We start from the raw sequence: 115,343 nt of genomic DNA on the forward strand, positions 1-115,343 counted from the left end.
AATACGTGAAGTTCCGTGAAATTCCAACCTTGAAAGACGATGAGTATGTCGATCTGGCTGGTGCGATCAAAGATTTGAAGGATGTTTTGCCCGAAGACACGATCATTACTAATGATGCGGGGAACTTTTTCGGGTGGCTTGCAAAATACTATTCTTTCATTCACGAAGGGACATATGTTGGACCAACTTCCGGAGCCATGGGTTATGGAATGCCAGCAGCAATCGGCGCAAAACTGGCCCGACCGGATAAGCAAGTGGTCTGTCTATCTGGGGATGGCGGCTTCATGATGACGATGCAGGAGTTGGAAACGGCCATACGCTACAACATACCGGTCATTGCGGTTGTGGCAAATAATAATATGTATGGCACCATCAGGATGCATCAAGAAATACAGTTTCCCAACCGAGTGATCGGCACGGATCTGACCAATCCCGATTTTGCTGAAATGGCTAAAGTGATGGGGTGTCATGGTGAACGGGTAGAGTCTAATGATGATTTCACTGCCGCACTAAAGCGAGCATTGAAATCAGGGAAACCGAGTGTAATAGAGGTTCGGACAGATCCGCAACAAATTTCAGTACGCAGGACGATCGATGAATTAAGAGGAGTTGTAAAGAGTGGCTGATGTTCTATTTGGTCTCAGCCCTATAGATTTTTTATTGGAACGCGATATGATAGGAAAAGGAGGTGGTAGACGATGCAGCCAATCGTCATCGTGCATAACAAAATTCCCGAAGACATTTTAGAACAGATAAAAGAAACGTGCCAGGTACACTATTTTCCGGAAGGTTTGAACAGATCGAATCTTCCTGAGGTCTTGAATGAGGCAGAAGGTGTGCTTGGTTCTGGAGTGAGAGTCGACAAAGAATTTCTGGACAAAGCACCGAACTTAAAAATTGTCAGTAATATTTCAGTCGGCTTCAACAACCTTGATATAGAAGAATTGACAAAGCGAAAGATCATGGCGACCAATACCCCGGATGTACTGACAGATACAACGGCAGATACGATATTTGGCCTTCTGCTCGCAACCGCAAGGAGAATGGCTGAACTTGATCGTTATGTGAAAGAAGGAAGATGGAATCAATCTGTCGATGAAGCGTTATTTGGCGTTGATGTACACCATAAGACGCTTGGAATCATCGGCATGGGTAGAATAGGAGCTGCTATCGCCAAAAGAGGACGTCGAGGATTTGATATGGATATCCTTTACCATAACCGGTCACGGAATGAACAAGCAGAAAAAGAATACGGCGCTGTTTATTGTTCGCTGGATGATTTGTTGAAAAAATCGGATTTCGTTTGCTTGATGACCCCATTGACATCTGAAACGAAAAGATTGATCGGATTGGACCAATTCAAACTTATGAAAGAAACGGCGATCTTCATCAACGGTTCGCGAGGACTAACGGTTAATGAAGATGATTTGGTATATGCCCTTAAAAATAAACTGATCTATGCTGCCGGATTGGATGTGTTCGAAAAGGAACCTATCTCAAAAGATCATCCATTTCTGGAGATGCCGAATGTGATGACTTTGCCTCATATAGGTTCGGCTACACATGAAACTAGATATGAAATGGAAAAGATTGCCACTAAAAATTTCTTGGAAGGTCTCCAAGGTAAGCGGCCGCCATCATTGCTCAATCCTGGTGCATTGTCAAAAAAAGAGGAAGTCAATGGTTGAATAGATAGAGGAAAATTTAACGATCGGGTGGTGGAATTATGGAAGAGAGAAAGGATTCGTTATTAACACTGAATTTGAATCAGATTAAATCATTGCGCGATATCGTAATTGAATCTTTAAGGGAAGCGATCATAGCTGGCGAATTAAAGCCAGGTGAGCGTTTGAAGGAACGGGAGCTTGCGGAGAAGATGGGGATCAGTACCACACCGGTAAAAGAGGCACTGAGAATATTAACCCATGAAGGATTGGTGATCACCCTTCCCAGAAAAGGTACCATCGTCTCTGAATTAGTGGATACCTCTATTGAAGAAGTCTTGATGTTGAAAGCCTCCTTGGAAGGTTTGGCTGCCAACCTTGCAGCGAAGAAAATTTCTGAAAAGGATTTGGACAGGTTAAGAAAACAAATCAAAGTGATGGAACAACTTGCAAAACAAAAGGACAGGGAAGAATTGAAAAAAGAAAATACCGTATTTCATACGATGATCCGTGATGCAGCTCAAAACCCGGTCATACAAAATACCCTTAAGACGGTTATTTCATTCGATAAAGCTTTTCGCGCCAGAGCATTGAAATTGAATATCGAAATCAGAGAAGGCTTTGCAGAACACAAACAGATTTTTGAAGCGATCGAGGCAAGAGACTCTGAATTGGCTGAAAAGCGGATGAAGGACCATATTAATCGGACAAGGGAGAATGTGATGAGCCATTTGAATAAGTGATTTCATCGATTCTTGGTTTCATCGAGCCACACTTTAGTTTATCTCAATGTCGGTGTGGCAGCGTATAAATATTCAGAAGATTCTTTAAAATGGCCGCGGTTTGTGATGGATTTGAGAATGATCGAAGACCGTTTCTTGTCATTTCAATCGAACTAGCCTAAAGGAGGATCTAATTTGGAACCAAAGTATGAACATATTCCAGTTGAACAAGAGGTTGAAAAGAAAGAAAATAAGTTTTTACAAACAGTACGTCAATTTGGACCAGGAATTGTAGCCGTATTAGCGATGATGGGGGCAGGAGATCTTGTCAGTTCATCGGTTTCAGGCGCGAACTATGGATATGATCTTATGTGGATCCTTGCCGGGTCTTTGATCATTCGTTTTGTCGTTGTCAATGCAATGGCGCGCTATGAACTATGTAACATTGAACAGAACTCCATACTTGAGGGATATCAAAGCCTAGGTCGATTTTTCCCGTGGTTTTTCATGATCTCCACCTTGATCATCGGGCATCTGATCAATTCCTACATGATAAGTGGAGCAGGACAAGCTCTTTCCTGGATTTTTAATTTCGGATCTCCATTCCTATGGTCATGCGGTGTTGTCTTGATAAGTCTCTTTGTCATCGGTCGAAATGTCTATAAGTCTATCGAAAATTTGATGAAATTGTTACTCGGTGTCATGACGATCTCATTCCTTGGAATCGCCATATATGCAGTTCCGAATTTCGGAGGGATTTTGAGAGGGACGATCGGTTTTGGGGTTCCAGAAAATCAAGGTGTCTTCAGCGTGTTTTTGATAGCGCTTTCATTGATAGGTGCAGTTGGTGGATCCCTTACAAACTTTCTATATCCGTATTATGCAAAAGAGAAAGGGTGGAACAGTCCCGCATATCTGAAGATACAACGGTATGATCTGCTGTTTGGCATTTCCGCTGCGATCATCATCAACCTGGCACTGTGGGTAGTAGGTGCGGAGGTATTAAGACCGAACGGGATCCAGGTAAGTGGATTAGATGACATCTCGAAAGCGTTATCTACACACATGGGTTATTTCGGTGCCCTTGTATTCTATTTAGGCGTTTTCGGTATCCTCTACAGCAGTGTAGTTGGATTCGCCAATGGATATCCTAAATTGGTCATTGATTGTCTGCACATGATAAAAAAGGAACGTCGTCAAAAATATGGTCGTAAATTCGAAGACGACCCGATGTTCAAATGGGTCAGTCTCTTCATTCTCATTTCGCCTATCATCTGGTCTATACCTGGTATGCCGGGCTTTGTGGCCATGGTGGTATTCGTCAACGCGTTACAAGGAGTCATCGTTCCGATCATCGCTTTCGGACTCCTGATGTTGACGAATAAAACCTCGCATTTGGGTAAATACAAAAACAACTGGTTAGAGAATGTCGTCTTATCACTGACGACTGCCTTGACTATCTGGGTCACGTTTGAATGGTTCATAGGATTATTCTAAGCCGTTTTAATAGAAATTCCGTTTAAAATAAGGTAATTTATGATATATCAAACATCATTAAAAAAGTAACCTTTAACGCTAATACACAGTACTGGGGTTGCTTTTTTACCTCTTTTCTTATTCCCTTGTAATAGAGGGGATATTTTTATTCCACCTATATTTTGGCGAGTTTAAATTAAGAGTTGCTGGGAGTTATCAATTATGAAGAGGGTAATCCTGTTTACATACGCAATGGTCATCAATTTATATATTGTCATATTTTATCTGGATCGTATATTTCCCCATGATTATTTACAGATGGCCCTTTCATTACTGGGTGTATTATCGTTGATGCTTTCATTGATCCATCTGTCTGCCCAAAAAAGACTCCTGCCGCTATTCCTGTTGGCCTTCTCTTTTTTCATCTTGATTGCATCCCACACCTCGATCGTTGACGGGGTACTACAAGGGTTCAGGCAGATGACGAGTCTGATCGCCTTGTTATTGATTGTTCCGATTATAAGTTGGATCTTGGATGAAGAGCCATATATCGTTAAAATCATGTCTTTTGCGGGCGATTTTTTAAATACCAGCAGAAGGTTTTATTTTGGTCTGATGATCATCACACAAGTCTTATCCTTCTTCCTGCTTTTTGGATCGATCCAGACAGTCTATCAATTCATACAAGGATTTTTAGGCAACAAGGAAGGGGAAGCATGGGAAAACTTCAAAGGTACCGCTATATTGAGAGCTTTCTCATTATGTACCCTTTGGGTCATCAGTATCCCTAGTTTTGCTTTCATCGTCAACTTTTTGAATGCCTCTTTATGGATTTCCATGGTCCAAGGGGCATTTATATCATTTTGCGCCATCCTTCTTGCAGTACTGTTTTCATATTTTGAAGAGAAACATTACAAAATTGATATCACTTCAGGGATTCAAGAGGAAATCCATAAAGTGATAAAGTCCAAAAGTAAAGGAAAGTTGAGTCGTGAAGTGATCGAATTCATTGGTTTATTCATCTTCATCTTCGGGACCATTTTTTGCTTTCATTCTGTTTTTCGGCTGGAGATACTCGTTCTCATTCCACCGGTGATCCTAATTTATACCCTCCTGTATTTCCTCTTTAAAAGGAGATACATAAGTTTGAAAAAGAATATCAGATTCTATTTCAACGAGTATCTCCAGGCAAAATCGCAACAGTTCAGTATCCTGTTATCTGTGGGATTTGTGATTGTTGCACTGAATCTGTCTGGATGGGGAAAGAAGTTGATCGACGGCATTCTGTTCATTGAACAAAGTATTCCCTATATGAATCTTTTAAGTATACTGCCTTTCGTTCCGATGATTCTAAGTTTTTGTGGGATCGGTCCTTTACCAGTGCTGGTGCTTGTCGGTGGTGTCCTGCAAAATATATCCCTGCCTTATCCGCCAGAGTTGTTAGTGTTATCGATCACTTCAGGAAGTGTCATTTCGGCATTATTATCTCCATTGATACTGCCGACGATTGTTTTGAGCAGTGAAAATGGACTCAGTATCTTCAAGAACGGTTTCCAATTCAATATTGCGTATGCAGCCGTTTTTTATCTCTTTGTCCAAGCGTACTTGCACCCGAGTTCGACAGTAAATAGGCACATTTTCAGAAATCTATGATAGACGTTCTTTATCTATCAAGGATTCCGGGGAATTGTGCTTTTTTTTCGATTTCTTCATAGGCACACGTTTACTGATATTTACCTTTACATATAGGTGATAATAGTTTATTGTATAGGTATGTACATAAGACGCGTAACCCGTAAAAATAAAAATGGAACTACAACCGCGTACCTTCAACTCGCTCATAATGAATGGGATCCGAAAGCCAAATATGCGAAAGCAAAGGTGATTTATTCCTTCGGTCGGGAAGAACAAGTCGATTCCGCCGTCCTGGAACGTCTGGCACAGAGTATTTCGAGATTCCTTTCTCCTGAAGCTGCGTTGAAGTCGAAAGAAAAGATTAGTGATGTCGCAGAATTTCTCTTCCAGTCGTCGAAAAGTATCGGTGGCATCTGGCTATTTGATCAGTTGTGGAAGAAAATCGGCATGGACAGTATCCTCGAGGAAGTGTTCTCTTCGAGACAACACACTGTCGATCTCGAACGGCTGATCTTTACAATGGTAGCGAACCGTGGTCTTTCTCCTTCGAGTAAACTGGCGATGGAAGAATGGGTATCTGAAGATGTGTATATCCCTGGGGTGAAAGAAGTGCACAGCCACCAGCTTTATCGTGCGATGGATGAACTTCTAGCCGTTCAGTCTGAGTTGGAAGAACGTGTCTTCCATTCGGTCTCGGACCTATTGAACTTGGAGGTCGATCTTCTTTATTTTGACACCACATCCAGCTACTTCGAAGTAGCACCGGATGAGGTGCCGGAAGATGAAACATTCCGCAAACAAGGATTCTCAAAAGATAAACGTTCAGACCTTGTGCAGACCGTAATCGGGCTTGCGGTCACCCGAGAAGGCATTCCGATTCGTGTTTGGTCATGGCCTGGCAATACGATGGATATGACCGTAATTGAAGAAGTGAAAAAAGATTTGATAGGCTGGAAACTTGGACGAGTCATACAAGTCGCTGATCGCGGATTTTCCTCAGAAGAAAACCTCCGGATCCTCCAGCGAACAGGCGGTCATTACATCATTGGTGAACGCATGCGTTCAGGGAAGAAAGACGTTGAAGAAGCCCTTAGTAAACGCGGACGATTTCAAAAGATCCGACAGAACCTTCAGGTTAAAGAAGCTATTATTGGGAACGGGGAGGCACGTAAACGGTATGTCATTGCGTACAATCCGATAGAAGCGAAACGAGATCAAGCTCAACGGGAAAAGATTGTAGAGACGATTGAAATGAAGCTATCGGATCTCAAGCAACTTCCGAATGAGGCCCACCGAAAAGAAGCTTGCCGCCTTCATGCCCATGGCACATACGGGAAGTACATTCGCCAATTGAAAGATGGTACCTTGAAGTTGAACAAACAAGCTGTTCGAGATGCGGCGAAATACGATGGGAAGTATTTGATTCGTACATCGGATGACACGCTTTCCTTAGAAGATATCGCACTGGGCTACAAGCAACTCTTAGACGTAGAAGATGCGTTTCGAACTTTGAAATCAACCCTTCGGCTTCGACCGATGTATCACCGTCTAGAGGATCGAATTCGATCTCATGTACTAATCAGTTGGTTGGCACTCTTACTCGTTCGGATTATCGAAGTTGAAACCGATGAAACCTGGGAACAACTACGGAAAGAAATGAATCGATTACATTTAGGACATTTTTCTACAAAAGATGGAGACCTATATCAGCGCACAACGTTAACATCAAAACAACGTCAAACCTTTGCGGCACTTGGGTTGGAGACACCTCCAAAGGTCGTTGATATCCAGCCGAAATCCTAGTTACACACGTTTTTGAATAAAAAATGGGCATAACCCCTTATTTGGCATGGGTTTGTGCCCATTTCGTTTACCTAGGGACTGTCGAACTCGGGTTGCAAATCGCAGCCATATATTTATTATAGATCCACCAAAACAACCTCCGAGCAGTTTCGGAGGTTGTTTATTTTGGCAAATATTCAAAAGTGTTCGTTTACTTCCCATGACTCGACGATTTGGTGTGCCATCCTTGGATGGAAGCCCCTTCCGATCAAATAACTGATTGCTGCCACTTCCGTCATCGCATGTCTATACGAGGTATGTTTAGCTTCCTCCAGGCCGTATCCAACGAATGGCCGGACCGTCATCAATGTTTGGTTCTTCAGTTGAGGATATAGTGGACCGTGAGCTTGCTGGTGATAATATTCTTCTTGTTGTCCCCAATGAGGCTGCTGGCCTTCGTGGTATGGATTCCCGTTCATATAAGCACTCCTTAAAATTGATCGAACTTTATTGTCATTCTATGTTGGTGAAACATGTCCATTGAGCCTATTTCTTTCTATTTGTTCATTTCTATGTAATTTTTAAAAATATATGTATAATTTTCCATTGAACCTTTCAAACTAAGGTGGAAATTGGAAATCACACTTAAGGAGGAATTCAGATGTTCTTGAAAACAAAATTTTTGCTGGTAGCATGTCTTTTCGCTACTGCACTTGTTGCTTGTAACATGGGGAACAATGGGGATGACATGAATGAAAACGGAGCTGAAACTGAGAATATCGGCGATCGTGATAATGGGGTCATTGATGATAATGACAATGGTGCCGGTGTCATGAACAATCAACGTGTCAAAGTAGCTGAAAAAGCCGCAGACAAGATCACGAATCTGCCTGAAGTCCAAGATGCGAATGTGTTCGTCACAAATGAGAATGCTTATGTGGCAGCACAGCTTACGACTGGGACACAAGCTGAAGGTGAAGTGACAAGAGAACTTGAGAAAAAGATTGCCGACCAAGTAAAGGCGACTGACCAGGATATTAATAACGTTTTCGTTTCAACGAATCCGGAATTCTTTGACCGCTCTGCAAATTACGCAGAAAAGTTCGGTCGCGGAGAACCGGTACAAGGTCTGTTTGAAGAATTCAACGAAACAATCCGCCGTGTATTCCCTAACGCCCGCTAAATCAATTTTAAGCTATTCAAAAAGACTGATTCGGATCAAGAAATTGGTTCCGAGTCGGTTTTTTTGTTTTTAAAAAGATCAATAAGCGTGTAGGCCATGCCCGCGAGGAAACAGAATCTCCATTATCTTTTAAAAATGAAGGTATATCGTTAAAAATCCTAAATTATCTTTAAATTTCTGGAATTATCTTTAAAATCCCTAAATTATCTTTAAATCCTTAATTCTGAAACTCGTTCCAAAAAATGTATTATTATTTAAATAATTGTATGCGGATATAAAATGTAAGCGCTTTATTAAAGAATTTTTATAAATACTGTTGAATAAAAATACTTATGTATGTATAATAATCCGAAATAGCAAGCAGAACAGCAGATAGGAGATGGAGTCATTTGAAAGCAGCAATTATCGGAGGAACCGGTTATGGGGCAGTCGAGCTGGTCAGGTTGCTAAACAACCATCCTCAAGTTGAAATTTCCACTATTGTTTCCCACTCGAACAGCGGCAATGAGCTTCAATCAATCTACCCGCATCTATCCGACATCATCAAAACTTCCTTTGCTGAAATGGATGTAGAGAAAGTCAGTGAAGAGGTAGATCTCGTTTTCTTCGGGACGCCATCAGGAGTCAGTACCAAACTTGTCCCGCAATTCATGGAACAAGACGTAAAATGCATCGATCTCGCGGGTGACTTCAGGCTGGATTCCCCAGAAATTTATGAAAAGTGGTATAAAAAATCTGCACCACCGCAGCAATACACAGAAAAGGCGGCCTACGGGCTAAGCGAGATTTATACAGAAGAAGTGAAGAACGCAACGCTGATTGCAAATCCAGGTTGTTATCCGACAGCCACGTTGTTAGCACTCATACCAGTTTTAAAAGAACAGTTGATCGAACCACAATCCATCATCATAGATGCAAAGTCTGGTCTTTCCGGGGCAGGGAGAAGCGTCTCCTTGAAAGCTCATTTTTCAGAAACGAATGAGAACTTCAGAGCTTACAAGCTGGCAGAGCATCAGCACATACCAGAAATCGAACAAATCCTTGCTAAAGAGAGCGGGGTGGATTTGCAGGTATCGTTCACGCCTCACCTCGTGCCGATGACTAGAGGCATCATGTGCACGATCTATTCGAATATGACGCTCGGGAAAACGACTGAGGAAATCATCGAGTTATACCAAACCTTTTATAAGGACCATCCTTTCGTACGTGTCAGGCCTGAAGGAATCATCCCTGCAACGAAAGAGGTGTACGGAAGCAATTATTGCGACATCGGTTTCAAGGTCGATGATAGGACCGGAAGGCTGATGATCGTTTCTGTAATCGATAATCTTGTCAAAGGTGCAGCAGGGCAAGCGATCCAGAACATGAATCTGATGCAAGGCTGGGACGAACAGACAGGGCTTACGAATGTCCCTATCTATCCATAATCGGGAGGAGGAATGATGATGCAAGCAATGAAAACGAATGAAATCATCGGTGTTAAAGATGGAGGTGTCACAACCCCGCAGGGATTCACGGCTGGAGGCCTCCATTGTGGACTCCGGAAAACGCGTCTTGATCTCGGTTATGTTTTATCAGAAGTTCCAGCCGTAACAGCCGGTGTGTATACGACCAACCTTTTTCAAGCGGCACCCCTTCTAGTCACGCAGGAAAGCATCGCGGTCGAGAACAAGATCCAGGCAGTACTCGTAAACTCGGCTAATGCGAATGCTTGTACAGGTGATCAGGGACTGAAGGACGCTTATGAGATGCAACAATTGTTTGCGGAAGAGCTCGGTGTTGAGAACCATCAGGTTGCTGTCACTTCGACGGGTGTCATCGGTGTCCAATTGCCGATGGATAAGATCAAGTCCGGTGTTAAAAATATCCTTGCGAAAAATCACGAGGGCGTAGCAAATTTTGAGGAAGCGATCCTTACGACAGATACGACGGTTAAACATCATGCTGTTCAATTTGAGATTGATGGTAAGCCGGTAAGTATCGGAGGTGCCGCGAAAGGATCCGGGATGATCCACCCGAACATGGCTACGATGCTCGGTTTCATCACGACGGATGCGTATATCGGACATGAGAGCTTGCAAACCGCATTGCGTCAGGTGACGGATGAGACGTTCAACATGATTACGGTTGATGGTGATACGAGTACGAATGACATGGTGCTTACGATGGCGAACGGAAAAGCAGGGAACAATCTGCTTGATGAAAACCATCCGGATTGGGCTGTTTTTTTACAAGGCTTGAAATCGGTCTGTGCGTCGCTTGCGAAAAAAATAGCCCGAGACGGTGAAGGGGCGACAAAACTGATCGAGGTCCATGTGAAAGGGGCTAGAAATGGTGTTGCCGCCCGTGCTGTCGGGAAGGCGATCATCTCTTCCAACCTTGTAAAAACCGCGATTTATGGGACGGATCCGAACTGGGGAAGGATCGTATGTGCAATCGGTTATAGCGGGGAGAAAGTTGATCCGGATAAGGTAAGCGTCTCCCTCGGCGATATCCAAGTGGTCGGGAACGGGCTGCCATCACCATTCAGTGAAGAAGAAGCAACAGACTATCTGAAGCAGGAACATGTGCATATCTACGTGGATTTGAATCAAGGTGGATATGAAGCGACGGCATGGGGCTGTGATCTGTCTTATGATTATGTGAAAATCAACGCGTCTTATCGAACTTAAGGAGGAAGCTGATGAACTATCTTGTCATTAAATGTGGCGGAAGTGTTTTGGAAGCGTTACCTGAATCGTTTTATGAAAATATTGTCCTAATGCAGAAAGAGCTAGGAGTGCAGCCGGTCATCGTCCATGGCGGAGGACCGCTCATTTCATCCCTTTTGAAAAAGATGGGCACGGAAACGACCTTTGTCAACGGACTACGTGTAACGACGGATGAGGTGCTTGATGTCGTCGAAATGGTACTGAGTGGATCAGTCAATAAACAGATTGTCAGGCATCTGGTGGAAGCAGGCGGGAATGCATACGGTTTGAGCGGTGTCGACGGTGGGTTGTTAAAAGCGAGGAAGTTGAAGAGCCCTGTTGATCTCGGTTTTGTCGGAGAGATCTTCCATGTCGAGACGAAGCTGATTTCCCAGCTTGGAGATCATGGGTATATCCCGGTCATTTCACCGCTGGGAATCGATGAACGCGGTCAACGGTACAACATCAACGGGGATATCGCCGCTGCAGAAGTGGCGAAAGCGCTCGGTGCAAAGCTTTGTTTGATCAGTGATATTCCAGGGCTTTATGTAGAAGAAGGTGAAGAAAAGAAGGTATTCCATAAGGTGACGAAGGATGCCATCTTAGAACTGATGGAGAACGATGTGATAACTGGAGGGATGATCCCGAAAGTGAAATCGGCGATCGATGCACTTGAGCATGGTGTTCCTGAAGTATCGATCATCAACGGGATGACTGCTGATGCGTTGATCGATTTTTGTACAGGAAAAGAAATTGGAACTAAAATCATATTGGCTGAGGAGGTGGCAAATGTCCACTGAACTACTCACAGAACATTCTCCCCTAATGAAAACATACAACCGGTTTCCGATCACGCTTGAAAAAGGGAAAGGAAGCTATGTTTGGGATCAGGAAGGGAACAAGTATCTCGATTTCACATCGGGGATTGCGACGTGCAATTTAGGACACCTCCCGGATGTGGTGAAAAAACAGGTAGATGCCCAGTTGGAAAAGCTATGGCACTGCTCGAATCTTTATCACATCCCTGAGCAGGAGGCGTTGGCCGAGCTGTTGGTAAAGCATAGCTGCGGCGATCAGGTTTTCTTCTGTAATAGTGGTGCAGAGGCTAATGAGGCAGCGATCAAACTGGCAAGACGTTACGCGCGCGAAGTAAAGGGTAAAGAGGAAGCATTCGAAATCGTAACCTTCAATCAATCATTCCATGGGCGTACGATGGCGACGTTGTCTGCGACAGGCCAGCCGAAGCTCCAAGACGGTTTTGCACCAATGCTTCAGGGGTTCCGCCATCTTCCTTTCAATGATGTCCAAGCGTTGAACCAGCTTCCTTCCGATAAAACGTGTGCTGTTTTAGTCGAACTCGTCCAAGGTGAAGGTGGAGTAAACCCGGCTGACGTGGAGTGGATGCAGCAGCTTGAGGATATATGCAATGCGAACGACATCCTGTTGATGGTTGATGAGATCCAGACGGGAATGGGCCGGACAGGAACGTTATTTGCCTATGAACAGTACGGAATCGATCCGGATGTGATTTCAGTTGCAAAAGGCCTCGGCTCCGGTTTTCCGATCGGTGCGATTATTTCAAAAGCAAAAGTAGCTGAAGCTTTCGGGCCAGGAACCCACGGCAGTACATTCGGCGGGAATCCGCTGGCGTCATCGGCCGGATTTGCGACAGTGAACCACCTTGTTTCAAGCGATGTCATTAATGAAGCGTTCATTCTCGGACATTATCTTAAGGATCAATTAGAACAGCTGAAGGCAGAGTTTAATGAAGTAAAAGAAGTACGTGGAAAAGGGTTTCTTTTAGGAATGGAAATCAGTGGTCAGGCGATCTCGATTCTTGAAAAAGCGCGTGAGAAAAACGTACTGATATTAGTAGCGGGTCCGAATGTGGTTCGGATCCTTCCGCCATTAACGACTACAAAAGAAGAAATCGATTATTTTGTAGGTGTATTAAAGGAGATTTTTGAGGGAGCTTGATGTTCCTCAATTCGAACACATATGAAACGCGAGTGATTTTGCAAATAAATCACTTGCGTTTTTTAGTTGATGAGAAGTTTAATGGAATGGTCAATGGGAACCTAATTTTATAGCGTTATAATAATTTCTCGATTAAGGAGAGAATAAAAAGAAAACGCGGGAGTAAAGAAAAGGGGAGGATTCATATTAATAAGAAATTGATTGAGTACAGGATATTCGTTCCCTCGATATTGATTATTATTGGAATCGGGGTACCCTTTAATCCGAGGTTACAATAGAAGATCTGAATATTGTAAAAAAACATACGGGACTGGCGTATCCTCTAATTGTCGACGGAAAAGTGCACAAGGATGTCCTTGCTGAATTGAACCTTACCGATGATTGGTTGAAGATGCAATTAAGGGGTTTAGGCGTGTTGAATTCTGATGAAGTTTTCTTTGCTTCAATCGATAGCAAAACAAACCTACATGTTTCTCTGAAAAAAGAAAATTCCGCAAGCCTCCCGCCGATCCATCATTAGAATGATCCAGGAAGTTAAGGTGTCCATTGATGAAAAGGAGAGGAAGTCTTTTTTCATTTGGTGGGGATTATTGGAACTTATTTTATCTATACATATATTCTAAATTAAAACTTCACACTATAAGAGAAAAATACAATATGGTGGGGTATAGAATGAAAATTGAAACGAAAATCTTTTCAATCATGGCCTTGGGTATATCGCTGTTCACTTTCTATCGTTACAGAGATCGATTTACAATCGATGCAATGGTGAGAAGTTTTTCAATACCTATCCAAGATATTGAAAAGAAATAAAAAATTATGATTTTTATAAAGGGGGCGGTATGCTTGCAACTCTTTTTTGATGGCTTTATGGATAAACTGAAAAAAACTGTCATGGCCTTATATGAATTTGAGTATGACGAGTTGTTTTTCAAACTCAAAAAGTAGGTTTTCTAACAACATAGAGACAACTTTGTTTATTCCGGATGGTCAAAGGGGTTTGTCCCAGGATTTCACCATCTGCATGTACGATATAAGGGACATCAGATTCGACTTGGATCTCTTTACACCGAAATGTATCGACACCATGGTGATCAATATGTTTTCCCTTATAAACTTGTGGAAACAACTTGAGCAGTTCCCATCTCTTCAGATCAGAGACGATGCATACATCCAGCCATCCATCATCTGCTTTTGAGCAAGGCGATATTCTCATTCCCCCACCATAAAAGCTCGAATTTGCTACCGCCACAAGCCAAACATTCGAAAACATTCTACGCTGTCCATCCATCGATAATATTATGTTCGATGGCGTGTACTCCCTTAATACATTCAATACACTTAATACATAACTGACTTTGCCCATCCGCAACATATTCATGATACCCTTATACTTCGACTCATTCGTTGCCAGGGCTACTTGGCCATCAAAACCGATCCCGGCTACTGTAGAATAATAACGGGGCTCACCATTGTGTTTCAGTACCTCTCCTACGTCAATTAATTTCGCCTTACCTTCCAACACATGTTTCAATGCCATTCTCCAATTCAACGGGATGTTCAGTTCCCTGCAAAGGTCATTTCCAGATCCCGTCGGCAAAACGCCCAAAGGGACATCTGAACCTACCAATGCATTGAGCACTTCATTGACTGTACCGTCACCGCCTACTGCAACAATCACTTTCGGATCATTTTCTTTCATCAGGTCATATGCCAGTTGAGTGCCATGCCCTGTACGCCGAGTAATTCTACAAGTATAAGGGATATGTTGCTCTTTTAAAATCGACTCCACTTTCTCCCATATCTTTGCTCCTCTCCCATTTCCTGAATGCTTATTGACGATAAAACCGTACATATGATCACCTGTCTTCCAAAATAACTTGGTTAATTTGAAGTATAGACATTTAGGTGCGATGGCAATACCTCAAAGCTGAAGTTGTCGAGGTATACTTGTTCACCATCCAGGTTGAAAGGCATTGTTTCCGAAAATGAGAATTCTACGGAACGCACGGATTGATATTCAAAAGTCCTTGCCTTATGAGGTAAACGGGCCATTTTTAAAAACAAAGTAAAAAACAGTCTGATTTTATCCTCTTTCCGTAAGGCTACTAAATGGAAATGACCGTCTTCACGATTTGCAGGATCAATTAAACGTTCAAAAGGGCCTAACGCATTTCCGTTCATGATCAAAAAAAGTGAGAGATCCTGTAACATTTTATTTTCAGAAAGAGTGATCGAAATTTGTGATGTTTGTTTTGTGAATAGGTAGCTTCTAAAAAAGGAAAGACAATAAGCCAATTCACCAAGCCAGGATTTGAGGGTCGGGGACGTATTATAGGTAATATCGGTTAACCAGCCGGCTGCAGCGATATTCCCAAAGTATCGGTTTCCGATTTTTCCGATATCGATTGGTTTTATCGTTTGTCGGCCAATGAGAGGGATGATCTCTAGAAGTTGGTTGGGCATTCCTAAGTACTTCGCGAACTCATTGCTCGTACCAAGCGGGATGATGCCGATATTCGGTCTGTACCCCTCAGTGGAAATGGATTGGATACACCTGTTGACTGTTCCGTCGCCTCCCAAGATGAAGATGGAATGGACTTTTTGTCTACATGCATCCGTAATGGGACCATCAACTTGATCAAAATCCTCAATTGTATGGGTATCCAGGTCAAATCCAAGAACGGAAAGATGGTGGATCAACTCGGGTACGTGTTTATGATTTTTTCTTTTTCCGCATTCAGGATTATAAATGACAATCGCTTTTTTAAATATTGACATGGTACAGACCTCTTTTGAATTTATCAAATCAATATTAATTTCTCCAGATCCTGACAGATTAGTCCTCAGATTGTTTAAATAAACAATTCATATGATGAATAACCATTCTTATAATGGATATATTATCCAAATAGAAGGGAGATTGAGGAATGAAAGCCATTCAGTTTAATTTCAGTAAATCAAGATATATATTCTCAAAAGTTGCCGGTCGTATTACCACAAAAGCTTATTGGGATCCGCGATTCTCATGCTTACAGTATACAGACCACCACCAGAAAAAGTTGCCGAATGAAGATTGGGTAAGAGTAAAAGTTAAATATAGTGGAATTTGTGGAAGCGACTTGAATCTGATTTTTCTCAAGGACAGTCCGGCAACATCTCCCTATGTTTCCTTTCCATTTACAATTGGCCATGAAATCGTCGGAACTGTTACTGAAATAGGCGGGAATGTAAAGGGGGTTCAAAAGGGACAAAGGGTGGCAGTGGATCCTATATTGTCTTGTGAAGTCAGAGGGATTGAGGAACCATGCAGACCTTGCCAGGAGCAGAATTACAGCTTATGTGAACGAAAGACCGAAGGCACAATATCCCCTGGATTATTAACTGGTGCCTGCCGCGATACAAGTGGAGGATGGAGCCCTTGTATCGTAGCGCATAAAAGCCAGATTTTCACCCTTCCCGACGAAGTCGATGATTTGAATGGCGTTTTGGTAGAACCTTTCAGTTGTGCAATCCACAGTGTAATGAGGAGTCAACCGAAGAAAGGAGATACCGTTTTGGTGATCGGTGGAGGGGTTCTTGGATTATGTACAGTCGCTGCAATCCGTGCCCTGGATCTTCCCTGTAAAATTGTCAGCATGGTCAAATATGGTTTCCAGGGTGAATTGGCCACCTATTACGGTGCTGATGAAGTTGTTTATCTTTCTGGCTCAGGCTATGACAATGCCTTAGCACAGGTAATCGACGCTACGGTCTTATCTCCTTTATTTGGTCCAAACGTCATTGAGGGAGGTGCGGACATCGTATTTGAATGTGTCGGCAGGAAACAGAGCATCAATGATGCACTACGTTTTACCAGGAATGGCGGAAGAATCGTTCTGTTAGGATTGGCTGGCATCATGGATGGCATAGATTGGACGACGGTCTGGTTGAACGAGTTGGAGATAAAAGGAACGTTCGCCTATAGCACCGAGGCATACCAAGGAAAACAGATCAGGACCTTCGCGTTAGCGATCCAGTTGATAAAAGAAGGCAAGGTTAACCTTTCACCGATGATCACGCACAGATTTCAGTTAGAAAAATATCAAGAAGCCTTAAAAGCCGTTGCAAGCAAAGGAAAGAAAGATGCAGTCAAAGTAGTTTTCGAACCATGATTTTGATCTACAAAAGGAGTTGACAGAAGATGAAGAATTTTACAGTCACAGGAGTCAAGCCAAGCGCCTTTCTTGAGGAATTTGCTGATGGTTTGAAACAGACCTTTACTGAAAGGGGATATAATTTTGAAGAGAATACCGACAATGAAATTCGTGTGGTCTTCAATCTGATTGATCCTGAGAAACCGAGACCCTTTCGCAGGAAAGCGCAAGCTACCTTCGTCATATCGATTCTTGAAGTCGATTCGATAAACGACAATACATTTGAAAAAGCCTATCCGTATTTGATAAGATCTCTTGCTAATCATCTAATCTATATCCTTCACAAAGGGGATACCACAGAACTGTATTTCATATCACCTGAACAGGGATTTTATAGAATGGAATACTCGAATGGGCAGGACTTTTACAACCACGTCTATAATCGGTTAGAGCCTATCGCGTCGGCACAATTGGTCATCGACAATGATTTTATGGAAGATTTAGGTGACGCTTTATGGGAAGGTAATGAAATCACATACAAGTTACGTGATTCCGGAAAAAAACTTGATGAGATGGATTTGCTTCCAGCACCATTTCCGCTGGATAAGTATCTGTCTCAGAGAGATATGCGCCAACTGAAAAAGCTGTATGGGATTGGCGGCTTAAGTTATGGGAACCTCAGCAGCAGACATGATCACAAGGATTTTTGGATGAGTGCTAGCGGAATCGACAAGTCCAATATGCAAAAAATTGGACAAGATATCCTCTACATTAAAGGATATAATCCAACTAAAAATACAATGGAAATCAGCATACCGCCTAAGGTTACACCGAAGAGAGCTTCAGTTGATGCAATCGAACATTGGATGATCTATAGGGAGCATCCAAATGTAGGTGCAATTGTCCATGTCCATGCATGGATGGAGGATATTGAGGCTACAGAAGTGAATTATCCGTGTGGTACTTTACAACTTGCCGAAGCTGTCGCGGATCTGGTCAAAAAGGCTCCTGATCCATCACGCGCTGTCATCGGGTTAAAAAATCATGGCCTGACGATAACTGGTCGCGATCTGGATGACATCTTCGATCGGATAGACGGGAAGATTATCAGGCAAGTGCCAATGATTTGATCTGAAAATTTGACCAGAGGGACCATCCTCCTGGTCAATTTTTACAGCGTCTTTTGGATGAAATCGGTTAATACGGTTTCGATGTTTTCCTGATCTATTAAGTGATCTGAAAGACTCTTTTGGACCTTTTGTCTTTCCATACTATTTTCCAGGAAGTCGAGAAGGCTGTTTTCTAATTCATCAAGATCTATTTTTATGGCCAAGTTTTCTTCCATTAAAAATTGTTCATTTTGTTCTTCGGGACCTGGAAGGGTTTCAAGAAGACAGAGCGGAATTCCTTTACGGAGGCATTCGCTGATTGTTACACCCCCTGGTTTTGATAACATGATGTCCATCTGGTCATAAAGATTGTTCATTTCTTCTCTTGAAGATATGTAAGAAATGGGTTGGAGGAAAGGGAGATCCATTTGTTCAATACGTTTGTATAGCTGTTGATTTTTTCCGCATAATACAAAGTATTTGATTTTTCCTGAAAATGATGTGAAGTTGATCTTTTCTATAGCTCCGACTCCTAAATTTCCGCCCGAAACCAATACATGATAAGGGGGGGATTGTCGGGCATTTCCGCCTACCCTCGGGGTAATAAGTGGGTGAACGGGTATGCCTGTTACAGCAATATTTTCAGTAGAAATGCCTTGAAACTCTAGAAATTGTTTCAGTGACCGGCTTGGCGCAAGATGCAAATCAATTTGGTCAAGGCCCCATATCGAATTGATAAAATAATCCGTATAAACATTGATCACAGGCACAGACAATTGTTCTTCCTTTTTTAATAGGCTTACTAAAGAGGAAGGAAGGCAATGCGTGCAAATGATCATATCCGGATTCTCTTGTTTGATCAGTTTTTTGATACTTTTCAAAAACATGATTTCATAAAACGATAAACGTTGATCCTCTATATTACATGCATTATTCCGATAGATTCGACTGTATAAAGAGGGAGCTTTTTTGATTGCTGTCAAATAGAAGAAAGAAGTCAGCTGTTCAGCCAACGGAGAAGTGTATGAAAAAATATCGACCTTTTTGATATTGACAGAAGGGTCGATCTCCCTAATATATGCGCTGATTGCATCCGCTGTCTGATGATGTCCCGAAGGAAATTGTAATAAAGGAAGCATAAGGATTTTCTTCATATGATCCAGACCTTTTTCCCTTACTATGTGTTCTTTTCCTTTTCGTTATTCTTAACGATTCATGAGGGGGTTGAAACCATATTTTGTTATGAAAGTGCAGGAGAGCTCATATCAATATTGAATAGTTGAAATTTCATTTTTTCTATGCAAATTCTCTGCAAAAGGGTTGATTTAAGTGAACAAGGAGACACTAGCCAAGAGTGATTATGCAGGATAAAGTATCACTGGTGTAGCATGCATCAATTTACCTGTCAGCAATATTGAAGTTTCAAAGGACTGGTATGTCCATCATCTGGGATGTAAATTGGTTCGTGACATAACATATGGAATAGGATATTCATTCCAACTTGTCTATGGTCAGACGCCGATTATGTAAAAAGGTTAATGCGGGGCGGACGCATTAACCTTTGGTAAAGGATAGGAGGCTGTGCTTTGATAGAAAAGGGGTAGGGCGTCCCCTTTTCATATTCTATCATATGCAGATTGATAGAAGGTGCCTGTGCGTTTGCTAGATTTATAGAAAAATTACTAGATTTAATAGTCTTCCTTTTGTTGTTATCTGTTTCAAAATTTATCGTTTACCGACAGAAGACTCCCACCTCAAGGAATGTGAAGGGCGTATCCCAATGAGTAGGTGGGAGATGAATGTCGGTTGGCGTTAGCCAAAGTGGACCTCGTTGTGTTAGAATAAGAACATACATTCCCTTTAAACGAGATGATCAGCCATGTTAATCAAAAAAGCGTATAAGTTTCGGATCTATCCAAACAAAGAACAGGAAATCTTAATCGCTAAAACCATTGGTTGTTCTCGTTTTGTGTTTAATCATTTTTTAGCAAAATGGAATGATACATACAAAGAAACAGGCAAAGGATTAACTTATAACGCTTGTTCTTCTCAACTAACACAACTTAAGAAAAAATTGGTTTGGTTAAAAGAAGTTGACAGCATTGCTATACAATCCTCACTTAAAAATCTTGCTGATTCGTATACTCGATTCTTCAAGAAACAAAACAAAGCACCACGATTTAAGTCTAAAAAGAATAATGTACAATCCTACACAACAAAGCACACGAACGGCAATATTGCGATTGTAGGCAACAAAATCAAGTTGCCTAAACTTGGCTTAGTCAGGTTTGCCAAAAGTCGTGAGGTTGAAGGTCGTATCCTGAATGTCACGGTTCGACGTCATCCAACCGGAAAATATTTTGTATCCATCCTTGTTGAAACAGAGGTTGAAGCGTTACCTAAAACCGGTTCAGCTTTAGGGATCGATGTTGGCCTCAAGGACTTTGCGATTTTGTCTGATGGAACAATACATAAGAATCACAACTATTTTCGCAAACTTGAAAAGAAATTAGCCAAAGCACAACGTACGCTTTCAAGGCGTAAAAAGGGTTCTTCCAACTGGCATAAGCAACGGATAAAGGTTGCACGACTGCATGAGAAAATTACCAATGCAAGAATGGATGACTTGCATAAAATCTCGACCGGTATTGTCAAAAACCACGACATCATCGGTATAGAAGATTTACAAGTAAGGAATCTATTGAAAAACCACCATTTAGCCAAATCTATCAGTGAGGTTAGTTGGTCGAAATTCCGTATGATGCTTGAATACAAAGCGAAGTGGTATGGCAAACAAGTAGTCATTGTCGCAAAAAATTTTCCCTCTAGTCAACTATGTTCAAAATGCGGATACAAAAACAAAGATGTTAAAAATCTCGGATTGCGTAAATGGGATTGCCCTTCTTGCGGCGAACATCACGATCGAGACATGAATGCAAGTATCAATATTCGTAATGAAGCATTACGATTAACCGCAGGAACTGCGGGGATAGCCTAATTAAGAACCGGTGGTTGCACTGGTGTTCTTAGGAATCTCCCACTTTAAACAGACCGTAAGGTCGTTAAGTGGCGAGAGGTTCAAGAACGAGTGAATATATAAAAAGGAAATCATTGATCGAGAAAGAATTGGTTTTATAAAAGCTTGAGAGGAGATTGACGTAATGAAAATGCTAGAAGCCATTCCTGCCTTGCCGGTAACAGATATCGAGAGCAGCATAGCTTTTTATCGAGATTCACTAGGATTTTCGGTCGAGTATGAAGAGGATGGTTTTGCGGTATTAAGCTGGGATGAAGTCCAGATCCATCTATGGCTAGCCAATGATGAAAGATGGCGCAGGGTGGACAGGTCAGCTCCTGTCATAACAGGCACTGAGTCTTTCATCGCAGGGACAGCAAGCTGTCACATCGGAATGGACGGTGTTGATGAGTTACACGGACGTTTAGAGGAGCTCGGAATCTTGCATCCAAATGCACCTTTAGGGGATCGCCCATGGGGAGTCCGTGAGTTTGCAGTAATTGATCCAGACAATAACTTGATCACCTTTTATGAACGGCAGGAAAGCTGAACGAGTACATAGTCGAAACGACAGCAGAATAGGATGCGGTGGAATGCAGGCCAAAAGCGGTCTGCTTTTTTTATGCAAACGAACAGTTCTGGTGACTTAGCGGTTTTCATAAGAGTTTCATGATACCGTGGAAAACGGTCGTAAGAGTAATTAAACGGGTGCTTTTTTAGTACTATTTTACTAACTGCGATGGTTCCTTATGTCTTTTGGCGTAAGGGGAATATATCTTTCGTACTTAAGGGTTACGCCCTATGGAGAATAGCGGATTTTGACAGCATTATGAAATAATTGAAGTATTCAAACTATTACATATGCGGAGGGCGAGAGATGAAACGGTTAACTTTTTTCATTTGTGTGATGCTCGTATTCTCAACATGGTTTACGGCACTGACACCGGTAACGAAGGTGAATGCGGAAACAAGCGGAGCAACAATCATCAACACCAAATTGCAAGATGCAATGGAAGCCACTTCAGACCCGCTTGAGGTGATTGTGACTTTCAATACAAGCAATGGACCGACTAAAGAGCATGCCCAACTTTTAAAAGAGGCAGGGATTACGAAGGGAGTCACGTTCAAGGAGCTTCCGATGGCTGGAGTTTTAGCGACGCCGGATCAGATCGAATCGCTTGCGCAGCTAGAAGAAATCCGTTCCTTATACTTAAACGAAGAACTCGAATATGAAAATGAAGAATCCACAGACCTGACAGGAGTAGACAAGCTTCGGAAGGATACTGGGCTTACCTCTCAAAACGACGGTCTCCCGGTTTCAGGTAAGGGTGTCGGTGTTGTCATCAATGACAGTGGTGTCGATGGCACGCACAACGACATCAAATTCGGTGGCCATCTCGTACAAAATGTCCAGGGTGCAACGAATTTGCATGCATTCAGTGATTTACTTCCTATTACGTATGTGGAGGATGTTCCGAATACGGACAGCGACTCCGGGCATGGGACGCATGTCGCTGGGATCGTCGGAGGAAATGGTGCAATGTCAAGCGGAAAATATGAAGGGGTAGCGCCTGGTGCAGATTTGATCGGATATGGTTCTGGTGCTGGACTCGCCATTCTCGATACGCTCGGCGGATTCGATTATGCGTTGACCCATCAAGCTGAGTATAATATCCGTGTCATCACGAATTCATGGGGATCGACGAGTGATTCCGGAACCGATTTTGATCCGGAAGATCCGATTAATATCGCTACGAAAAAACTATACGACCGTAATATTATCACTGTATTTTCTGCTGGTAACTCTGGACCAGGAGAAGCGACGATATCGGGTAACTATAAAAAAGCCCCTTGGGTCATTACGGTTGCAGCAGGTGACAAGCAAGGGAACCTTGCCGACTTTTCATCCCGTGGTGTGAAAGGGAAAGGCGGTACAGTTCCGGTTGATGGTGAAGAGTTCACTTGGGAAGACCGTCCGACGATCACAACGCCTGGAGAAGATATCATATCGACAAAGACGGTAGCGCCATTAACGGCATTAAGTGCAGACAAGGATGCGGAGAATATCGATCCTGCGCACCTGCCTTATTACACGCATATGAGCGGGACTTCAATGGCAGCGCCGCATGGAGCTGGGATTGTAGCCTTAATGCTTGATGCTGATCCAAGCATAACACCAAAAGAAGTAAAAGAGATCATCCAGAAGACCGCGACCAACATGCCAGGATATGAACCCTGGGAAGTGGGCGCAGGTTATGCGAATGCTTATGCAGCTGTGGATATGATTTTTAACGATAAAACTTACGGCCAAACGCTGAACCTCACGAACGAATACAATGCAAATGTCGATATGGAAGTCGAACGGACACCTGTCGAAGTTGAATACAATCCAGTCACAGCCGATTCGAACAAGGTAGAGTTTGAAGTTGAGGAAGGCTTGACAGAGCTTGTCGCACGCATCAATGCGAAAGGCCTTCTCGGTGAAACGGGGAACCCTCTCAATCTTGTGCTGACATCGCCAGACGGAACAGAATACTCTTCAGGAATCTATGTTGTCTTCACACTATACACCGATCGTACAGTTCAGGTAACAAGTCCGGCGTCTGGTACGTGGACTTTAGAAATACGAGGACTCCAGGGCAGTGCCGGACTGCCCGAAACGGTTGAAGGTGAACTTGCTTTTAAAAAAGCTGGCGGCTTCACAGGGCTGAGTGACATCAGCGGTCATCCGGCAGAAGATGCAATCAAGACCGGAGTGAGCGAACGGCTTTTGGACAGTAATAAAAACGGAAACTACAAGCCTGATAATGCTCTGACGCGGGTCGACCTTGCGAAGTTCTTGACGATGGGTGCTGGTATCCGCCAAAACCTTCCTGATGGTGGAGCGAGTTTTACCGATGTAGCTGCAAGTGATACGGCTTATGTTGAAGCAGTCGTTGCCAATGGTGCTGCTTTGAAAGATACAGCTCAAGATGATGGCGGCGTTTTATTGCCGACGGCTGATGGTAAGTTTTCACCGAAAAAAGCTGTTGACCGTGCTGAGCTTGCCTATTCACTTGTCCAAAGTTTAGGTCTTGAAAGTGAAGCGAAAGCGCTGAACGATGAACCATTGACGGTGCAATATAAGGATGAAAGAGTTGAAGTAGAGGATGAGGATCAAGTTCCAGCTGATTTAAGAGGATACGTACAGCTCGCCCTTGACCTGAACATGCTCAATGCCTATTTTGATGTCACTCAAGGTCCATATGATCTTGAGCCGACTGTCACAGCTACATTTGAACCAGCAAAAACAGTCACACGAGGAGATTATGCAGTTGCCATCTCCCGTTACTATGCGAACTACTTGATGCCGTGAAGACAATAGCATTCAGAAGCCTCCTGACATAGCGTCAGGAGGTTTTTTTGTATTTTTTGAATATACATCATTATTCATACAATATGTACTAAAATAAGGTAATTGAAGTATTTTTATAATAACTATTGAATAAATATTATCAAGTATGTATAATAATTCGAAAGAGAGATGAGTTAGGAGAGATGCAGAATGGCAAAAGCCGTTGAACTATTACCCACAAAAGGATTGACCGCTTCAAATTTCACAGGTCAGGATTTTCTTACAATCTCAGATTTTCATTCAACAGAAATCATGTACTTACTCAAACAAGCTATAAAGCTGAAAAAGGAACAGAAGCTAGGAGTAGCACATAAGCATTTGAGCGGCAAGGTTTTGGGGATGATTTTCGATAAGGCGTCTACGCGTACGCGGGTTTCTTTTGAAGTTGGGATCATCCAGCTTGGAGGGAATCCGATTTATTTGAACACGAAGGATACCCAGCTTGGGCGCGGTGAAACAGTTGCTGATACGGCTAAGGTGTTATCCCGTTACGTAGATGCCGTCATGATTCGTACATTCGCACATAAGACAATTGAAGAATTTGCAGCCCATGCAGATATTCCAGTTATAAATGGACTCACTGATTTACATCATCCGACGCAGGTGATGGCTGATCTATTGACGATTTTAGAACATAAGGGCAAATTGAAAGGGTTGAAAATGTGTTATATCGGCGATGGAAACAACAATATGACGCACTCCCTTTTAGAAGGTGCCGCAAAAGTCGGAATGGACATCGCAGTTGCAAGTCCTTTCGGGTATGAGCCCAATCAGATGATACGTGATCATGCGAAGCTAGTCGCAAAACAGAATGGCAGTTCAGTGGTGATCACCAACTCTCCGGATGAAGCGATCCAGGATGCTGATGTAGTGGTCACGGATGTTTGGGCGAGCATGGGAGAGGAAGAAGAGTTTGAAGCACGGATAGAAGCTTTTAAGCCTTACCAGGTTAACAGCAAGCTCTGTGAAAAAGCGAAAGACGATTTCATGTTCATGCACTGTTTGCCGGCACACCGAGGTGAGGAAGTAACCGCTGATATCCTCGATGGCCCACATTCGGTCGTATTTGACGAAGCTGAAAACCGACTTCATGCACAAAAAGCGATCATGCTTGCGCTCATGGGGGATAACTAAACAAGAGGAAGAGAGGATGATCCGTTCAAAGGATCTCCTCTTTCTTTATATACTAGGGAATATTCATGATTCACCGTTTATAAACTTGTTAGTAACAGAACTGGCTGAAAGGAGTGGCGTCATGAATGTTCTCTTTTTCACCGATTCGGGAATTGATGATACACTTGCCCTGATTTATGCCCTGCGCCATCCGGACATCAATGTCATCGGCATCGTTGCGGGATATGGGAACGTTGCGCGTGACCGTACGATACGGAACAGTCAATATGTCCTATCCTTGATGGGGAAAGAGGAGGATTTCGTCAATATCATGCAAATGCGATAACTGTTTTCCGTGCATACCTTCTGTTGAAATTAGGGATATTAAAAGCAGAGTTATTCTACATAGGAGGTACATAAATGGCAAACATACTCGAAGCCTTAGTCGATTTTATGAAAAAGACATATGATGACGAACCGAAAGCACCCTTACATGTAGGTGAGGTAATGGGGTGTTGGCTGTATTACACTGCGCTTGCAGAAGAAATTCCTGCTTTGGAAATTTGTTTGAATACAACGATCGATGATGAATTGAGCGTAATCGTAAAAGAAGGAAAAGACTTAGGTGAGTCCCAATTGAACAGGCTCGAAGCGTTCATGCTGGAAGAAGGCATTCCATTACCGAGAGCAGACGCGCATAAACCGAAATCAGATCCGAATGCTGTGCCGTCTGGCGCGAAATCGACAGATAGTGAAATAGCCAACTTACTAGGTGTTAAAGTGGCCAGTAATATCGTGATGTGTGCAACGAATTTGAGCCAGTGTATCCGAGGTGATTTGGAGAAAATTTGGGTAGAATTGCAAAGTGAGAAAATGCTGTACGGTTCCAAGCTTAAGATGGTGATGCGAAAAAGAGGTTGGATCAAGGTACCACCCTACTACACACCTCCTGGCCGAGAAGAATCGTAAAAGATGGGAGCAGGTTGAATGATGGGCAGCCTTTTTCTGCTTTACTTTGAAAACGATCTCCCCCAAAACAATTGCAAAACCGATATGAAAGCTGATCTGATTGTTTGCTGAGCAACCCGGTATTCATCGGAAGTGTATCTGAACATACAGCACGATATGCAAATTGTGATGTTCTGATTGTCCGCAATAGTGTAATTACAACTGACCTGATTTCAAAGTGTGTGGTTTCATATGAAACTGCACGCTTTTTGTTTACTACGACTTTGCAGGTTGTTAGTAAGAAGGTCCTGATCAACTCATTTTTCGGTCATCCCGGCTTGTAAATTCAAAAATCCGCGCAAAAAACTTCCGAATCCGCTCATGAATTTTAAAATCGGCTCATAAATCCCGGAAATCGCCTCAATTATTACACTTCATTAAGTAAATGAAAAAATAATTACGTTTTAGAGTAATTTATGGTTGCTTTCAAACGTAAAATTAAATACTATAAAAAGTAACAGGAGGTGTAAAATATGGAAGCGCTAGAAAATATTCGCTTGAATGTCTCGTTATTGCGGAAAAAAGTACCGAATTTGACCAGTGCAGCCAAATCCGTCGGGTTACGGCCAGCGACAGTTTCAAATCTTTGCACAGGGAAGATTCCAGTGGGCCGTTCAGAGGTCCGCACATTGGTCGCACTCGCAACGCTTGCTGAATGTAGTCTTGATGAACTGATTATCAGAGGGGAGAAGATCGATATGATCGAAACGGGAATCAAAACATTGGATTTGTTTGCACCACTCGCAAAAGGAGGGACGATCGGCCTTGTCGCGCGCCATGGGATGGGGCAGCTGGTCATTCTTGCTGAACTAACGCATCGTCTGAAAAAGACTGGCTATGCAACGGTCCTTTTAAAACCAGTAGGAGACTACAAGGAACTCAATGACATTCTTGAATATTACGATGTGGTTGCAACCACTGTGGATGAAGCGTATGAAAAAATGGCTGGCTTCGGCAATCAGAAGGAAATCATGTTTACTGCAGATCGCTCCCATGTCCTGACTGGAGAAATCCAAGGCCTTCAACAACGTCTTCAAGATGTAGGAGTGGAGAACGTGACCACCTTCCTTCTGGATCTGAAAGGAGAAGCGGTGGATGAAGACCTGCCTTACGGACCGCTTGAAACGTTGTGGCAATTCGATATCGATTTGGCTACCCGCCACAAATTCCCTGCGATCAATCCGGTCTACTCAACGTCTTCTGTCCTTGAAGGAGCGCACCTTGACCAGAATCACTTGAATATCCAGCAACGTGCGCAAAAATTGCTCCGCCGTTACCGTGAATTACGGGCTGTCGTGAATGTAAGAGGGATCGAAAGTGTACCTGAAGCGGAAAAGCTTACGTATAAAAGAGGCGAGCGACTTGAAGCCTATCTGACACAGCCGTTTTACGTCGCAGAGCAATTCACTGGGAAAAAAGGTGCAACGGTCAGCTTGAAAGAAACTCTTGCTGACGTACAGAAGATTTTAGACGGTTCTGCCGACTCCAAAGAGATCGATCAATTAGACTATATCGGAACGTTATAAAACCCATTTAAGAATGCTGAATCCAAAAGATTCGGCGTTCTTTTCATGAAATATTAAGACTCTTCTTTATGAATCTTATTAAAAGTATTCCTTGTACTTAAATAATGTGAAATTAAATAGATAACCAGGTAAATAGGAAAAGAATATATATATTTCCAATTGGTATAAACTACAAAACCACTCCATACAAAAATCGGTTCTGAAATGAATGCTATAAAGCCAGCGTATAAAATGCCTTTAAAAAACGGGTTTATAAAAGGCTTAATTTGAATGAAGAAAATTGTCAAAACAGGGATAAGTGTTAAGTCCCACGGCTTATATGAAGGAGAATACGGCAAAACCTCATAATTGTAGTGCCATAATCCTAATTGAACACCTATACTATCAAGCCAAATAGATACTACCATGATAAAAAAAGCAACGTAAAGTAATCGATGAGTGCTTTCCTTTTTACGATATTTCACCCATAGTATCCAGGGCAATAATGTAAGTGAAACGCCTACCCACCATTGCCAACTGAACAGAATATCCTGCTTCCATAACTCGAATTTTTCTAAATAAGATCGATGTACATTTTCATATATATTTTTTATTTCTTGTCTCACTTTCATATGTTAGTCTCCCGATTCCTAACGCTAAATGTCCTCACAAGGTGTTGGTTTCTTCATTTTACTCATTTATTTGCTAGAGCATTTCAAGTCTTAGTTTTTCGATGGTTTGGATTGTGTTCTTAATATTTTGAGCAAATCATTTCGAAAATATTATAGATAACAAATAATGGATTATAAACTTTGAATAATTTTCATGTAAGGATATGAAAGCATTAGGGTAAATTCTGTTGCAATGGTCAATAATAAATTATAACGTGCATAAAAACAATTAAAGGTGATATTTTGAAATTAAAAACAGATAATCCATGCCGAGCAATGTGCTTTATTATCCATCGTTCTGATGGAGTAAGTGTCGTTGGTCTTGCCTTTATTCTGGGAATGATTTTTATGCTATTAGGGTTGATTTATGGTTACGCTCTAGCGTGGGGTCCCATATTTGTAACACTAATAGGCTTGGTATTCGGATTTATGTTGGGTCTCCTTATCAAATTTTTCTATATAAAAAGAAAGGTAATCAAACGAAAGGAACAAAGATTGAGGTGTTTATATCAGTCAAATGCAGAAGACCACAGGAGAATATTGAGAGAATTCTGTGGGACCATAATGCACTGGGAATCGGGGGGAAGGACAAGAAATAAAAATTGATTCACAGTAGTTTCGAAATACAGAGGTAAAAGTGAGAATTGAAGAACAATTGCTGAAATTAGTACATATCGATATTTTATGTATTTATATATATCAATTTATTAATGATGAATATTTAGCTGGAATTTCCTTACTCTAATGATAACATGAATACCTGAATAACTGATAAGAATGTGAAACTCTTCGTTATTTTGTAATTAAAAGTGAATCATAAGAGTGGTGTTTGTAATGATTTCATTTATCAGTGAATTAGTACTGCTATTCATTATTGTCACAATTGCAATTCGGCTAATGGGGAAAACGGCATTAGCACAATTGAGTCCGATTGATTTGGCAGCCCTTGTATTCCTTGTTACATTAGCGGTAACTCCTATAAAAGTTGATGGAAAGACGCAGGCGATCGTTGGCATATTAGTGGTTGTCACTATTTATATCCTTTTTTCCAAATTAAGTTTATTCCAAGCATTGAACCGTTTATTTCTCGGTCAGCCATCAATTTTAGTTAAGCATGGGAAAATTTCTAAAAGAGAAATGGATAAATCCAGATTCAGCTTGGTTGAATTGTTATCAGCTATCCGTACGGCAGGGTTTCCCAACATTGAAGAAATTGAATATGTCATTTTAGAACCAAATGGAGAACTTAGTATTCTGCCGACCCATAGCGCTGTAAATGTAACGCCTGCCCACCTGAATATAGACACGGAGTATAAGGGTATACCTTTGGCAGTTGTTGTAGAAGGGAAATTACAAAAACAAAATTTAAAAAAGATCAATAAAGATGAAACGTGGATACTTAATGAAATCAAGCGAAAAGGATTTCAGGATCTTAAGGAAGTCTTTTATGCTTCTGTCAATGATAAAGATTATTCTTTATATATTGATAAGGGAAAACCTTAATGAAAATCGATTCTCTTTTTAGATTATGGGGTCTGAATTAGATATCTCGTTTTTTATTTATTTCGATTGAAACCCTGATACCTGATTCGATCGCTCCTTGAATCCATCCATGGGGTAAAGAGGTGTGTTCCCCTGCAAAATGGACTCTCCCTTCTGGTGTGGCGAGATATGGAAAAAGCTCGGTTTCTTGTTCAGGTTTGAATAAAGTGAAAGCTCCGGAAGCATAAGGATCCAATGTCCAGCTGTGTGTCGATCCTGTTACATAATGGTTTCGGATATTTGGACCATGAATGACCGATAGATCCTTCAGAGTTTGATTAATTCGTTCTTCGTCTGACTTACTCACCCAGATCAGCGCATCATCTTCCCAAGTATAACTTCCGAGAATCGCGCCACTTTTTTGATTGAATCCATGACTGGGATAGTGGGTTAATCGTATTGGCAGATCTGTTATCGTTTTACCACCAAATATCCCTTGCTTTTCCCAAAAACGGTCATTAAACTGCAAACCGACTTTCATGGAAGGAACCTGATGAAGTTCATGAATCGCTTGCCATTTTTTTAGTGAGAACGAATTTCTTGGTTGAATGTCAATGAATTGAAGGACTGTGAAAGGGACGGTTACGATGGCTAAATCTCCAGTAAATTGACTCTGCTTGTTTGATTTTGTATCTACGAATGAAAAAGTTACTTCATTTTGGTCCTGCTCAATTTTTGTAACTTTTGATGGAAGTGGATGTTTTCATTCAATTCAGGTAGAAACGCTTTAGGAAGTAAGTCCAATCCTCCTGTAATTTCAAAAAAATTGATTTTTTTATTGAATAAGATCAAATATTCACGCAGCACTTCTATAAAAGATAATTCAGGTAGACCTTCAACATTTGATAACACTTTTATCATTCTAAGTGCCCCGTTTGATAACGTCTTCCCCCCAGGATTATACCTGAAAAAAGTCGAGAAAGAATATCTTTCAAGGTGTTTTACAACTATCGGCCAATGTTTTAGAGGATTTTGGTGAATAAAGTCCATGATAGGCTGTATGATCGATTGAATGAGTTCGCTATCAGTCTTTCCTCTTTCACTTGGTTGGACAGGATAGTTGAAAATATCAGGATTCCGTTTGTAAAAGCAGGCTCTCGTTTTAACCCCATTTGCATAAATAAAGTCATCTGGAGTCGTATTAATAAATGGATTGACTTGTAGACCAAATTTCTTTATATAATCCAATACTAAGTAATGTGTATTCGGTATTCGCATAGCCCCCGCTTCAACATAATGACCATCTGTGAAGGGCTTCCGCATCGTATAAATCCGTCCCCCAACTCGATCCCTTGCTTCAATGATTGTTATATTATGTCCTGCTTGTTTTAAAAGAGACCCTGCTACCAGCCCTGCCATACCAGCTCCAGCAATGATGATACTCTTTGGCTCGGTAGTTTTCGGTATTCCCTTCTGGACCACAGCTGACAATTGTGAAGGTGTGTAGTACGGGGGAAGAAAATTCATCATATAGATCACTCCTTCTACCAATTATGGAAAGGGGTATATCTAAATGATTATTCAGTATAAGTCTCATCTATATGAACCCGAGTTCGACAGTCCCTAGGTAAACGAAATGGGCACAAACCCATGCCAAATAAGGGGTTATGCCCATTTTTTATTCAAAAACGTGTGTAACTAGGATTTCGGCTGGATATCAACGACCTTTGGAGGTGTCTCCAACCCAAGTGCCGCAAAGGTTTGACGTTGTTTTGATGTTAACGTTGTGCGCTGATATAGGTCTCCATCTTTTGTAGAAAAATGTCCTAAATGTAATCGATTCATTTCTTTCCGTAGTTGTTCCCAGGTTTCATCGGTTTCAACTTCGATAATCCGAACGAGTAAGAGTGCCAACCAACTGATTAGTACATGAGATCGAATTCGATCCTCTAGACGGTGATACATCGGTCGAAGCCGAAGGGTTGATTTCAAAGTTCGAAACGCATCTTCTACGTCTAAGAGTTGCTTGTAGCCCAGTGCGATATCTTCTAAGGAAAGCGTGTCATCCGATGTACGAATCAAATACTTCCCATCGTATTTCGCCGCATCTCGAACAGCTTGTTTGTTCAACTTCAAGGTACCATCTTTCAATTGGCGAATGTACTTCCCGTATGTGCCATGGGCATGAAGGCGGCAAGCTTCTTTTCGGTGGGCCTCATTCGGAAGTTGCTTGAGATCCGATAGCTTCATTTCAATCGTCTCTACAATCTTTTCCCGTTGAGCTTGATCTCGTTTCGCTTCTATCGGATTGTACGCAATGACATACCGTTTACGTGCCTCCCCGTTCCCAATAATAGCTTCTTTAACCTGAAGGTTCTGTCGGATCTTTTGAAATCGTCCGCGTTTACTAAGGGCTTCTTCAACGTCTTTCTTCCCTGAACGCATGCGTTCACCAATGATGTAATGACCGCCTGTTCGCTGGAGGATCCGGAGGTTTTCTTCTGAGGAAAATCCGCGATCAGCGACTTGTATGACTCGTCCAAGTTTCCAGCCTATCAAATCTTTTTTCACTTCTTCAATTACGGTCATATCCATCGTATTGCCAGGCCATGACCAAACACGAATCGGAATGCCTTCTCGGGTGACCGCAAGCCCGATTACGGTCTGCACAAGGTCTGAACGTTTATCTTTTGAGAATCCTTGTTTGCGGAATGTTTCATCTTCCGGCACCTCATCCGGTGCTACTTCGAAGTAGCTGGATGTGGTGTCAAAATAAAGAAGATCGACCTCCAAGTTCAATAGGTCCGAGACCGAATGGAAGACACGTTCTTCCAACTCAGACTGAACGGCTAGAAGTTCATCCATCGCACGATAAAGCTGGTGGCTGTGCACTTCTTTCACCCCAGGGATATACACATCTTCAGATACCCATTCTTCCATCGCCAGTTTACTCGAAGGAGAAAGACCACGGTTCGCTACCATTGTAAAGATCAGCCGTTCGAGATCGACAGTGTGTTGTCTCGAAGAGAACACTTCCTCGAGGATACTGTCCATGCCGATTTTCTTCCACAACTGATCAAATAGCCAGATGCCACCGATACTTTTCGACGACTGGAAGAGAAATTCTGCGACATCACTAATCTTTTCTTTCGACTTCAACGCAGCTTCAGGAGAAAGGAATCTCGAAATACTCTGTGCCAGACGTTCCAGGACGGCGGAATCGACTTGTTCTTCCCGACCGAAGGAATAAATCACCTTTGCTTTCGCATATTTGGCTTTCGGATCCCATTCATTATGAGCGAGTTGAAGGTACGCGGTTGTAGTTCCATTTTTATTTTTACGGGTTACGCGTCTTATGTACATACCTATACAATAAACTATTATCACCTATATGTAAAGGTAAATATCAGTAAACGTGTGCCTATGAAGAAATCGAAAAAAAAGCACAATTCCCCGGAATCCTTGATAGATAAAGAACGTCTATCATAGATTTCTGAAAATGTGCCTATTTACTGTCGAACTCGGGATGAACTAAGTCATTATATTTTTATTTTTTTTAGCCATACAAAATCCCCTCCAAGTAGAAGTGCAAAGTGGTGTTTTTTCACTGTCTACTTAGAGGGGGTAATATCAAAATGGAGTTTTTCATTTAGGAACCCATTAGAAATGATTTTGACGAATAATAATACATAAAAAGACATCAAAAGGCATTAAAAACCGAACAATGTAAAGAAAATTTATAGTTATTGTTCCATTTTAGACGGTTATACGTTATAATCCTATTTATAATTCAATATTGAACTCGTATAATCGCAGGAATCGGCCTGCAAGTCTCTACCCGGTCACCGTAAATGACTGGACTACGAGTGACGATCGCAATGTAAGGTAGCCCACTGTATGTGTTGGGTTTGCTTTGCTTTGTGTAGGTGTATCTATTCACGATCACTCGAGGAGACAGTGCCATTTTCATGTCTACTCGGGTTTTTTTATTTTCAACTGGAAAGTTCGTTGTCCTCGAAAGGATGGGTTCGAGTGAATTTCCCAGAAATCGATAATCAAGAAAAACAGAGCTATTTAGTTAAAAGCCTGATCAGGAGGAATTTCATTATGCAACTACTGAAGGAAAAAGTGTTGGAGGAAGGGATCGTTCTATCAGAGCAGGTATTGAAGGTCGATGCTTTCTTGAATCATCAAGTTGATCCATCTCTTATGTCAGCCATCGGGAAAGAGTTCGTGTCACGTTTCTCAGGAGAAACAATTACCAAAGTATTAACGATCGAATCATCAGGGATCGCGCCTGCACTGATGACGGCTGCTCATCTGAACGTACCTCTCATTTACGCAAGAAAGCAAAAGTCGCTAACTTTGAAGGAGGATATTTACGTCAAAAAGGTCTACTCCTTTACAAAGCAGGTTGCGAGCGACTTGACTGTAGCGAAGAAATTCATTACACCGGATGATCGTGTCCTGATCATTGATGACTTCTTAGCACATGGCGAGGCTGCGCTTGGTCTGGCTCACATCATCAGACAAGCGGATGCCGAGTTAGCAGGTATAGGAATCGTCATCGAAAAGGCATTCCAAAATGGTGGTAAGAGACTGAAAGATGCCGGATTTCGAGTAGAATCCCTGGTACGCATCGCGTCACTTGAAAATCAAAGAGTCCAATTTGCAGAAGACTACATAGAAAGGGAGAAGATCAACTATGCAACGTCCGTCTAAAGTTTTTTCATTAGGCTTTCAACATGTTCTGGCCATGTATGCTGGTGCGGTCATTGTCCCACTCATCGTTGGAGGAGCATTGAAACTTTCCGCTGAACAGCTGGCATATCTCGTCTCGATCGATCTATTCACTTGTGGTTTGGCTACTTTGTTGATGGTATGGAAAAACCGCTTTTTTGGGATCGGTCTTCCGGTTGTCTTAGGCTGTACATTTACAGCGGTCGGACCGATGATCGCGATTGGAAGTGAACATGGAATTTCAGCGATTTATGGCGCAATCATTTTATCAGGTATTTTTGTAGTCCTATTTGCTGGTTTTTTTGGGAAACTGGTTCGATTTTTCCCACCGGTCGTTACAGGATCAGTTGTGACGGTCATCGGGATCACACTCATCCCAGTCGCGATCACTGACATGGGTGGCGGCCAAGGAAGCCCTGACTTCGGAAGTCTGGATAATCTCGCATTATCGTTTGGGGTGTTGGCACTGATCATATTGATGAACCGCTTTTTGACAGGTTTTCTCCGCACGGTTTCGATTTTGATGAGTCTGATCGTCGGGACCATCGTTGCTGCTTTCATGGGGAAAGTGGATTTCACCTCGATCGCAGAAGCTTCATGGTTCCATATGGTCAAGCCTTTCTATTTCGGATTACCGACATTTGAATTTTCTGCCGTTCTTACAATGATGTTAGTGGCGACTGTCACGATCATCGAATCAACCGGCGTCTTCATGGCTTTAGGAAAAATCTGTGGAAAAGAGATTGAATCGCATGATTTGACCAGGGGGTATCGTGCTGAGGGGTTGGCCGTCCTATTAGGAGGAATTTTCAACGCATTCCCATATACGACCTACTCTCAGAACGTCGGTCTTGTCCAAATGACGAATGTGAAGACGAGAAATGTGATCTTTACTGCTGGCGGCATTTTAGTCGTGCTTGGTCTTATTCCGAAAGTGGCAGCTTTCACAACCTTGATCCCTACCCCTGTACTTGGAGGAGCTACCATTGCCATGTTCGGCATGGTCGTATCGACAGGGATCAAAATGCTGGGAAGCAATGTCGACTTGAATAATCATGAGAATCTTTTGATCATTGCTTGTTCAGTAGGTGTCGGCCTTGGGGTAACGGTATCACCGACCTTGTTCGACCAGCTGCCTGAGGGCTTCCAAATCTTCACGGATAACGGAATCGTGGCAGGCAGCCTTGTCGCGATTGTCCTGAACATGGTCTTTAATTTCCGTCGAAAAACGACCGTTGATATAGCTGAGACTGAAAATCTACAACATAAAGCTGGTTGAAATAAAAATCCCTCTTAAATTGTTCTTTTAAGGGGGATTTTTTCTCCTTCCCCTACAATACCGACAGAAAAGCAGGAATATTGTTGTATATCCTCGAAAACATTCACTAAACATTCTGAAAAATACTTGAGGTGAATTCCATTGATATCACTCGACTCATCTATAGATGTAATCCCTGTTCCGGCTTTCATGACGGGAAAGGACGGTTCGATTTCTTATTTGAATGATTCATTCAGAAACATGATCATATCCGAAAAATATCAGAGCATTTCCAATCTGTTTGATCATTTTAACTTTCAAAAAGATGATGGGTTGTTACTTGCAAGTATACAGGACCGCCACTTTCTGTTTCTAAGACATCAAGTGGGTGAACAATTCTTCTATTTCGGAAGGGAAGGGAAGCACTTCCAGGAATTGCAGCAACAGGTGTCTGAATTGAAGAAGCTGAACAGGGAGCTCGATTCCATCATCGACAGTTCATATGATGGAATTTATATCACTGATAACAAAGGAGTTACACTGAAAACAAATACAGCTATTGAAAGGATCACTGGAATCCCAAAAGAATATTACATCGGAAAAAATGTAGCCCAATTAGTCGACAGGGGAATTCTGAAAGATTCAGTCACGTCTAAAGTGATCGAGCAAAGACGTACGGTATCCGTCGTGCAGAAAAACTTTGAAGGTAAAGAAACGTTGATTACTGGAAGTCCTGTCATGAATGAAGACGGTGATATTGAAAAGGTGATTACGAATATCCGTGATTTATCCGAGCTGAATGGTCTTCTTGAAGAATTGAAGGAAGTACAGAAGCGTAACAACCAATATGAAAAAGAATTGAAGCGGCTGAAGGGTTTTTCAGAGGCAGGCATTATCGTCGAAAGCCAAAAGATGAGGGAACTCTATGAGATGGCAGAACGGATCGCTGACTTTGATGCGACGGTTCTTATTTTAGGTGAGACAGGGGTAGGGAAGGATGTTCTTGCGAGATTCATCCACCGCTCAAGCAGCCGCAATGGAAAAGGGGACTTCATCAAAGTGAACTGCGGTGCGATCCCTACCGACCTGTTGGAATCCGAGTTATTCGGTTATGAAGCGGGTGCTTTTACAGGTGCGAATAAAAAAGGGAAGCCTGGTATGTTCGAAGTGGCTGATAAAGGAGTGCTGTTCCTGGATGAAGTCGGAGAATTACCTCTGAAGCTGCAAGTGAAACTTCTGCAAGCCATCCAGGATGGTGTTATTCAACGGGTAGGATCAACGAAAGTCAAAAAGGTGGATGTAAGGATAATCGCTGCCACAAACCGGGCTCTACAGGATATGGTGGAACAGGGGGAGTTCAGGGAGGATCTCTATTATCGATTGAATGTGATTCCGTTTTCTGTCCCCCCGTTACGGGAAAGAAGGGATGATATTCTCCCGCTGATCCAGTTTTTCCTGGATAAAACGAATGTCAAATACGGTTTAAACAAGGGGCTTGAGGATGATCTGAAGAATTTCCTTTATGAGTTGGATTGGTCTGGAAACGTCAGGGAGATGTCCAATCTGATCGAAAGGCTTGTTCTGACGACCTCTTCAAATACCGTGACTACCGCACACCTACCTGAAGAATATAAAAGAAAAGAACATAAAAGGGTGAATGTGACAGAACTCATCCCGTTGAAGGATGCAGCGGAAATTGCAGAAAGGCAAATTCTTCTACTAGCAACTGAGCGGTACAGTTCAACTTATCAAATAGCAAAGGCACTGGAAACAAGTCAACCGACCATCGTCCGTAAAATGAAAAAATATGGGATAGCGATTGATTTTAGAGATTCGAAGTTATGAGGGATCTTTTAAATGTCCACACGATGGATGAGTGTATCGAAGCAATCTACAATGGTGAGGACAATACTCTTAATATCGAAGTTTCGGATATTGAAAAGGCGATCTGGATCCTCTCACAACCGACTCTGTCCCGTTGCCCGGAATAATAATCAAAAATGTTACTATCGACCGCAGGAAATGTATCGAGTGCAACCATTAAGCGTTATGTTGAACAACAAAAAACAAGGGGGTGAGCGTTTTGGATAAACAGGAAATCACACTTAATGGACTTGTTGCAAGACAAGTTTCATGAATGGAAACACGAACACTTCCAGCTATATGATGAAGATGGAAACGAATTAAACGAAGATTTGGAAATCGAAATCGACCAAACTCTACATGACTTTATAGAAATACATCTCATGAGATCTATTCCAACAAAATTTTAAAGAAATGGGGGTGAATATATGCCGACAATCACGCTACGCTTAGAGCTACATAAACCGACTCTTGCCAAACAACAGATGTATAAACGAATGGCAGAGACAAATACAGGATTTGCGAACTGGTTATTGCTTCATCCAGACATAAATCAGGCAACCAGTCGAATCTTTAAGGAGTTTTCAGCAGAGAAATTTCCATCCGCAGTCATTAATCAAACCATTAGAGAAGTAAAATTTCAAAAGAAAAATCAGAAAGCAAAGACCTTCCGTAAAATGTGGTGCTGCTTTAATAATCAAAACTTAAAAATAGAAAAGAAGAGTAAATTATACACCGTTTCTTTTCCTACACTTGCAAAACGTATAGGGGTTCCAGTAATAGCAAAACCATTTCAAATAAAGTGGCTTGATCAAATGATCAGTGGAAGCGTAAAGATAGGGACTGGAAAGCTTTATCAAAAGAAAAAGAAATGGTATCTTGCCATTTCAATCACTTGGAATGTGGAATCATCACAAGGTAAAAAAGTCATGGGGATTGACTTGGGACTTCGATATCTCGCAGTTGCCAGTATTGGAACAAAGTCTTTCTTCTTTAAAGGCTCAAAAGTCGCATATACTCGTAGACACTTCTCGGCAAGAAGAAGGAGACTAGGAAAAGCGAAAAAACTACAAGCCATTAAGAATTCCAAAGGCAAAGAGTCTCGTTGGATGAAAGACCAGAACCATAAAATCAGCCGTCAAATCGTTAACCTTGCACTCGCCAACGGTGTTGGAGTGATTCGCATGGAAGACTTGACGGATATTCGAAATACTACCAAATCAAAGAAAAACGACCAAGGTAGGAGCCTGCATTCATGGTCGTTCTACCAACTTAAAGAGTTCATCAAATACAAAGCTGAGATGATAGGGATCCGTTTTGAATTGGTGAATCCAGAATACACCAGTCAAACTTGCAAATGTGGTCATCAAGCGAAAGAAAATCGAAACGGTCTCCATTTTCAATGTAGAGAATGTGGCTACACCTGTCATGCTGACCTCAATGGAGCCATTAATATATCGAAAGCGATTTCGGGTTTAGTAGCCTAGCATACTGGTAATAGGTATGCCGCCCATGTGGGTACTTTTTAACTGCATGGGACGGGGTAATGAGATACCCTCATCTTGGAGGCTGTTCAAAACAGAAATGGACTGCGAACGCTTAGTCATTCAAGAATCCCACCCCTCACACCGTAAGGTGTAGGGTTTGCGGCTTTAGCCGTGGGAGTCTCAAGCTTGAAGACCTTGTCTCAAGCGTTTTTTTATTCGGACCTGGCTTTAACTGTGTTCCATTTTTACCTATTTATAGGATTATCTTCAAAAATTCTGGGATTAATCTGTGATTTTCTGGGATTACCTTCAAAGTTTCTAGGAATATACTTTGAATTTCTGGGCTCAAAAAGGTGGAAGAGGTTTGACATCTTCTCCTTTTGGCATAAAAATTGCATGTTTATATAGAAGAAACGAGAAGGAGGAAAAACGATGAAAATTGGAGTGGCTGGAGCTGGTGCTGTCGGCGGTTATTTCGGAGGAGTGCTCGCACAAGCAGGTAATCAAGTGGTTTTTCTTGCCCGCGGAGCACATTTGGAAGCCATGAAAGCTCAAGGGTTACGTATTGAGAGCGCTAAAGGGGAATTTACAGCTGATGGGATTTTCACAAATGATATCCATTCTTTTAAAGGATTGGACCTCATCCTCTTTTGCGTGAAATCCACTGACACAAAGTCAGTAGCAGAGCAATTGAAAAACATTCTTGATGATTCTACGAGAATCCTTGTCATGCAAAATGGTATCGATAATGAAGAAATACTTAGTGAAATGTTTGGTAAGGAACGGGTATTGTCGACAGCCACTTATCTGTCTGCAAGCGTCAAAGAACCAGGTATCATCCACCAGTTCGGTGAACCAAGACTTCCGATCGGGACGCTAAATCGAACCGCAGATCCGTTCGCTAAGGAAGTTGTAGCAGTATTCAATCATTCTGGCGTGAAATCATGGGCTTCAGATGATATCATTTGTACAAAGTGGCAGAAGCTTTTATGGAATGTTACATTCAATCCACTGTCCGCAATCGTCAAAGCGGATGTAGGACAGATTTTAGATGATCCGTTGTTAAGAAGAACTGCCGGATCCATACAGAAAGAAGCATTTCTTGTTGCGAAAAAGAAAGGGATCCGGATCGCTCCCGAAATTTTGGAGCAGATTTTTATGGGTGCCGAAAAAAGAGCCCGTAACCACAAGACTTCGATGTTACAGGATCGTCTGAAAGGGAAGAGGATGGAAATCGAATCGCTTTGCGGATACTTAGTACGTGAAGGAGAACGGCTACGTGTAGAAACACCTGTCTTACAAGCTATATACGTAATCCTGACATTTATCGAGCAACAAGAGTTGAATTTGTAATGATCGAGGGGAAACTACCATGTCTAACGCAAAAAAAGCTACGTCAACAGAGCCACCGAGTTCTTATTTGGCAGGGATCCTCATCCTGCTGGTCATCGGACTGTTCATTGCTCGGCAGTTCATCTCCAATCAATGGCTCGATCTATTCTCAGGGATATATCTCTTACTCGTCATAACCCTTTTGCTGCCTTCTGCGAAAGGGATTTTTAAATATTTGACCATCCTTCTTCTTGTTTTGAGTGTGGTTTTCCTGTTGATAGAGGAAGCACCTTTCCAGGTTTGGATTGAAAGTGTAACCATCAATCATACTTTAGTGGCTTTATTCATCAGTGTTCCATTCTTAGGTGTGCCGATCAAGTCGAAGGAATACCTGGAAGCTCTTAAACAAGTTTACATACGGTATATGCAGAATCCCAACGTATTCTTCTTCTTGACGCAGTCGTTCACACATTTCATGGCGATCATTTTGAACGTAGGCTCTGTTTCAATTTTCTATCAGCTGGGTGGAGCGAATCCTTATGTCAAATCCACTCGGACGCTTTCCAGCCCATTGATACGAGGGTTCGCTACAGCCCTGATCTGGTCGCCATTCTTTGCGGCAATGGCTCTGGTTACGACGTATCTCAATATCGAATGGGCGAACAGTGTTCCGTTTCTTTTAGGGTTTGTCATTTTATCGTTCATGGCGAGCAGCCTGCTTGAATGGCGGTTGAATCATAAGGAGCACGAGAAAACGCAAGAAAACATTGCAGCAGCCTCTGAATCTGGTGAAGAAAGATATCTAGTCCCTCTTCAAAAAAAGAAGCTGTTTGAATTAGGTGGTTTCCTTGTCATGATCATCGTTTCTCTGTTTGTTCTGGAGCAGTTTACTAGTTTATCGATGGTGACTCTTGTCATTTTCATTTCATTCCTCTTTCCGTTGTTTTGGCTTACAGTAAAGAGGCGTTTCCGCCGATTCATAATTGAATCACTCCGCTATGCTTCGGTTACGGTTCCACTTTTGAAAAAGGAAGTCCTTTTATTTCTAGTGGCCGGCTTATTCAGCGGGGCCGTTGCGCAAACCAGCTTTGGTGTTTGGATTGCTGGTTTCCTGAATGATATGTATGGAGGATATATTGGTGTATCGCTGTTCATCATCCTGACCATCATTGTTTCCAGCTTGATCGGGTTTCATCCGATTATGATCATTACCGTGTATGTTACGAGTCTGGAGCCATCGGCCATCCATCTATCCACCATGTATTTCGCCGTATTGCTTCTTGGCGCATGGGGTATTGCCACCTCGATATCTCCTATGACAGGGGTCAGTCATCTATTAGCCTACGAAATGAAAGAGAAGGTCGTCAATATTTCATTGAAATGGAACCTCGGATACGGTGCATTATCATTGGGGCTTTTACTCACGTACATGGTCATTTTGCATGAAACAGGGCTGATCTGAACAGTGATACATTTTTGAATCAAATGATACAACTTTGAATCAGTTTTAAGGGTTCCGCAGTATCGGTTCTGGAATACAGCAGAAAAATGAAATTGCGGCAAATTTCCAAAATTGATCGTTGTTATAGAGCTGTACACCTTATGGTACAGCTTCTTTTTGTGTATTAACACTCCAAACAGGTATTTTTTCTGAAATATTTTCTCACTATTTAAAATTTTGGCACGATAATTGCAACTCTTTATTGGTGACTGACAAAGGAGGAATTTTCTAATGGCAACAGCATTATTGAATGAATTGGATCAAATGAAAACGATGATTCGGAATTTCGTAGAAAAAGAAGTAGAACCATATGCTCAACAGATCGAGGATGAGGATAAGATTCCTGTGCATCTCGTAGAAAAAGCGAAGGAACTCGGTTTGTTCGGGATGAGTATCCCTGAAAAATATGGCGGGATCGGATTGAATGCTGTCGGAAAGGCAGTCGTTCTAGAACAGTTGGGCCGTACCCACAACGGTTATGCGTCCTTGATCAGTGCCCATACAGGAATAGGCAGCACAGGCCTTGTCAAGCTTGCCTCAGAAACATTGAAAAAGAAATATCTGCCTGATATGGCAGCAGGAAATAAAATCGCTGCGTTTGCATTGTCTGAACCCGGTGCTGGGTCGGATGCGACAGCTCTGTCAACCAAAGCGGAAAAAAAGGGAGACAAGTGGATTCTGAATGGAATGAAGCATTTCATCACCAATGGACCAATTGCGGATGTGTTCACAGTAATCGCATCAACTGACAAATCGAAAGGTGCAAAAGGCGGAATCACGGCATTCCTGGTTGAGAAGGACTTCCCAGGATTGATTGTCGGTAAACAAGATAAAAAGATGGGGCTGAAAGGTTCGTATACATGCCAGATTTTATTGGAAGATTGCGAGGTCCCTGATGAAAACATCATTGGTAAGGTTGGCATGGGTTACGTTTCTGCCCTGAAAATACTTGGGGAAGGCCGGGTAGGACTGGCTGCAAGGGCAGTGGGATCCTGCGATAAATTGATCGAGATGTCAGCTAGTTATGCAAAGGAAAGAGTACAGTTTGGAAAACCGATTGCTTCAAACCAGGCAATCCAATGGATGCTTGCGGATATGGCGACTGAGACTGAGGCTGCACGGACGTTGACGATGAAGGCTGCGGAAATGATCGATGAAGGAAAGAAAGTGATCAAACAGGCTTCGATGGCAAAGCTTTATGCGTCAGAAGTGTTCAACCGGGTTGCGGATAAAGCTGTCCAGATCCATGGCGGCATGGGCTATGTTTCCGACTATCCGATCGAGCGTTTCTATCGTGATGCAAGAATTACGAAAATCTATGAGGGGACAAGTGAGATACAGCGGATGATCATTTCCCGACACGTATTGGATGAAAACTAGATTCACCCGTAAGCCTTATTTGCAAAGAATGAACCAGATTGATAGATGAAATGAAAGCGCTAACAAAGAAAGGAGTTGATCAAATGGCTACAGACCAAAATGCGGATATCAAGAAAATCGATACGACGATCAAGGAAAAACCAGCCTTCATTGAAGAATTGTGGGATTCGAAAACGGAAAAATGGAATCGTGCTAGATTTCTAGTCCTGTTCACTTCTCTTTTGGCGATCGGCTTATCGATCTTTCATATCTACACAGCAGGCTTCGGGACGTTGTCCTCCTGGCAGCAAAGAAGTATCCACGTCGTGTGGGCGTTGCTGTTGATCTTTCTGATATTCCCCTTTAAAAAAGGAAAAAAATTCGGTTGGATTGATGTTCTGTTTGTACTGGTCACGTTGGGGGAGACTTGGTTCATCTTGTTCCAGGGAGAAGCGATCCAGAGCAGGCAAGGCAATCCGAATACGACAGATCTAGTCGTCGGAACGATTTTCATCGCATTGGTACTGGAAGCGACACGAAGGACGAACGGCTTTCTAATGGCTTGTATCGGAGCATTCTTCATTGCGTATATCTTTCTGGGTCCATATTTCCCTGCGGCTCTTGCGCATCCAGGGGTACGGTACGGAAAGATGATCGACCAGATGTTCAATGGCACATTGGGGATATTCAGTGCTCCGATCTACATCAGTTCCACAGTCTTGATCTTATTCGTCATTTTCGGTTCGTTCTTGATGAGATCAGGAGGAGGGCAGTTTTTCACCAACTTCGCATTCGGGGCTTTGGGGCATCGTTCCGGCGGACCTGCATTGTCAGCAGTCGGGGCAAGTGCAATGGTTGCGACGATCACCGGTAACGGAGCTGCTAACGCTGCGATTACAGGATCGTTCACAATACCGCTTATGAAAAAACTCGGATACAGCAAGCGGTTTGCAGCTGCAGTCGAGGCAGTCGCTTCTCAGGGCGGACAGATCATGCCGCCGATCATGGGTGCTTCTGTTTTCATCATGGCAGAAACGACAGGAATCCCTTATATAACCATTGCTTTATACGCTTTGATCCCAGCCGTCATATATTTCCTGATCGCTGGATTCATCGTGTACTACCACGCGAGGAAGCTGAGGTTGGAGGGGATTCCGAAAGAACAGCTTCCGGATCCGAAGCTCGTTATACTCAGACAGGGTTATCTATTCTTGCCGATTATCTTGATCATTTACCTGATGATTGATGGTTTCAGTCCGATGAAAGCTGGATTTTATGGGATCATCGCGGCAATCATCCTCAGTTGGATAAGGAAAATGACGCGCATGAAGCTGTTGGATATTTTAGCTTCCTTAGAAAATGGAGCAAAGAGTGCATTGACTGTCATCTCGGCTTGCGCGACAGCGGGAATCATCGTAGGGGCAGTTTCGTTGACTGGTCTAGGCCTCTCCTTTTCGAGGTTCATGATTGATGTTGCAGGCGGTCAGTTATTCGTGTTACTTGTCCTCTTGGCGATCGCCTCCATCATCCTTGGTATGGGAATGCCGACTGTTTCGGCCTACGTCATTCTTGCTGTTCTCGGTGTCCCAGCACTAGTGGAGATGGATGTGAATTTGGTCGCTGCCCATATGTTCGTCTTCTATTTCGGTGTCATGTCAGGTTTGACGCCACCAGTAGCGATAACGGCTTATACGACAGCTGGAATTGCTGGATCCAATCCTTCATCGACGGCATTGTACGCGATAAGGATCGCGCTTGGCGGATTTTTCATTCCTTTCGTTTTCGTCTATAACCCTGAATTGCTTTTACAAGGTGAGGATCCAACAGGAATCTTACTGACCTTGATCACAGCGGGGATAAGTTGCGTGCTTTTCGCAGGTTCAGTGGAAGGCTATTGGTTCGGTGATTTGACATTGGTTAAACGGATCGTGTTATTTGCAAGTGCTGTTGCGCTGATCATGCCGGGGATGATAGGAGATCTGGCTGGAATCATCCTGTTAATCCTTGCATTCCTTTGGCAGCGCCAATCAAAGGTTAATAAAAACATTCCGCATGAAATCAGCGGGTAAGGGAGGATATTATGCGAAAGACATTCATCTTTGGATTGATTTCGATTTTATTGGTAGCGCTTACGGCCTGTAACGCCAGTGGTGATGAAGGCGGGCTTAAGGCGCCGGACAAGTTTTTGAAGGTCGGGACTGGACCGATGGGGTCTGGTTGGTATCCGATCACGACAACTCTTTCTGAGGTATACATGGATGAATTTTCGGGGTTGAACGTTTCCCAGGTCGAAGGTGGATCGACAGCAAACTTAAAATCCTTACAGGTAGGGGATATCCAATATGGCATCCACTATACCTCAGACTATGCAGATGCACTTAAGGGTGAGGGCAGCTTTGATGAGAAACTTGATCAGGTAGCTGGGATCGGCTCCTTATATCCTGTCTATCAAACAATCGCTACATTGGCTGAGAATGATGACATCAACTCCGTCGAAGACATCGTCGACAAGCATATTTTTCTAGGTCCAAAAGGCGGCGGTGGACCGGTTGCCTTCTGGCGGATGATGGAGGAATACGGCATTGATGAAGAAACGATCGAGACTGCTGGCGGGAAAATTTCATATGGAAACTATAACGACGGGGCATCGATGCTGAAGGATGGAAATGTCGATGTATTCGTCGGTGGGGGAGCGCCACAGGTCACAGCCTTGCAGGAAATCGAAATGACAAAACCGATCAAGGTACTCCCGATTGATGAAGATAAATTGAAAAGCATCAGTGAAAAAGGATTAGGAATTTCCTCAGATAATCTGCCGACAGGAACCTACAAAGGTCTTGATGAAGAGATTCCTACCTATACGCTCGTTGCGATGTTCAGTGTCCGTAGTGATTTGGAGGAGGATTATGTATATAACCTGACCAAAGTGTTCTGGGAAAACCAGAAGCCTTTTGAGGAACAAATCCCGCAGAGAGCAGAGAATTTTACGCTTGAGACGGCACTTGATGGTATCGATCCAGAGACCTTACATCCTGGTGCTAAAAAATATTATCAAGAAAAAGGCGTCATTGAAGAATAACAGATACGAGAGGAAGGAACGAATGGAAAAACTCGGAAAACGTCCCTGGAACGATGTTTATGGTGTGGATTTGGAAAGGGATTTCATCATACCTGAATGTTCCCTCTATGAACTGTTTGCCGATCGTGTGGAAAAACATAGATATCAAACGGCTTTGGTCTACAACGAGAACTTGATTTCCTATGCGGAACTGAAGGATCGGGTCGATCGTTTGGCTGGGGCATGGAGTGAGCTCGGCGTAAAAAAAAGAGAACGGATAGGGCTGATGGTATCGAACCATCCTTCCTATATTTACGCCTACTATGCTGCGCAAAAACTTGGTGCGACCGTCGTCCAGATGAATCCGATGTATACCCCTCGGGAAATCGGGAGTATTGCTAAAGAAGTGGACATCCGGCATATCGTCACAGAAAGCTGTAATGTCAACAAATTGAAAAGTGTATCGAAAGTCCATGGTTTTCAAAACCTCTTCATAGCAGATGATCAGTTTGAGGATTATTTATCCGAACACAGACTTACGAATCTGATCCATCAGGGGGATGCTGCATCAGCAGTCGAGGCATCCATTTCGCCTAAGGAGGATACAGCAGTCATCCAATTCACGGGTGGAACGACTGGAAAGATGAAGGGTGCCATGCTGACTCATTATAACCTTGTCGCCAATGTCATCCAGAGCCGTTTCATGTATGGGGAAGGTATGAAACCTGGAGAAGAAGTCACACTGACCTGTACACCTCTCTATCATGTCTATGCGATGACGAGTGGCATGAATCTCAGCATCTATCTTGGAGCCAAGAATATCATCGTCCCTAAGTTTGAGATTGAGAGGGTACTGGAATTGATCAGAAAGTACAGACCGACTTTTTTTCCAGGTGTTCCGACCATGTACAATGCATTCATCAATCATCCGGATGTCGAGGAATACGGGCTGGATTGTTTGAAGTTTTGTTCAAGCGGTTCAGCACCGCTCCCGGTTGAAGTGATCCACCGGTTTGAAAAAATGACAGGGGCGATCATCGGTGAAGGCTATGGGATGTCTGAAACCTCTCCCTCTACACACCGGAATCCGACAAAAGGCGTCCGCAAAGTCGGCAGTATCGGCATACCGTTTCCAGGAACAGATAGTAAAGTTGTTGATGGAGAAGGCGTTGAGCTGCCTCCTGGGAGTGTTGGGGAACTGGTGATCAAAGGGCCTCAAGTGATGAAGGGCTACTGGGGAAATCCTGAAGAGACGAAAAAGGCTTTGAGGAACGGCTGGCTTTTTACAGGAGACCTCGCCTCGATGGATGAAGACGGTTATTTCTACATCGTCGGACGGAAAAAGGAGTTGATCATTTCAGGAGGATTCAATGTTTATCCTCAGGAAGTCGAGGGTGTCCTCTACGACCATCCGGCTGTAAAAGAAGCTGCTGCTATCGGTTTCCCTGATGAATATAGCGGTGAACGGGTCAAAGCGTTTGTCGTTTTGAAAAATTCTGTCTCCGTGACGTCAGAAGAATTGAGGGAATTCTGTTACGAACGATTGACTCGCTATAAAGTGCCGAAAGAGATCGAGATCCGTGACGAGCTGCCGCGGAATACGGTCGGAAAGCTTTTGAAAAGAAAACTTGTGGAGGAAGAAAAACAAAAAAGGACAATAGGAGGAAAATGATGAAACTCGAAACGATCGATCAAGTGGCTGTCATCGGTTCTGGCACGATGGGCTCACAAATTGCAATGGTATGTGCGATTGCAGGATACAGGGTCGTATTGAATGATATTGAAGAATCCAGCTTGGAGAAAGCGAAGGAATCGCTGGAAGGACATATGGAAAGATGGATCAAAAAGGAGAGGCTGACAGAACAGCAAGTGGCAGAAGCATTCGGAAGAATCGTCTATTCGACTTTTTTAAACGATCTGAAAGACTCGGACCTCGTCATCGAAGCGGTTGTGGAGAAGCTGGATGTGAAGAGGGATATTTTCGAGAAACTTGATCAGTTACTGCCTGAGCATGCCATCCTTGCCACCAACAGCTCGACGATCGTCAGCTCGAAGATTGCGGATGCGACCTTCCGTCCTGTCAAAGTTTGCAACATCCATTTTTTCAATCCGGCGCTTGTGATGGAATTGGTCGAGGTCGTACAAGGCCCTCATACATCAGATGAGACGGCACAAACCGCTTTTCAATTTGTGGAATCGATCGGGAAGCTGCCGGTTTTATTGAAGAAGGAGATTTCGGGGTTCGTGGCAAACCGGATTTTAGGCAAATTGATGGATGAAGCCTTGTTTTTATATGAAAACGGGTACGCATCGCATGAAGAAATCGATCTTGTCGTCACGAAGGCTCTCAAGCATCCGATCGGTCCCTTTGCGTTGATGGATCTGACAGGGCTTGATGTCAATTATTACGTCCGGCAGCAACGGTATGAAGAAAGCGGGAATGAGGCCGATCGACCTGCAAAGACTGTAGAGGAAAAAGTAAATAAAGGTGAGCTTGGAAGGAAAACCGGTAAAGGATTTTACAGCTATACATAAGGAGGGAGTTGGATCATGGGGTACGAAAACCTTGATGTGTACGTAGAAGACAACATCGCTTTTATCAAAATCAATCGACCAGAAGTACGTAATGCTTTGAACAAAGAAACGTTGGACGAGTTGCTTGAAGTACTTGATTTGCTGGAAGGGGAGGAACCCGTCAAATGTGTCGTCATCACCGGGGAAGGTGAAAAGTCCTTCGCTGCTGGTGCCGACATCAGCCAGCTTGAACATAAGACGATGCATTGAAGGGTGGCGGAATGCAGCAAGTCTACGATTTTATTGAAGCGTATAAGAAGCCGACGATCGCGATGATCAATGGTTTTGCATTAGGAGGGGGCTGTGAGCTTGCGATGGCTTGTGACATCAGGGTAGCTTCTACTAAAGCTAAGCTCGGCCTTCCGGAATTGAACCTATCGATCATTCCAGGGGCTGGTGGGACCCAGCGATTGACAAGGCTTGTCGGGAAAGGGAAAGCATTGGAGTTGATTTTGACAGGTAAGATCATCCCGGGGGAAGAAGCTAAGAACATCGGTCTTGTCAGTGAAGTGGTTGAGCCTGAAAGATTGAAACAAAAAACCGTGGAAATTGCAGAACAGATCATCGCTAAAGGACCTTTGGCGGTCATGCTTGCAAAGCTTTCTGTCAATGTCGGCGCTGAAACGGATATGAAAACGGCACTGATCATCGAGAAGCTTTCCCAGGCGATCTTGTTTTCATCAGAAGACAAACAGGAGGGGACGAGGGCATTTCTTGAAAAACGAAAACCAGCCTTCCAGGGAAAATAAGATGGATACCCAAGTTGAGAATCGTTTTGACCGTATCCGATATGATTTCGAATCAAGTCCCTTTTTCCAATTACTCGGTTTCAGATTAGTTGAAGTGAATGAGGATGAGGTCGTTCTGGAGCTGCCACTTGAAGAAAAATTGATGAATACGTACATGAACCTTCACGGGGGTGTCTATGCAACGCTTATCGATAACATCATCAGCATGAAGATGAGAGCGGTTTATGCCCAGCCGGTCATAACGGTCGATCTGAATATAAAATATATCGCCCCTGTGAACAGCGGTTCGATTACGGCTAAAGCGGAAGTGTATGGCAATGGACGGAAAATCAAGATGGGTGAAGGAGCAGTGTACGACCAGGAAGGAAATCTGCTGGCAAAAGGATATGGAACGTTCAAAGTGATCAAAGAAGAGAGGAGAAACCAATGAACATTTACGTCATTTTAAAACGGACATTCGATACAGAGGAGAAAATCGTCATTCAGGATGGGGAAATCAACGATGATGGTGTGGAATTCATCATCAATCCATATGATGAGTTTGCTGTCGAGGAAGCGATTAAGCTTCGGGATAAACATGGCGGTGAAGTGACTGTAGTCACCGTTGGAGAGGAAGAGGCGGAGAAGGAGCTGAGGACAGCTCTTGCGATGGGTGCTGATCAAGCTGTACTGATCAACAGTGAGGATGTAGAGGAAAAGGACCAGCATACGACAGCCTCCATTCTGGCTGCATTTTTGAAGGACAAGGAGTATGACCTCATCCTTGGCGGGAATGTGTCGAACGATAACAGCACTGGCCAGGTCGGTCCACGGTTGGCTGAGCAATTGGGGATTCCAAATGTCACAACGATCACAAAGATCGATGTAGAGGGTTCCCAAGTGACGGTGGAACGTGATGTGGAAGGGGATACGGAAATCATTGAAACGAATCTCCCCTTGCTTGTCACAGCACAACAAGGGTTGAATGAACCGCGCTATCCATCCTTGCCAGGAATCATGAAAGCAAAGCGGAAACCGTTGGAAGAGATCGATTATGATGACCTAGACCTTGATGAGGATGAAATTGAATCATTGACAGAGACGATTACGACCTTCCTTCCACTGGACAAAGCCGCTGGTAAAATCTTTGAAGGTGAGCCTGAGGAGCAGGTAAGGGAACTTGTGGCGTCTTTACGGAAAGAAACAAAAGTCATTTAGGAGGTACGATTGATGGGGAGAAAAGTACTTGTATTCGCAGAAGTGAGAGATGGAGAATTACGGAACGTATCATTTGAAGCGTTGGCTGCAGGCAAAGAAATTTCGGGAGAAGGAGAAGTCATTGCGGCAGTGGCAGGTTCAGGGATCGGGTGTTTAGCTGAGATACTTATCCAATATGGTGCGGATCGGGTTGTGGTCGTCAAGAATGACAAATTGGACACCTATACGAGTGATGGATTTTTTCAAGCCTATTTACAGGTGATTCAATCGGAACAACCTGATGCGGTATTGCTTGGTCACACAGCATTAGGGAAAGATTTATCTCCCCGATTGGCAGCGCGTTTAGGAGCAGGGCTTATTTCGGATACGACTGGGATCGAAGAAGAAGATGGTGAAGTTGTGTTCACAAGACCGATTTATTCTGGGAAGGCCTTTGAGAAGAAACGGGTGAAGGATGGAACGATTTTTGCGACGATCCGACCAAACAACATAGAGGCAATCACGAAGGATACAAGCCGTTCTGGAGTGGTGGAACAAAAGGATATCGAAGTCACTGATTTGCGGACCATCGTGAAGGAAGTTGTGAGAAAAGCAACTGCGGGAGTGGATTTATCGGAAGCTAAAGTGATCGTGGCAGGTGGACGAGGAGTGAAAAGCGAGGAAGGATTCGAACCGCTGAAGGACCTGGCTGACGAATTAGGAGCAGCAGTCGGAGCTTCACGAGGCGCTTGTGATGCAGAATACTGTGATTATTCCCTTCAGATCGGCCAGACAGGGAAAGTCGTGACGCCTGACTTATATATTGCATGCGGAATATCTGGCGCGATCCAACATTTGGCGGGTATGTCGAACTCTAAAGTGATTGTTGCTATCAACAAGGATCCCGAAGCGAATATCTTCAATGTCGCTGACTATGGAATCGTAGGCGACCTATTTGAAATCGTTCCATTGCTCACACAAGAAATCAAAAACCTCAAAGTCGGCGTATAGAATGCGGTGCCATGCACCGAAGTGAACCTCAAGCGAAGCAAGGGATTGGAAATGGTGCCTGGCACCTGTAATTAAAGAAAGGAGTGGGACCTTATGGATTTTCGTTTGGATGAGGATATTGAATTTTTGAGGAACAACATTCGGAACTTCGTTTCGAATGAAGTGGAGAAGGTTGCAATGCAAATCGAGAAGGAAGATAAAATCCCCGATCGGATCATCGAAATGTCGAAGGAAATGGGTCTGTTTGGTTTGAGCATCCCTGAAGAATATGGTGGGCTTGGAATCGGAATGATCGGCAAATGCGCGTTATATGAGGAACTTGGAAAGACGCATAACGGTTTCACCACCTTGATTGGAGCACACACGGGCATCGGTACGGTCGGTATCGTCGAGATGGGGAACGAGGAGCAGAAGAAAAGGTATTTACCGCTAATGGCAAGCGGGGAAAAAATCGGTGCATTCGCATTGACAGAGCCAGAAGCGGGTTCGAATGCTTCCAACCTCAAGACGATGGCTGTCAAAATAGGGGATAAATATATCCTTAACGGCACGAAGCATTACATCACGAATGCGACAGAAGCGGATGTGTTCACAGTGATGGCTGTTACGGATCCGGACAAAGGTGCTAAGGGTATCACCTCTTTCATCGTCGAAAAAGATTTCCCGGGCTTTCATCTTGGCGCTGTTGAGGAAAAGATGGGGCTGAAGGGATCCCATTCTGCAGAACTCATCTTTGAGGACTGTGAAGTTCCAGAGGAAAATGTTCTCGGTGAAATCGGTAAAGGCTATGTAAATGCCCTGAAGATATTAGCGAACGGACGAGCAGGTCTCGCAGCCCGCAATCTCGGTTCATGCCAAAAGCTTCTTGACATGTGTATGGAATATGTAGAAGAACGGAAGCAGTTCGGTGTACCGATCATAGAGCATCAAGCGGTCGCCCACATGGTTGCGGAAATGGGTGTCGAAACAGAAGCCCTTCGATCCTTCACCTATCGTGTCGCCTGGATGGTCGATCAAGGTGAAAAGGTCATCAAGGAAGCAGCGATGCTGAAGCTTTACGGCTCAGAGGTATATAACCGGGTAGCTGATAAAGCCCTGCAAGTCCATGGCGGCGTCGGTTATATTTCCGATTATCCGATCGAACGGTTTTATCGCGATGCCAGAATCACACGGATTTATGAGGGTACATCCGAAATCCAGAAAAATATCATTGCGGCTCAGCTCCGTAAAGAATACAGCTAGTCTAATAGATTGAGAGGAGGAAGAGGACATGAAAAACAATATTGTGATCGTCGAGGCTGCCCGGACCCCTGTCGGCCGTTACGGTGGCAGTCTTAAAGATTTCAATGCCGGCCAACTGGCTGCCATCCCGATCAAAGAAGTGATCAAAAGGTCAGGGATTTCTCCAGGTCAGGTGGATGAAGTCATCTTAGGTGAGGTGAGACAGACGACTGAATCCTCCAATGTGGCCCGCGTAGCAGCATTAAGAGCTGGGGTTCCTGAGACATCCCCCGCTTTTACAATCAACCGGCTCTGCGCATCAGGCATGCAGGCAGTCGCCTCTGGTGTGCAGCAGATCGAATCCGGACAGGCTGAAATCGTGATTGCAGGCGGTACGGAAAGTCTTAGCAACGCGCCGATCTATATCCGAAACAGCCGGTTTGGAGGCGACCGGACCAAACTCATCGATTCAAACCTTGAAGCTGGTCAACAACCGATTGAAATGTATGGGAAAAATCTCGGGATGGGGATGACAGCCGAAAATGTCGCTGAAAGATACCAGGTTTCAAGGGAAGATCAGGATGCATTTGCCATCGAAAGCCAGCGGAGGGCTTCAAAAGCGATTGAGTCCGGACGTTTTCAAAACGAAGTCATCCCCTTGGAAATCAAACAAAAGAAGACTTCTTTCACCTTCGCTAAGGATGAACACCCGAGACCAGAGACGACAATGGAGAAACTATCACAACTCAAGCCCGTTTTTAAAGAAGACGGAACGGTTACTGCAGGAAATGCATGCGGACGAAACGATGGGGCTGTGGCGCTTCTATTGATGGCCGAAGATAAGGCGTTTCAATTGGGGCTTGAGCCGCTTGGTAGAATTGTAGACTGGGCAACTGCTGGTGTGTCTCCTGAAGTGATGGGCATCGGTCCTGTTCCCGCTGTCAAGAAACTTCTTGAACGTACCGGAAAGAATCTCGCCGATATCGGTTTGATCGAGTTGAATGAAGCTTTCGCATCCCAATCACTCGCCGTAATCCGTGAACTGAATCTTGATCCGGGCAAAGTGAATGTGAACGGTGGTGCAATTGCACTAGGTCATCCACTTGGAGCGACTGGGGCTCGTCTTCTCACATCGCTAGTCCATGAAATGAAACACCGTCAAGAACAGACAGGGATGGCAACACTCTGTGTAGGAGGCGGACAAGGTATGGCGATGATGGTTGAAAAAGTATAGATAAAACGATTTTTTAATACAATTCATAAATTCAGGGTTGTATTTTCAGAAATTTCTAAATAAAATAGACATATAACATACTAACCAGTCGGTATGTTCCTGGCCGAAAAGCAATTGATTTATTCCAAGTAAAACATCCAAATTGACGGGGGTAACATGTATGCATTTACGTTTGACTGATGAACAAAGGATGGTTCAGAAAACGATAAGAAAGTTTGTCGAAAAGGAATTGATTCCGTTAGAAAACGAAGTGCTTCGTAATGAAAGGGAAGGAAAACCAAGCCTTCCGGAAGGGAAAATGGAAGAGCTGCAGTTAAAAGCGAAGGAAGCGGGATTCTGGGGGATCAATACTCCTGAAGAATACGGTGGAGCTGATCTGGGTCAGATGATGCTTGCGATCGTCCAGATGGAAGTGGCGCGGACATTCGTGCCGTTCAGTTTCGGTGGGTCTGCAGACAATATCCTGTATTACGGTAATGAAGCTCAAAAGGAAAAATATCTCCTCCCGACGATTAATGGGGAAAAGAAATCATGTTTTGCAATGACTGAACCAGGAGCAGGTTCTGATACACAGAATATTAAAATGACAGCGGTGAAGGACGGTGATGAATGGGTTTTGAATGGTGAAAAAACGTTCATCACTGGTGGAAACGAAGCCGATTTCGTCATGGTCATTGCGATTACGGACAAAGAGCTTCACAAATCATCAAGTGGACGAAAAGGAGTCACCTGTTTCATCGCTGACAGATCGATGGGATGGAAATCGGAATATATCCATACGATGGGTGAATGGGGACCAGCAGCGCTCATTTTTGACAATGTACGTGTTCCTGAAGAGAACATCCTGGGAGAAGTGAACGGCGGTTATGACTTAGGGCTGGAATGGATCGGTTTTGCGAGATGGATTGTCGGAGCACGTGCGGTCGGGGCAGCTGAACGGCTGTTGAAGATGGCGATTGATTACGCGAATGAAAGGGAAACGTTCGGAAAACCGATTGCGACCAGACAAGCAATCCAATGGCAGATTGCAGATTCAGCTGTTGAAATCGAAGCTGCCCGTTGGCTTGTCCTGAATGCTGCATTCACACTCGATCAAGGTGAGGATAACCGTCATGCTGCGTCAATGGCGAAACTGTACGGCTCCAACATGGGGAATAGAGTTGTCGATCGTGTGCTCCAAATCCATGGCGGAATGGGGTATACGAGAGAACTGCCGATCGAGCGCTGGTACCGTGAAGCGAGGCTCTGGAGAATTTACGACGGAACTGATGAAATCCAACGTCTGATCATCTCGAGGAACCTTTTGAAAGGACATGTGAAGGTCGGTCAATTCGCCTGATTCTACACCATTCATTTATAGGAGGTGATCAGAAAAATGAAAGCGCTTGTATTGGAAGAAATCAGAAAACCGATGACTGTCCGGGAAATGCCTGATCCTGGATGCACCCCCGAAGGTGTCATCATCCGAGTAGAAGCAAACGGGGTCTGCCGTAGCGACTGGCATGCTTGGATGGGGGATTGGGATTGGCTGCAGGTTCCATTGCCCCATGTACTCGGTCATGAATTCTCGGGTGTGATTGAAGAGACCGGAAGCCATGTGAAACACTTTAAAAAAGGTGACCGAGTCATTGTTCCATTCACAATCGGAGATGGCCATTGCCCGTATTGCCAAAGGGGCCATCACAATGTATGTGAGAATATCCAGATGCCTGGATTCACCTCCTGGGGTGGTTTCGGAAAGTATACACATGTCGCCAACGCGGATGTCAACCTGACGATTTTGCCTGAGTCTATCGACTTTACAGAGGCTGCAGGGATGGGATGCCGATTCATGACCGCATTTCATGGCATCACCGCCCAAGCGGGGGTAAGGGCTGGTGAATGGGTTGCGGTCCATGGTTGTGGCGGAGTCGGTTTATCTGTGATTCAGATTGCAACAGCTCTTGGTGCGAATGTGATTGCGGTTGATATTGATGAAGAAAAGCTCGCATTAGCCCGACAATTGGGTGCAGTGGCCGAGATTAATGCCAAAAATGAAAGTCCTGCGAAAGTGGTGAAGGATCTTACAAAGGGCGGGGCTCATGTTTCAGTTGATGCTCTCGGTATCACTCAAACGTGTCAGGCCTCATTACTTAGCTTGAAAAAGCAAGGGCGGGGCTCATGTTTCAGTTGATGCTCTCGGTATCACTCAAACGTGTCAGGCCTCATTACTTAGCTTGAAAAAGCGTGGAAGGCATCTTCAGCTTGGATTGACGACAAAAGAGGAAGCTGGTATGATTCCGCTTCCGATTGATCTGATCGTCCAGTCGGAAATCCAATTGATCGGTTCTCTCGGAATGCCGCCTTCCCAGTATCCGCATATGCTTGCAATGGTTGAAAAAGGAAAGCTGAATCCTGGCGCACTCATAACCAGGAAGATTTCTTTGGAAGAGTCTCCAGATACCTTTGAACAGATGAGTGATTTTCAAAACATAGGCGTCACCGTAGTGAATAAGTGGTAGGTTAATACATTTAATAGAATCAATTTTTTAAGGAGGAATGGACATGGCTGGGAGATTCGATGGAAAAGTCGCTTTTGTCACTGGAGGTAGCCGTGGAATAGGAAAAGGAATCGTACAACGGTTTGCGGAAGAAGGTGCGAAAGTAGCGATCATTGATGTGAATGAAGAAGCGTTGGGTGAAACGGCAAGTGAATTCAAGGAAAAAGGTTTTGAACTCTACACGAAGGTTGCAAATGTCGTTGAAGCTGAAGAAGTAGAAGCAGCGATGAAAGAAGCTGCCGAGACATATGGGTCGCTTGATATCCTCGTCAATAACGCCGGGGTGATCCGGGATAACATGCTTTATAAAATGACTGATTCCGATTGGACCACAGTGATGGATGTCCATTTGCGGGGTTCCTTCAATGCAGCCAGGGCAGCACAGAAATATATGGTGAAAAATCAATATGGGCGTATCATCAACATCTCTTCGACCTCTGCCCTCGGAAACCGGGGACAAGCGAATTACGCCACCGCTAAGGCTGGATTGCAGGGCTTTACGAAAACACTGGCGATCGAACTCGGTAAATATGGGATTACAGTGAATGCTGTTGCACCAGGATTCATCGAAACGGAAATGACGAAGCAAACCGCAGAAAGGATAGGTATCTCCTTCGAGCAATTGATTGAAGCAAGTGTGAAAAATATCCCGGTCGGTCGAAGCGGTAAGCCCGAAGATATCGCCAACGTCGTTGCATTCTATGCGGATGAAAGATCTTCATTCGTGAATGGGCAGGTGTTGTATGTGGCTGGTGGTCCGAAAGATTAATAGACACCGATTTACTAATTGAAAAATGAGGTGATAGCATGTTGACCCACTGTATAGGTAAGCGGTCTAACAGAGTGAAGAACATTGTTGAACGGGGAGCGGTGAAAAAGTTTGCTGAATCGATCGGTGATCCCCACCCCATTTTTATATGTGAAGAAACCGGAAAGCAGTCAAGGTTCAAGAACAATATCGCGCCGCCGACCTTTCCGAGAGTGTTTGATTACGGGACGATCGAAGAATTGAATCTACCGAAAAAAGGATTGATTCACGGCGAACAAATCTATCATTATGAAAGACCACTACTCGTCGGGGAGGAAATCATTTGTTATTCACAGGTGAAAGATTACTATGAGCGGACGGGTAAAAGCGGAGAAATGGGCTTTCTGATCATCAATCGATTTGGAGAAGATACGGATGGCAAACTCATTTTCACAGAAGAACAGGTTGTCATCATCAATGAGGCGGTACGAAAGGGGATGTTGGTATGAGTAAACTGGCAGACTTGCAAACTGGCGAATCCCTGCAGGAAGTGTTATCACCGGTAACCAGAATTGACTTGATCAAGTACGCTGGAGCCTCCGGGGATTATAATCCGATCCATACGATTGATGAGGAAGCAGAAAAGGCAGGGTTGCCTGGAATCATTGCCCACGGAATGTGGACGATGGGTAACCTCGCAAAGCTTTTTACTCCTTACTACGGGGAAGGTTTCATCCAGGACTATGCGATCCGTTTCAAAGGAATGGTTTTTTTGAATGATGTGATCACATTGAATGCCACTTTGGAAGCTAGTGATGAAAAGAAGATGGATTTCAGAGTGGATGCTAGCAACCAAGATGGTAAAGAAGTCATCAAAGGGAATGTGGTGTTTAGTAAGGTTTGACTAACAAAATGCCTGCATATCCATTTGTTCATAATCCTTAGGAGGTGCCCTATGAACTTCGAATATTCGGAAAAGGTCAAAGAGTTGCAGCAAAAGGTGAATACGTTCATGGAAGAACATATCTACCCGAATGAGCAAGTGTATGAGGAACAGCTTGATAAAACCGATCGATTTTCCATCGTTCCGCCGATTCTCGAGGAGTTGAAGGAACAAGCGAAAGAACAAGGCCTATGGAATCTTTTTTTACCAGAAAGTGAGTATGGAGCGGGATTGAAAAATATCGAATATGCTCCTTTATGCGAAATCATGGGACGTTCCCATATTGCGCCGGAAGTATTTAATTGTGCTGCCCCTGACACTGGGAATATGGAATTGCTCGTCCGTTATGGGACGGAGGAACAGAAACAGAAATGGCTATATCCTCTACTCGATGGCGAAATCCGATCATGTTTTTCGATGACTGAGCCTGATGTCGCATCCTCTGACGCTACGAATATCAATACAAGCATCGTCCGCGATGGTGATGAGTATGTCATCAATGGAACAAAGTGGTGGTCTTCAGGGGCGGGTGATCCCCGCTGCAAAATCGCCATCGTCATGGGGAAAAATGACCCGAAGGCGCCAAAGCATGAACAGCAATCGATGATACTGGTGCCGCTCGATACTCCCGGGGTGAAAATCAAGCGGGTCCTTCCGGTATTCGGATATGACCATGCCCCGCATGGACATGCAGAAATCGAATACGACAATGTACGAGTCCCTGCATCGAACCTGATTTGGGGAGAAGGGAAAGGCTTCGCCATCGCCCAGGGTCGACTAGGGCCTGGACGGATCCACCATTGTATGAGGACGATCGGTGCAGCAGAGCGTGCATTGGAGGAATTATGCAAACGAGTTTCTGAAAGGGTAGCCTTCGGTAAAAAGCTCTCCGAACAAGGTGTGATCAGAGAATGGATCGCAGACTCGAGAATCGAAATCGAGCAGGCTCGGTTACTGACATTGAAAGCTGCTTATATGATGGATACTGTCGGCAATAAAGAAGCTAAGGCCGAGATCGCTATGATAAAAGTGGTCGCTCCGAACATGGCGTTGAAAGTGATCGACAGGGCGATACAGGCCTTCGGTGCCGCAGGCGTCAGCAATGATGTACCTTTTGCAGCGAAATGGGCGAACATCCGGACGCTCCGTTTGGCGGATGGACCTGATGAAGTCCACCGAAGAGCGATTGCAAGATATGAACTGAAAAAAGTACAGGAAAGCAATCATAGGAGGGAAGCGTATGCACATAAAGGAACTGTTTGATCTCTCTGGAAAAACGGCGATTGTGACAGGCGGCGGAAGAGGACTAGGCCAGCAGATCGCAGAAGGGTTCGCAGAATCCGGAGCCAACGTCGTAGTCTGTTCAAGGAAAGAAGAAGCATGTAAGGAAGTAAGTGAAAGCTTGAAACAGATGGGGGTAGGATCACTTGCTTTTAAATGTGACGTCACGAATCCTGAAGAAATCCAGCATGTCGTCGACAGGACGGTGGAAGAGTTCGGCAGGATCGACATTCTTGTCAATAACAGCGGAGCTTCTTGGGGGGCGCCAGCTGAAGAAATGCCGTTGGAGGCGTGGCAGAAAGTGATGAACGTCAATGTGAACGGGACATTCCTGATGTCACAGGCAGTAGGTAAAGTGATGCTGGCTCAAGAATCAGGAAAGATCATCAATATTGCCTCTGTCGCAGGATTAAAGGGATCGAATCCAAAGTATATGGACGCGATCGGCTATAACGCTAGTAAAGGCGCTGTGATCACCTTCACGAAAGATCTGGCAGTCAAGTGGGGACCAAGGGGCATTCATGTCAATGCGATAGCGCCAGGCTTTTTCCCGACAAAAATGTCCAGGGCGTTGATTGAACAAGGGAAGGAAGGACTTCTCAGTGGTACGCCGTTACGTAAATTCGGAGGCGAAAATGATCTGAAGGGTGCTGCGGTCTTCCTGGCATCAAGGGCATCTGATTTTGTCACCGGCGAGATCTTAGTCGTCGATGGGGGCACGCAAGCAACGTAATAAAGGAATCCTATCACACAAGGGAGTGTAAAGATGAATAGAGATGCCGTCATCGTTTCTGCTGTCCGCACGGCAATCGGCAGACAGGGAGGCACATTGGCGACCATACCAGCCCATGTCCTAGGAGCTGAGGTCATTAAAGAAGCAGTAAGAAGAGCAGGAGTTTCACCGGACGTGATTGAGGATGTCATTTTAGGAAATGTCTTGAGTGGCGGTGGGAATATAGCCAGGCTGACCGCCTTGCAGACTGGACTATCGATCAACCTGCCAGGCCTGACCATCGACCGTCAATGCGGATCAGGAATCAATGCTGTCAATCTGGCTGCGCAGGCAATTCGATCAGGTGAAGGGGACATCTATGTGGCTGGTGGAACTGAAAGCATGAGCCGGGCACCGTACTTGATGGAACGCCCTGAAAAACCTTACAGTCCTGTACCTCCGAAAATCCGGAAATCACAGCTGTCGCCGAAGGAAATAGGTGACCCGCCAATGGGGATCACAGCTGAAAATCTCGTAAAACAGTATAAAATCAGCAGAAAAGAACAAGATGAATTTGCCCATCTCAGCCAGCAAAGAATGGCAATAGCTATGGAAGAAGGCAGGTTCGACGAACAAATCCTGCCGATACATGTTCCGGTTAGGAAAAAAGATCCGATTGAATTCAAAACTGATGAGCACCCGCGGCCGCAAACGACGATGGAAGCCTTATCGAAACTTCAACCAGCCTTCCAAGAAGGAGGGACTGTCACTGCGGGAAATAGTTCCGGCTTGAATGATGCTGCCTCCGCCCTTGTGATCATGGCAAGGGAAAAAGCAGAAGAGCTTGGTATCGAGCCTATGGCTACGATCCGGGCTAGCGTAGTAGCGGGAGTAGATCCTAATATCATGGGAATCGGTCCGGTTCCAGCGACTAAAAAGGTATTGGAAAAATCAGGTCACACACTTGATGATATCGATCTTATTGAAATTAATGAAGCCTTTGCCGGACAAGTGATTGCTTGCAACAGGGAGCTTGAAATGGATGTTGAAAAAGTGAATGTGAACGGTGGAGCAATTGCGCATGGTCACCCACTCGGGGCGACTGGGGCCATCCTTATTACTAAAGCGATTTATGAGCTTCGGCGATCAGGGGGCAAGTATGCGTTGATCACCGCATGTATCGGCGGAGGCCAAGGAATCGCAACGATCATTGAACGGGGATGAGAACTGTTTTTTCGGTGCTACATGAATCGAGCGTACACTGGATATGATATAATTTTTTGTACCATATCAAGTGAGAGGATTAGTTCAGATGAGACAAAAAATCATGGAAACGAGTATTCATTTATTTGACGAAAAAGGATTCGCAGAGACATCGATCCAGGATATCGTCGACAGTGTCGGTGTTACGAAAGGAACATTTTATTATTATTTCAAAAGCAAGCAGGAATTGCTCAGGGACATCCACCTAGGTTATATCGAATATTTGCTGAAGAACCAGGAAGAAATTTTGAAGGATGATACGAAGAGTTGCAAGGAGAAGCTCCGGGAAACCATCTTCTTGTTGATCCATAACATACAACAGCGCAGGAAAAGTGCGCGGATCTTTTTCAGAGAGATGAGGAATCTTGGCCCTGAATATCTTGAACAGAATATGGAGAAACGGGATCTTTTCCGTAAAAACTGTCAAATGATCGTCGAAGTAGGGATAAGAAAAGGCGAATTCAAGGATGACTTGAATCCAGATATGATCACACGGGGAATCCTGGGTGTCACCAACTGGAGTTATTATTGGTTCAATCCTAGCGGTGAAATCTCTGAAGAAGGGCTTACTGATATTTACCTCGATATGATCCTGAATGGAATAAATAAGATGGATCGGTAAGGATAGGTGAAGAAAATACTCTACCTCGGTCTTTTGATTGAAACAATATACTGACTGGTTAGTCGGTAGAGAAGACCGATGAAAATTAAACTGAAAAGCGAAGAAGGGATGTGAGAGTGTGAACCATGAAACGGAGATATCGGTTCGATTTTGTGAAACCGACATGGCAGGTCATGTCAACAATACGAGTTACTTCATTTATCTAGAAGAAGCACGGGGGAAATTTTTCGATCAAGTCATACCGGATGATCCAGAGATTCGGGAAGGTTTCATATTGGCTTCAACGAACTGTGATTTCCTTGGCCAATCCTACTTCAATCAAAGGCTGGTCGTCATGACACGGATCTCGAAGATCGGCACGAAAAGCTTTTCTTTCAACCAAATCATCAGGGCGGCTGAAACCGGCGCAATGATTGCAGAAGCTGAAGCGACGATCGTTTGTTTTGATTATGAGGCACAAAAAACTGTACCTATTACCCCGGCACTCAGAAATGTTTTAGAAGGGCTCCTTGTAACAAGCTAATCAAATTATAAAGGAGGGTTCTTATGACCTCTCAGACGATCCCTGTACGGAAAGGTGAAGAACTGGATCTTACCTCGATCGAGAAGTTTCTACGAAGGCATTTGGATGATTTGCCTGATGAGCCCTTGAAGGTAAAGCAATTCAGTGTCGGCCGTTCAAATTTGACTTACGAGTTGGGAATGGGTGATTGGGAAGCGGTATTGCGGAGGCCACCGTTAGGTCCAGTTGCACCGAAGGCACACGACATGGAAAGGGAATATCGGGTCTTAAAAGAAATCCATCCCCATTTTCCTGCAGCGCCGGAGCCTTATCTTTTGGCAGATGCCGATGTAATCGGAAGTCCATTCTTCATCATGGAAAGGAAGAAGGGTATGGTTTTGGACACCAGCTTTCCAGACGATGTGGTGGTAACGGAGCAATTGTGCCGGAGTATCTCTGAAACGATGGTCGATTCTCTAGTATCCTTACATAGCATCGATTATACCCAAACACGACTGAAAGAGATGACCAAACCAGAAGGATTCATGGAAAGACAGGTTCATGGCTGGATCAAAAGATATGACCGATCACATACCGATGATATTCATGGAGTAGAAAGACTGAAGGAATGGATGGTCGATCACATTCCTGAATCAAATGCAGCGACGATCATCCATTATGATTACAAGTTGAATAATGCGATGTTCACCTATGATTTAAGAAAAATGAATGGTTTGTTTGATTGGGAGATGACGACGGTTGGTGACCCCCTGGCCGATTTAGGAGCAGCGATGAGTTACTGGATAGAAGCTGAGGATTCTGAATTATTGAAGCGTGGAATGGGGGAAGAACCCATCACGACGAATCCTGGCTTCATGACAAGGGATGAATTCATTGACGCTTACGCAACGAAAAGCGGTCGGGATATTTCGAACTTCAATTTTTACATGACGTTCGCCTATTTCAAGTTAGCTGTCATCTGTCAGCAGATCTACTATCGCTGGAAGAAAGGCCAGACCCAGGATGAACGGTTCGCGAATTTGAACAAGTTTGTCGAGAACTTGATGCAGTATGCACTTTTGACTGCAGAACGAAGAATCTGAGGTGCTTTATGATGAAAATTCACCTTCTGCTTAAGAAGGAAGAGATCGATCAGGAAAAAATGAGGGATAAAGTAGCTGTCACTTTTGATATTTTACTAGCTACATCAACCATTACTGCAGCTTTGGAATTCGGCGCCAGGGAAGTCATCCCTGTTTTGAACGGTATTGAAGCAGTAGAGGAATCGCAAGGAAGAGAAGAAGGGAGCTTTGTCCTGGTCGGGGAATATCAGGGTGTCACAATCGAAGGGTTTCTATCTCCTAACCCGAAAGCGCTTAAAGAGAAGGTAGATGGGAAGATCGTCATCCTGTCTACGACCAATGGTACCGTCGCCATCAGAAGGTCCAATACTGCAAAAGCCGTTTACACTTCCTCTCTATTAAACAATCAAGCAGTTGCGGAGCAGATCTTGAATCATCATCCTGAAGAAACGATTGTGCTCGTCTGTGCAGGCTCTTCCGGGGAGTTCAATGTGGAAGACTTCTATGGTGCTGGTCATTTCATCGATAGGATAGCAGCATGGTCGGACCATCCACTCGAGCTGACTGATTCAGCGTATGCGGCACACACCTTTTATCAAGGAAACCGACACGACGGAGCCGAGATATTGAAGAAAGCTCGTATTGGACAAATGTTGTTGCGTTATGGATTTGAAGAGGAAATCAATTTTGTAGCACAAGACAATCTATTTCAAGTTATACCTCGTTTCGATCAAAATAGTAGGATTGTAGGAAGAAAACATCTTGGTGTAAAGAAATGACAAAGGAAAGGGATGCAAATGGGTAGATTCAAAGAGTCGATTGCAGTAGTTACAGGTGCCGGTAGCGGAATTGGAGAACAGACCGCATTAAAGCTTGCTGAAGAAGGTGCAAGGGTGGTTCTTGTTGGACGGACACGATCAAAGCTTGAACGGGTATCCGCTCTTATCAATGAATCTTCAAGCGGGCCGCTTGCGGAAGTATTTCAAGCAGATGTGACCAAAGAAAAAGAAGTTCTGGAACTTTCTCGCTTCATAGAGGGGAAATTTGGGGACCTTCATGTTCTGATCAATAATGCAGGCGGGTCGAGCAAATCTTCTATTCTTGACTTGCAAGCTAGTGAATGGGACCGCATTCAGGAGACGAATCTGAAAAGCGTCTTTCTCGTTTCCAAAATCCTGGGCAAATTGATTACGGACGGCAGTGAGAATGAAATGAACGAAGAAACAAAACGAAATCGTTCCATTGTCAATATAGCGTCCTTGTCTGGTCACAAAGCTGGTGCACGTATTCCACATTACAGTTCATCAAAAGCGGCAGTGATCAACTTTACGAAGGCACTTGCCGTGGAATTTGCACAATACGGTGTAAGAGTCAATTCTGTTTCCCCTGGATTCACCGAAACACCGCTTACAGAGGAAGGCCTGAAGAATAAGCGGTTTGAAGAAGCAATTGAACGGAACACAGCTTTGAAAAGGGTCGGAAAGCCTTCAGAAATTGCAAATGTGATTTCGTTTGTGGCATCTAAGGAAGCTTCTTATATGACCGGGGCTGATGTGCTGGTCGATGGTGGTTGGATGGTGGTTTGATAGGAGGTTAAAAAACAACCAAATGATAAACTTCGGATTTCCGACGCATAGGAAGTGCTAGTACTACGTTGTCACAGGACGTGACGTTTTTAGGCAGTGATTGTTACTCGGTTTTTCCGGTCCTCAAGTAAGAGCATATGTACCTGCGTCTACTAGTGATTACTTCTAGAACGCTTCCTCGGTACAACTCGCAGAACACATGCAAGTATCGCTCGTCACTCCGGTCCTTAAAACCGTCGTGCCTCGAACTCCTTATTTCTGATTCACCTGTTTTTTAACTATGGATTGAAGGAGGATGTTACAAAACATCCAAATGATTTTTTACCAAAACGGGATGTTAAAAAGCATCCGTATCACCATATGGAACATATAAACCTTAAGGAGGAAATCGTCATGCAGCAAACCGAAACGAAAGATCTGTTAGTCAATATTGAAGGGTCCGTCATGCATCTCACATTGAACAGGCCGGAATCGTTGAATGCATTCAGTCCTGATATGATTTCGACAATGAAGGAATCGATTGAACAAGCGAAAAATGATGACCATGTACGAGTCGTCATCATTTCAGGAGCAGGCCGTTCTTTTAGCGCCGGGGGAGATGTGAAAACGATGGGCAAGAATGAACCTGTTAAAGTCTATGAGCATATTGGGAAATTGAATGAGCTTGTATTGGCGATGAAAAACCTGGATAAACCGATCATTGCTGCTGTCCATGGTTTTGCCGCAGGAGCAGGATTCAACCTTGCATTGGCGAGCGATATCATCCTGGCGGCAGAAGAAAGCAAATTTGTCTTGAGCTTCACTAAAGTCGGTTTGATTTCGGATGGGGGAGGTCTATATTTCTTGCCAAGGCTCATTGGCGTACATCGTGCAAAGGAGTTGTTGTTCAATGCGGAACCGATTGACGTAGATGAGGCAAAGTCTCTAGGAATCGTCAATCAAGTCTTTCCGTTGGACAGCTTTAAGGAAGAAGTAACAGCTTATGCTGAAAAGTTGGCTGCTGGTCCTTCCAAAGCGTATGGGTTCATTAAAAAGATCGCTGACCAATCACTTGTTTCCAGTTTGGATGAAATTCTTGAACTTGAACGAATTACACAAGCTACTGTCATTACCACTCAAGATCATCGAGAAGGTGTTGAATCCTTCAAGGAGAAACGCAAACCTAACTTCCAAGGGAAATAAGCTCCAAAGATAACCGCGCCATTAAAAGACTGAATATTTAATGAATTCAAAAATAAGAGGGCTGGAAATCTTTCTTATTCAAAAATGACAGCGTTTACAATTCGGAGGTGAAGTGATGGGTCTACATCCGCAAGCGAAAGCCTTACTGAAAATATTTATATCAAAGGGTTTACCTCCAATTGAGGAGCTGCCGGTGGATGAAGCAAGGGCATCGTTCAAGGCAATGAGTCAAAAGTTGAACAGAAGCGAAAAAATAGCGAGGGTTGAAGACCGTAAAATTCCTGGATTTAAAGATGACATTACCATACGAATCTACCATCCGGATGAAACGGAGAATTTACCTGCATTGATCTTTTTCCATGGAGGTAGATGGGTGATCGGCGATTTGGACACACATGATCATCTTTGCCGACAAATCGCTAACGAGTCTCGTTTTGTTGTCATATCCGTCGATTACAGTCTTGCACCTGAGCGAAAGTTTCCAGTTGCGGTTGAAGATGCATATATGGCTTCCAAGTGGGTCTCAGACCATGCTGAAGAACTCAGTGCGGATAAGAACCGGATCGCAGTCGGTGGTGATAGTGCAGGTGGAAATCTTGCAGCAGTTGTCAGCTATTTGTCGATTGTAAGGGACACTCCTTTCATCAAGTATCAGATATTGTTTTATCCATCCATCGGCTATGAAAGGACGGCTTCCTATGAACAATTTGATGAGGGGTTCAACCTGGACAAATCGACGATGAGTTGGTTCAGGACACATTATTTGGATGACAGTAATGATATGATGAACCCTTTGGCAGCTCCTATCCTGATCCCTGATGAGACGACAAAGGATCTTCCACCAGCATATATCCTTACGGCTGAGTGTGACCCACTACGGGACGGCGGTGAAAACTATGCCGATAAATTGAAGAAAGCTGGGGTAGAAACGAAATACGCTTGTTATCCAGGTATGATCCACGGCTTCCTATGTATGACGGAACCACTGGATGATGGAAGACGGGCGATTTCAGAAGCTGCCAAAGTATTGAAGACACGTTTTAATGAAAAGGTTGCCCGTTGATACACCTTCTTAAAATTCTATTGAAAAAGGAGCGATACGGATGCCAAACAGTCATTTTGAATTTTGGCCAAAACTAACGAAGTCGATCATTGTTCCGGAGACGTCACTCGTCAATAATTTGAAAGTTTCTGCTGCCCGGTATCCTGACCACGAGGCCATTTATTTTTATGGGAATACGATGACGTATCGACAGCTTGATCAAGAGGTTGAAGTACTTTCAGGTTACTTACAGCAACAGCTTGGAATTGCCAATGGTGAAAAAGTCTTGCTGTTCATGCAGAATTCACCTCAATTTGTCATTTCCTACTATGCAATCTTACGAGCTGATGCAGTAGTCGTACCGATCAATCCGATGCTGACCGCAAATGAACTGGAGTTTTATGTAAATGACTGTGAAATCAAAAATGGAATAGTGGGACAAGAACTGATTGATAAAGTAGAGCCTTTGCTCGGTGGAACTTCCCTTCAACATCTGGTCGTCGCAGCTTACTCAGACTATACAGGTGATTTTGTAGGTGATTTGCCGGCGGAAGTGGCAGCGCCTCGTCAATCACTCCAAAGAGATCATTTTTATTTGTGGGAAGATGCAATCCAAGCAGATGTCCATCCATCCGAATTGACGAGTGGTGCAGACGATCTTGCTGTCCTTCCCTATACGTCTGGAACGACTGGACTTCCGAAAGGATGCATGCATACGAACAGAACAGTTCAGGCCAATACTATCGGTGCTTACCATTGGTCACGTTCAACGACGGATTCAAAGAGTTTCATGACCTTACCCTTGTTCCATGTGACAGGTATGGTCCACAGTATGCACATGCCGATTTTCAGCGGTAGTACGATGGTGATCATGACAAGATGGGACCGTCAAACCGCACTGAAGTTGATCAAAGAACAACAGTGTACACATTGGGTAACCATCAGTACGATGTTGATTGATTTCCTCGCCAATCCTGAAGTGAAATCAGAAGACCTTTCTTCCCTGATTGCCATTTCTGGTGGAGGAGCTGCCTTCCCGAAAGCGATTGGTGAGAAACTCTATAAATTGACTGGTTTACGATTCGTGGAGGGATATGGTCTTTCAGAAACAATTGCCCAGACACATTTCAATCCGCCGGATCGTCCGAAATTGCAGTGCCTGGGGATCCCTTCATTTGATGTAGATGCACGCATCATCGATCCGGTCACCCAAGAAGAGGTGGGGGCAGGGAAAATAGGTGAAATCGTCGTCAATGGTCCGCAAGTTATGATTGGTTATTACAACAGAGATGATGAGAATAGAAATGCCTTTATCGATATTGATGGGAAGTCCTTTTTCAGAACAGGTGATATTGCTCGTTATGACGATGAGGGATATTTCTTCATTGTCGACCGGGTCAAAAGGATGATCAATGCATCTGGTTTTAACGTGTGGCCTATAGAAGTGGAATCCTATCTGTACGATCATCCAGCGATCAAACAGGCCTGTGTCGTCGGGGTTCCTGATCCTCGTAAAGGCGAGAACATCAAAGCTTTCGTCATTTTGAATGATGATTATGAAGGGAAAGTAACCGAAGAAGAAATTGTAGAATGGTCTAAACAACATATGGCTGCTTATAAGTATCCACGGATCGTCGAGTTCAGAAAAGAGTTCCCGACAACCAGTAGCGGTAAGATCTTATGGCGTAAACTTCAGGAAGAGGAACGGGAAAAAGCCGAAAGTGTTAAAAACTAGTTTTTAGACATTAAACGTGAGGGAGGACAGTTTAATAAAACAACATCCATACTAACCGGTTAGTTGGATTGTTTATCGGTCTGATCTCAAATGAGCTTATAAATGAATAGCTAAAGGGGGTAGTTAAATGGATATTTTAGCTCAACAACTCTTCAATGGTCTGACAATTGGAAGTGTATACAGCTTGGTTGCTTTGGGGCTTACACTCGTTTACGGGATCCTGCACATACCGAACTTCGCCCATGGAGCCCTTTATATGCTAGGAGCCTACGTAACCTTGACTTTGATGCTTTTATGGGGTGTCCATTATTGGATCGCCATACTCATTTCAATCCTTGTTGTCGGACTTCTCGGTGTATTAATGGAAAGATTGGTGTTCCATCCTTTACGGAATGCTCCTCCAATCCATGACAAAATCGCAGCAATAGGAATCCTCCTATTCCTCGAAGCATTGGCACATCTGATTTGGGGAGCGGATTATCGCACCATGGGTACCCCATATGGAGAAGTCATCAACCTTTTCGGTCTGACGGTCACCACACAGAGACTTCTTATCAATGTAAGTGCGGTCGTCGTCATGATCCTATTGTATTTGTTTTTGAAAAAGACGTTTGTAGGGTCAACGATCATCGCAATGTCGCAAAATCGAGAAGGTGCTCATCTTGTTGGAATCAATACGAACAAAGTGACAATGCTGACGTTCATGATTTCGGGTGGTTTGGCTGCAATCGCGGCTTCCCTTTCAGCGCCGATCAATCTCGTTTTTCCAGGCATGGGACACCTCGTCATACTGAAAGCGTTCGTCATCATCATCCTAGGCGGGATGGGGAGTATACCCGGTGCAATCCTGGGTGGTTACATATTAGGGTTCAGTGAGAGCCTCGGAGCTACGTATATTTCCAACGATTATAAGGATCTTATTGCATTCGTACTCCTGGTGATCATCCTATCCATCAAGCCTAGAGGATTATTCGCTAAGGGGGGCCATTGATGAGACCCAACATCAGGAAGAAAGTGATCGTTCTCAGTTTGGTTTTATTAGCTATGGTCTTTCCATTCATTACCCAAAACAAATATTTCATACACATCATGGTTTTGTCCTTCATTTGGATGATCGGAGTTTATGGATTGAATCTATTAGCGGGTTATACGGGATATTTATCTCTCGCCCATGCAGGTTTTTTTGCAATCGGAGCCTATTCGTTAGGATTGTTGACAGTGAAGGCAGGTATCAATTATTGGACAGCTCTAGTTCTAGCATGTATGATCACCAGTTTCATAGGTTTTCTGATTGGTTTGATTTCGTTACGGACAAGGGAGCATTTTTTTGCGATCTATACGCTTTGTGTCGGTTATATCATCTACCTGGTGATTTATAAGTGGGACAGCTTGACTGGTGGTGTGAGAGGTTTGATCGGGATTCCGGCTCCTGCGGATATCGGACCTGTTTCCTTTCAAAGTCCATTGTCTCAATATTATCTCGTGCTATTCTTCCTGCTGGCGACCATTTTTGTCACGTACCGGATTGTCCATTCCCTGACAGGGCGGACGTACATCGCTATCCGTAACAGTGAAGAGTTGGCGCGTACGATTGGGATCTCGACTACCAGGAACAAGCTGGCCGTTTTCGTTATCTCAACTTTCTTTGCCGGTTTGGCCGGTGCCTTATATGCATCCTTCATCCGATTCATCGGCCCGGACATTGGCTATATCACCATCACGTTCGATTTGCTCATGTATTTGCTGGTCGGAGGAATCGGGACGTTAGCAGGTCCGATCGTCGGTACCCTTCTGATTGTATGGGTTTCCCAATACCTGCAATTTTTACAGGAGTATAGGATGCTCATTTTTGGTCCAATCCTGACGCTGCTCATTATCTTTTACCCAAGAGGACTAGTCGGTGCTTATTTTGATGCGAAATTCAAATGGAAAGAGAAACGGAAAAGAGGTAAATCGACTAGTCAAGCAAAAGATCAGTACGTCAATTCCGAAACCGTATCAGAAAAAAGGGTGAAGGAGGGATAATTGTGTTTTTAGAGACGAAGAACCTGACCAAACAATTTGGGGGACTTGTGGCTGTCGATGATGTGGATTTTTCGATTGTGAAAGGTAAGATCTATGCCATAATCGGGCCAAACGGGGCTGGAAAATCGACGTTCTTCAATTTGATCAGCGGCTTGTACGCTTCCACTTCAGGCAAAGTCATCTTTAAAGGAAATGATATCACCAAGCTTCCACCTAATAAAATCGCGAAGCTTGGTATGGCAAGGACATTTCAAACTACCCATCTTTTCGAACAAGCGACTGTCTTGGATAATGTCATTGTCGGTTATCGATTACGTACAAAGTCCAATCTGATGGACGCTGTATTCCGGACGAGACGTTTTAAAATAGAAGAGCAATTATGCAGGGATAAAGCTATGGAAGTCCTTGGATTTGTCGGTTTGACAGGTGTTACGGACAAGCTGGCAGCCAATATCACTCAGGAAGAAAAGAAACGGGTTGCTTTTGCCTTGGCACTTGCCACAGACCCAGAAATTGTTTTTCTCGACGAACCTGCAGCAGGGATCAACCCTGATGAAACTGATGGGCTGGCGGAATTGATGGAAAAAATGGTCCGTAGGGGGATCACGGTCTGCCTGATCGAGCACAAAATGCAGATGATCATGAAACTCGCGGATAAAATCATGGTATTGAACTACGGTAAAAAGATTGCAGAAGGTACGCCAAAAGAAATCATGAACGATCAGAAGGTCATCGAAGCGTATTTAGGAGGGAGTGCCAATGCTTGAAATCAACAGGTTATCCGTCAAATACGGTGCCTACACAGCAATCAGCAATGTGACGATCGAAGTCGGCCAAGGGGACTTCGTCGTCTTACTCGGATCCAATGGTGCTGGAAAAAGTACAACGTTCAAGGCGATCAGCGGACTCCAAAAACCGAGCGAAGGGGAGATTGTCTTTGAAGGGACCCCGATCCAGGGCCTTTCGCCAGACCGTATAGTACAATCAGGCATCGTCCAATGTGCAGAAGGAAGAAAGCTATTCCCTCAGATGACTGTCTACGAGAATCTGACGATGGGGGCATATGTACATCGTAAGAAGAAGAAAGTGATCAAGCAATCTATCGAAGAAGTATACGATTTATTCCCGATTTTACATGAGAAGAAAGAAGATGCTGCTGGCTCTTTGAGCGGTGGTCAACAGCAAATGTTGGCGATCGGAAGGGCGTTGATGGCAAAACCGAAGTTGATGCTGTTGGATGAACCGTCCATCGGCTTGGCCCCTTTGATCGTTGAACAGATGTTCGATGTGATTCAGAAGATCAACAAGGATGGAACCACCATTTTATTGGCAGAACAAAATGCGAATGCGGCTTTGAAAATTGCGGATCGAGGCTATGTTTTTGAAAATGGTTCGATCGTCGTGGAAGGGACCTCTGAAGAGTTGTTCACAAATGAGGCAGTACGGAAGGCATATATCGGTGCCTGATAGCAGGCATACATTCGATGATGAGGAGGAAATGTTTATGAAAAGGTTTCGGTCACTACTGTTTCTGATCGTTTTATCATTTGTGTTCGTATTAGTTGGGTGTGTCGAAAACCCTTCCAGTAAGGAAGCCTCTGGTGAGGGTGAAACGGATGCCCCATCTGTGGAGAAAGGGGATAAGGTCGTCAACATCGGGTATAGTGGTCCTTTGAGCGGTCCCGCAGCTTATTACGGAGAGCGAACTCTGAACGGACTGAAGCTTGCAGTTGAGGAAATCAATAATAATGGCGGTTTTGAAGTGGATGGTGAAACATACAAATTCAAACTGATTTCATTAGATGATAAATATCTCCCCAATGAAACAGCGGCTAATGCCAAACGGTTGCTGCAGGAAAATCAGACACCGATCATATTCAGCCCGCATAGTGGAGGAATCCAAGCGATGCAAGTGTTCAATGAGCAGGAAAACTTCTTGATCGGTGCGTATACAAGTGAACCGAATGTCACTGAGACAGGGAACTCGCTGACGGTCAGAATCCCACCTCGATATGATGGATATATGGAGCCGTTCACAGAATACACTATGGAAAACTTCGGCAAAAAAATCGCTGCCCTCCCTACTTCCTCTCAGTACGGTAAAGATTGGACTGAAACGTTATTGCCTTTCTGGAAAGAAAAAGGAGGAGAGGTCGTCTATGAATCTTCCATAGACTTTGCGAAGGATACCGATTTCTTTACAATTGTAACGAATGCTCTTAAAAAGGATCCGGATGTATTATTCATCGGTGGTCCATCAGAACCGACCGCGAAAGTCGCGAAACAAGCCAGGGAACTCGGATTTGAAGGCGGTTTCATCGTAATGGATCAGGCGAAGCTGGATGAAATGAAGAATGTAACGGAATCGTATGAAACATTTGAGGGTGCGGTTGGAGTCGTGCCACTCATTGAATCGGATTATCCTGGAACCCCACAATTCATAGAAAAATACAGGGAAGAATATGGGGAGGATCCTGGATCAGAAGCAGGTTTCCATTACGTGGCGACGTATGTTTTCATGGAGGCAATGAAGGCTGCAGGCACGGTGGATGATTCGAAAGCGATCCGTGAGAATATACAAAAAGGATTGGATAACCTCCCTGAAGATAAACAAGTGTATGTCATCCCTGAAATTGAAGATGATGGCGGCTTCAAAACAGAGTTGAGAGTTGCGGCCGTAAAGAATGGAGAAATCGTTTCAATTAACGTCGAAGATTAAGAGGATAAAAAATTGTGAGGCTGGCATCCTGTATTGTCAGCCTCTTTTCGTTTACACTTGAATTAAAGAAGAATTTGGAGGTATCGATATGAACATCAACCCAGAGGAGTGCCGATCACGGGAAGTTTATAAACTTCTGACTGGAATCGTGGTTCCCAGACCGATCGCATTCGTTTCGAGCCGGGACGAAAAAGGAAATGATAATCTGGCACCTTTCAGTTTCTATACTGCAGTTACAAGCTCTCCACCGATCGTCATGATTGCAATCGGCAATAGGGGAAAAACGAAAAAAGATACATTGGCTAATATCGAAGCTTCTAAGGAATTTGTCATCAACCTTGTAACGGAAGATATAGCGGTACCGATGAACAATTCAGCTGCTAATTTCAAAGCGGATGTCAATGAATTTGAAGAGGTAGGGTTGACTCCGGTTCTAGCCGAAAAGGTAAACTGCATGACGGTTGGAGAATCACCGATACATATGGAGTGCGTGTTGGAAAACATCATACCGGTTGGAAACCATACGAACATGGTCCTTGGCCGTGTCGTCCATTTTCATATTAAGGATGAGTATTATTTAGGAGATTTCAAGATAAATATTGAAAAACTCCAGCCCCTGGCACGTATCAGCGGTCCTAATTATGCTAAACTCCTGGAACATTTCAGCCTGGAACAAGTTTTTGACCCGGAAAAAGTAATTGAATAATAGTTCGGCAGGTTAATGGCATCACTTTCAAGATGAATTGTACAAGTTTGAAAAATTCGGCGTAAAAGGATGATTCTGATGAACTTGAAAACTGATATTTGTTCGCTTTTCGATATTGAGTTTCCGATTATTCAGGCGGGAATGGCCGGCGGGATTACCACACCTGAACTTGTTGCTGCAGTTTCGGACGCAGGTGGACTTGGTACGTTGGCTGCTGGGTATTTGACACCTGATGGAACGAGAGAAGCGATCCGAAAGATCCGCGAACGGACCGACCGGCCTTTCTCTGTGAATTTGTTTCGGGTCGAGATGGAACAAGAGGACCAAGGTACTGCTTCAGTCCAGGAAAAGCTTCTGTCAATCTATGAAGACCTGGGTATCTCACCCACCACTGGGAAACCTAAAGTCAAAGATTACTATGAAGAACAGTTTGATCTTTTGATAGAAGAGAGGGTGCCAGTGATCTCTACCACCTTTGGAGTACCAGACAAGGAACAGGTGAGGCGGGCTCATGAACATGGACTCAAACTGGTGACGATGGTGACAACCGTAAAAGAAGCGATCCAAGCAGATGAAGTTGGGGTTGATTCAGTCGTTGCCCAGGGAGGGGAAGCTGGGGGACATCGCGGAACGTTCGATGTGATAGATGGGAAAGGAGCAGCAATCGGGACGTTTGCGCTCATCCCCCAGGTTGTCGATCATGTATCGATCCCCGTCATTGCAGCGGGCGGGATCATGGACGGGAGAGGCCTCGTTGCAGCACGGGCGTTGGGAGCAGATGGCATTCAGCTAGGGACCCGGTTTTTGAATGCGGTCGAGAGCGGTACCGACCCTGCCTATAAAAAAGAATTGCTCGAATCGGATGAAGAAAGCACAGAAATTACAACTGCTTTTTCCGGAAGACCTGCACGAGCGATCCGTAATCGATTTATGGGGTTTTTGAAAGCAAACCAAATCGAACCTCACAGCTATCCGATCCAGAATCTCATCACGAAGGAAATCAGAGCTGCTGCCAAACAGCAAGGAAAAGCGGAGTATTTGTCTCTCTGGTCAGGCCAAGGGAACCGCCTCATCAAAGAGGGGCAGACAGCTGAAGAAATCATCAAGGAAATCATTACGGAAGCAGAAAAGACGATGGGCCAGTTATGAAGGACTTACTTTTAACGGACACAGGAGACCTTATTTGTATGAAAACCGCAACGAACATAGATTTAGTGGACACAAGGGACCTTACTCGCTTAAAATCAGCGGAAATCAGCTGTCTTTTAAACAAATAACGGATCAGCTGTCCACTAATTTTCAGAAACCCCCTTTTTGTCACACATAACAGAATGTATATCCTCTAAAAAGCCTGAGTGGAATAGTTTGTTTCAGCTCAGGTTTTCGTATGTTTAAAATCATGGATTGACATGCATCCAAAAGGTTGCATATAATACACATATGGATAAAGTATTCAAGGCCCTTGCGGATGCAAATCGAAGAAGACTGCTTGATGAACTCTATAAAAAAAATGGCCAAACACTGAATGAACTTTGCAGCCACCTTCAAATGACACGGCAAGCAGCAACAAAACATCTTGTTGTCCTTCAGGAGGCGAATTTAATTGTCGTTGAGTGGAACGGTCGAAACAAATTACATTACCTAAATGCAGCGCCGATCGGAGAGATTTATGATCGTTGGATTGGAAAGTATGAACGTCATCGTATCGAGGCATTAAATAAATTGAAAAGAAATCTTGAGGAGGAGAGAGATGACTGATACGAAATTTGTTTATGTAACCTACATTGCAACAACACCGGAAAAGCTCTGGGAAGCATTGACGAGTAGTGAATTCACTGAAAAATACTTTTTTGGGACCAAAGTCGAATCTGATTGGCAAGAAGGTTCGCAGGTGACCTATTCTCGGAATAGGGAGACAACCGATTATGGCGTAGTTCTGAAGTTTCCGTACCGTCTGCTTTCTTTCACATGGAACAATGTAGCAGATGAATCAGCAAGAAAAGAGCCTTCCCAGGTCACATTCGAGTTGAAACAGATGGACGCAACTGTAAAATTAACGCTTAAACATGAAAATCTTCAACCTGGTGACCTCGTGGAGAAAGATGATACGTTTGAAGGTCTGAATAATGGATGGCCAGCCATTTTAAGCAATTTGAAAAGCCTTCTGGAAACAGGGAAAACTTTGCCGCCTATATCAATTTGACATGATATTACATACGGAAGAGAGGGTTCAAGATGGACAACCTTACGAAAATGAAAATATTCAGCCCGGTTCAGGAAGTCTTTGAAGCATTTGTAGATCCTGCGAAAATCGGAAACTTTTGGTTTTCTACAAGTTCTGCAAGATGGGAACAAGGTAAAACGATCACCTTGAGATATGAGGAATATGATGCACAAGGGGATATAGAGATACTGGAAATAGAGGAAAATAAGAAAATCATTTTCCAGGATGAGCAAGGACATATTGTTACCATCAAGCTGCAAGGGTTGGATAGCTCAAGTACAATCATTGAAGTCACCGAAGAAGGTTTTAAAGGAAACGATGATGAGTTGATCACAAAATTGGTCGATAACAAAGAGGGATGGGTTTATATGTTGACCTGTTTGAAGGGTTATCTGGAACATGGTGTTAATTTGAGAGCAGCTTTAGTTAAATGATTCTAGCTATTTATAATAGCAGGAGATCAGGACTTTCATATAGGAGAGTCCTGTTTTATTTTGAAAAATACATTATAAAGCTTGATAAAGACTACAAAACGATAAAAGCTTTTAGTAATAAAAAGGAAATCCCTTTCGGGGTTGTTTCAGTGAACTGATGAAGGAATAGGGTATCAAAAACGGCTGTGGAACTGGGGGATGGTTCCTATGCCCCACAGCCTGGCGGTAAGTTGACCCGATTCACATACTTTTGAAATCGTTCTTTAAGAAGGATCCAATCTTGGCTTTCAAGCATTTCTTCGGTGATAAGGTTTCGATCTATTCTGATCACTTTTGCTCCTGCATTCATATAATCCTTAACATTTTCTTCACTTGAACACATAAGAGGAATATCATCGAATGGTTCCAATACGGACGCGATGAACTCAGGTCCAAGGGCAGAAGCTGGGAAAATATTGACCATGGATGCTCCCTGGATCGTTGCATGAACCATTTCAGTAGGTGTGAAGACCCCTGGGATGAACAAAGTATGGCGGTTGTTCGCATAATGAAGGACTTCTTTAACCATGATCGGTGATACAAGGAAGTCGGCCTTTACTTTGATAGCATCCTCTGCATCATCAATCGAGAATACGGTTCCCGCTCCTACCAATAAATGTGGGAACTCTTTCTTGATCTTTTGGATTTTGGATATACCGTTTGGTTCATCCAACGTAATTTCGATCGCTTTAGCACCACTGTCCACCAATGCCTGTACAATTCCTGTGAGATGGTCATCTGGCATGTTCCGCAACACTGGGATGATCTTCGCTTCTTTAAGCTCCTCCAACATAGAAGTCACCTCCGGTTAAACAATTTTACCTATAAGAAGTATCTTTATTTTGCACAAATCTATGAAAACTAAAATTAAAGGGTATGTTTGGATGCCTGTTGTATGGTTTCCCAATCTACATGGATTTTAAAACCTAATCCTCGCTTTCTGAAAGGATTACATCAAAAGTCTTACTCAGTTTCAAACTTTTGCTCGTTTTCCCACCTTGTTTGATTGATTAGGATAGAGATAAGAGAAGAATAAAAGGGAGAGAACTGATAATGAGTAAATTCATTTGTACGACATGTGGAGTTCAATATCCTGAAAGCTTACACGAACCTGAAAGTTGTCCGATTTGCAATGAGGACCGGCAGTATGTCAATCCGAATGGACAGGAATGGACGACGCTCCAAACGATGGTCGAGAGCGGAGACTATCGGAATGAAATTAAACTAGAAGAGGAAAATCTGTTCAGCATCACCACCACACCGAGTTTCGGAATCGGACAGACGGCTTATCTGGTAAGAGAGAATGGGTTCAACATTTTGTGGGATTGCATTACGTATTTGGACCAAGAGACGATCGATACGATTGAAAAACTAGGAGGAATCGACGCGATCGCTTTGTCGCACCCACATTATTATTCAACGCAGGCTAATTGGGCGGAAACCTTTGACGCTCCAATTTATATCCATGAAGACGATCGACAATGGGTAATGGAGCCAAGTGAGCGGATTCATTACTGGGGAGGCGAAGAGCTGCCGCTTGAAGCTGGGATTACTCTCCAACGTCTTGGTGGTCATTTTAAAGGAGGAGCGGTTTTGCATTGGCCGGATGGGAACAGTGGGAAAGGAATCTTGTTGACCGGGGACATCATCCAGGTGGTTGCGGACCAGAACTGGGTCAGCTTCATGTACAGTTATCCGAACTTGCTTCCGCTGCCAACGAGGAAAGTGGAAGAAATCGCAGAAAAAGTGCATGATTTGACTTTTGACCGGATCTACAGTGCCTTCCTTAAAATCGTGAGGACTGAAGCGAATAAAGCGGTGCAACGATCGGCACGACGGTATGTGGATGCGATTGAAGGAAAACTGTTCAATACGTGAAGGTGAAGATGAACAAACAAGTGTTTTTACGTTTTGTAGATAAATCCTTATTTTTGTAGATAAATGCTCCCTTTTTGTAGATAATTACATATTTTAGTAGATGATTTCAAATTTTTTGCATTTCAAAGCTATTTTTGTAGATAATGTGCTTATATGACGATCCTAGACCCCCGATCGCTTGATTTCTGCATCCTAAACAAACAATAAATGAAAAAACTATCCCATTCTTTCTTTAAAAGGGATAGTTTTTACTATTTTGTGCTTATTTTCTGCAAATTCCTGTGGTCAACACTCTCGATGATATGGAAGACCATGATCTGATTCTACTTTATTGAAGGATTCTATAATGGGTATATGGAAATCCTATATTATTCCATAAAAAGGAACTGGTTCAGAAGAAATCATTTCATAGAGAGGAAAGTCATATGGATAAAACAATATTCTATTTCTGGGTAGTTGTGATAGCTGTTATTTCGTTTTTACCGGGGAAATCGCAACTTTCAAGATGTTATTTTTAATTTTATTCACGTTAAGAGAAATGCATCAAACACTGCTTTCTTTTTATCATGATTGGAAATGCAAGTATATGTAACTGGAAGCAAGCAATTGTAAGGGGTGGATCATGAAACTTAATTTTGAACGCTTAATTGATATTAAACATGTAGATGAATGGGAGAAAGCATATACCGAGGAGGTCGAGAAACTTGATCAACTTTACCAGGAAGAGGAGAGGATATATTACAAGATGTACGCTTAGGGTGAACAAGATCCAAGGCTCGATGATATCCAAAGGATCAAGCATGAATTGATGACTAACGAGTTCTTGAAAGCTAACTTATCCTATTGGAAAGAAGTTTTAAAAGATGATCCAGTGTGGCATAGACGTCTGCATGTTTTTCTGACCAAGATGACTCAGGAAGCGTTGGACAGTCATCCCGAACTTGTTAAAATACAAAATAGACTGCAATCGAACCTTATGGAGAGTACGTTTATTGTAAACGGAAATAAATATAATCTCGGTACGGTTCATTCAACAATTATGGAAAAACCGGACCGTGAACTTCGTAAGCACCTTTTAAGAGGTTCAAAAAGAATAGGTAGGGAGAATGAGGACTTATTCAGGACATTGATTCAGAAACGGAATAAACTTGCGAAGCGTCATGGATATTCAAACTATTATTACTTCAGATGCAGCCTTAAAGAACTCGACATTAAAGCTTATATAGCGGAAATGGACATTCTATTAGAAAAATCAGCAAACTCCTCTAGTTACTGGGATAAGAGAATAAAAGAAAGATTCGGTTGGAAAACGATCCATCAGTATGACCAATATTATTCAACGTTCAATTTTCAGCAGCTTCAAACAAGTAGCTTTGATTCTAATCGAATGAAAGAGGTATTAAGCGATGCAGCAAACAGTCTAGGTATACTTTTACACCAACTTCCTGTTTTAATTGAAAGCTTGGAGATTCCCTATGGAGGTTTCTGCATCAACATCAATCCGAATGAAATCAAACTGGTCGTCAATAAAAGGGACTCGTATTCTACATTTCTATCGGGAATCCATGAGATGGGCCATGCCGTTGAAGGGCATTACAGCTCTTTTCAATATCCAGAGCTCTATCGTTTTTATTCGAGTATTGCAGCAGAAGGCGTAGCCGAATTATTCCAAACTTTCATCACGGATAAATCGTTTCTTCTAAAAAATTTCGATCTTCAAGATGAAGATGCTCAGATTGAAGAAGCGGATCATTTGTTGAATTTAAATATGGTGAAAATGAATTATTATTATAGCCTTGTCGAATATGAAATGTATAAACAACCTGAGAGAAGTTTCGAGGAGATTGCAGCAGAATGTTATAGGCATGTATTCAGGTATGAAGGTGAAGCTTTCCATCTAGCAAGTGAGATGTTCTATGTCGAGAATCCTGCTTTTTTCCAGGCTTATAATTTTGCGCTATCGATTAGAGATATGATACGCAGCAAATTCAAGATTAAGAGTCTTTATGGAAAGGCAGACGTTTTTCAAGAACTACTTGAAAAATTCATCGAACCAAACCAGTTGTATAGCTGGCAGGAACGCGTTGAGCGACTTTGTGGGAAACCTCACACCTTTTTTGACTTGGAAAAAACGTTGGATTTCAACAAGTTCGGTAACACATGAAGAATTAAGAAATGGTTAATATCTGTTTTAGAAGTATTTAAGAAATGGTCGATATACTGTGATTAGTAAAAATATTACACACAGGAGTGATTGAAATGCATCATGTTGGATTCTTTCCATGGTTTATTTTTCCGATCTTCTTTATTTTCCTTGGGATCCTCATTACAAATATCATCATGTTGAAAAGGATTGGAGGGTGGTACCCTAGAGGATCTTATAATGCGATGGATATGCTAGAGAAAAGGTATGTCAATGGTGAGATAGACGAAAGCGAGTTTAAAAAAATCAAAGGAAACTTGAAGTGATTGGTACGGGACACCGCTTATGAAGCGGTGTTTCTGTATGATGCAACCTTCAGTTGGTTAGGATATGATTGGTTTAGAATGGATGGAAGGTTGGTGAGTGCATGTCGATTCGGAAAAAACTGATATTGTCGAATATAGCAATGATCGTCATCCCTGTGATTCTATTTATATTAGCTGTTTTTTTAGTTATATCGCTTCTATTTGGGGGCCTTAACGATTTTTGGTCTCTGATGAACGATGAAGATAGCACTGAAACGACTACAATCGATCGTGAATTTTCTGAGCTGAAGAGACTGGCTTCCCTATATCCTGATCAGTTGCAGGATCAACAACAACTTGCTGAATTGGAGCAGAAATTGGCTAAACACCATACCTCCTTGATTGTAAGACGGGGGAATGAGATCCTATTCCGTCCTTCTGAGCTTGGAACTATTTCGATCAATGACCTGCCTGCTTTCGGAAATGACAGCTTCCAGCGTCCAGTTCATTGGATCGGCGGTGGACATTATCGACTTCGGTTTTACGACTTTTACTTTGAAAATGGTACAGAAGGGACGATTTTCCTTCTCCAAGATCCTGGAGGGAACTTCGGTAGAGGGGTTTTCCCTTTGATGTTCGGAATTCTTCTCCTGATTCTGATCACAACCAACGGGTTGCTCACTTATTTGGTGTCAAGAAGCATCATCAAACCGGTCAACGAATTAATCGAAGCCTCCAATCGGATCAGTGAAGGGGATCTGGATTTCGAAATTGTCAACAAGAAAAAAGATGAATTGGGAGAACTTTCCCGGACGTTCGATCATATGCGGGAAAAATTGAAGGAGTCGATCCGCCTGCAATTGAAATATGAAGAAAACCGGAAAGAACTGGTAGCGAATATCTCCCATGATCTGAAAACTCCGATGACTTCCATCAAAGGCTATATAGAAGGAATTCAGGAGGGTGTAGCCAATACACCTGAAAAAATGGATCGTTATCTAAAAACGATTTATTCAAAAGCAAATGATATGGACCACCTGATTGACGAACTATCGTATTATTCCAAACTGGATTTGAACCGGTTGCCCTATGATCTCGTAGAATTGGATATTCGCTTGTTTTTGCTGGACTTGAAGGAGGAGCTCGCGTTCGATCTGGAGCAGGATGGTGTGGACCTCTCCTTCCAAGCAGACGATGACCAACCTTATCATGTTCTCGCAGATCGGGAAAAAATCAAACGGGTGGTTACGAACATCATCCATAATAGTTTGAAGTATATGGATAAACCCGACAAGTTCATCACGATCCGCTTGGAGGAAAAACAAACGCAGGTTATGGTACAGATTATCGATAATGGTTCAGGAATCGCGGATAATGCCCTGCCTTTCATTTTCGATCGTTTTTACCGGGCAGAGCCTTCCCGGAATACGCGTTCTGGAGGAAGTGGTCTAGGTCTCGCGATAGTGAAGCGGATCATCGAGGATCATAACGGGGAAATATGGGCTGAAAGCAAAGTTGGAGAAGGCACACGTATCCGTTTCACCTTGCCGAAAGTGATGGGAAAGGAGGGAGGAAATGAACAAATTGTTGATCATTGAAGATGATGAGAGTATTGCGGAACTGGAACGGGACTATTTGGAAATCAATGGTTTCGATGTAGATATTGAAACGACTGGTGATCGTGGGCTGACAAAGGCGATCAATGAGGACTACGCACTTATTCTACTTGACGTCATGCTGCCCGGGAAAGATGGCTTCGAACTGTGTAAAACGATACGCGCATCGAAAGACATTCCTATTTTGCTTGTAACCGCAAAGAAAGAAGATATTGATAAAATCCGTGGCCTGGGTTTGGGAGCAGATGACTATATTGTAAAACCGTTCAGTCCCGGTGAACTCGTGGCAAGGGTAAAAGCGCACCTGGCAAGGTATGAACGTTTTTTGGGAAAGGATCGAAATAATGAGGAACTTCGTATCCGAGGCCTAACGATTGAAAAAAATACGCGCCGAGTTTGGATGAACGGAAAAGAAACCTCTCTTACGACCAAAGAGTTTGATCTGCTGTTATTTTTAGCCAACCACCCGAATCATGTATTCAGTAAAGATCATCTCTTTGACAGGATCTGGGGCATGGATTCACTAGGAGACATCAGTACAGTAACCGTCCATATACGGAAGTTACGTGAAAAAATTGAAGCCGATCCTTCCAGCCCTCAATACATCGAAACAGTTTGGGGAGCAGGATACCGCTTCAAAGCATAAAGAAACTTTGGGTTATACCACAAGCACTCTTGGTGCTTGTGGTTTTTTTCTTAAGGTTTTTTCTTAAGGTTTATTTAATAAATGGTTTAGAAGATTTTTAGGAATGTACCTTATCCTTTTAAAAAGAAATCAATTTTGTAAAGGATGGGTTGCAATGGGTTCTTTAAAGATTCCACCAATGGTTCGCCGGACTGTCAGATTCATTTATGCTTTATCAGCTATTGTTTTGGTGATTTGTATCGTGCTTCAAGTCTTTATTGCTGGCTCTGCTTTATTTGCAAACACGGGCAATTGGAAAATCCACGCCGATTTCGTCAGTTATTTTGAATTCATCCCTCTTGGAATGTTCCTGCTTTCATTCATCGGAAAAATTACCGGGAAACGGAGATGGATAAGCCTTGGGATGTATCTATTGATTGTGATTCAATACATGACCATCCATGTATTCTCGGATATGGGAAGCATAATCGCTCTGCACCCGGTTGTTGCTCTCCTCTTATTTTGGGGAGGAATACATCTGGTCAAGAACTCCTATCATTGGTTGAGTGTTGAATAACCTCGGGTTGGCGGGGTGGATTTTATGGGTCTATTATGGTTGATTCTGTTGACTCTTTTCAGTTGTAAAGTGGTCATAGTTTTGAATACAGAGAGACAATTTAAGAAAGTGATCATCATTACCTATTCCCTCGTTTGTTTTTTTGTATTAGTTTTTGTATTCTCCACGATAGCTTAGGGAGGTTAGATCATCGTGAAGAAAATAAATTTGAAGTCAAAAAGGATATTACTTACCTTTCATCTATTATTCTCTGGTATCATGTTAGGTTCGACAGTTGTTTTCCTGATTTTAAACATTGCAGCCGCAGCTTCAAATGATCATCAGGTATTGATGACTTCCTATAGGACTATGAACTTATTAAGCAAGACATCGATCAGGGCGTCCACTATCGGTACAGTTGTTACTGGAATTTTATTATCAGTCTTAACCCAATGGGGATTCCTTCGCTATTATTGGATCATTGCAAAAGAAGTGTTGACCATCTTTTGTATCGGGATTGGTATGGTCGGCATTTATATATGGTCATTGAATGGGTTGACGATGGTCGAATCTGAGGCTACTCAGGTTCCGGAATTCATCGTCAACCAAACTTCCCTATTTGTTGGGATCGTCCTGCAAATCATTTTCCTGCTCACAATGTTTTTCCTATCCGTCTTCAAACCATGGGGGAAGAGGGGGATTCGGCATTAAAGATGTAACATTTCGGAATTTATGCCTTTACTTATTCCTCTACATCGATAAAGTACTGACTTTTACGGTAATGCAAACTAACCTTAGGTGTTCTAAGGTTTTTTTCAATAATAAGGATATTGGGTGTAACGTTTTCAAATTATGGATCGTCTAACTAAATGCTCTCATTCAACATAGGCTGATTAGGGGGGGGAAGGATTTTTTGGAAAGGGATTTTTCTTCTTGGGTTGATCTTCATTGGAGGCGTAATATTTTTGATATCACCGGATGATAAACAGGATCCATCCGACGATCGATCTGACTATCATAAAACATCAGGTACCGAGCTTTTACAGGAAATTATTTCGAATGCAAAGGAAGGTAAAGTGACGAACAGTGATATCAAAGCTGGAGAAACACATGTAAATGTAGTGGAGGATAAATTTGGATCTCCGGATGAACAAGAAACGATCACTCAAGGAACATATTTGGCGTACCCTAATCAAAATTTATCTTTTGGTTACGGAACCGAGGGAATCATTTTCGACGTCAGATCATATCTCCCAGAGTTACAACAGATAAAATACGACACCACCGTTGAAAATGAACCAAACCGGTAGATGAACTTTTACATGAGATGACGCTGGATGAAAAAATCGGCCAGATGATAGTAGCTGGATTCACAGGCACGAGTTATAATGGCGAAATCAAAGATCTTGTGCAACATTACAAGATTGGAGGATTCATATTTTACCAGGAAAACATGACGACTCCTCAACAAACGGTAGAATTGCTAAACACCATTAAAGAATTGAATGTTCTTAATCCAATACCTGTATTGTTAGTTATCGACCAAGAGGGAGGAAGGATTTCCCGCTTGCCAGGGAATTTGGAAAATATACCGACAGGCAAAGAAATTGGAGAACAGGATATCCTGAACTTTCATATGAAATCGGTAAAATTTTAGCCGATGAGGTTAAGTCCTTCGGCTTCAATGTAAACTTTGCACCCGTATTGGATATAAACAGCAATCCGGATAATCCAATCATCGGAGATCGATCTTTTGGCGCTGAACCATCGATTGTAAGCAGGTTCGGGATCCAAACGATGATAGGGATTCAATCAGAAAACTGTGATCAAGCATTTTCCTGGGCATGGAGACACTGATGTAGATTCGCATTTAGAACTTCCCATAGTCGATAAAAGCATGGATGATCATTTGAACTAAAACATTTTTTTGATGCTATCCAAGAAGATGCCGATGTTGTGATGGTGGGCCATATATTGTTACCGCAACTTGATCCCCAATACCCATCATCTTTATCTGAAGAGATCGTCACAAACATTCTTAGGGATGGTCTCAAATTTGATGGTGTGATCATGACAGATGATATGACGATGGACGCCATCGAGACTGGGTTTAACCTGCCGGATGCATCCCAAGCTGGAAATGACATCATCATGGTCGCACATGATTACGACAAAGTCGTGGCTGTTCATGAAGCAATCGAAACTGCGGTCAAAAATGGTGATATATCCGAAGAACGGATCGACCGCAGCGTAAAACGAATACTGAAAAGAAAATATGAACTTGACGACAAACCTATCCCATATGTAGATATCCAAAAACTTAATGAAAAGATAAACAATGTACTGAAGTCATTCTAATCCAAGGGCGAACGGTCAAAAATTATACATCTCATAATGGAGGAGCTAAAGAATGTTTAAAGGTTATGGAGCTAAAATCCTTGACGGAGTGCCAAATTATTTTGTGATAGAGGATATCGGGCAGGTATCCTCCATTCACCACTTTGAAAAACTTCTACAGGACATAGACGAATATGTCAAAATGAAGGATATCCAATCAGTAAAAATCGTTTTAAACGAAAAAGAAGCATCGAACAATGATTATCTTCATTTACTGTGTGATTACGACTTTTTGAAACAAGACATACAATTTTTTTACAAACGAGACCTGGATTCTTTAAAGACAACCGAACAGGAAACATCTATTGAAATAAAATCCATAGGACAAACAACCACTGATTTATTTAAGAAGATGTGGCAAGAAGTCGTAATGGGATCCCTGAACGCTCCTTCGTCACTTTCAATTGAAATGGAGTTTGAAGGAATGAAAACTGAACTGGGTTCTGATTATATGAAAAATTGTTTAATCGCTTATCATGATAATGATCCGATCGGGATCACAATACCACACATCGAACCAGGTACCATTGAGGAGGGCAGACTATTTTATTTTGGATTAATTCCTGAATATCGAGGTAATAATTGGGGGATAACACTCCACAAACGTTCCTTACAATATCTCAAAAGTATAGGAGCCACGTATTACATCGGAGCAACAGGGCATAGAAATATACCTATGAAGCGTATCTTTCAAGTGAACGGTTGTAGAATGTTTGAAAAGAAAACCATCTATAGATTGAAAAGACCACATACTATTAAAACGTCATGAATATATCCTTATGTAGTTTCTTACTTCTTATTCTCTCAAGCTTCATGGAAGTTTATCATTCCAAAAAGATAATAACATAGTGTTCTTTGGGGGCTCTTATGGAATTATACGTTCCGAAATAATAAAAAGGAAAGCGTATTTATATGATCATTGAGTACGCCATTCCTTTTTATTTTTCAATAGTAAGAAAATACCTTTACACATGTTTCAGATACTTCTCGTATTTGCCTAAGGTATCTTTTTCGGTTTTTTTGAAATATGGGCATATGCATCTATTAACATAACGTTTACCAGAACCAATCATCTAAAACATTATTACGTTTGTGTGTTTTCTTACGGCTGCTGTTATTTTCTAAAACTCTAAATGCTTCTCTGACCTTTCTTGCAAATTGTAGTGGTGGTTCAACTGATTCGAAATGCATATACATTGCTCTAGGTTCTTCAAACAACCAATGGTTATGAATTGCAGTGACGATGATATCTCTTTCCCGAAGCTCTGTTAAGAGGGGGTTAACTTCTTTCTGTAAAAGAACGGTTTCTCCTAAGTTCAATGCGTTCCCTCTTCTATCTAAGCCTTCAAAAGTAAAGAATTGAGGAACGACTAGTGGGGATTGAGTGGGGCGCCCAAGAATTGTAAATCGAAGGTTACGGAATTTTTGTACAAGACAAACATCATTTTCATCTAAACTTCCTTCCCCTCCAAGAATCCTAGCAAATTCCTGGCATAGTCTTTCAAGTCCTTCTTGATTCATAATGTAGCCTCCCTTCAAAAGGATAAAAAATTATATTGTTAAACCTTTAGTATCATATATATGAGTTTTTCTATCATTTGAAATGGACAAACATATAAATCTATTAAAAAAATAAATAGTGAAAGAAGCTGATTATACTGTTTTACAATAGAATTTTGTCTTGAGCAGTATAAATCAATGGAATGTACAATCATAGAAATAGGAATCGAAAATAGACATGGTGGATGAATTACTAGTAGAAAAACTCTCTATTCAAGAGTAATCTTCCACTAACTATCCAATTCTATGGAGTACGTTTCATGCAGTTAATAGTCTTGTATTTTCAAGAAAAGCTCTGCAGTTCTGGTGTGGTAAGGAGAAACCTCTTTTGTCTTTCTGCTCAAAATTACTAACATGATCAACATGAATCTATGATTGGGGTTCCGTGTCTTCAAAAAACCTTCACACATGTCATAACGTCCAGAGTTTAGAATGGAAGTGAAGTCGTTAACAATGGAGATAACCTTTTAAAAATGAAGCAAGGAAAGGGATAGGACTTATGAATAAATTGAAATGGTTGGTTCTTTTAATGGTATTGATTCTTACTGTAACAGCTTGTAGTGATCAGGAGGAGCATTCGGATCATGCAGAAAAAAAAGACATTTCAGTTGAAGCTTTGAAAGTCGATCTGCAAGGGCCAGATACCCTTCGCAAAGATGAAGTAGGTCATTTTGAGGCTATCGTTACGCAAGGTAATGAAAAAGTAGATGACGCGGATGAAGTCGAGTTTGAAATATGGAAAGACGGTTCAAAAAAAGAAAGTACCCTGATGGAAGCGCAGAATGAGGGAGACGGCGTCTATTCGGTTGAACATACATTTGAAGAAGAGGGGGAGTATATCATCCAGTCCCATGTAACAGCGCGGGACATGCATACGATGCCGACTAAAAAAGTGATTGTAAGCAATTAGGGAAGGAGTGGGTCTAAATGAAAAAAATAAGTTTAGTGATCGCAATCATTTCCTTTGTCATTTTGACGGCTTGCGGAGAAGAAAAGCTGGACAAACCGGATGATTTCGACTTCGAGGTCCAATCATTCAACTATACGGATCAGGACGGTAAAACCGTCAGTCTGGAAGATTTAAAAGGTAAAGTGTGGATTGCTGATTTTATCTTCACGAGCTGCAAGACAGTCTGCCCGCCGATGACGAATAGTATGGCAAGTCTTCAAAAGAATATTGAAAAAGCAGGACTTGAAGACGTAGAGATCGTTTCCTTCAGTGTGGACCCTGAAGTTGATACCCCTGAAAAGTTGAAGCAATTCGGTAAAAAACATCACGCTGATTTTTCCAATTGGCATTTCCTCACGGGGTATGGACAAGGAGAAATCGAAGCGTTTGCCGAAGAAAGCTTTAAAGCCGCTGTCCAAAAAACATCAGCTTCAGATCAAGTATCACATGGTACCTCCTTTTATCTTGTCGACCAAAGCGGTACTGTTGTAACACGATATAGCGGGACCGATCGTTCAGATGAGGACGACCAGAAAGTGATCCAGGATATCAAAGCACTTCAACAATAAGACCATAAGGGGGAGTTCGGGTTGTACAAAATCAGGGGAGAAGTAGTTGAAGACATCCAAAAGATTAAAGAAGTGAATGACCAGGCTTTCGGACAGGAAAATGAAACCCGATTGATCGAAGCGATCCGGAAATCCGATTCGTTCATTCCAGAGCTGTCCTTAGTAGCGAAAACCGGTGATGGAGATGTGATCGGGCATATCTTGTTCAGCCTGATTTCTATTGAAACAAAGGATGGAGAAGAATCAGTACTCGCGCTGGCTCCTATGGCAGTAAAACCAGACTGTCAAAACAAAGGTGTGGGATCTGCTCTGGTACGGGTAGGGCTTGAACGATGTGAAGCGGCAGGTTATCGTTCGGTCGTTGTGCTTGGACACCCAGAGTTTTATCCAAGGTTCGGTTTTGTACGTGCCAGTACAAAAGGAATCCGTCCACCGTTTGAAGTTCCGGATGCGGCATTCATGGTGAATGAATTGGTACCAGGTTCACTTGAAGGAACTAAAGGCACTGTACAGTACCCAGAAGCTTTTTCAGCGGCGAGTGATGACTCAGCCGCTTTTTTCCGATTTATGATAAGGAAAGATAAGAAGGAAAACGTTAATCTAACATTAATGAAACATGGAGCAAAAAATAGTTCCTCTACATACCTACCTAAAAATAATAAATCTATCATTTCATTACGTACAATAATTGTGTGTTTAACTACTACGTCTCCCCAATCAATATATATTCAAAATCATAGTATGAAAAAGAGATAGTATTTACAAGGATAAATTGTGCTTTTTTTGAAAATTTATCATTCTATTTCATGATTTTGAAAATAAGGAGGGAAATTAAATGTCAGTAGAACATTATTATCATCTCTGTAAATGTCATATAGGTGAAGCAGTTGAAATCAAATGCCATGACGGGGAGGTGTACCACGGATATATTGATCATGTTGATGCCGATAATGTATACCTTGAATCTTTAGATCATGGATGTGGACAAGATGATTCCTGTGACCACGGGTTATTCTTTTTCGGTCCTTCATTTGCAGGAGGTTTTGCAGGTGGGTTCCTAGGAGGATTAGTTGGGGTTGGACTAGGTAGGATTGCATTTTTCAGACCGTTCGGTATTTGGTAATAACACTATTCATATCTATATAATAAAAAAAGATAATCTCTATACAGAATAATCCCCATATATAGGTTGATATAAATCATACCTACTATAGCAGTTGTTTTATCTGTATAGATTTTATTCTGATTTGGAGTATTTTTCATGCAAGAAAATAGTTCTGTATTAACCACACGAAACTTTAATTTAAGAAACTTGGACATGTTGGATAAAGAAAACGTTTTTGCTTTATTCACCGATAAATGTGTTATGGAATTTAACGAAGGCAAGATACTGAAAAATTTAAAGGAAGCGGAAAACTTTATCCGATATCAGAAAACCCAACCAACTTGTTTTAAGAATCTGAACTGGGCAGTGACCTTAAAAAAAACTCGAGAATTCATTGGTCTAGCAGGGTTTCGGAATTGGGATCAATCGTCTTTTCAGGCTGAAATTGGCGCAGCTTTTTTTAGTAGATATATGAACAAAGGGTACGGTTCTGAGTTAATAGATAGTCTTGTAGCTTTTGGTTTTAATAACATGGGACTAAACCGTATAATTGCGAGGATCCGCCCAGAGAATAAAGCTGCAATTCAAGTCGTCAATAATTATGATTTCCAACTGGAGGGTGTTCTCCGGCAATCACATTTTCAAAATGGGAATTTTAATGATGTATTACTGTATTCTTTACTAAGAGATGATATTGCTTAATCTGAGTATAACGGAAAAGGAGGCAAGGAAATTGAGCGAAAGAAACACAAATTATAAAGAAGAGGGATATAATCCATTTGACTACATGTTTGGCGAACCAGCTGATTATAATGAGGAACAACATGATCAACTCCAAAAGTATCCACAAAAAACTGGGACTTCAAATATATTGATAGATTATTTTAAGACCCAAGATGGTACCTTTGATATTGAGAAAATGATTACTACATTCGGACAAGTGAAGAATTCAATAGATACTATTCGCCCAAAAGTGGATACAATATTCTCATTATTTAAAGGATCCTCTAATTAAGGACCAGGGTAAACCTGTAAATAGGGCTGTCCTATATCCTGAATCCTGGATGGTCCTAGTTAACAGGGATATCTCCTTTCCGAGTGTACAAGCCAATTTGTAATCCCTCATTATCCTGATTGTCATTATGTTGACAGAAAATACATCGTTCGAATTAGTAATTGATAAAATTTTCCCATAAAGTTTTCTTTTGATTCCTGAAGGGTAGTTTGTAGAAAATGGAATAAGAAGGGAGCTTTTTAGGATGATGGACACAGTTCGAGCAAAAGTCAAAACAAGGGGAATAGATACAAGTAATGACGTGAAACCTTGGATCAAAGGATTTGCACGTTTTGGTTACTTTGCAAAAGGATCGGTGTACATATTAATCGGACTCCTTTCTATAATGGCAGCTGCTGATATTGGGGGAAGCACGTCTGATTCGAGTGGAGCTTTTTCTTCTGTTGCCAGTAAGCCGTTTGGCGAAGTATTGCTCTGGATTGTCGGCTTCGGGCTCATCGGATATGTCTGTTGGCGCCTTATCCAAACATTCATGGATCCCGAAAATAAAGGGACAGGTGCGAAGGAATTGCGTACGCCTCGGTTATCGTATTAGTGGCGTCATTTATGCAGGTCTTTCTTTGAAAGCATTCAAGTTCGCCATGCATGCCGGAAGCTCGGGAAGTTCACAACAGACCTGGACTGCAAAATTGATGAGTCAGCCCTTTGGGATCTGGATGATCGGCAATGTTGGTGCCATCATCATCGGATTTGGATTAAAACAGATGCACAAAGGATATAACGAAAAGTAGAAGTTCGATTCGTTAAAAATTAATCACGCCGATATCCAGTATATTCACGCCGTTTTAACAAATTCCGAAAGAATTCCCCTTCCTCAAGCCTGTGAAGGGCGTAGCCCAAGGATAGGGAGGGGATGAATTTCGGTAGGTTCAAACCGAAACACTTGTTCCCATCATCTCTTCTTGGTATAATTATCCACATAAACCATTGGAGGTGGTGACAATGTTGCTAAATCAATAATATGAAATCTATCCAACAGAAGAACAAAAAGAAATACTGGAACGTTGGTTACAATATTGTCGTCAAACCTATAATTCTGCTCTTTTAGATAAAGAACGGAAATATAAACAAAACAAAGAAAATTACAGTCGTTATGATATGCAAAACCAACAAACACTAGATAAAAAGATATATCCTTTTCTAAAAGAAGTACCTTCCCAGCCTTTACAGGAAGTCTTTGTGCGTCTACAAAAAGCGTTTGAAAGCTTCTTTCGTAAAGATGCAAAATATCCAAAACAGAAAAAGTATAAAGATTATAATAGTATGACTTTCCCTCAATTCGGTTTCAAACCAAATGGAATACATCGTTATGCTATGTCCTTTTCTGATAATGGTAAGATATACAATAAAAAGCTAGGTGAAATAGATATCTTGCTTCATAGACCATTAGGAGGAACAATTAAACAACTTATTATCAAACGTCAAGGAAAGAAATGGTATGCGATTTTTTGTGTCGAAAGACAAGCATTACCACCTTCTATTGATACGAATCGTGCAATAGGAATTGACGTTGGACTTAATAAGTATGCGGTCCTTTCTAATGGGTTAGAGATTAAAAACCCAAGATTTCTTCGTAAGAAAGAGAAACAACTAAAGAAGGCACAGCGTACTCTTTCTAAGAAGAAAAAAGGCTCTCTCAACTACATCAAACAAGTACAAAAGGTTCGTTCTTTACACGAGAAAGTCGCAAACCAGCGCAGAGATTTTCTTCACAAGCTAAGTTACAACCTGTCAAAAGATTATTCTGTTGTCGCTGTAGAAAATCTAAATATCTGCGGCATGGTCAGAAATAGAAAGTTATCTAAATCCATTTCGGATGCAGGTTGGGGAATGTTCCGAAACATGCTTTTGTATAAATGCGAAAAGCATGGAGGACTACTGAAAAAAGTGGAACCAAAATACACTTCTCAAGACTGTTCCTATTGTGGGAATCGTGTAAAGAAGTCACTTTCTATTCGAACTCATATTTGTACAAAATGCGGAACAGTGTTGGATAGAGACCAAAACGCAGCACGAAACATCCTACAAAAAGCATTAGAAGAATTACTTGTAACAAACTGAATCATACGAACTGTAGGGCAAGGTTGTGTCCGAACAGTATAATCTACGCCTGTGGAGATTATGTAAGACGTAGTGGGAAACCCCTCTACGCAACGGTCTGCGAAACAGGAAGCCCCTTCTTCAAACATCCCGAAAGGGTGTTAAGGAGGGGTCATTCACTCAAGAAAGGCTAATCAGGGTTTACTTGCCCCAATCCTATGAACATTCGGATCAACAATATCCTGTCGTTTATATGCATGATGGGAAAAATGTTTTTCGGGATGAAGATGCCGTGGGCGGCAAATCATTAGAGCTCGAACACTATCTCGACGAAAACGATATTGGACTGATAATAGTAGGGATCGATGCCCCGGATACATTTGAAGAGCGGGTCAATCAGTATTGCCCTTGGAAAAACGGAGAGTACTGTAAAACGTATTTTGGTGACGAAAAAGACATTGGCGGAAGAGGAAAAGAATATGTTGGGTTCATAGTTGACGAGCTTAAACCGCTGATTGATAAAAAATACAGGACGCTGGTTGACCATACTTCAATGGCTGGGATTTCCTTAGGAGGTCTAATATCCACGTATGCCGCCTGTCGTTATCCAATCATCTTTTCAAAAATAGCAGGCCTGTCATCTGGATTTTGGCGCAATCAGGAGGAAATGGAAACATTATTGAAAACCACAAACTTCTCTAAAAATGAAGGAATCTATCTGGATTGTGGTACAGCCGAAACAAAAGATGAGAAAATCAATGCAGGGTTCATGGATTCGAATTTGAGGGTCAATTATATCCTTGAAAATAAAGTGCCGAATATTATATTTAAAATTATTGAAGGAGGAGAGCATAACTACCTTTCCTTCCAAAAAAGAGTTCCTGATCTCGTCGGATTCCTACTTAATGGTTCGATAACAACGAAGACTTAATCTTAAAATATCCTATAAAAGAGAAATCTTCTAATCTGAACTGCATATATATCATTGAGACAAGTCAAGGGGGTTGATTTAAATATCAGCCTCATTTTTTAGATTTAAGCGCTGTAGAATTTTGTTGATTTTTAATAGCAAATATCTTTAAGTGAAATCCGCGACCTTCTACGGGATGAGCAGCCACGCGGTACCCCGCAACGGGGAACCAGACAATGAAGAAACAGAGATACATTTTAAAAAAGTATGAAAATCTATCTTCTATGTAAGAGTAAAAGGCTTGGTTTCACCGAGTTTCTTTATATCGTATATTACTTTATAATTATTATAAAAAAGTATTGATTTTTATTTGATAAGTGATATCATTGGTTTTGTACACTATTAATATATGAGGTGATGAAAGAATGGGTAAGAACAAGAATCATTTGACGACAAGCTGGGGTGCGCCGGTAGGGGACAACCAGAACTCGATCACTGCTGGTTCCCGTGGGCCGACGTTGATCCAGGATGTACACCTCCTTGAAAAATTAGCTCACTTCAACCGTGAACGTGTTCCAGAACGTGTCGTACACGCTAAAGGTGCAGGCGCGCATGGATATTTCGAAGTAACGAATGATGTGAGTAAATACACGAAAGCAGATTTCTTATCTGAAGTAGGGAAGAAGACACCACTATTCGTACGTTTTTCTACAGTTGCCGGCGAAAACGGTTCTGCAGATTCTGTACGTGATCCTCGTGGATTCGCGGTTAAATTTTACACAGAAGATGGAAACTATGATCTCGTGGGAAACAACACACCGGTCTTTTTCATACGGGATGCAATCAAGTTTCCGGATTTCATCCATACACAAAAGCGTCATCCAAAGACGCACTTGAAGAACCCGAACGCGGTTTGGGATTTCTGGTCATTGTCCCCAGAATCCTTACACCAGGTCACGATCTTGATGTCTGACCGTGGTATTCCGGCAACCTACCGTCACATGCACGGATTCGGTAGCCACACATTCAAATGGGTCAATACAGATGGAGACGGCGTTTGGGTGAAATATCACTTCAAGACACAGCAAGGCATCAAGAACCTGACAGAAGAAGTTGGTACGAAGATTGCCGGGGAAAATCCTGATTACCATACAGAAGATCTTTTCAATGCGATTGAGAATGGAGATTATCCAGAGTGGAAGCTCTATGTCCAGATCATGCCGCTTGAGGATGCGGATACGTACCGCTGGGATCCGTTCGACGTGACGAAGGTTTGGTCACAAAAGGATTATCCAATGATCGAAGTCGGAAAAATGGTATTGAACAAAAATCCTGAGAACTATTTTGCAGAGGTGGAACAAGCGACCTTCTCACCAGGGACACTCGTGCCAGGCATCGATGTTTCTCCTGATAAAATGCTTCAAGGGCGGTTGTTCGCTTACTCTGATGCACACCGTTACAGAGTTGGGGCAAATCACAATACGCTTCCGATCAACAGGCCGCGAAACGAAGTGAAAAACCATCAACGTGATGGTCAAATGCGTTTCGATGATAATGGCGGAGGTTCTGTCTATTATGAACCGAATAGCCAGGGTGGACCAAGTGAATCTCCTGAAAACAAACAGGCAGCATATCCTGTATCCGGTGTGGCTGAAAGTGTGCCATATGACCATGATGACCACTACACACAAGCAGGAGATCTTTACCGCTTGATGGATGGAGACGAACGCGAACGACTTGTTAAAAATATCGTCGGTGCGATGTCCGGTGTTGAATCAGATGACATCAAACTCAGACAAATTCAACATTTCTATAAGGCAGATCCAGAATACGGTGAAAGGGTCGCAAAAGGCCTTGGATTGTCTGTACCGCAAGAAGTGAAATAATGTAGATATGAAATGCCTGTTATAGAGTTTAATGTATGGTTAACATAAAAACACATGTGGTTTCAGAAACGAAACTACATGTGTTTATTGTTTTTCTAAATGGTTCTTCATTTAAAAATCAATTATATTCTTGTTATGGCATCATTACAAGAGCAACCAGACGCCACGCACCATCTCCAAGTTCACTGGTGAGTTCAAGGTCGAATTCTTTTCCTTCAGTCCCTCCGTCAAGATCAAAGCTAAGCCACTTGAATTCACTAGGTGCCAACTCACCACCTGTGTCGGCTAATAACGTATCATTTGAATGGATAATCGTATTTGGCGATCCATACACTGAATCACCCGTAAGGAAATAAACTTTATGAATTCCAGCTGGAACGGATAATCTAAAAGTGTTTTGTTCTTCCCGTGATGCGATCAGATCCCTCTGTAACGCATCTGGTGTACCTCTATCTCTGGAGAATGGTGCAGGTCCAACCCATCCATAACCCTTTGTGGTCTCCCATGTATCTTCAGGAGTCAATCTTTCGTAGGTAGAAAGGATTGGAGTCGACGAGCCCCCTCCGTCCAATGCAAGCAGAGCTTTGTCACCGGATGGCGCTGAGACCACTTGGACATCTCGCGGCGGGCCAAACACGGGTATATCACTGGACTCTGTCTTCACCTCAACCTTCAACCTTTCAGTTGCTGGTACTGAATCAGGGGGTGTTACGATCAAATCAACCGTAGAAGAGGATTTTGGTTCAAGGACCGTCTCTACGTTTTCACTCTTCCATCCTTTAGGAACTGGAATGTTTACATTTACTTTGACCTTATTTGTCGTACCATTGCTTAGAGTTATTGAAACAGGGTTTGATTGTCCAGCGAACATCGTACTTGCCTCAATGCCGGTGATATCAATTCCTCCAACTCGCTGAGCTCCGGGCTTTCCATTATTCACTATGAATGAAGCAAGAGTAACTGCAACAGCATCAGGATTATTTGCAGAAGACACGACTCGATAATCTGACTGCCATGATTGATGCGTCACTTTGAAGCGTACGTATCCACGGTAATCTCCATCAAAAAATTTAACATGGGGATTTACTAAACGTGCTGCTTCTATCTTATCCTTCCATCCACAACCAGAACTGATGGATGTCCCGACGAACTCGGTCCCCAATGTCGCCGATTTAGGGTTGTTGAAATCTTCCTTTAAATCATTTACCCAGCTTGAGTGCCAATCACCACTAACTACAATTGGATTAGACGGATTACGCTCCTTTATGAAATTGAAAAGGAAGTCTCGATCAGCGGTATATCCATCCCATTGGTCATGATTGACACTAATCCCTTCTCCTGTATCATAATCGTATTGAGCCATCATGGTTTGTTGGGCTATGATATTCCATTTTGCTTGTGAATGGGTCAGATTATTTATCAGCCATTTCTCTTGCTCAGAACCCATGATCGTTCGGTTGGGATTAGACGCTTCAGGATCAAGCGGCCCGGCTGGGAATCCACTTCCTACTTGATTATCTCGATATTGCCGAGTGTCTAAAACACTGAATTCTGCTAAATTGCCAAAGGTGAACTTACGATAAAGAAGCATATCGGGACCGTTCGGCTTTGATCTGCGTCTTAATGGCATGTGTTCATAATAGGCTTGAAAACCTGCAGCACGTACGGCAAGGAACCGCTCCCGTTCACCCTCTGGATAATTTGGTTCAGAAATATCATTAGACCAGTCATTATCTATTTCATGGTCATCAAATGTAACGATGAATGGAAATTTTGCATGTGCAGCTTGCAAATCTGGTGATGTTTTATATTTCGCATGAAGGAGTCGGTAATCAGTAAGTGTTTCTGTATCACCTTTTTCATATATGTAATCACCGAGATGGAGGACGAAATCAAGGTCCTCATCTATCATGTTGTTATAAGCGGCATACCGCCCACCTGCCCATGCCTGACAAGAGGCAATAGCAAACGATAGACTATCTACATTGGCATCATCCTTAGGGGCTGTCTTTGTTTTACCAACCGGACTGATCTCTTTACCCACTTTAAATCGATAATAGTACTCTGTCCCTGGTTTTAGTCCAAATACCTCTACATGAATAGAATGTCCAAGTTCAGGTCCTGTAACTTCAGATCCACTTTGAACAATATTATTAAAATTTTCATCTCCGGCTATTTCCCATCTAACTGGAACGTAATTTTTTCCCATTCCACCGTTCCCATCCTCAGCAAGTGGATTTGGGGCAAGTCTTGTCCATAACACAACACTGTCTGGAATCGGGTCACCTGAGGCAACACCAAGGTTAAATGGATTTTTTGTGAATGTTGGGGCTGCATCAACATCTTCAGGTTTTACTAAAATAGATGGAATAGAAAGGCTTGCCATGGTTGCCACAGCTAACTTGCCGGTAGTTTCAAGAAAACTTTTCCGATTCATTTTCTTAGATTTTAAATCATTAGACCATTTTTCGAAATCCAATGTAATCCTCTCCTCTTAAAAATAGATATAGCCTCCTTTGGCCGTTACTATTTTAAGAAAAGATTGTGAACTGCTTATTTAATTTCTATTAATGCGAGATGACATTTTCACAGAATACGCATCGTCTAAGTTTTAAGGATTTTTCTCGTAATTTATTACCGATATAATGATTTGTGGATATCGTAGCAAATTTGAATTTTATCGGTGCAAATTCAAATTATATCGTCAATTTCCAAATTCCAGCCTCATTTTACCTCCCCAAATTCAACTGGATTGTTGTTGAGCCACTGATTGAAGTAAGCTTCCGTTTCAGGACCGACAACTTTTCTGAAGGAATCGAGCAAATCATCCTTTGTTGCGAATTCGAATTCGTTTTTTTCGTAGTAATGGGAGAGCGCTTCATTCATTTTCTTGACCCCGATCTCCTCTTCAAGTTTGTAAAACATTTGCGGACCAACTCCGTAAACGAGTGCTGCATAAAGTTCATCATTCGGGAATCCAGATGTCGGCGTAGAAATCGATTGGCCATCTTTGGCAAGTTCGGGAAGTTGTTCTGTTATTTGAAGATACCGCCCAGCATGGTAAGAAGCCAAATCAGGATAATGCTCTGTTAAAAACTGCAGTGTCGAGTAGTTCGTCAAGCTTTCATCCAGCCAAGGTTCCTCGATAGGATGGTTCCCAACAACGGCATACCACCATTGATGGGCGATTTCATGAACGATGGTCGAGATAAAATAACTATCACCTGTATTGTAATGATTGCTGTTGACGACCGTCATACCAGGGTATTCCATACCTGTGAACGTTCTCGGTCCTGGTACCATATCAAATTCATCATAAGGATATTCTCCGAATGCCTGGTTGAAATGCTCAAAAGCCCCTTTTGCAGCTGAATGATAGATGCCAAAGTCTTCCTCAGAGTCAGGTGTGTACCAGCTTCTGATCGTGATCCCATCCACCTCTTCGCTTTTGAACTTATATTCAGGATTCATCACACACATTGCAAACTCCCGGACCTTTTCAGCATCGAATTCATACGTTTTCTTTGTTTCATATTCGATTGGTTCAGATTTCTCAATACCTGTGCTTGCAATGTGATATTCTTTCGGAACCGTGACATTGACAAAATAATCCGCCAGCTCATAGTACCCTGGGTCCCCGATCGGTTGAAATTCGTTCATGTACCAACGGTCTTCCTCGTACACTGCCCTTGTTGGAAGCCAATTTGCAAAAAAGATGTTGTCTTCTGTATAAGAGAAGGTTCCATCATTGAACGGAACAGTAATATCAAATTCCATCGTCAATTCAATTGTTTCGTTTTCTTCCCAATCGTCTAATGGAATCTCTAGCATCGTATCATTAACTTTATAATCGGTAACAGCGCCATCTACAGTGATCTTTGTAAAACCTAATCCGCCTGGTTCGGGATGAGGCCCCAGGAAATCACGCCAGGCATCACTAGTAAGTTTGTCGAGGTCACTGAATTTATTAGCGAGCAATTGGAAATAGATCTTATCTTGCTTCTTTCCTGTATCGTTTTTCGTAAATATTTTCATGTTCGCTTTTGCCGTTTTCTCGTCCGGATACACTTCTACATCCACTTCATAAGCCGTATTCACTTCTTCTAAGTCAGGCTTTGAATCAAAAGTGGGAAGATAATCCATCTTATCATGAAAGAAATACAGCACAACCCCTGAAAGAAGCAGGAAAGCACCGATGAACCATAGGATCGTTTTCATAAAGTCCCCCATTTTTTCTTATTTCTATAATATAGGTTTCAACAACTAACAAATATTACCTCTTTAAGCTCATCGCCAAATGTTTTAAATCAACTTAAAAAGTGGAAGAGAAGAATACTATGTTTCAACAAAATGTCCGATTTGAGAAGGTGATTATATGTTTGAGTTTGTCGTCGACCTTATAAAAGATTTTGGTATATGGGGATTGCTAGCGAGTTTGGCACTAGAAGCATCATCCATACCATTTCCAGGAGGACTCGTCACTCTGACGTTTGGATACTTCCTGAATTTATCGGTTTCGGAGGTGTTGGCCTATGCCTTGCTCGCAAGTGGTGTTTATACCTTGTTCAGTTTCATACCTTATGGAATCGGATATAAACTTGAAGATAAATTGAAAGAGAAAACGAATGCGCGAAAAATCGAGAAAGCTCAGCATTGGTTCAAAAAATGCGGGATATGGAGCATCGCATTCACCAGGCCGATCGGATTAGGTAATTATATCTCTTATGTTGCCGGCGTTAGTAAAGTGAAGCTTTGGAAGTTTGCGGTCCTCACTTTAATTGGAATCCTTCCATGGACTGTGGTGATGCTGTGGTTAGGGAGTACGGGCAATCTGAAATCAGTGAAAGGATTTCTTGATGAATTCCAGATGTATGTTTTCATTTTCGTTGGTATAGCGATCATCGGATTTTTAGTTTATCGCTATTATAAGAGGAAAACATGTCCGACAAGTGGCATAGCAAAAGAATAGATTTAATACCGTGCAAAGGTAAAACTTGTACGGTTTTCTTTTGCACTTAAAGAAACTATAAAATACTTTCTTTAGTATAAGTTCAACTATGACTCAGCCTACGCCTAAGGCTTGGCTTTGCCAAGTTTTCTTTAGGGATTTATGTTAAAATTTTACTGAGGTGAACCGTCATGTTAAAAATACAATTGATTAATCCTGAAGATACATACGAGTTGAGGCAGAAGATCTTACGTCCTGAAGAATGTAAGTATGAAGATGATTTTACAGATGAGGCATTCCATTTAGGGGCTTTTTCTGGCGAGAATTTGATCAGCATCGCTTCCTTTTATAAGGAAAACCATTCCCTGATTAAGGGCGGAAATCACTACCGGTTGAGAGGGATGGCAACATTAGAAGCGTTTCGGAACAAACAAGCTGGACGATCATTGATTGAGTTTGCAGAAAAAGAGTTGAGTAGACGCGATGCAGATGTTTGGTGGTGTAACGCCCGGACGACAGTGAGCGGATATTACGAAAAGATGGGCCTTCAAGCAATCGGTGAGGTATTCGATATCGAGCCGATCGGACCGCATAAGTTGATGTACAAGGTGTTGAGATGAGAAGGATGGCGAGTCCATCCTTTTCCTTTTTGAGTTTTAAAGTAATGCAATTGATCTCAATTTGGTACAATTCCGAAAAATTTTCCGTCTGCCCCTATTTGATTCTCTAAAAGATCAAATTCCGCTAGGATTATGGTGCGTTTTTACAGAATATAGAGGGTGTTAAGAAAAAGAGAGTGGAGTGACCAAATGATGAAAGAAACGATCAATTCGACTGAAGATATCATGAGAATGCTTGATTCGATGTTGAGAGATGAAGCACAATTTTGGGATTCCTTTTACGAAGATAGGGAGAAAGGGATTCCATTCTTTCTGGATGTACCGGATGAAAATTTGGTGGAGTATTTTGAAAAAGGCCTCCTCGAATCTGGGCGAGTTCTTGAGCTGGGGTGCGGGCCAGGACGTAATGCAATCTATTTTGCAGAGAATGGATGCCAGGTAGACGCGATCGATCTTTCTGAAACCGCCCTCCAGTGGGCTAAAGAGCGCGCTGTGAAAAAACAGGCAGAAATTTATTTTATAGAAGGCAGCCTCTACGATTTTGAAGTTGAAAAAGGGACATACGACATCATTTATGATTCCGGTTGCTTCCATCATGTCCCACCGCACCGCCGGATCAGTTTTCTTCAGCTTATCCGGAAAGCTCTGAAGCCTGGCGGTAAATTTGCGATCACTTGTTTTTCGGCAGGAGATATGGGTGCAGAGATTTCGGATTGGGAAGTCTACCGACAACAAAGTATGAAAGGCGGTCTCGGCTATACAGAAGAAAAGCTGAAAGAGGTTTTCCGGGATTTCGGTGTGCTTGATTTCCGTAAAATGAAGGATATCCAACAACCGGCCGATACATTCGGAGTACCGTTCCTATGGACAGGACTTTTTCAAAAGAACCAGTAGGGGAGAATAGCGATGAACATAAGATTGATAGAAGAAACAGATGCGGAAGTGTTTTTGATTTTGCAGCAACAATTGGATAGTGAAACGGAGTTCATGATGTTTGAACCTGGCGAGCGAGACATGGATTTGGAATACAGGAAAAAGAGTGTCAAACAGTATATCGAGGATCCGCGAACTGCGGTTTGGGTCATCGAAAAAGAAAATAGGCTTGTCGGATTTCTCGGTGCTTTCGGAAACAAACCGAGAAGGATCCAGAATAGAGTGTATCTTGTCATCGGGATCCTCCAAGAGGCCACTGGTCAAGGCTATGGAACGCAGCTTTTCGAAAAGCTCAACAGCTGGGCACGAGAAAATAATATCCATAGGCTCGAGCTTACTGTCATGGCCCATAACGAAGCAGGAATCGCATTGTATAAAAAAATGGGGTTTGAGGTGGAAGGGACGAAACGCGATTCGATGCTCGTGAATGGAAAATATGTTGATGAATTTTATATGGCAAAATTGTTGTGACAGAGAGGTGGGAAAACGTTGGAGGTCAATTACAAACTATGGACAGTATGCATGGTTCAGGATGGCGAAAAAATCCTATTGATCGACAGGCAAAAGGAAATTCAATTGATGAAGCGAAACAGCTACCGATGCGCTCCAATCCATTGACCGTATCGTACGTTATGGAATTACTGGATCAGGCGGATTTTGAGCAGATGATGCCCGGGGATACTTCCTATTTCACGCTTAGAAGTCATGACTCAAGCAGAACAATGTACGGGGTGAAAGAAAACGGAAAATTCGCTGTTGATGAAACCGGTGTTATTGAAATTACAAATGATCAATTACCTGTGTCGGGATATGTGACAAACGTCTGTGGTGCATCGGATGCCGATTCCAATTGTGACACCTATGCACATTACATTTTCGATGCTCGATTGAATGCTGATGAGATCAAAAATTAGGGGGAATCTATGAAACTAAAGTTACTATTAATTGCTGTCATATTTTTGGGCACGGGTATCTATAAAATGATTATGAACGGTCAGGGGATTCCTATGAGCCAGTAGAGGTTCCTGGTTCAAACTACTTTCTAGCTATCTACAATAAACCGAATCAAATTCTGGTCCTTGAGTTAAGAGACTGTGGGGAGGGGAGATCGCGTCGGTCGACTCTGGTATAAATCTGTATGAACACACTCGAAAAGGCAGTGATCATTTCTTTAATGACAAGCTCAAATATGGAACTGTCGAGATCCCAGAAGGAAAAGCGGCCGCTATAGATAGCAAACCGGTTTCCACACTTGCCCTTGGTGGATATTTTAAGGAAACGAAATTTCATGCTGATTATAAAGATCTCTATTTCTACTATTTAGATAAGCCGAAGGAAATCAAAGCAGGGGCATTTGAAACAAAGTGGAGGTTGAATGACGATGACACTGCTATTATTATGTGGATTGATTATTATATTCTTAGTCGTTATGAACCGATCGAAGCTTTACAGCATAATCCCTTTTGATTTTAAAATCATTGAATCAGTCAGTAAGAAAGAATGGTTCAGGAATCCCTGGCTGAGTGGATTAGCCCTGTTTTTCATCAACACTGTGTATTTTGGACTCACAGGTCTGATTCTATTTTTACTCATGTCATTGATGGTCCCGTTTTTACATTTGGTTATCATGCTGGCTGCGGTGGTCTCCAGCATTCTGACGTGGACGCGTTCAGTCAATCGTGGGAAAGGAAGAAATCCGATCGGCTGATTATGAGTCTAGTTGGAAGCAGCTTTTATGGATTGATGTGCCTATTCTTTTTATGGGGTTACCTGCATGTTGAACCAGCATACCCGGGTGAGGATACATTCATGAGGGCGATCAGCTGGATGCTTGGAGTCATCGTAGCTGGGACAGCGTTTTTGACATACTTGTCATTTACAAACTTTTCAACGAGAAAAGCTATGAAACTGTAAAGAAGGAATTAACTTCCAATCATCGAATTCAGTAGTAGGAAAATATAAAATAGAGGAGTTGATGGAATGAGAGATGAAAGGCTCGTCCGGTTAGCGAATACGTTGGTAAACCACTCACTTGAATTGAAAAAAGATCAAGCGGTCCTGATCACCGGCAGTATTGTGGCCAAACCACTGATGAAGGAAATTATCCGTGAAGTATACAAGGTAGGAGGTAAGCCATTTCTGGAGTTACAGGATGATGAATTAAGCGTAGAAATTGCAAAATCATCAAGCGAATCCTCCATTCAGATATCAAAAGGGTGGCTTGAAAAGAAAATTGAAGATGTCGATGCATTGATACATATACGCGCAGTGGATAATGATGCTGAAATGTCTGAGGTTCCGACGGATATCATGCAGCTCCACGGGAAAGTGATGAAACCGGTCCATGATGTTTTGACGAATCAGCGTAACTGGGTACTGCTCAATTATCCCACTTCTGCGGCTGCACAAAAAGCAAAAATGGGAACAGAACGCTTTGAGGATTATGTATTCGAAGTGTGCGGGATCGACTATGAGAAGCTTGCTGAAAGACAAAAAGCGCTTCAAGATCTTATGGAGCGTACAGAAAAAGTACGGATCGTGGCTCCAAACACTGATCTCACTTTTTCTATCAAGGAAATTTCAGTAGTTACAAGTCATGGGAAGCGCAACATCCCAGATGGGGAAATATTCACGGCACCAGTTAAGGACAGTGTTAATGGAACGATCACTTACAATACACCATGCCCATATCGTGGAGTGACTTTCAATAATGTGTCGCTGACTTTAAAGGATGGAAAAATAGTTGACGCATTCTCAGACAACACGGACAAGTTGAATGAAATTTTAGATTCTGATGAAGGCGCACGTTATATCGGGGAGTTTGCGATTGGACTGAATCCGTTGATCAACACCCCTGTTGGTAATATCCTTTTTGATGAGAAAATCAATGGCAGTATCCACTTTACGCCTGGATCAGCCTATGAATCTGCCGATAATGGAAATCGTTCGATGGTCCATTGGGATATGGTGCTGATTTTGAGAAAGGAATTCGGCGGCGGCGAACTGTACTTCGATGACCAGCTGGTTCAAAAGGACGGCTCGTTTGTATTAGACGAACTGAAACCGTTGAATCCGCAGCAGTTATTAGAAAAAGAAGAGAAGATACATATCTAAAGCTAAATCCGGCTGTTCCTGCATGATAGTGTCTGAAATTCTTAAGGAAGACACCTGGGTGATTCAGACACTTTTGCAGGTCGTATAAAGAAAGTGCCACTGAATAGGCAATGGCATGATTTGTATTTAGATTCAATTACTCCTTATCCTTCCACATCGCATTGATTAGATTGATATAATCGTCGTCGGTACCGATGTCGAAGCGATCACCATCGATTATTTTCCCATAACAAACCTGATTACTGAGCAACATGCCTATAGCATCAGTCAATTCAACCTCGTTAGATGCCCCCGGTGTCAAGCTTTCTATATGATTGAATATTTCTGGATCGAAAACATATCGACCAATTACAACTAAATTAGACGGTGCATTGGATTTAGGCTTTTCTACAATATGGTTGATTTTATAAAGGTCAGTTCTTTCTTCATCTCCATCAATGACCCCATAACGGGAAACCAGATCCGGATGAACTTTATTCAGTCCGATGACATTTGCGTTGAACTGATCATGTATACGGATAAGTTGGGACAATGCTGGGGTAGGGGCATTATAAATGATATCATCTGGGAGGAGTACTGCAAAAGGCTCGTTACCAACAAATCGCTTCCCTTGCAATATCGCATCACCTAAACCTTTGGAATAGGGCTGCCGTGTGTATTGGATATGGACTTTCGGCATTGTTGTATTTTTCAACAAGTGAAGTTTATTATTTTTTTCTAAAAAGGCTTCCAATTCTAATGACGCATCAAAATAATCGACTATTATACTTTTCGATTTAGAAACAACAATCAATATTTCCTCAATTCCAGAAAGTACCGCTTCCTCTACGATATAGTGGATTGCAGGCTTACCTCCGATCGGAAACATCTCTTTTGGTACTACTTTTGTGACTGGCAGGCTTCTTGTTCCGTAACCAGCCGCTGGAATTATCGCTTTTTTTACCAATTCCTCTCCCCCTAAATAACATTCTTCTATTATTTATTCCTGCTTAAATAAGTACGTGAGTAGGTTTGCCTATGTAAATATAAATTGTCCTTTCGCCTATTTTTCAATTTTCTTTGTTTGTCAGTATGCACGTGCATATTGGAGGTGTAATACGATATAAAAGCTGTTAACAAACAAAGGATGATATGAATGATGATATGCATAATTGGTGGGGGATACGTTGGTTCGAGATGTAAAGATGTGTTTCCGGCATTAGATGTAGGGGTGGGGAGGCTTTGAATATCCTCATTACTGGCGTTGCTGGTTTCATTGGTTCTCATTTATGTGAACACTTTTTACAAAAAGAGGGGATTACTGTCACCGGTATTGATAAAATGACTGGTAATTATCAAAAAGAGTTCAAGGAACGGAACATCCAGTCGTTTCTCCATCATCCACGCTTCCGATATGTAAATATCGATCTTGGTGCGAATGATCTGAAACAGATTCTCCATAAAGTGGATGTCGTCTACCATTTAGCAGGGGTACCTGGTGTACGTACCAGCTGGGGGAGCGGCTTCAATCAATACGTTCAAAACAATATACTTGCAACACAACGTTTACTGGAAGCATGTAAAGGCTTACCGATTAAAAAATTCATTTATGCTTCCACTTCCTCCATTTATGGTGAACAAAAAGGGAAGGTGTCAGAAGACTATAAACCAGAGCCTCTCTCCCCATACGGCATTTCAAAGCTTACAGGCGAGTATCTTTGCAAGACTTATCACCAGTTCTGGGGGATTCCGACAATCATCTTAAGATATTTTACGGTCTATGGGCCAAGACAAAGACCAGACATGGCCTTCCATATTTTCATTAAACAGATCATGCAGGATAAACCTATCACAATCATCGGAGACGGAAAGCAAAGCAGGGATTTCACATATGTGACAGATTGCGTGGAAGGGACAGCTTCTGTCATTAACTGTGAAAATTGCGTTGGAACTACGATCAATATAGGTGGGAAAGAGAACGCTACGATTTTAGAAGTCATCGATTATCTTGAAGAGTTGATAGGTAAGAAAGCGGTGGTCACCTTTCAACCTGCGGCAAAAGGGGAACCGAAGCATACCTGGGCAGATATCTCTAAAGCCAGAAGACTACTAAATTATCAACCGGATTTTAGCTTGAAAGAAGGACTGGAAAAAGAGATTGAGGATTTAACGGAATTGTATAAGATCCAATGAATCAATATAGGGGCTGACTTTTTCCTTTGTAGTCAGCCCCTTACGTCATTTATTTTTATTTTTGTTTCCCTTGGAATTACTCGTCATCGCTACCTTCTTCGTCTTCAAAATCATCATCTAGATATTCATCTTCTTCTTCATCATCGAATTCGTGTAAGGTTATATCTTGATCTTTGTCAAACAACACATCGATTTTAGTACCGTCCTTACAATGAAATGTTATATCAATATCCGATGGGGGGTCCGATAAGCAATCCGATAGATTTTTCAGAAAGGTTATTTTTTGCCGTGACATCATTGGTCCTCCTTTAACTTTTTCTTCGAACATGTTCTTATGAACGTAGTGAAGGTGCTTGGTTCAACCTTTTTACGGGTATTTGATTTGTCAACCAAAGGTTAGAAGGTTTGCTATTGGCTTTTCCAGTGAATTGTTTCTGAGTATCACCTTTCATGTTAATTTGGACCACATCTCCATCTGGTAACTTTACTTTGACTTCTATTGAGGAGAACGATCGATTATTCAGATGGTTGGAAATATGCTTTAATATTTCTTCGTTATTTCGAAACAAGACTAATCCTCCCTTATAAGATACGTATCATTACTAAGATATGGGTAACAGGGTAATGTGTTTGGGCATCTACGTATTTTTAGAGGGTATTACTTTTTGTTCCCAAAGCTGGGGTCGGTTTAAGTCTTTTTGTCGGCATTCTATAAGGTTTTGGTTTAAGTCTTCTTGTCGGCATTCTATAAGCCACCATGATTTCCCGGCGCGGTTCATAAAGGTGATCAATTTCCTCTTCCTTATCATGGTATTCTTCCATTTCGTCTTCGAAATCATTGTATTCTTCTGTTTCTTCTTCTGTATCATGGGAATCTTCTACAAGCTCTAGATGAGGGGCTTCAGCCATTTCTTCTTGAGCAACCTGGGTGAGTTTTTCTTCTTCATTTTGATCCAAGATCGGTTCATGGATTTCAAAATCCTCTATGTTTGGCAATATGGTCAATTTCTTAGCATTTTTTCTGATATTATAAAGGTTTGAAAAGTTTGTCATTGATGCATCAGGCTCTTGTTCCAGCACTTTTTGATATTCAGACTCGCTCCACCCCATAGCTCCAGGTGGAGAAAAGATGAATTCTTCTAAATCCACTAACGGAATTTCTATATTTGCTCGATTACTCATTGTCGCTCTCTCCTCCCTGTTTTATTCGTTCAACCATTTCATCAAAATTATTGATGAAATCCATTTTAGTCGTTTCGATACTGACTGTATTTTTCAAGGCTGCCAGATATTTTTCATCTGACCAAGCCTTTTTCTGGCTTAGATAATATTTGTGGATGATGGAGCTGAAGAGGTAAGGAAATTTTAAATCAGTCCATAATACCTTATAATTTTCCTTAGTCAATGGATGTTTCCGATCATATGCTCTCAGCATTTCACAGCATAAGTTGCTGTCCCAAACATGTTGTTTCTTCATTACCTTCGTAAGGAAAATCCTGAGGTCTCTCGAAGGAAGATCATGATTGACGGAATGAAGTTCACTCATGAATACTTCATCATTTTTCAGTATCATCCGGGCTAGGGTGAAATCTTGCTGGCAAAATGTTTTTGATTCAATGACTTGCCTTGTCCAATCTTCAAATTCCGGATGTTTTATTTCTTTCAGGCATTGACTCCCTAATTCAAGCATTTGATCGACATGTTGGAGGAACAATATCGAAAACGGATCTGTTTGGTGATTCAGCGCTAATTTCTTGAAGCCTTCAAGCTCTTGAAGCTTCCATCGGTATAGCTTTTCCCATTTCCCGACTCTTCTCCGTTTTTTGCTGCCTTCAAAAGGTTCAAATCCAGCAGATTTCATATGAAAATCCGCCATGAATTCCATCGTTTTAGTTAAATGATCCTGATCATAATATAGGGCTTCTTTTCCTTCATGATGTTCATAAAGGATGAAAGCATGATCATCAGCTCCTATACATAAACCTCCACCCTTTGTTCTTATGATTTTAGCGATCGGCAAGCCATTATCTTGTAAATGGAGGTGGGCATTACTTATAAAGAGCATTCTTCCTGGTGGCATTATTGCTTGTTTTAAAACCATTTTTCCCTGTTCAGTATCAACCAACCATTTGGTACGACCGCTTTTGCTGGATTTCAATTTGATTCCCTTTACTTCAATCGGATAATACGCCAATACTCGTCGGACATATTGATTTACATCTTCCAATTCTCCGGATAATTCCAATTTTTCTATTGAATCATCAGATTCCGTTGATTCATCTTGTCCAATTTCATTACTTTCATCATGAAAGTTTCGTTCGAGTTGCTCGCTTTCCATTAAATTACCATCCTCTCAATTTATAACTATGAAGTATCATTTTGTCCTTGATTTACGCATTTTCATAGACTTTTTGTAATTGATAAGCTACACGTTCAAAACCAAAGGAATCTTCTGCAATCGATCTTCCATTTTCACCGATCCGGTTTCGTAACGATGAATCATCCAGTAGTTTGTTGATATGATTCGCATACTCTGATGGGTCATCAAAATTATCAATGATGTATCCATTTCTGTCATGCTTAATGACTTCTTTATTCCCACCCCTGTTGGTTGTGATCAGAGGGAGGCCGGCTGCCATTGCTTCATAATGGACCCTTGCCAGAGGTTCTTGCCATTGTGAACAGCACACGAAGATATCAGCCATTGAATAATAATTAGGGATATCTGCGGGTTCGACGAATTTAACGAATTTCACATTTTCCATATAAAGAGTTCCGAGACGATACAAGTACTTCACATAATTGTTTACAAAATCATCTCCAAACCATTTGGAACCTACGAAAACCAGGTATGTGTCAGGATGTCGTTTAATGATTTCAGGCAACGCCTGGATCAAGATATGTGGACCCTTCACCTTACTTAATCGCCCTACAAACAAGATAACGTTCTTGTCTTCTAGATCCATTTTCCTTCTCATCATTTTCCTGATTTCTCTTCCATCACTTGTCCATTTTGGATGGTAACTATCAAGGTCTACACCACTGTAAACCGTCTGAACTTTATCTTTTGCATGAGGAAATCGATCGGTAATCGTGGTCCCTATGAAATCACTTACAGTAACGATATTCGAAACGAGGGAAATGCAACGTTCTCCAGTTTCTTGAGCTAATTTCCCTTCCGCGAACATTTCGTTATGGACACTTAAAATATACTTAGGACCTGGTACTCTTGCCTGTAGTTGATTGACCCAGATCGGACGGTTACAGACATGGACTACGTCATAATCATCTGTTTCCAGATGCGATATGATTCCATCCAGATAGTTTTCATTTTCGAACCGTATATACTTGACACCTTTTTTTCGCTCTTCATTCGGTAACTTCGAATCGACGATCGAAAATACGGTTACATCATGTTTTCTTGCAATTAATGGAGCGACGGACTCCAGGTAAATTTGTATCGCCCCACCTCTAATTGCCGGAACAGGTAATTTTTCTGTTGCAATTAAAGCAATCTTCATTCTCTTTCCTCCAAAGCTTTTCCAATTTTTAGTCTCTATCATGTTACGAGGGTAGACGAGTCTTTGTGCAACATACAGAATTCTTTGATTAAAAAAAGGCTATTCGCCTGATGAATAAGCCCTATTTAATTTGTATGGACGAGTAACTAGGACATATCTCTAAAAACCTCCATACAAATAATAGAGAAAGTAATGTCTAGGAAGGTGAAATGATGTCAAATCAACATGATGAACTTGATCAGAATGAAGACTTGGAAAATGACATAGACGGTGAAGAACAACCGGAACTTACACCGGAAATGTTGGAAAGTCTACAGTTACTTGCAGAAAAACTGATTGTGAACTGGGACTTTGAAGTTCAGAGCATTGAATTGATCCAAGGTGGGCAAATGGCTTTAGTCTGGAAAATCATGACTGAGAATGGCCCGAGATGTTTGAAAAGGATGAATCGTCCAGAAAAGAAGTCGTTGTTTTCAATTCATGCGCAAGACTATTTAGCGAAAAAAGGAGCGAAGGTTCCAGGGATCATTCCTACCAAACAAGGAAGTCTTTATGCTAAACAAGGTCCATTTTTGTTTGTTCTGTATGACTGGATCGAAGGTCGACAATTCGATATCACGGTTCCTGAAGATATGGAGTGGATCATGAAAGGATTGGCCCATTATCATTTGGATTCAGTCGGATACAAGCCTTTAAGCGGCATTCCGATTTTTACGAAGCTTGGAAGATGGCCCAACCATTATGTGAAAAGGTGCCAGCAGATGCAATCATGGAAGTTGCTTGCAGAGAAAACGCCTGAGGATCCGTTCTCCGTGGAGTATTTAAAAGAAATCGATTATTTTATCGAGTTTGGCAAGGAAGTCTTAGGTAAATTACAAGAATCACATTATCCGGAATGGGTCGCCCAATGCAAAGAATCTCCTAACCTATGCCACCAGGATTACGGTACGGGGAACACGCTTTTGTCCAATGACGAAGTTTGGGTCATTGATTTGGATACGACTACGTTCGATCTCCCGATCAGGGATTTACGGAAGATGATCATTCCTACCATGGGTGATACGGGTGTTTGGAATGATGAGGTCATCAACCATATGTTGAAAGGTTATGAATCTGTGAACCCATTAACCCCTGAGCAAAAGAAAGTAATGATGATTGATATGCTCTTCCCGTATGAGCTGCATGAAGTCGTACGTGAAAAGTATGGAAAGAAAAATGATGTTCTTGCAGAAGAATTTACAGTCGCAGTCGAATTTGAACGTTCAAAAGTTAAAGAAATCAACCGTATTCTATCAGAACTATAACAATGAGGAACTTGGGACTTCATAGATTCTAATGAAGTCTTTTTTCTTTGACTCTGTAAGGTTATAGCTGAGAACAGAGGAATGCTCAAAATAAACAGACAACCATTTTATACAAATAAACGTATAACCATAACATTTCCAAGATAAGGACATATACTGCTAGTACAAGCGTGCTCAATAGATTAAGGAGGAGGTAAGTGTATGAAAAATAGTAGCGCATTGAATCATGAATCATCTGTCAAAGATGATCATAATGTGCTGGAATCAGAGGAAATTGTAGTTCTTCATAAATCTTCTGGTAAGAAGTCTTCATGTAAACACAGCTCAGGAAGATCCTCTGGCAAAAACTCTTCTGGTAAGAAGTCTTCTTGTAAACACAGTTCTGGCAAAAGTTCTTCTGGTAAACACAGTTCTGGTAAGAAGTCTTCTGGTAAAAAATCCTCTGGAAAGCATAGTTCCGGCAAATCATCTGGTAAAAGATCAGTTAACCATGCTTTAAAGAAAGCTAAAAAACATGGAAATGACAAATATATGTGGAATGACCCATACGGTTCTTCCGGTCGGTCATCTTCTTGTAGAAGTAAAAAATCCAGAGATCATAAACGA

At 42.5% G+C, this 115,343-nt stretch carries 118 protein-coding genes, 3 pseudogenes and 1 riboswitch (2 of these 122 running past the window's edge); of the genes and pseudogenes, 104 read left to right on the top strand and 17 right to left on the bottom strand.

Annotated elements, in window-relative coordinates; translation table 11 throughout:
• The 6 genes from ACJROX_RS08660 to ACJROX_RS08685 form a co-directional block, all read left to right on the top strand.
• A protein-coding gene (locus tag ACJROX_RS08660) for a thiamine pyrophosphate-dependent enzyme (protein WP_408010349.1) crosses the window boundary here: on the top strand, positions 1 to 626 show its 3' end. 1,042 nt of this gene lie to the left of the window's left edge; only the last 626 of its 1,668 coding nucleotides appear in the window; the start codon falls outside the window, past its left edge; it ends in the stop codon at positions 624 to 626.
• A gap of 72 nt (positions 627 to 698) precedes the next feature.
• Complete coding sequence (locus ACJROX_RS08665; RefSeq protein WP_408010350.1) at positions 699 to 1,688, top strand: 2-hydroxyacid dehydrogenase; 990 nt, start codon at positions 699 to 701, stop codon at positions 1,686 to 1,688.
• 38 nt (positions 1,689 to 1,726) lie between these two features.
• A complete protein-coding gene (locus tag ACJROX_RS08670) occupies positions 1,727 to 2,407 on the top strand; it encodes a GntR family transcriptional regulator (protein ID WP_408010351.1) in 681 nt (226 codons plus the stop codon).
• A gap of 174 nt (positions 2,408 to 2,581) precedes the next feature.
• Complete coding sequence (locus ACJROX_RS08675; protein ID WP_408010352.1) at positions 2,582 to 3,883, top strand: Nramp family divalent metal transporter; 1,302 nt, start codon at positions 2,582 to 2,584, stop codon at positions 3,881 to 3,883.
• A gap of 201 nt (positions 3,884 to 4,084) precedes the next feature.
• The gene (locus ACJROX_RS08680; protein ID WP_408010353.1) at positions 4,085 to 5,515 is read left to right on the top strand and encodes a hypothetical protein; all 1,431 of its coding nucleotides are present in this window, start codon (positions 4,085 to 4,087) and stop codon (positions 5,513 to 5,515) included.
• 120 nt (positions 5,516 to 5,635) lie between these two features.
• Complete coding sequence (locus ACJROX_RS08685) at positions 5,636 to 7,300, top strand: IS1634 family transposase (protein ID WP_408010354.1); 1,665 nt, start codon at positions 5,636 to 5,638, stop codon at positions 7,298 to 7,300.
• A gap of 176 nt (positions 7,301 to 7,476) precedes the next feature.
• Here ACJROX_RS08685 and ACJROX_RS08690 read toward each other — a convergent pair whose 3' ends face one another.
• The gene (locus ACJROX_RS08690) at positions 7,477 to 7,758 is read right to left on the bottom strand and encodes a hypothetical protein (protein WP_408010355.1); all 282 of its coding nucleotides are present in this window, start codon (positions 7,756 to 7,758) and stop codon (positions 7,477 to 7,479) included.
• Between the two features lie 182 nt (positions 7,759 to 7,940).
• Between ACJROX_RS08690 and ACJROX_RS08695 the strand changes: the two genes are divergently transcribed.
• From ACJROX_RS08695 to ACJROX_RS08725, 7 genes are all read left to right on the top strand, one after another.
• Positions 7,941 to 8,462, top strand: coding sequence for a YhcN/YlaJ family sporulation lipoprotein (locus tag ACJROX_RS08695; RefSeq protein WP_408010356.1), 522 nt, complete (start codon positions 7,941 to 7,943; stop codon positions 8,460 to 8,462).
• Between the two features lie 389 nt (positions 8,463 to 8,851).
• A complete protein-coding gene (gene argC / locus ACJROX_RS08700; protein ID WP_408010357.1) occupies positions 8,852 to 9,889 on the top strand; it encodes an N-acetyl-gamma-glutamyl-phosphate reductase in 1,038 nt (345 codons plus the stop codon).
• Between the two features lie 18 nt (positions 9,890 to 9,907).
• Positions 9,908 to 11,134 (top strand): bifunctional ornithine acetyltransferase/N-acetylglutamate synthase, encoded by a 1,227-nt coding sequence (gene argJ, locus ACJROX_RS08705; protein WP_408010358.1) that lies wholly within the window; start codon positions 9,908 to 9,910, stop codon positions 11,132 to 11,134.
• Positions 11,135 to 11,145: 11 nt separating this feature from the next.
• Complete coding sequence (gene argB / locus ACJROX_RS08710; RefSeq protein ID WP_408010359.1) at positions 11,146 to 11,952, top strand: acetylglutamate kinase; 807 nt, start codon at positions 11,146 to 11,148, stop codon at positions 11,950 to 11,952.
• A complete protein-coding gene (locus ACJROX_RS08715; RefSeq protein WP_408010360.1) occupies positions 11,942 to 13,129 on the top strand; it encodes an acetylornithine transaminase in 1,188 nt (395 codons plus the stop codon). Before argB ends, ACJROX_RS08715 begins: the two co-directional genes overlap by 11 nt.
• Positions 13,130 to 13,418: 289 nt before the next feature.
• The gene (locus ACJROX_RS08720; protein WP_408011613.1) at positions 13,419 to 13,649 is read left to right on the top strand and encodes a YetF domain-containing protein; all 231 of its coding nucleotides are present in this window, start codon (positions 13,419 to 13,421) and stop codon (positions 13,647 to 13,649) included.
• Positions 13,650 to 13,801: 152 nt separating this feature from the next.
• Positions 13,802 to 13,942 carry a hypothetical protein gene (locus tag ACJROX_RS08725; protein WP_408010361.1) on the top strand — a complete coding sequence of 47 codons (141 nt, stop codon included), beginning with the start codon at positions 13,802 to 13,804 and terminating at the stop codon, positions 13,940 to 13,942.
• Positions 13,943 to 14,066: 124 nt separating this feature from the next.
• On the opposite strand, the gene ACJROX_RS08730 is transcribed toward ACJROX_RS08725, so the two are convergent.
• Both ACJROX_RS08730 and ACJROX_RS08735 read right to left on the bottom strand, forming a co-directional pair.
• A complete protein-coding gene (locus tag ACJROX_RS08730) occupies positions 14,067 to 14,984 on the bottom strand; it encodes a diacylglycerol/lipid kinase family protein (protein WP_408010362.1) in 918 nt (305 codons plus the stop codon).
• 29 nt (positions 14,985 to 15,013) lie between these two features.
• Positions 15,014 to 15,910 (bottom strand): diacylglycerol/lipid kinase family protein, encoded by an 897-nt coding sequence (locus tag ACJROX_RS08735; RefSeq protein WP_408010363.1) that lies wholly within the window; start codon positions 15,908 to 15,910, stop codon positions 15,014 to 15,016.
• Positions 15,911 to 16,059: 149 nt separating this feature from the next.
• Between ACJROX_RS08735 and ACJROX_RS08740 the strand changes: the two genes are divergently transcribed.
• Both ACJROX_RS08740 and ACJROX_RS08745 read left to right on the top strand, forming a co-directional pair.
• Entirely contained in the window at positions 16,060 to 17,283 is a 1,224-nt protein-coding gene (locus ACJROX_RS08740) for a zinc-binding dehydrogenase (RefSeq protein WP_408010365.1), read from the top strand.
• A 29-nt stretch (positions 17,284 to 17,312) separates the two neighbouring features.
• The gene (locus ACJROX_RS08745) at positions 17,313 to 18,395 is read left to right on the top strand and encodes a class II aldolase/adducin family protein (RefSeq protein ID WP_408010366.1); all 1,083 of its coding nucleotides are present in this window, start codon (positions 17,313 to 17,315) and stop codon (positions 18,393 to 18,395) included.
• Positions 18,396 to 18,436: 41 nt separating this feature from the next.
• Here the strand turns inward: ACJROX_RS08745 and ACJROX_RS08750 are convergent, their stop codons facing one another.
• On the bottom strand, positions 18,437 to 19,528 hold the full coding sequence (locus ACJROX_RS08750; protein ID WP_408010367.1) for an MGDG synthase family glycosyltransferase: 1,092 nt from the start codon (positions 19,526 to 19,528) through the stop codon (positions 18,437 to 18,439).
• Positions 19,529 to 20,253: 725 nt separating this feature from the next.
• Here ACJROX_RS08750 and tnpB point away from each other — a divergent pair.
• The 7 genes from tnpB to ACJROX_RS08785 all read left to right on the top strand — a co-directional run bounded on the left by tnpB (position 20,254) and on the right by ACJROX_RS08785 (position 28,431).
• Positions 20,254 to 21,372, top strand: a complete 1,119-nt coding sequence (tnpB, locus tag ACJROX_RS08755) for an IS200/IS605 family element RNA-guided endonuclease TnpB (RefSeq protein ID WP_408010369.1) — start codon at positions 20,254 to 20,256, stop codon at positions 21,370 to 21,372.
• A gap of 163 nt (positions 21,373 to 21,535) precedes the next feature.
• Positions 21,536 to 21,940 carry a bleomycin resistance protein gene (locus ACJROX_RS08760; RefSeq protein WP_408010370.1) on the top strand — a complete coding sequence of 135 codons (405 nt, stop codon included), beginning with the start codon at positions 21,536 to 21,538 and terminating at the stop codon, positions 21,938 to 21,940.
• Between the two features lie 327 nt (positions 21,941 to 22,267).
• Positions 22,268 to 24,745 carry a S8 family serine peptidase gene (locus tag ACJROX_RS08765; protein WP_408010371.1) on the top strand — a complete coding sequence of 826 codons (2,478 nt, stop codon included), beginning with the start codon at positions 22,268 to 22,270 and terminating at the stop codon, positions 24,743 to 24,745.
• 189 nt (positions 24,746 to 24,934) lie between these two features.
• Positions 24,935 to 25,918, top strand: a complete 984-nt coding sequence (gene argF / locus ACJROX_RS08770; protein ID WP_408010372.1) for an ornithine carbamoyltransferase — start codon at positions 24,935 to 24,937, stop codon at positions 25,916 to 25,918.
• Positions 25,919 to 25,934: 16 nt separating this feature from the next.
• Positions 25,935 to 26,243: a nucleoside hydrolase gene (locus ACJROX_RS08775; RefSeq protein WP_408010373.1), complete on the top strand. Its 309-nt coding sequence runs from the start codon at positions 25,935 to 25,937 to the stop codon at positions 26,241 to 26,243.
• Between the two features lie 74 nt (positions 26,244 to 26,317).
• Positions 26,318 to 26,866, top strand: a complete 549-nt coding sequence (locus ACJROX_RS08780; protein WP_408010374.1) for a DUF3231 family protein — start codon at positions 26,318 to 26,320, stop codon at positions 26,864 to 26,866.
• Between the two features lie 512 nt (positions 26,867 to 27,378).
• The gene (locus ACJROX_RS08785; RefSeq protein WP_408010375.1) at positions 27,379 to 28,431 is read left to right on the top strand and encodes a hypothetical protein; all 1,053 of its coding nucleotides are present in this window, start codon (positions 27,379 to 27,381) and stop codon (positions 28,429 to 28,431) included.
• Between the two features lie 53 nt (positions 28,432 to 28,484).
• On the opposite strand, the gene ACJROX_RS08790 is transcribed toward ACJROX_RS08785, so the two are convergent.
• Positions 28,485 to 29,042 (bottom strand): CBO0543 family protein, encoded by a 558-nt coding sequence (locus ACJROX_RS08790; RefSeq protein WP_408010376.1) that lies wholly within the window; start codon positions 29,040 to 29,042, stop codon positions 28,485 to 28,487.
• A gap of 873 nt (positions 29,043 to 29,915) precedes the next feature.
• On the opposite strand from ACJROX_RS08790, the gene ACJROX_RS08795 reads away from it, so the two are divergent.
• A complete protein-coding gene (locus ACJROX_RS08795; protein WP_408010377.1) occupies positions 29,916 to 30,584 on the top strand; it encodes a DUF421 domain-containing protein in 669 nt (222 codons plus the stop codon).
• A 37-nt stretch (positions 30,585 to 30,621) separates the two neighbouring features.
• Here ACJROX_RS08795 and ACJROX_RS08800 read toward each other — a convergent pair.
• Positions 30,622 to 32,093 (bottom strand): annotated as a pseudogene (locus tag ACJROX_RS08800) (flavin monoamine oxidase family protein).
• A gap of 168 nt (positions 32,094 to 32,261) precedes the next feature.
• Complete coding sequence (locus tag ACJROX_RS08805) at positions 32,262 to 33,926, bottom strand: IS1634 family transposase (protein ID WP_408010354.1); 1,665 nt, start codon at positions 33,924 to 33,926, stop codon at positions 32,262 to 32,264.
• Positions 33,927 to 34,345: 419 nt separating this feature from the next.
• Positions 34,346 to 34,446: riboswitch (purine riboswitch) on the top strand.
• A 224-nt stretch (positions 34,447 to 34,670) separates the two neighbouring features.
• Here ACJROX_RS08805 and ACJROX_RS08810 point away from each other — a divergent pair.
• From ACJROX_RS08810 to ACJROX_RS09040, 47 genes are all read left to right on the top strand, one after another.
• Positions 34,671 to 35,285: a xanthine phosphoribosyltransferase gene (locus ACJROX_RS08810; RefSeq protein ID WP_408010378.1), complete on the top strand. Its 615-nt coding sequence runs from the start codon at positions 34,671 to 34,673 to the stop codon at positions 35,283 to 35,285.
• Complete coding sequence (locus tag ACJROX_RS08815) at positions 35,269 to 36,582, top strand: nucleobase:cation symporter-2 family protein (protein ID WP_408010379.1); 1,314 nt, start codon at positions 35,269 to 35,271, stop codon at positions 36,580 to 36,582. Before ACJROX_RS08810 ends, ACJROX_RS08815 begins: the two co-directional genes overlap by 17 nt.
• A 141-nt stretch (positions 36,583 to 36,723) precedes the next feature.
• Positions 36,724 to 38,406 (top strand): sigma-54 interaction domain-containing protein, encoded by a 1,683-nt coding sequence (locus ACJROX_RS08820; protein ID WP_408010380.1) that lies wholly within the window; start codon positions 36,724 to 36,726, stop codon positions 38,404 to 38,406.
• A complete protein-coding gene (locus ACJROX_RS08825) occupies positions 38,403 to 38,552 on the top strand; it encodes a hypothetical protein (protein ID WP_408010381.1) in 150 nt (49 codons plus the stop codon). Before ACJROX_RS08820 ends, ACJROX_RS08825 begins: the two co-directional genes overlap by 4 nt.
• 117 nt (positions 38,553 to 38,669) lie before the next feature.
• The gene (locus tag ACJROX_RS08830; RefSeq protein WP_408010382.1) at positions 38,670 to 38,834 is read left to right on the top strand and encodes a hypothetical protein; all 165 of its coding nucleotides are present in this window, start codon (positions 38,670 to 38,672) and stop codon (positions 38,832 to 38,834) included.
• A gap of 18 nt (positions 38,835 to 38,852) precedes the next feature.
• Positions 38,853 to 39,911 carry an RNA-guided endonuclease TnpB family protein gene (locus ACJROX_RS08835; RefSeq protein WP_408006920.1) on the top strand — a complete coding sequence of 353 codons (1,059 nt, stop codon included), beginning with the start codon at positions 38,853 to 38,855 and terminating at the stop codon, positions 39,909 to 39,911.
• A gap of 432 nt (positions 39,912 to 40,343) precedes the next feature.
• Complete coding sequence (locus tag ACJROX_RS08840) at positions 40,344 to 41,264, top strand: ketopantoate reductase family protein (protein WP_408010383.1); 921 nt, start codon at positions 40,344 to 40,346, stop codon at positions 41,262 to 41,264.
• A 19-nt stretch (positions 41,265 to 41,283) separates the two neighbouring features.
• On the top strand, positions 41,284 to 42,705 hold the full coding sequence (locus ACJROX_RS08845) for a hypothetical protein (RefSeq protein ID WP_408010384.1): 1,422 nt from the start codon (positions 41,284 to 41,286) through the stop codon (positions 42,703 to 42,705).
• Positions 42,706 to 42,975: 270 nt separating this feature from the next.
• The gene (locus tag ACJROX_RS08850) at positions 42,976 to 44,124 is read left to right on the top strand and encodes an acyl-CoA dehydrogenase family protein (RefSeq protein ID WP_408010385.1); all 1,149 of its coding nucleotides are present in this window, start codon (positions 42,976 to 42,978) and stop codon (positions 44,122 to 44,124) included.
• Positions 44,125 to 44,207: 83 nt separating this feature from the next.
• Positions 44,208 to 46,172, top strand: a complete 1,965-nt coding sequence (locus ACJROX_RS08855) for a TRAP transporter permease (RefSeq protein WP_408010386.1) — start codon at positions 44,208 to 44,210, stop codon at positions 46,170 to 46,172.
• Positions 46,173 to 46,183: 11 nt separating this feature from the next.
• The gene (locus ACJROX_RS08860) at positions 46,184 to 47,182 is read left to right on the top strand and encodes a TAXI family TRAP transporter solute-binding subunit (protein WP_408010387.1); all 999 of its coding nucleotides are present in this window, start codon (positions 46,184 to 46,186) and stop codon (positions 47,180 to 47,182) included.
• Between the two features lie 22 nt (positions 47,183 to 47,204).
• On the top strand, positions 47,205 to 48,833 hold the full coding sequence (locus tag ACJROX_RS08865; RefSeq protein ID WP_408010388.1) for a long-chain-fatty-acid--CoA ligase: 1,629 nt from the start codon (positions 47,205 to 47,207) through the stop codon (positions 48,831 to 48,833).
• The gene (locus ACJROX_RS08870) at positions 48,833 to 49,696 is read left to right on the top strand and encodes a 3-hydroxyacyl-CoA dehydrogenase family protein (protein ID WP_408010389.1); all 864 of its coding nucleotides are present in this window, start codon (positions 48,833 to 48,835) and stop codon (positions 49,694 to 49,696) included. The genes ACJROX_RS08865 and ACJROX_RS08870 overlap by 1 nt, the downstream gene beginning before the upstream one ends.
• Before the next feature lie 15 nt (positions 49,697 to 49,711).
• The gene (locus tag ACJROX_RS08875; RefSeq protein WP_408010390.1) at positions 49,712 to 49,945 is read left to right on the top strand and encodes an enoyl-CoA hydratase-related protein; all 234 of its coding nucleotides are present in this window, start codon (positions 49,712 to 49,714) and stop codon (positions 49,943 to 49,945) included.
• A gap of 11 nt (positions 49,946 to 49,956) precedes the next feature.
• Positions 49,957 to 50,484, top strand: a complete 528-nt coding sequence (locus ACJROX_RS08880) for an enoyl-CoA hydratase/isomerase family protein (protein ID WP_408010391.1) — start codon at positions 49,957 to 49,959, stop codon at positions 50,482 to 50,484.
• Position 50,485: 1 nt separating this feature from the next.
• Positions 50,486 to 50,914, top strand: coding sequence for a PaaI family thioesterase (locus tag ACJROX_RS08885; protein ID WP_408010392.1), 429 nt, complete (start codon positions 50,486 to 50,488; stop codon positions 50,912 to 50,914).
• Positions 50,911 to 51,681: an electron transfer flavoprotein subunit beta/FixA family protein gene (locus ACJROX_RS08890; protein ID WP_408010393.1), complete on the top strand. Its 771-nt coding sequence runs from the start codon at positions 50,911 to 50,913 to the stop codon at positions 51,679 to 51,681. The genes ACJROX_RS08885 and ACJROX_RS08890 overlap by 4 nt, the downstream gene beginning before the upstream one ends.
• 12 nt (positions 51,682 to 51,693) lie before the next feature.
• Positions 51,694 to 52,671: an electron transfer flavoprotein subunit alpha/FixB family protein gene (locus tag ACJROX_RS08895; RefSeq protein WP_408010394.1), complete on the top strand. Its 978-nt coding sequence runs from the start codon at positions 51,694 to 51,696 to the stop codon at positions 52,669 to 52,671.
• A gap of 93 nt (positions 52,672 to 52,764) precedes the next feature.
• Positions 52,765 to 53,913 carry an acyl-CoA dehydrogenase family protein gene (locus ACJROX_RS08900; protein ID WP_408010395.1) on the top strand — a complete coding sequence of 383 codons (1,149 nt, stop codon included), beginning with the start codon at positions 52,765 to 52,767 and terminating at the stop codon, positions 53,911 to 53,913.
• A gap of 28 nt (positions 53,914 to 53,941) precedes the next feature.
• On the top strand, positions 53,942 to 55,126 hold the full coding sequence (locus ACJROX_RS08905; protein ID WP_408010396.1) for a thiolase family protein: 1,185 nt from the start codon (positions 53,942 to 53,944) through the stop codon (positions 55,124 to 55,126).
• Between the two features lie 160 nt (positions 55,127 to 55,286).
• The gene (locus ACJROX_RS08910; RefSeq protein WP_408010397.1) at positions 55,287 to 56,465 is read left to right on the top strand and encodes an acyl-CoA dehydrogenase family protein; all 1,179 of its coding nucleotides are present in this window, start codon (positions 55,287 to 55,289) and stop codon (positions 56,463 to 56,465) included.
• A 36-nt stretch (positions 56,466 to 56,501) separates the two neighbouring features.
• Positions 56,502 to 57,299, top strand: coding sequence for an alcohol dehydrogenase catalytic domain-containing protein (locus tag ACJROX_RS08915; RefSeq protein WP_408010398.1), 798 nt, complete (start codon positions 56,502 to 56,504; stop codon positions 57,297 to 57,299).
• Between the two features lie 10 nt (positions 57,300 to 57,309).
• Entirely contained in the window at positions 57,310 to 57,627 is a 318-nt protein-coding gene (locus ACJROX_RS08920) for a hypothetical protein (RefSeq protein WP_408011614.1), read from the top strand.
• A gap of 43 nt (positions 57,628 to 57,670) precedes the next feature.
• Positions 57,671 to 58,435 (top strand): 3-oxoacyl-ACP reductase FabG, encoded by a 765-nt coding sequence (gene fabG, locus ACJROX_RS08925; protein WP_408010399.1) that lies wholly within the window; start codon positions 57,671 to 57,673, stop codon positions 58,433 to 58,435.
• 38 nt (positions 58,436 to 58,473) lie between these two features.
• Entirely contained in the window at positions 58,474 to 58,923 is a 450-nt protein-coding gene (locus ACJROX_RS08930) for a MaoC family dehydratase N-terminal domain-containing protein (protein WP_408010400.1), read from the top strand.
• Positions 58,920 to 59,318: a MaoC/PaaZ C-terminal domain-containing protein gene (locus ACJROX_RS08935; RefSeq protein ID WP_408010401.1), complete on the top strand. Its 399-nt coding sequence runs from the start codon at positions 58,920 to 58,922 to the stop codon at positions 59,316 to 59,318. Before ACJROX_RS08930 ends, ACJROX_RS08935 begins: the two co-directional genes overlap by 4 nt.
• Before the next feature lie 51 nt (positions 59,319 to 59,369).
• Positions 59,370 to 60,620, top strand: coding sequence for an acyl-CoA dehydrogenase (locus tag ACJROX_RS08940; protein WP_408010402.1), 1,251 nt, complete (start codon positions 59,370 to 59,372; stop codon positions 60,618 to 60,620).
• The gene (locus ACJROX_RS08945) at positions 60,598 to 61,371 is read left to right on the top strand and encodes an SDR family oxidoreductase (protein WP_408010403.1); all 774 of its coding nucleotides are present in this window, start codon (positions 60,598 to 60,600) and stop codon (positions 61,369 to 61,371) included. Before ACJROX_RS08940 ends, ACJROX_RS08945 begins: the two co-directional genes overlap by 23 nt.
• A gap of 33 nt (positions 61,372 to 61,404) precedes the next feature.
• Entirely contained in the window at positions 61,405 to 62,574 is a 1,170-nt protein-coding gene (locus ACJROX_RS08950) for a thiolase family protein (protein WP_408010404.1), read from the top strand.
• A gap of 88 nt (positions 62,575 to 62,662) precedes the next feature.
• Entirely contained in the window at positions 62,663 to 63,235 is a 573-nt protein-coding gene (locus tag ACJROX_RS08955; protein WP_408010405.1) for a TetR/AcrR family transcriptional regulator, read from the top strand.
• Between the two features lie 118 nt (positions 63,236 to 63,353).
• On the top strand, positions 63,354 to 63,758 hold the full coding sequence (locus tag ACJROX_RS08960; protein WP_408010406.1) for an acyl-CoA thioesterase: 405 nt from the start codon (positions 63,354 to 63,356) through the stop codon (positions 63,756 to 63,758).
• A gap of 23 nt (positions 63,759 to 63,781) precedes the next feature.
• Positions 63,782 to 64,840 carry a phosphotransferase family protein gene (locus ACJROX_RS08965; RefSeq protein WP_408010407.1) on the top strand — a complete coding sequence of 353 codons (1,059 nt, stop codon included), beginning with the start codon at positions 63,782 to 63,784 and terminating at the stop codon, positions 64,838 to 64,840.
• Between the two features lie 11 nt (positions 64,841 to 64,851).
• Entirely contained in the window at positions 64,852 to 65,598 is a 747-nt protein-coding gene (locus tag ACJROX_RS08970; protein WP_408010408.1) for a 2-phosphosulfolactate phosphatase, read from the top strand.
• An 18-nt stretch (positions 65,599 to 65,616) separates the two neighbouring features.
• Positions 65,617 to 66,405 (top strand): SDR family NAD(P)-dependent oxidoreductase, encoded by a 789-nt coding sequence (locus ACJROX_RS08975; RefSeq protein ID WP_408010409.1) that lies wholly within the window; start codon positions 65,617 to 65,619, stop codon positions 66,403 to 66,405.
• A 393-nt stretch (positions 66,406 to 66,798) separates the two neighbouring features.
• Positions 66,799 to 67,587 carry an enoyl-CoA hydratase/isomerase family protein gene (locus ACJROX_RS08980; RefSeq protein WP_408010410.1) on the top strand — a complete coding sequence of 263 codons (789 nt, stop codon included), beginning with the start codon at positions 66,799 to 66,801 and terminating at the stop codon, positions 67,585 to 67,587.
• 115 nt (positions 67,588 to 67,702) lie between these two features.
• A complete protein-coding gene (locus tag ACJROX_RS08985; protein ID WP_408010411.1) occupies positions 67,703 to 68,650 on the top strand; it encodes an alpha/beta hydrolase in 948 nt (315 codons plus the stop codon).
• Positions 68,651 to 68,690: 40 nt separating this feature from the next.
• Positions 68,691 to 70,364, top strand: coding sequence for a long-chain fatty acid--CoA ligase (locus tag ACJROX_RS08990; RefSeq protein ID WP_408010412.1), 1,674 nt, complete (start codon positions 68,691 to 68,693; stop codon positions 70,362 to 70,364).
• Positions 70,365 to 70,491: 127 nt separating this feature from the next.
• Positions 70,492 to 71,355: a branched-chain amino acid ABC transporter permease gene (locus ACJROX_RS08995; RefSeq protein ID WP_408010413.1), complete on the top strand. Its 864-nt coding sequence runs from the start codon at positions 70,492 to 70,494 to the stop codon at positions 71,353 to 71,355.
• On the top strand, positions 71,355 to 72,389 hold the full coding sequence (locus ACJROX_RS09000) for a branched-chain amino acid ABC transporter permease (protein ID WP_408010414.1): 1,035 nt from the start codon (positions 71,355 to 71,357) through the stop codon (positions 72,387 to 72,389). Before ACJROX_RS08995 ends, ACJROX_RS09000 begins: the two co-directional genes overlap by 1 nt.
• 2 nt (positions 72,390 to 72,391) lie before the next feature.
• A complete protein-coding gene (locus tag ACJROX_RS09005; protein ID WP_408010415.1) occupies positions 72,392 to 73,156 on the top strand; it encodes an ABC transporter ATP-binding protein in 765 nt (254 codons plus the stop codon).
• A complete protein-coding gene (locus tag ACJROX_RS09010; protein ID WP_408010416.1) occupies positions 73,149 to 73,856 on the top strand; it encodes an ABC transporter ATP-binding protein in 708 nt (235 codons plus the stop codon). Before ACJROX_RS09005 ends, ACJROX_RS09010 begins: the two co-directional genes overlap by 8 nt.
• Positions 73,857 to 73,893: 37 nt before the next feature.
• Positions 73,894 to 75,108 carry an ABC transporter substrate-binding protein gene (locus ACJROX_RS09015; RefSeq protein ID WP_408010417.1) on the top strand — a complete coding sequence of 405 codons (1,215 nt, stop codon included), beginning with the start codon at positions 73,894 to 73,896 and terminating at the stop codon, positions 75,106 to 75,108.
• 88 nt (positions 75,109 to 75,196) lie between these two features.
• A complete protein-coding gene (locus ACJROX_RS09020) occupies positions 75,197 to 75,814 on the top strand; it encodes a flavin reductase family protein (RefSeq protein WP_408010418.1) in 618 nt (205 codons plus the stop codon).
• 78 nt (positions 75,815 to 75,892) lie between these two features.
• Positions 75,893 to 76,963: an NAD(P)H-dependent flavin oxidoreductase gene (locus ACJROX_RS09025; RefSeq protein ID WP_408010420.1), complete on the top strand. Its 1,071-nt coding sequence runs from the start codon at positions 75,893 to 75,895 to the stop codon at positions 76,961 to 76,963.
• Between the two features lie 291 nt (positions 76,964 to 77,254).
• A complete protein-coding gene (locus ACJROX_RS09030; RefSeq protein ID WP_408010421.1) occupies positions 77,255 to 77,572 on the top strand; it encodes an ArsR/SmtB family transcription factor in 318 nt (105 codons plus the stop codon).
• On the top strand, positions 77,565 to 78,017 hold the full coding sequence (locus tag ACJROX_RS09035; RefSeq protein ID WP_408010423.1) for an SRPBCC family protein: 453 nt from the start codon (positions 77,565 to 77,567) through the stop codon (positions 78,015 to 78,017). The genes ACJROX_RS09030 and ACJROX_RS09035 overlap by 8 nt, the downstream gene beginning before the upstream one ends.
• Positions 78,018 to 78,049: 32 nt before the next feature.
• Entirely contained in the window at positions 78,050 to 78,472 is a 423-nt protein-coding gene (locus tag ACJROX_RS09040; RefSeq protein ID WP_408010424.1) for an SRPBCC family protein, read from the top strand.
• Between the two features lie 205 nt (positions 78,473 to 78,677).
• On the opposite strand, the gene ACJROX_RS09045 is transcribed toward ACJROX_RS09040, so the two are convergent.
• A complete protein-coding gene (locus ACJROX_RS09045; RefSeq protein ID WP_408010425.1) occupies positions 78,678 to 79,304 on the bottom strand; it encodes a bifunctional 4-hydroxy-2-oxoglutarate aldolase/2-dehydro-3-deoxy-phosphogluconate aldolase in 627 nt (208 codons plus the stop codon).
• A gap of 260 nt (positions 79,305 to 79,564) precedes the next feature.
• Here ACJROX_RS09045 and ACJROX_RS09050 point away from each other — a divergent pair, with 260 nt between their 5' ends.
• The 12 genes and pseudogenes from ACJROX_RS09050 to ACJROX_RS09105 all read left to right on the top strand — a co-directional run bounded on the left by ACJROX_RS09050 (position 79,565) and on the right by ACJROX_RS09105 (position 88,800).
• Positions 79,565 to 80,389 carry a hypothetical protein gene (locus ACJROX_RS09050; protein WP_408010427.1) on the top strand — a complete coding sequence of 275 codons (825 nt, stop codon included), beginning with the start codon at positions 79,565 to 79,567 and terminating at the stop codon, positions 80,387 to 80,389.
• 622 nt (positions 80,390 to 81,011) lie between these two features.
• Positions 81,012 to 81,146 (top strand): hypothetical protein, encoded by a 135-nt coding sequence (locus ACJROX_RS09055; protein ID WP_408010428.1) that lies wholly within the window; start codon positions 81,012 to 81,014, stop codon positions 81,144 to 81,146.
• A gap of 48 nt (positions 81,147 to 81,194) precedes the next feature.
• Positions 81,195 to 82,553, top strand: coding sequence for a hypothetical protein (locus ACJROX_RS09060; RefSeq protein WP_408010429.1), 1,359 nt, complete (start codon positions 81,195 to 81,197; stop codon positions 82,551 to 82,553).
• A gap of 95 nt (positions 82,554 to 82,648) precedes the next feature.
• Entirely contained in the window at positions 82,649 to 82,858 is a 210-nt protein-coding gene (locus ACJROX_RS09065) for a hypothetical protein (protein ID WP_408010430.1), read from the top strand.
• A 101-nt stretch (positions 82,859 to 82,959) separates the two neighbouring features.
• Positions 82,960 to 84,435: a sensor histidine kinase gene (locus tag ACJROX_RS09070; RefSeq protein ID WP_408010431.1), complete on the top strand. Its 1,476-nt coding sequence runs from the start codon at positions 82,960 to 82,962 to the stop codon at positions 84,433 to 84,435.
• Positions 84,413 to 85,099, top strand: a complete 687-nt coding sequence (locus ACJROX_RS09075; protein ID WP_408010432.1) for a response regulator transcription factor — start codon at positions 84,413 to 84,415, stop codon at positions 85,097 to 85,099. Before ACJROX_RS09070 ends, ACJROX_RS09075 begins: the two co-directional genes overlap by 23 nt.
• Before the next feature lie 154 nt (positions 85,100 to 85,253).
• A complete protein-coding gene (locus tag ACJROX_RS09080) occupies positions 85,254 to 85,655 on the top strand; it encodes a DUF6220 domain-containing protein (RefSeq protein WP_408010433.1) in 402 nt (133 codons plus the stop codon).
• 192 nt (positions 85,656 to 85,847) lie between these two features.
• The gene (locus tag ACJROX_RS09085) at positions 85,848 to 86,345 is read left to right on the top strand and encodes a hypothetical protein (protein ID WP_408010434.1); all 498 of its coding nucleotides are present in this window, start codon (positions 85,848 to 85,850) and stop codon (positions 86,343 to 86,345) included.
• A gap of 254 nt (positions 86,346 to 86,599) precedes the next feature.
• Positions 86,600 to 86,944 carry a DUF4309 domain-containing protein gene (locus tag ACJROX_RS09090; protein WP_408010435.1) on the top strand — a complete coding sequence of 115 codons (345 nt, stop codon included), beginning with the start codon at positions 86,600 to 86,602 and terminating at the stop codon, positions 86,942 to 86,944.
• 17 nt (positions 86,945 to 86,961) lie between these two features.
• Positions 86,962 to 87,552 (top strand): annotated as a pseudogene (locus ACJROX_RS09095) (glycoside hydrolase family 3 N-terminal domain-containing protein).
• Between the two features lie 5 nt (positions 87,553 to 87,557).
• Positions 87,558 to 87,992 (top strand): annotated as a pseudogene (locus tag ACJROX_RS09100) (glycoside hydrolase family 3 N-terminal domain-containing protein); the annotation flags it as partial.
• A 52-nt stretch (positions 87,993 to 88,044) separates the two neighbouring features.
• A complete protein-coding gene (locus ACJROX_RS09105; RefSeq protein WP_408010437.1) occupies positions 88,045 to 88,800 on the top strand; it encodes a hypothetical protein in 756 nt (251 codons plus the stop codon).
• Between the two features lie 287 nt (positions 88,801 to 89,087).
• Here ACJROX_RS09105 and ACJROX_RS09110 read toward each other — a convergent pair whose 3' ends face one another.
• Positions 89,088 to 89,552 (bottom strand): DUF1259 domain-containing protein, encoded by a 465-nt coding sequence (locus ACJROX_RS09110; protein WP_408010438.1) that lies wholly within the window; start codon positions 89,550 to 89,552, stop codon positions 89,088 to 89,090.
• Positions 89,553 to 90,090: 538 nt separating this feature from the next.
• Here ACJROX_RS09110 and ACJROX_RS09115 point away from each other — a divergent pair.
• The 11 genes from ACJROX_RS09115 (at position 90,091) to katA (ending at position 98,125) form a co-directional block, all read left to right on the top strand.
• Entirely contained in the window at positions 90,091 to 90,501 is a 411-nt protein-coding gene (locus ACJROX_RS09115; RefSeq protein WP_408010439.1) for a FixH family protein, read from the top strand.
• 17 nt (positions 90,502 to 90,518) lie between these two features.
• Positions 90,519 to 91,109, top strand: coding sequence for an SCO family protein (locus tag ACJROX_RS09120; protein WP_408010440.1), 591 nt, complete (start codon positions 90,519 to 90,521; stop codon positions 91,107 to 91,109).
• A 21-nt stretch (positions 91,110 to 91,130) separates the two neighbouring features.
• Positions 91,131 to 91,865 carry a GNAT family N-acetyltransferase gene (locus tag ACJROX_RS09125; protein ID WP_408010441.1) on the top strand — a complete coding sequence of 245 codons (735 nt, stop codon included), beginning with the start codon at positions 91,131 to 91,133 and terminating at the stop codon, positions 91,863 to 91,865.
• A 79-nt stretch (positions 91,866 to 91,944) separates the two neighbouring features.
• Positions 91,945 to 92,232: a hypothetical protein gene (locus ACJROX_RS09130; protein ID WP_408010442.1), complete on the top strand. Its 288-nt coding sequence runs from the start codon at positions 91,945 to 91,947 to the stop codon at positions 92,230 to 92,232.
• A 138-nt stretch (positions 92,233 to 92,370) separates the two neighbouring features.
• Complete coding sequence (locus ACJROX_RS09135; RefSeq protein WP_408010443.1) at positions 92,371 to 92,916, top strand: GNAT family N-acetyltransferase; 546 nt, start codon at positions 92,371 to 92,373, stop codon at positions 92,914 to 92,916.
• Between the two features lie 31 nt (positions 92,917 to 92,947).
• A complete protein-coding gene (locus ACJROX_RS09140; protein WP_408010444.1) occupies positions 92,948 to 93,229 on the top strand; it encodes a YppG family protein in 282 nt (93 codons plus the stop codon).
• Positions 93,230 to 93,473: 244 nt separating this feature from the next.
• Complete coding sequence (locus ACJROX_RS09145; protein WP_408010446.1) at positions 93,474 to 93,824, top strand: DUF1206 domain-containing protein; 351 nt, start codon at positions 93,474 to 93,476, stop codon at positions 93,822 to 93,824.
• Positions 93,825 to 93,849: 25 nt separating this feature from the next.
• Positions 93,850 to 94,020 (top strand): DUF1206 domain-containing protein, encoded by a 171-nt coding sequence (locus tag ACJROX_RS09150; protein ID WP_408010447.1) that lies wholly within the window; start codon positions 93,850 to 93,852, stop codon positions 94,018 to 94,020.
• Positions 94,021 to 94,255: 235 nt separating this feature from the next.
• Positions 94,256 to 95,350, top strand: a complete 1,095-nt coding sequence (locus ACJROX_RS09155) for an RNA-guided endonuclease InsQ/TnpB family protein (protein WP_408011615.1) — start codon at positions 94,256 to 94,258, stop codon at positions 95,348 to 95,350.
• Between the two features lie 97 nt (positions 95,351 to 95,447).
• A complete protein-coding gene (locus ACJROX_RS09160; protein WP_408011616.1) occupies positions 95,448 to 96,260 on the top strand; it encodes an alpha/beta hydrolase in 813 nt (270 codons plus the stop codon).
• A 404-nt stretch (positions 96,261 to 96,664) separates the two neighbouring features.
• Entirely contained in the window at positions 96,665 to 98,125 is a 1,461-nt protein-coding gene (gene katA, locus ACJROX_RS09165) for a catalase KatA (protein WP_408010448.1), read from the top strand.
• A 133-nt stretch (positions 98,126 to 98,258) separates the two neighbouring features.
• Here the strand turns inward: katA and ACJROX_RS09170 are convergent, their stop codons facing one another.
• Both ACJROX_RS09170 and ACJROX_RS09175 read right to left on the bottom strand, forming a co-directional pair.
• Positions 98,259 to 100,604, bottom strand: coding sequence for an alkaline phosphatase D family protein (locus ACJROX_RS09170; protein ID WP_408010449.1), 2,346 nt, complete (start codon positions 100,602 to 100,604; stop codon positions 98,259 to 98,261).
• Positions 100,605 to 100,849: 245 nt separating this feature from the next.
• Positions 100,850 to 102,343, bottom strand: a complete 1,494-nt coding sequence (locus ACJROX_RS09175; RefSeq protein ID WP_408010450.1) for a M1 family metallopeptidase — start codon at positions 102,341 to 102,343, stop codon at positions 100,850 to 100,852.
• A 157-nt stretch (positions 102,344 to 102,500) separates the two neighbouring features.
• On the opposite strand from ACJROX_RS09175, the gene ACJROX_RS09180 reads away from it, so the two are divergent.
• The 8 genes from ACJROX_RS09180 to ACJROX_RS09215 all read left to right on the top strand — a co-directional run bounded on the left by ACJROX_RS09180 (position 102,501) and on the right by ACJROX_RS09215 (position 107,740).
• Entirely contained in the window at positions 102,501 to 103,094 is a 594-nt protein-coding gene (locus ACJROX_RS09180) for a DedA family protein (RefSeq protein WP_408010451.1), read from the top strand.
• Between the two features lie 170 nt (positions 103,095 to 103,264).
• On the top strand, positions 103,265 to 103,693 hold the full coding sequence (locus ACJROX_RS09185) for a GNAT family N-acetyltransferase (protein WP_408010452.1): 429 nt from the start codon (positions 103,265 to 103,267) through the stop codon (positions 103,691 to 103,693).
• Between the two features lie 192 nt (positions 103,694 to 103,885).
• Entirely contained in the window at positions 103,886 to 104,587 is a 702-nt protein-coding gene (locus ACJROX_RS09190; RefSeq protein WP_408011617.1) for a class I SAM-dependent methyltransferase, read from the top strand.
• Positions 104,588 to 104,599: 12 nt separating this feature from the next.
• Entirely contained in the window at positions 104,600 to 105,097 is a 498-nt protein-coding gene (locus ACJROX_RS09195; RefSeq protein ID WP_408010453.1) for an N-acetyltransferase family protein, read from the top strand.
• On the top strand, positions 105,094 to 105,540 hold the full coding sequence (locus ACJROX_RS09200; RefSeq protein ID WP_408010454.1) for a hypothetical protein: 447 nt from the start codon (positions 105,094 to 105,096) through the stop codon (positions 105,538 to 105,540). Before ACJROX_RS09195 ends, ACJROX_RS09200 begins: the two co-directional genes overlap by 4 nt.
• 467 nt (positions 105,541 to 106,007) lie before the next feature.
• Positions 106,008 to 106,334 (top strand): hypothetical protein, encoded by a 327-nt coding sequence (locus ACJROX_RS09205; protein WP_408010455.1) that lies wholly within the window; start codon positions 106,008 to 106,010, stop codon positions 106,332 to 106,334.
• A gap of 2 nt (positions 106,335 to 106,336) precedes the next feature.
• The gene (locus ACJROX_RS09210; RefSeq protein WP_408010456.1) at positions 106,337 to 106,540 is read left to right on the top strand and encodes a hypothetical protein; all 204 of its coding nucleotides are present in this window, start codon (positions 106,337 to 106,339) and stop codon (positions 106,538 to 106,540) included.
• A gap of 66 nt (positions 106,541 to 106,606) precedes the next feature.
• Positions 106,607 to 107,740: an aminopeptidase gene (locus ACJROX_RS09215; RefSeq protein WP_408010457.1), complete on the top strand. Its 1,134-nt coding sequence runs from the start codon at positions 106,607 to 106,609 to the stop codon at positions 107,738 to 107,740.
• Between the two features lie 136 nt (positions 107,741 to 107,876).
• On the opposite strand, the gene ACJROX_RS09220 is transcribed toward ACJROX_RS09215, so the two are convergent.
• A complete protein-coding gene (locus ACJROX_RS09220; RefSeq protein ID WP_408010458.1) occupies positions 107,877 to 108,686 on the bottom strand; it encodes a UTP--glucose-1-phosphate uridylyltransferase in 810 nt (269 codons plus the stop codon).
• 275 nt (positions 108,687 to 108,961) lie between these two features.
• On the opposite strand from ACJROX_RS09220, the gene ACJROX_RS09225 reads away from it, so the two are divergent.
• Positions 108,962 to 109,912, top strand: coding sequence for an NAD-dependent epimerase/dehydratase family protein (locus ACJROX_RS09225; protein WP_408010459.1), 951 nt, complete (start codon positions 108,962 to 108,964; stop codon positions 109,910 to 109,912).
• Positions 109,913 to 109,988: 76 nt separating this feature from the next.
• Here ACJROX_RS09225 and ACJROX_RS09230 read toward each other — a convergent pair whose 3' ends face one another.
• The 5 genes from ACJROX_RS09230 to ACJROX_RS09250 all read right to left on the bottom strand — a co-directional run bounded on the left by ACJROX_RS09230 (position 109,989) and on the right by ACJROX_RS09250 (position 113,433).
• Entirely contained in the window at positions 109,989 to 110,207 is a 219-nt protein-coding gene (locus ACJROX_RS09230; RefSeq protein ID WP_408010460.1) for a hypothetical protein, read from the bottom strand.
• A 37-nt stretch (positions 110,208 to 110,244) separates the two neighbouring features.
• Positions 110,245 to 110,481, bottom strand: coding sequence for a hypothetical protein (locus ACJROX_RS09235; RefSeq protein ID WP_408010461.1), 237 nt, complete (start codon positions 110,479 to 110,481; stop codon positions 110,245 to 110,247).
• A gap of 79 nt (positions 110,482 to 110,560) precedes the next feature.
• Positions 110,561 to 111,094: a hypothetical protein gene (locus ACJROX_RS09240; protein WP_408010462.1), complete on the bottom strand. Its 534-nt coding sequence runs from the start codon at positions 111,092 to 111,094 to the stop codon at positions 110,561 to 110,563.
• Positions 111,087 to 112,250, bottom strand: a complete 1,164-nt coding sequence (locus ACJROX_RS09245) for a CotS family spore coat protein (RefSeq protein WP_408010463.1) — start codon at positions 112,248 to 112,250, stop codon at positions 111,087 to 111,089. Before ACJROX_RS09245 ends, ACJROX_RS09240 begins: the two co-directional genes overlap by 8 nt.
• Positions 112,251 to 112,302: 52 nt before the next feature.
• Entirely contained in the window at positions 112,303 to 113,433 is a 1,131-nt protein-coding gene (locus ACJROX_RS09250) for a glycosyltransferase family 4 protein (protein ID WP_408010464.1), read from the bottom strand.
• 212 nt (positions 113,434 to 113,645) lie between these two features.
• Here ACJROX_RS09250 and ACJROX_RS09255 point away from each other — a divergent pair, with 212 nt between their 5' ends.
• Positions 113,646 to 114,737 carry a CotS family spore coat protein gene (locus ACJROX_RS09255; RefSeq protein ID WP_408010465.1) on the top strand — a complete coding sequence of 364 codons (1,092 nt, stop codon included), beginning with the start codon at positions 113,646 to 113,648 and terminating at the stop codon, positions 114,735 to 114,737.
• Positions 114,738 to 114,938: 201 nt separating this feature from the next.
• Positions 114,939 to 115,343, top strand: the 5' portion of a protein-coding gene (locus ACJROX_RS09260; RefSeq protein WP_408010466.1) for a hypothetical protein. The gene runs 66 nt beyond the window's last position; 405 of the gene's 471 nt are visible here — the first part of the coding sequence; the start codon lies at positions 114,939 to 114,941; its stop codon lies off the right edge, out of view.

It is taken from the genome of Pseudalkalibacillus sp. A8 (assembly GCF_045920555.1).
In the GTDB taxonomy this organism is placed as follows: domain Bacteria; phylum Bacillota; class Bacilli; order Bacillales; family Fictibacillaceae; genus Pseudalkalibacillus.

What these genes read in the sequence shown, in the direction of transcription:
- ACJROX_RS08665 (WP_408010350.1), top strand. Translation starts at nt 699, where the DNA reads ATGCAGCCAATCGTCATCGTGCATAACAAAATTCCCGAAGACATTTTA.
- ACJROX_RS08670 (WP_408010351.1), top strand. Translation starts at nt 1,727, where the DNA reads ATGGAAGAGAGAAAGGATTCGTTATTAACACTGAATTTGAATCAGATT.
- ACJROX_RS08680 (WP_408010353.1), top strand. Translation starts at nt 4,085, where the DNA reads ATGAAGAGGGTAATCCTGTTTACATACGCAATGGTCATCAATTTATAT.
- ACJROX_RS08685 (WP_408010354.1), top strand. Translation starts at nt 5,636, where the DNA reads ATGTACATAAGACGCGTAACCCGTAAAAATAAAAATGGAACTACAACC.
- ACJROX_RS08690 (WP_408010355.1), bottom strand. Translation starts at nt 7,758, where the DNA reads ATGAACGGGAATCCATACCACGAAGGCCAGCAGCCTCATTGGGGACAA.
- ACJROX_RS08695 (WP_408010356.1), top strand. Translation starts at nt 7,941, where the DNA reads ATGTTCTTGAAAACAAAATTTTTGCTGGTAGCATGTCTTTTCGCTACT.
- argJ (WP_408010358.1), top strand. Translation starts at nt 9,908, where the DNA reads ATGCAAGCAATGAAAACGAATGAAATCATCGGTGTTAAAGATGGAGGT.
- argB (WP_408010359.1), top strand. Translation starts at nt 11,146, where the DNA reads ATGAACTATCTTGTCATTAAATGTGGCGGAAGTGTTTTGGAAGCGTTA.
- ACJROX_RS08715 (WP_408010360.1), top strand. Translation starts at nt 11,942, where the DNA reads ATGTCCACTGAACTACTCACAGAACATTCTCCCCTAATGAAAACATAC.
- ACJROX_RS08725 (WP_408010361.1), top strand. Translation starts at nt 13,802, where the DNA reads ATGAAAATTGAAACGAAAATCTTTTCAATCATGGCCTTGGGTATATCG.
- ACJROX_RS08730 (WP_408010362.1), bottom strand. Translation starts at nt 14,984, where the DNA reads ATGTACGGTTTTATCGTCAATAAGCATTCAGGAAATGGGAGAGGAGCA.
- ACJROX_RS08735 (WP_408010363.1), bottom strand. Translation starts at nt 15,910, where the DNA reads ATGTCAATATTTAAAAAAGCGATTGTCATTTATAATCCTGAATGCGGA.
- ACJROX_RS08740 (WP_408010365.1), top strand. Translation starts at nt 16,060, where the DNA reads ATGAAAGCCATTCAGTTTAATTTCAGTAAATCAAGATATATATTCTCA.
- ACJROX_RS08745 (WP_408010366.1), top strand. Translation starts at nt 17,313, where the DNA reads ATGAAGAATTTTACAGTCACAGGAGTCAAGCCAAGCGCCTTTCTTGAG.
- ACJROX_RS08750 (WP_408010367.1), bottom strand. Translation starts at nt 19,528, where the DNA reads ATGAAGAAAATCCTTATGCTTCCTTTATTACAATTTCCTTCGGGACAT.
- tnpB (WP_408010369.1), top strand. Translation starts at nt 20,254, where the DNA reads ATGTTAATCAAAAAAGCGTATAAGTTTCGGATCTATCCAAACAAAGAA.
- ACJROX_RS08760 (WP_408010370.1), top strand. Translation starts at nt 21,536, where the DNA reads ATGAAAATGCTAGAAGCCATTCCTGCCTTGCCGGTAACAGATATCGAG.
- ACJROX_RS08765 (WP_408010371.1), top strand. Translation starts at nt 22,268, where the DNA reads ATGAAACGGTTAACTTTTTTCATTTGTGTGATGCTCGTATTCTCAACA.
- argF (WP_408010372.1), top strand. Translation starts at nt 24,935, where the DNA reads ATGGCAAAAGCCGTTGAACTATTACCCACAAAAGGATTGACCGCTTCA.
- ACJROX_RS08775 (WP_408010373.1), top strand. Translation starts at nt 25,935, where the DNA reads ATGATCCGTTCAAAGGATCTCCTCTTTCTTTATATACTAGGGAATATT.
- ACJROX_RS08780 (WP_408010374.1), top strand. Translation starts at nt 26,318, where the DNA reads ATGGCAAACATACTCGAAGCCTTAGTCGATTTTATGAAAAAGACATAT.
- ACJROX_RS08785 (WP_408010375.1), top strand. Translation starts at nt 27,379, where the DNA reads ATGGAAGCGCTAGAAAATATTCGCTTGAATGTCTCGTTATTGCGGAAA.
- ACJROX_RS08790 (WP_408010376.1), bottom strand. Translation starts at nt 29,042, where the DNA reads ATGAAAGTGAGACAAGAAATAAAAAATATATATGAAAATGTACATCGA.
- ACJROX_RS08795 (WP_408010377.1), top strand. Translation starts at nt 29,916, where the DNA reads ATGATTTCATTTATCAGTGAATTAGTACTGCTATTCATTATTGTCACA.
- ACJROX_RS08805 (WP_408010354.1), bottom strand. Translation starts at nt 33,926, where the DNA reads ATGTACATAAGACGCGTAACCCGTAAAAATAAAAATGGAACTACAACC.
- ACJROX_RS08810 (WP_408010378.1), top strand. Translation starts at nt 34,671, where the DNA reads ATGCAACTACTGAAGGAAAAAGTGTTGGAGGAAGGGATCGTTCTATCA.
- ACJROX_RS08815 (WP_408010379.1), top strand. Translation starts at nt 35,269, where the DNA reads ATGCAACGTCCGTCTAAAGTTTTTTCATTAGGCTTTCAACATGTTCTG.
- ACJROX_RS08825 (WP_408010381.1), top strand. Translation starts at nt 38,403, where the DNA reads ATGAGGGATCTTTTAAATGTCCACACGATGGATGAGTGTATCGAAGCA.
- ACJROX_RS08830 (WP_408010382.1), top strand. Translation starts at nt 38,670, where the DNA reads ATGGACTTGTTGCAAGACAAGTTTCATGAATGGAAACACGAACACTTC.
- ACJROX_RS08835 (WP_408006920.1), top strand. Translation starts at nt 38,853, where the DNA reads ATGCCGACAATCACGCTACGCTTAGAGCTACATAAACCGACTCTTGCC.
- ACJROX_RS08840 (WP_408010383.1), top strand. Translation starts at nt 40,344, where the DNA reads ATGAAAATTGGAGTGGCTGGAGCTGGTGCTGTCGGCGGTTATTTCGGA.
- ACJROX_RS08845 (WP_408010384.1), top strand. Translation starts at nt 41,284, where the DNA reads ATGTCTAACGCAAAAAAAGCTACGTCAACAGAGCCACCGAGTTCTTAT.
- ACJROX_RS08850 (WP_408010385.1), top strand. Translation starts at nt 42,976, where the DNA reads ATGGCAACAGCATTATTGAATGAATTGGATCAAATGAAAACGATGATT.
- ACJROX_RS08855 (WP_408010386.1), top strand. Translation starts at nt 44,208, where the DNA reads ATGGCTACAGACCAAAATGCGGATATCAAGAAAATCGATACGACGATC.
- ACJROX_RS08860 (WP_408010387.1), top strand. Translation starts at nt 46,184, where the DNA reads ATGCGAAAGACATTCATCTTTGGATTGATTTCGATTTTATTGGTAGCG.
- ACJROX_RS08865 (WP_408010388.1), top strand. Translation starts at nt 47,205, where the DNA reads ATGGAAAAACTCGGAAAACGTCCCTGGAACGATGTTTATGGTGTGGAT.
- ACJROX_RS08870 (WP_408010389.1), top strand. Translation starts at nt 48,833, where the DNA reads ATGAAACTCGAAACGATCGATCAAGTGGCTGTCATCGGTTCTGGCACG.
- ACJROX_RS08875 (WP_408010390.1), top strand. Translation starts at nt 49,712, where the DNA reads ATGGGGTACGAAAACCTTGATGTGTACGTAGAAGACAACATCGCTTTT.
- ACJROX_RS08880 (WP_408010391.1), top strand. Translation starts at nt 49,957, where the DNA reads ATGCAGCAAGTCTACGATTTTATTGAAGCGTATAAGAAGCCGACGATC.
- ACJROX_RS08885 (WP_408010392.1), top strand. Translation starts at nt 50,486, where the DNA reads ATGGATACCCAAGTTGAGAATCGTTTTGACCGTATCCGATATGATTTC.
- ACJROX_RS08890 (WP_408010393.1), top strand. Translation starts at nt 50,911, where the DNA reads ATGAACATTTACGTCATTTTAAAACGGACATTCGATACAGAGGAGAAA.
- ACJROX_RS08895 (WP_408010394.1), top strand. Translation starts at nt 51,694, where the DNA reads ATGGGGAGAAAAGTACTTGTATTCGCAGAAGTGAGAGATGGAGAATTA.
- ACJROX_RS08900 (WP_408010395.1), top strand. Translation starts at nt 52,765, where the DNA reads ATGGATTTTCGTTTGGATGAGGATATTGAATTTTTGAGGAACAACATT.
- ACJROX_RS08905 (WP_408010396.1), top strand. Translation starts at nt 53,942, where the DNA reads ATGAAAAACAATATTGTGATCGTCGAGGCTGCCCGGACCCCTGTCGGC.
- ACJROX_RS08910 (WP_408010397.1), top strand. Translation starts at nt 55,287, where the DNA reads ATGCATTTACGTTTGACTGATGAACAAAGGATGGTTCAGAAAACGATA.
- ACJROX_RS08915 (WP_408010398.1), top strand. Translation starts at nt 56,502, where the DNA reads ATGAAAGCGCTTGTATTGGAAGAAATCAGAAAACCGATGACTGTCCGG.
- fabG (WP_408010399.1), top strand. Translation starts at nt 57,671, where the DNA reads ATGGCTGGGAGATTCGATGGAAAAGTCGCTTTTGTCACTGGAGGTAGC.
- ACJROX_RS08930 (WP_408010400.1), top strand. Translation starts at nt 58,474, where the DNA reads ATGTTGACCCACTGTATAGGTAAGCGGTCTAACAGAGTGAAGAACATT.
- ACJROX_RS08935 (WP_408010401.1), top strand. Translation starts at nt 58,920, where the DNA reads ATGAGTAAACTGGCAGACTTGCAAACTGGCGAATCCCTGCAGGAAGTG.
- ACJROX_RS08940 (WP_408010402.1), top strand. Translation starts at nt 59,370, where the DNA reads ATGAACTTCGAATATTCGGAAAAGGTCAAAGAGTTGCAGCAAAAGGTG.
- ACJROX_RS08945 (WP_408010403.1), top strand. Translation starts at nt 60,598, where the DNA reads ATGCACATAAAGGAACTGTTTGATCTCTCTGGAAAAACGGCGATTGTG.
- ACJROX_RS08950 (WP_408010404.1), top strand. Translation starts at nt 61,405, where the DNA reads ATGAATAGAGATGCCGTCATCGTTTCTGCTGTCCGCACGGCAATCGGC.
- ACJROX_RS08955 (WP_408010405.1), top strand. Translation starts at nt 62,663, where the DNA reads ATGAGACAAAAAATCATGGAAACGAGTATTCATTTATTTGACGAAAAA.
- ACJROX_RS08965 (WP_408010407.1), top strand. Translation starts at nt 63,782, where the DNA reads ATGACCTCTCAGACGATCCCTGTACGGAAAGGTGAAGAACTGGATCTT.
- ACJROX_RS08970 (WP_408010408.1), top strand. Translation starts at nt 64,852, where the DNA reads ATGAAAATTCACCTTCTGCTTAAGAAGGAAGAGATCGATCAGGAAAAA.
- ACJROX_RS08975 (WP_408010409.1), top strand. Translation starts at nt 65,617, where the DNA reads ATGGGTAGATTCAAAGAGTCGATTGCAGTAGTTACAGGTGCCGGTAGC.
- ACJROX_RS08980 (WP_408010410.1), top strand. Translation starts at nt 66,799, where the DNA reads ATGCAGCAAACCGAAACGAAAGATCTGTTAGTCAATATTGAAGGGTCC.
- ACJROX_RS08985 (WP_408010411.1), top strand. Translation starts at nt 67,703, where the DNA reads ATGGGTCTACATCCGCAAGCGAAAGCCTTACTGAAAATATTTATATCA.
- ACJROX_RS08990 (WP_408010412.1), top strand. Translation starts at nt 68,691, where the DNA reads ATGCCAAACAGTCATTTTGAATTTTGGCCAAAACTAACGAAGTCGATC.
- ACJROX_RS08995 (WP_408010413.1), top strand. Translation starts at nt 70,492, where the DNA reads ATGGATATTTTAGCTCAACAACTCTTCAATGGTCTGACAATTGGAAGT.
- ACJROX_RS09000 (WP_408010414.1), top strand. Translation starts at nt 71,355, where the DNA reads ATGAGACCCAACATCAGGAAGAAAGTGATCGTTCTCAGTTTGGTTTTA.
- ACJROX_RS09010 (WP_408010416.1), top strand. Translation starts at nt 73,149, where the DNA reads ATGCTTGAAATCAACAGGTTATCCGTCAAATACGGTGCCTACACAGCA.
- ACJROX_RS09015 (WP_408010417.1), top strand. Translation starts at nt 73,894, where the DNA reads ATGAAAAGGTTTCGGTCACTACTGTTTCTGATCGTTTTATCATTTGTG.
- ACJROX_RS09020 (WP_408010418.1), top strand. Translation starts at nt 75,197, where the DNA reads ATGAACATCAACCCAGAGGAGTGCCGATCACGGGAAGTTTATAAACTT.
- ACJROX_RS09025 (WP_408010420.1), top strand. Translation starts at nt 75,893, where the DNA reads ATGAACTTGAAAACTGATATTTGTTCGCTTTTCGATATTGAGTTTCCG.
- ACJROX_RS09030 (WP_408010421.1), top strand. Translation starts at nt 77,255, where the DNA reads ATGGATAAAGTATTCAAGGCCCTTGCGGATGCAAATCGAAGAAGACTG.
- ACJROX_RS09035 (WP_408010423.1), top strand. Translation starts at nt 77,565, where the DNA reads ATGACTGATACGAAATTTGTTTATGTAACCTACATTGCAACAACACCG.
- ACJROX_RS09040 (WP_408010424.1), top strand. Translation starts at nt 78,050, where the DNA reads ATGGACAACCTTACGAAAATGAAAATATTCAGCCCGGTTCAGGAAGTC.
- ACJROX_RS09045 (WP_408010425.1), bottom strand. Translation starts at nt 79,304, where the DNA reads ATGTTGGAGGAGCTTAAAGAAGCGAAGATCATCCCAGTGTTGCGGAAC.
- ACJROX_RS09050 (WP_408010427.1), top strand. Translation starts at nt 79,565, where the DNA reads ATGAGTAAATTCATTTGTACGACATGTGGAGTTCAATATCCTGAAAGC.
- ACJROX_RS09055 (WP_408010428.1), top strand. Translation starts at nt 81,012, where the DNA reads ATGAAACTTAATTTTGAACGCTTAATTGATATTAAACATGTAGATGAA.
- ACJROX_RS09065 (WP_408010430.1), top strand. Translation starts at nt 82,649, where the DNA reads ATGCATCATGTTGGATTCTTTCCATGGTTTATTTTTCCGATCTTCTTT.
- ACJROX_RS09070 (WP_408010431.1), top strand. Translation starts at nt 82,960, where the DNA reads ATGTCGATTCGGAAAAAACTGATATTGTCGAATATAGCAATGATCGTC.
- ACJROX_RS09075 (WP_408010432.1), top strand. Translation starts at nt 84,413, where the DNA reads ATGAACAAATTGTTGATCATTGAAGATGATGAGAGTATTGCGGAACTG.
- ACJROX_RS09080 (WP_408010433.1), top strand. Translation starts at nt 85,254, where the DNA reads ATGGGTTCTTTAAAGATTCCACCAATGGTTCGCCGGACTGTCAGATTC.
- ACJROX_RS09105 (WP_408010437.1), top strand. Translation starts at nt 88,045, where the DNA reads ATGTTTAAAGGTTATGGAGCTAAAATCCTTGACGGAGTGCCAAATTAT.
- ACJROX_RS09110 (WP_408010438.1), bottom strand. Translation starts at nt 89,552, where the DNA reads ATGAATCAAGAAGGACTTGAAAGACTATGCCAGGAATTTGCTAGGATT.
- ACJROX_RS09115 (WP_408010439.1), top strand. Translation starts at nt 90,091, where the DNA reads ATGAATAAATTGAAATGGTTGGTTCTTTTAATGGTATTGATTCTTACT.
- ACJROX_RS09120 (WP_408010440.1), top strand. Translation starts at nt 90,519, where the DNA reads ATGAAAAAAATAAGTTTAGTGATCGCAATCATTTCCTTTGTCATTTTG.
- ACJROX_RS09130 (WP_408010442.1), top strand. Translation starts at nt 91,945, where the DNA reads ATGTCAGTAGAACATTATTATCATCTCTGTAAATGTCATATAGGTGAA.
- ACJROX_RS09135 (WP_408010443.1), top strand. Translation starts at nt 92,371, where the DNA reads ATGCAAGAAAATAGTTCTGTATTAACCACACGAAACTTTAATTTAAGA.
- ACJROX_RS09145 (WP_408010446.1), top strand. Translation starts at nt 93,474, where the DNA reads ATGATGGACACAGTTCGAGCAAAAGTCAAAACAAGGGGAATAGATACA.
- katA (WP_408010448.1), top strand. Translation starts at nt 96,665, where the DNA reads ATGGGTAAGAACAAGAATCATTTGACGACAAGCTGGGGTGCGCCGGTA.
- ACJROX_RS09175 (WP_408010450.1), bottom strand. Translation starts at nt 102,343, where the DNA reads ATGAAAACGATCCTATGGTTCATCGGTGCTTTCCTGCTTCTTTCAGGG.
- ACJROX_RS09180 (WP_408010451.1), top strand. Translation starts at nt 102,501, where the DNA reads ATGTTTGAGTTTGTCGTCGACCTTATAAAAGATTTTGGTATATGGGGA.
- ACJROX_RS09185 (WP_408010452.1), top strand. Translation starts at nt 103,265, where the DNA reads ATGTTAAAAATACAATTGATTAATCCTGAAGATACATACGAGTTGAGG.
- ACJROX_RS09190 (WP_408011617.1), top strand. Translation starts at nt 103,886, where the DNA reads ATGAAAGAAACGATCAATTCGACTGAAGATATCATGAGAATGCTTGAT.
- ACJROX_RS09195 (WP_408010453.1), top strand. Translation starts at nt 104,600, where the DNA reads ATGAACATAAGATTGATAGAAGAAACAGATGCGGAAGTGTTTTTGATT.
- ACJROX_RS09205 (WP_408010455.1), top strand. Translation starts at nt 106,008, where the DNA reads ATGACACTGCTATTATTATGTGGATTGATTATTATATTCTTAGTCGTT.
- ACJROX_RS09210 (WP_408010456.1), top strand. Translation starts at nt 106,337, where the DNA reads ATGAGTCTAGTTGGAAGCAGCTTTTATGGATTGATGTGCCTATTCTTT.
- ACJROX_RS09215 (WP_408010457.1), top strand. Translation starts at nt 106,607, where the DNA reads ATGAGAGATGAAAGGCTCGTCCGGTTAGCGAATACGTTGGTAAACCAC.
- ACJROX_RS09230 (WP_408010460.1), bottom strand. Translation starts at nt 110,207, where the DNA reads ATGTCACGGCAAAAAATAACCTTTCTGAAAAATCTATCGGATTGCTTA.
- ACJROX_RS09240 (WP_408010462.1), bottom strand. Translation starts at nt 111,094, where the DNA reads ATGAGTAATCGAGCAAATATAGAAATTCCGTTAGTGGATTTAGAAGAA.
- ACJROX_RS09245 (WP_408010463.1), bottom strand. Translation starts at nt 112,250, where the DNA reads ATGGAAAGCGAGCAACTCGAACGAAACTTTCATGATGAAAGTAATGAA.
- ACJROX_RS09250 (WP_408010464.1), bottom strand. Translation starts at nt 113,433, where the DNA reads ATGAAGATTGCTTTAATTGCAACAGAAAAATTACCTGTTCCGGCAATT.
- ACJROX_RS09255 (WP_408010465.1), top strand. Translation starts at nt 113,646, where the DNA reads ATGTCAAATCAACATGATGAACTTGATCAGAATGAAGACTTGGAAAAT.